The 115,343-nt window shown below is 36.4% G+C and carries 102 protein-coding genes and 1 tRNA gene (2 of these 103 running past the window's edge); 59 read left to right on the top strand and 44 right to left on the bottom strand.

The genetic code is table 11. From position 1 onward, the window contains the following. The 3 genes in view from V7S76_RS03230 to purS are tightly spaced (at most 1 nt apart) and all read left to right on the top strand, a layout consistent with a single transcriptional unit that may run on beyond the window. Nucleotides 1–564: the 3' portion of an MBL fold metallo-hydrolase gene (locus tag V7S76_RS03230; RefSeq protein ID WP_459508575.1), read on the top strand. The gene continues 78 nt to the left of window position 1, outside the view; only the last 564 of its 642 coding nucleotides appear in the window; the start codon falls outside the window, past its left edge; the stop codon is at nucleotides 562–564. Nucleotide 565: 1 nt separating this feature from the next. After that, complete coding sequence (pssA, locus tag V7S76_RS03225; RefSeq protein WP_459508574.1) at nucleotides 566–1,288, top strand: CDP-diacylglycerol--serine O-phosphatidyltransferase; 723 nt, start codon at nucleotides 566–568, stop codon at nucleotides 1,286–1,288. Beyond that, nucleotides 1,285–1,536: a phosphoribosylformylglycinamidine synthase subunit PurS gene (gene purS / locus V7S76_RS03220; RefSeq protein WP_459508573.1), complete on the top strand. Its 252-nt coding sequence runs from the start codon at nucleotides 1,285–1,287 to the stop codon at nucleotides 1,534–1,536. Before pssA ends, purS begins: the two co-directional genes overlap by 4 nt. Nucleotides 1,537–1,538: 2 nt before the next feature. Here the strand turns inward: purS and V7S76_RS03215 are convergent, their stop codons facing one another. Further along, the gene (locus V7S76_RS03215; protein ID WP_459508572.1) at nucleotides 1,539–1,895 is read right to left on the bottom strand and encodes a CoA-binding protein; all 357 of its coding nucleotides are present in this window, start codon (nucleotides 1,893–1,895) and stop codon (nucleotides 1,539–1,541) included. Between the two features lie 105 nt (nucleotides 1,896–2,000). On the opposite strand from V7S76_RS03215, the gene V7S76_RS03210 reads away from it, so the two are divergent. The 4 genes from V7S76_RS03210 to V7S76_RS03195 all read left to right on the top strand — a co-directional run bounded on the left by V7S76_RS03210 (nucleotide 2,001) and on the right by V7S76_RS03195 (nucleotide 6,570). Further along, the gene (locus V7S76_RS03210) at nucleotides 2,001–2,582 is read left to right on the top strand and encodes an NUMOD4 domain-containing protein (RefSeq protein ID WP_459508571.1); all 582 of its coding nucleotides are present in this window, start codon (nucleotides 2,001–2,003) and stop codon (nucleotides 2,580–2,582) included. 5 nt (nucleotides 2,583–2,587) lie between these two features. Beyond that, nucleotides 2,588–5,281 (top strand): AsmA family protein, encoded by a 2,694-nt coding sequence (locus V7S76_RS03205; RefSeq protein ID WP_459508570.1) that lies wholly within the window; start codon nucleotides 2,588–2,590, stop codon nucleotides 5,279–5,281. 615 nt (nucleotides 5,282–5,896) lie between these two features. Continuing rightward, nucleotides 5,897–6,160, top strand: a complete 264-nt coding sequence (locus tag V7S76_RS03200; RefSeq protein ID WP_459508569.1) for a DUF6364 family protein — start codon at nucleotides 5,897–5,899, stop codon at nucleotides 6,158–6,160. Next, a complete protein-coding gene (locus tag V7S76_RS03195; protein ID WP_459508568.1) occupies nucleotides 6,157–6,570 on the top strand; it encodes a PIN domain-containing protein in 414 nt (137 codons plus the stop codon). The genes V7S76_RS03200 and V7S76_RS03195 overlap by 4 nt, the downstream gene beginning before the upstream one ends. Here V7S76_RS03195 and metF read toward each other — a convergent pair. The 3 genes from metF to kdsB all read right to left on the bottom strand — a co-directional run bounded on the left by metF (nucleotide 6,567) and on the right by kdsB (nucleotide 12,314). Then, a complete protein-coding gene (gene metF / locus V7S76_RS03190) occupies nucleotides 6,567–7,520 on the bottom strand; it encodes a methylenetetrahydrofolate reductase [NAD(P)H] (protein WP_459508567.1) in 954 nt (317 codons plus the stop codon). The two genes, V7S76_RS03195 and metF, sit on opposite strands and share 4 nt — an antisense overlap. 4 nt (nucleotides 7,521–7,524) lie before the next feature. After that, nucleotides 7,525–11,283 carry a methionine synthase gene (metH, locus tag V7S76_RS03185; protein WP_459508566.1) on the bottom strand — a complete coding sequence of 1,253 codons (3,759 nt, stop codon included), beginning with the start codon at nucleotides 11,281–11,283 and terminating at the stop codon, nucleotides 7,525–7,527. A 278-nt stretch (nucleotides 11,284–11,561) separates the two neighbouring features. Beyond that, nucleotides 11,562–12,314 (bottom strand): 3-deoxy-manno-octulosonate cytidylyltransferase, encoded by a 753-nt coding sequence (gene kdsB, locus V7S76_RS03180; RefSeq protein ID WP_459508565.1) that lies wholly within the window; start codon nucleotides 12,312–12,314, stop codon nucleotides 11,562–11,564. Between the two features lie 74 nt (nucleotides 12,315–12,388). Between kdsB and V7S76_RS03175 the strand changes: the two genes are divergently transcribed. The 6 genes from V7S76_RS03175 to V7S76_RS03150 are packed head-to-tail and all read left to right on the top strand — an operon-like array spanning nucleotide 12,389 to nucleotide 16,868. Beyond that, nucleotides 12,389–13,141 carry a hypothetical protein gene (locus V7S76_RS03175; RefSeq protein WP_459508564.1) on the top strand — a complete coding sequence of 251 codons (753 nt, stop codon included), beginning with the start codon at nucleotides 12,389–12,391 and terminating at the stop codon, nucleotides 13,139–13,141. After that, entirely contained in the window at nucleotides 13,131–14,036 is a 906-nt protein-coding gene (locus V7S76_RS03170) for a septal ring lytic transglycosylase RlpA family protein (RefSeq protein ID WP_459508563.1), read from the top strand. Before V7S76_RS03175 ends, V7S76_RS03170 begins: the two co-directional genes overlap by 11 nt. Nucleotide 14,037: 1 nt before the next feature. Beyond that, nucleotides 14,038–14,199, top strand: a complete 162-nt coding sequence (locus V7S76_RS03165; RefSeq protein WP_459508562.1) for a hypothetical protein — start codon at nucleotides 14,038–14,040, stop codon at nucleotides 14,197–14,199. 7 nt (nucleotides 14,200–14,206) lie between these two features. Next, on the top strand, nucleotides 14,207–14,986 hold the full coding sequence (locus V7S76_RS03160; RefSeq protein WP_459508561.1) for a TIGR02757 family protein: 780 nt from the start codon (nucleotides 14,207–14,209) through the stop codon (nucleotides 14,984–14,986). Then, nucleotides 14,983–15,939, top strand: a complete 957-nt coding sequence (locus tag V7S76_RS03155) for an aldose epimerase family protein (RefSeq protein ID WP_459508560.1) — start codon at nucleotides 14,983–14,985, stop codon at nucleotides 15,937–15,939. Before V7S76_RS03160 ends, V7S76_RS03155 begins: the two co-directional genes overlap by 4 nt. 32 nt (nucleotides 15,940–15,971) lie before the next feature. After that, nucleotides 15,972–16,868: a DUF3078 domain-containing protein gene (locus V7S76_RS03150; RefSeq protein WP_459508559.1), complete on the top strand. Its 897-nt coding sequence runs from the start codon at nucleotides 15,972–15,974 to the stop codon at nucleotides 16,866–16,868. A gap of 18 nt (nucleotides 16,869–16,886) precedes the next feature. On the opposite strand, the gene V7S76_RS03145 is transcribed toward V7S76_RS03150, so the two are convergent. Then, entirely contained in the window at nucleotides 16,887–17,783 is an 897-nt protein-coding gene (locus V7S76_RS03145; protein ID WP_459508558.1) for a LysR family transcriptional regulator, read from the bottom strand. A gap of 268 nt (nucleotides 17,784–18,051) precedes the next feature. Between V7S76_RS03145 and katG the strand changes: the two genes are divergently transcribed. Further along, nucleotides 18,052–20,199: a catalase/peroxidase HPI gene (gene katG, locus V7S76_RS03140; RefSeq protein WP_459508610.1), complete on the top strand. Its 2,148-nt coding sequence runs from the start codon at nucleotides 18,052–18,054 to the stop codon at nucleotides 20,197–20,199. 61 nt (nucleotides 20,200–20,260) lie between these two features. On the opposite strand, the gene V7S76_RS03135 is transcribed toward katG, so the two are convergent. The 5 genes from V7S76_RS03135 to V7S76_RS03115 all read right to left on the bottom strand — a co-directional run bounded on the left by V7S76_RS03135 (nucleotide 20,261) and on the right by V7S76_RS03115 (nucleotide 28,343). Further along, complete coding sequence (locus tag V7S76_RS03135) at nucleotides 20,261–21,298, bottom strand: acyltransferase (RefSeq protein ID WP_459508557.1); 1,038 nt, start codon at nucleotides 21,296–21,298, stop codon at nucleotides 20,261–20,263. A 110-nt stretch (nucleotides 21,299–21,408) separates the two neighbouring features. Continuing rightward, complete coding sequence (locus V7S76_RS03130) at nucleotides 21,409–23,508, bottom strand: xanthine dehydrogenase family protein molybdopterin-binding subunit (RefSeq protein WP_459508556.1); 2,100 nt, start codon at nucleotides 23,506–23,508, stop codon at nucleotides 21,409–21,411. Between the two features lie 2 nt (nucleotides 23,509–23,510). Then, on the bottom strand, nucleotides 23,511–23,990 hold the full coding sequence (locus tag V7S76_RS03125; protein WP_459508555.1) for a (2Fe-2S)-binding protein: 480 nt from the start codon (nucleotides 23,988–23,990) through the stop codon (nucleotides 23,511–23,513). A 20-nt stretch (nucleotides 23,991–24,010) separates the two neighbouring features. Continuing rightward, a complete protein-coding gene (locus V7S76_RS03120; RefSeq protein WP_459508554.1) occupies nucleotides 24,011–27,082 on the bottom strand; it encodes a family 16 glycoside hydrolase in 3,072 nt (1,023 codons plus the stop codon). 4 nt (nucleotides 27,083–27,086) lie between these two features. Then, nucleotides 27,087–28,343 carry a Gfo/Idh/MocA family oxidoreductase gene (locus V7S76_RS03115; protein WP_459508553.1) on the bottom strand — a complete coding sequence of 419 codons (1,257 nt, stop codon included), beginning with the start codon at nucleotides 28,341–28,343 and terminating at the stop codon, nucleotides 27,087–27,089. A 101-nt stretch (nucleotides 28,344–28,444) separates the two neighbouring features. On the opposite strand from V7S76_RS03115, the gene V7S76_RS03110 reads away from it, so the two are divergent. Then, nucleotides 28,445–29,287 carry a sugar phosphate isomerase/epimerase family protein gene (locus V7S76_RS03110; RefSeq protein WP_459508552.1) on the top strand — a complete coding sequence of 281 codons (843 nt, stop codon included), beginning with the start codon at nucleotides 28,445–28,447 and terminating at the stop codon, nucleotides 29,285–29,287. On the opposite strand, the gene V7S76_RS03105 is transcribed toward V7S76_RS03110, so the two are convergent. Then, nucleotides 29,284–29,754: a hypothetical protein gene (locus V7S76_RS03105; protein ID WP_459508551.1), complete on the bottom strand. Its 471-nt coding sequence runs from the start codon at nucleotides 29,752–29,754 to the stop codon at nucleotides 29,284–29,286. The two genes, V7S76_RS03110 and V7S76_RS03105, sit on opposite strands and share 4 nt — an antisense overlap. 270 nt (nucleotides 29,755–30,024) lie before the next feature. Here V7S76_RS03105 and secA point away from each other — a divergent pair, with 270 nt between their 5' ends. Continuing rightward, nucleotides 30,025–33,387, top strand: coding sequence for a preprotein translocase subunit SecA (gene secA, locus V7S76_RS03100; protein WP_459508550.1), 3,363 nt, complete (start codon nucleotides 30,025–30,027; stop codon nucleotides 33,385–33,387). A gap of 113 nt (nucleotides 33,388–33,500) precedes the next feature. Here the strand turns inward: secA and V7S76_RS03095 are convergent, their stop codons facing one another. The 3 genes from V7S76_RS03095 to aat form a co-directional block, all read right to left on the bottom strand. Beyond that, nucleotides 33,501–33,731, bottom strand: coding sequence for a hypothetical protein (locus tag V7S76_RS03095; protein WP_459508549.1), 231 nt, complete (start codon nucleotides 33,729–33,731; stop codon nucleotides 33,501–33,503). A gap of 129 nt (nucleotides 33,732–33,860) precedes the next feature. After that, complete coding sequence (proB, locus tag V7S76_RS03090; RefSeq protein ID WP_459508548.1) at nucleotides 33,861–34,883, bottom strand: glutamate 5-kinase; 1,023 nt, start codon at nucleotides 34,881–34,883, stop codon at nucleotides 33,861–33,863. A 57-nt stretch (nucleotides 34,884–34,940) separates the two neighbouring features. Then, nucleotides 34,941–35,543, bottom strand: coding sequence for a leucyl/phenylalanyl-tRNA--protein transferase (aat, locus tag V7S76_RS03085; protein ID WP_459508547.1), 603 nt, complete (start codon nucleotides 35,541–35,543; stop codon nucleotides 34,941–34,943). 227 nt (nucleotides 35,544–35,770) lie between these two features. Between aat and V7S76_RS03080 the strand changes: the two genes are divergently transcribed. From V7S76_RS03080 to V7S76_RS03030, 11 genes are all read left to right on the top strand, one after another. Beyond that, on the top strand, nucleotides 35,771–36,439 hold the full coding sequence (locus V7S76_RS03080) for a GNAT family N-acetyltransferase (RefSeq protein ID WP_459508546.1): 669 nt from the start codon (nucleotides 35,771–35,773) through the stop codon (nucleotides 36,437–36,439). A gap of 2 nt (nucleotides 36,440–36,441) precedes the next feature. Then, nucleotides 36,442–37,632: an argininosuccinate synthase gene (gene argG / locus V7S76_RS03075; protein ID WP_459508545.1), complete on the top strand. Its 1,191-nt coding sequence runs from the start codon at nucleotides 36,442–36,444 to the stop codon at nucleotides 37,630–37,632. A 153-nt stretch (nucleotides 37,633–37,785) separates the two neighbouring features. Continuing rightward, a complete protein-coding gene (argC, locus tag V7S76_RS03070; RefSeq protein WP_459508544.1) occupies nucleotides 37,786–38,739 on the top strand; it encodes an N-acetyl-gamma-glutamyl-phosphate reductase in 954 nt (317 codons plus the stop codon). Nucleotides 38,740–38,767: 28 nt separating this feature from the next. Beyond that, entirely contained in the window at nucleotides 38,768–39,892 is a 1,125-nt protein-coding gene (locus V7S76_RS03065) for an aspartate aminotransferase family protein (RefSeq protein ID WP_459508609.1), read from the top strand. A 129-nt stretch (nucleotides 39,893–40,021) separates the two neighbouring features. Further along, a complete protein-coding gene (locus tag V7S76_RS03060) occupies nucleotides 40,022–42,139 on the top strand; it encodes a peptidylprolyl isomerase (protein ID WP_459508543.1) in 2,118 nt (705 codons plus the stop codon). Nucleotides 42,140–42,211: 72 nt separating this feature from the next. Beyond that, a complete protein-coding gene (gene gldG, locus V7S76_RS03055) occupies nucleotides 42,212–43,885 on the top strand; it encodes a gliding motility-associated ABC transporter substrate-binding protein GldG (RefSeq protein WP_459508542.1) in 1,674 nt (557 codons plus the stop codon). Between the two features lie 92 nt (nucleotides 43,886–43,977). Further along, nucleotides 43,978–45,102 (top strand): DNA polymerase III subunit beta, encoded by a 1,125-nt coding sequence (gene dnaN, locus V7S76_RS03050; protein ID WP_459508541.1) that lies wholly within the window; start codon nucleotides 43,978–43,980, stop codon nucleotides 45,100–45,102. An 8-nt stretch (nucleotides 45,103–45,110) separates the two neighbouring features. Next, nucleotides 45,111–45,533, top strand: a complete 423-nt coding sequence (locus V7S76_RS03045) for a thioredoxin family protein (protein ID WP_459508540.1) — start codon at nucleotides 45,111–45,113, stop codon at nucleotides 45,531–45,533. A 104-nt stretch (nucleotides 45,534–45,637) separates the two neighbouring features. Then, nucleotides 45,638–46,624: a sterol desaturase family protein gene (locus V7S76_RS03040; RefSeq protein WP_459508538.1), complete on the top strand. Its 987-nt coding sequence runs from the start codon at nucleotides 45,638–45,640 to the stop codon at nucleotides 46,622–46,624. A gap of 76 nt (nucleotides 46,625–46,700) precedes the next feature. Then, a complete protein-coding gene (locus V7S76_RS03035; protein WP_459508537.1) occupies nucleotides 46,701–47,276 on the top strand; it encodes a hypothetical protein in 576 nt (191 codons plus the stop codon). A gap of 4 nt (nucleotides 47,277–47,280) precedes the next feature. Next, nucleotides 47,281–47,673, top strand: coding sequence for a hypothetical protein (locus V7S76_RS03030; RefSeq protein ID WP_459508536.1), 393 nt, complete (start codon nucleotides 47,281–47,283; stop codon nucleotides 47,671–47,673). A gap of 2 nt (nucleotides 47,674–47,675) precedes the next feature. Here V7S76_RS03030 and V7S76_RS03025 read toward each other — a convergent pair whose 3' ends face one another. The 3 genes from V7S76_RS03025 to V7S76_RS03015 all read right to left on the bottom strand — a co-directional run bounded on the left by V7S76_RS03025 (nucleotide 47,676) and on the right by V7S76_RS03015 (nucleotide 51,882). Then, nucleotides 47,676–48,287 (bottom strand): LolA family protein, encoded by a 612-nt coding sequence (locus V7S76_RS03025; protein WP_459508535.1) that lies wholly within the window; start codon nucleotides 48,285–48,287, stop codon nucleotides 47,676–47,678. Between the two features lie 12 nt (nucleotides 48,288–48,299). Beyond that, the gene (locus tag V7S76_RS03020; protein WP_459508534.1) at nucleotides 48,300–50,795 is read right to left on the bottom strand and encodes an FtsK/SpoIIIE family DNA translocase; all 2,496 of its coding nucleotides are present in this window, start codon (nucleotides 50,793–50,795) and stop codon (nucleotides 48,300–48,302) included. A gap of 61 nt (nucleotides 50,796–50,856) precedes the next feature. Beyond that, the gene (locus V7S76_RS03015; RefSeq protein ID WP_459508608.1) at nucleotides 50,857–51,882 is read right to left on the bottom strand and encodes a quinone-dependent dihydroorotate dehydrogenase; all 1,026 of its coding nucleotides are present in this window, start codon (nucleotides 51,880–51,882) and stop codon (nucleotides 50,857–50,859) included. Nucleotides 51,883–52,074: 192 nt separating this feature from the next. Between V7S76_RS03015 and V7S76_RS03010 the strand changes: the two genes are divergently transcribed. The 3 genes from V7S76_RS03010 to V7S76_RS03000 are packed head-to-tail and all read left to right on the top strand — an operon-like array spanning nucleotide 52,075 to nucleotide 54,673. Beyond that, nucleotides 52,075–53,037, top strand: a complete 963-nt coding sequence (locus tag V7S76_RS03010) for an alpha-E domain-containing protein (protein WP_459508532.1) — start codon at nucleotides 52,075–52,077, stop codon at nucleotides 53,035–53,037. A 50-nt stretch (nucleotides 53,038–53,087) separates the two neighbouring features. Further along, nucleotides 53,088–53,816, top strand: a complete 729-nt coding sequence (locus V7S76_RS03005) for a peptidase (RefSeq protein WP_459508531.1) — start codon at nucleotides 53,088–53,090, stop codon at nucleotides 53,814–53,816. A 2-nt stretch (nucleotides 53,817–53,818) separates the two neighbouring features. Beyond that, a complete protein-coding gene (locus V7S76_RS03000) occupies nucleotides 53,819–54,673 on the top strand; it encodes a transglutaminase family protein (RefSeq protein WP_459508530.1) in 855 nt (284 codons plus the stop codon). 112 nt (nucleotides 54,674–54,785) lie between these two features. Here V7S76_RS03000 and V7S76_RS02995 read toward each other — a convergent pair whose 3' ends face one another. Beyond that, on the bottom strand, nucleotides 54,786–55,517 hold the full coding sequence (locus V7S76_RS02995; protein ID WP_459508529.1) for an MlaE family ABC transporter permease: 732 nt from the start codon (nucleotides 55,515–55,517) through the stop codon (nucleotides 54,786–54,788). 36 nt (nucleotides 55,518–55,553) lie between these two features. Here V7S76_RS02995 and V7S76_RS02990 point away from each other — a divergent pair, with 36 nt between their 5' ends. Together V7S76_RS02990 and V7S76_RS02985 are read left to right on the top strand one after the other, a co-directional pair. Then, nucleotides 55,554–56,249, top strand: a complete 696-nt coding sequence (locus tag V7S76_RS02990; RefSeq protein ID WP_459508528.1) for an SDR family oxidoreductase — start codon at nucleotides 55,554–55,556, stop codon at nucleotides 56,247–56,249. Nucleotides 56,250–56,258: 9 nt separating this feature from the next. Next, nucleotides 56,259–57,521, top strand: coding sequence for a replication-associated recombination protein A (locus tag V7S76_RS02985; protein WP_459508527.1), 1,263 nt, complete (start codon nucleotides 56,259–56,261; stop codon nucleotides 57,519–57,521). Here V7S76_RS02985 and V7S76_RS02980 read toward each other — a convergent pair. Both V7S76_RS02980 and moaC read right to left on the bottom strand, forming a co-directional pair. After that, a complete protein-coding gene (locus V7S76_RS02980) occupies nucleotides 57,518–58,180 on the bottom strand; it encodes a thiamine diphosphokinase (protein ID WP_459508526.1) in 663 nt (220 codons plus the stop codon). The genes V7S76_RS02985 and V7S76_RS02980 overlap by 4 nt on opposite strands. A gap of 1 nt (nucleotide 58,181) precedes the next feature. Then, nucleotides 58,182–58,655 (bottom strand): cyclic pyranopterin monophosphate synthase MoaC, encoded by a 474-nt coding sequence (moaC, locus tag V7S76_RS02975; RefSeq protein ID WP_459508525.1) that lies wholly within the window; start codon nucleotides 58,653–58,655, stop codon nucleotides 58,182–58,184. 77 nt (nucleotides 58,656–58,732) lie between these two features. Here moaC and V7S76_RS02970 point away from each other — a divergent pair, with 77 nt between their 5' ends. From V7S76_RS02970 to V7S76_RS02950, 5 genes are read left to right on the top strand one after another with little or no spacing between them, the layout of a single operon-like run. Then, on the top strand, nucleotides 58,733–59,914 hold the full coding sequence (locus V7S76_RS02970) for a molybdopterin molybdotransferase MoeA (protein WP_459508524.1): 1,182 nt from the start codon (nucleotides 58,733–58,735) through the stop codon (nucleotides 59,912–59,914). A 5-nt stretch (nucleotides 59,915–59,919) separates the two neighbouring features. Next, nucleotides 59,920–60,933, top strand: a complete 1,014-nt coding sequence (locus tag V7S76_RS02965; RefSeq protein ID WP_459508523.1) for a dipeptide epimerase — start codon at nucleotides 59,920–59,922, stop codon at nucleotides 60,931–60,933. A gap of 1 nt (nucleotide 60,934) precedes the next feature. After that, the gene (locus V7S76_RS02960) at nucleotides 60,935–61,963 is read left to right on the top strand and encodes an aminotransferase class I/II-fold pyridoxal phosphate-dependent enzyme (protein WP_459508522.1); all 1,029 of its coding nucleotides are present in this window, start codon (nucleotides 60,935–60,937) and stop codon (nucleotides 61,961–61,963) included. Between the two features lie 32 nt (nucleotides 61,964–61,995). Then, a complete protein-coding gene (locus V7S76_RS02955; RefSeq protein WP_459508521.1) occupies nucleotides 61,996–63,213 on the top strand; it encodes a serine hydrolase in 1,218 nt (405 codons plus the stop codon). Further along, nucleotides 63,203–64,153, top strand: a complete 951-nt coding sequence (locus V7S76_RS02950) for an NlpC/P60 family protein (RefSeq protein ID WP_459508520.1) — start codon at nucleotides 63,203–63,205, stop codon at nucleotides 64,151–64,153. The genes V7S76_RS02955 and V7S76_RS02950 overlap by 11 nt, the downstream gene beginning before the upstream one ends. Here V7S76_RS02950 and lgt read toward each other — a convergent pair. Next, nucleotides 64,150–64,980 (bottom strand): prolipoprotein diacylglyceryl transferase, encoded by an 831-nt coding sequence (gene lgt, locus V7S76_RS02945; RefSeq protein WP_459508519.1) that lies wholly within the window; start codon nucleotides 64,978–64,980, stop codon nucleotides 64,150–64,152. The genes V7S76_RS02950 and lgt overlap by 4 nt on opposite strands. 409 nt (nucleotides 64,981–65,389) lie before the next feature. Here lgt and V7S76_RS02940 point away from each other — a divergent pair, with 409 nt between their 5' ends. The 9 genes from V7S76_RS02940 (at nucleotide 65,390) to V7S76_RS02900 (ending at nucleotide 74,967) form a co-directional block, all read left to right on the top strand. Continuing rightward, nucleotides 65,390–66,580 (top strand): PepSY-like domain-containing protein, encoded by a 1,191-nt coding sequence (locus V7S76_RS02940; RefSeq protein WP_459508518.1) that lies wholly within the window; start codon nucleotides 65,390–65,392, stop codon nucleotides 66,578–66,580. Nucleotides 66,581–66,643: 63 nt separating this feature from the next. Continuing rightward, complete coding sequence (locus V7S76_RS02935; protein ID WP_459508517.1) at nucleotides 66,644–67,213, top strand: hypothetical protein; 570 nt, start codon at nucleotides 66,644–66,646, stop codon at nucleotides 67,211–67,213. A 62-nt stretch (nucleotides 67,214–67,275) separates the two neighbouring features. After that, nucleotides 67,276–68,022 (top strand): NIPSNAP family protein, encoded by a 747-nt coding sequence (locus tag V7S76_RS02930; RefSeq protein WP_459508516.1) that lies wholly within the window; start codon nucleotides 67,276–67,278, stop codon nucleotides 68,020–68,022. A gap of 43 nt (nucleotides 68,023–68,065) precedes the next feature. Continuing rightward, nucleotides 68,066–69,010 carry a hypothetical protein gene (locus tag V7S76_RS02925; RefSeq protein ID WP_459508515.1) on the top strand — a complete coding sequence of 315 codons (945 nt, stop codon included), beginning with the start codon at nucleotides 68,066–68,068 and terminating at the stop codon, nucleotides 69,008–69,010. Nucleotide 69,011: 1 nt separating this feature from the next. After that, nucleotides 69,012–70,046 carry a glycosyltransferase family 2 protein gene (locus V7S76_RS02920; protein WP_459508514.1) on the top strand — a complete coding sequence of 345 codons (1,035 nt, stop codon included), beginning with the start codon at nucleotides 69,012–69,014 and terminating at the stop codon, nucleotides 70,044–70,046. Between the two features lie 85 nt (nucleotides 70,047–70,131). After that, the gene (locus tag V7S76_RS02915; protein ID WP_459508513.1) at nucleotides 70,132–73,185 is read left to right on the top strand and encodes a PVC-type heme-binding CxxCH protein; all 3,054 of its coding nucleotides are present in this window, start codon (nucleotides 70,132–70,134) and stop codon (nucleotides 73,183–73,185) included. Between the two features lies 1 nt (nucleotide 73,186). After that, nucleotides 73,187–74,101: a hydroxypyruvate isomerase family protein gene (locus V7S76_RS02910; protein ID WP_459508511.1), complete on the top strand. Its 915-nt coding sequence runs from the start codon at nucleotides 73,187–73,189 to the stop codon at nucleotides 74,099–74,101. Nucleotides 74,102–74,156: 55 nt separating this feature from the next. Beyond that, nucleotides 74,157–74,444, top strand: a complete 288-nt coding sequence (locus tag V7S76_RS02905; protein ID WP_459508509.1) for an autorepressor SdpR family transcription factor — start codon at nucleotides 74,157–74,159, stop codon at nucleotides 74,442–74,444. A gap of 55 nt (nucleotides 74,445–74,499) precedes the next feature. Then, nucleotides 74,500–74,967: a hypothetical protein gene (locus tag V7S76_RS02900; protein WP_459508508.1), complete on the top strand. Its 468-nt coding sequence runs from the start codon at nucleotides 74,500–74,502 to the stop codon at nucleotides 74,965–74,967. Between the two features lie 81 nt (nucleotides 74,968–75,048). Here V7S76_RS02900 and V7S76_RS02895 read toward each other — a convergent pair whose 3' ends face one another. From V7S76_RS02895 to V7S76_RS02885, 3 genes are read right to left on the bottom strand one after another with little or no spacing between them, the layout of a single operon-like run. After that, nucleotides 75,049–76,311: an MFS transporter gene (locus tag V7S76_RS02895; RefSeq protein WP_459508507.1), complete on the bottom strand. Its 1,263-nt coding sequence runs from the start codon at nucleotides 76,309–76,311 to the stop codon at nucleotides 75,049–75,051. Beyond that, a complete protein-coding gene (locus tag V7S76_RS02890; RefSeq protein WP_459508506.1) occupies nucleotides 76,292–77,074 on the bottom strand; it encodes a hypothetical protein in 783 nt (260 codons plus the stop codon). Before V7S76_RS02890 ends, V7S76_RS02895 begins: the two co-directional genes overlap by 20 nt. Beyond that, nucleotides 77,061–77,885 (bottom strand): MOSC domain-containing protein, encoded by an 825-nt coding sequence (locus V7S76_RS02885; RefSeq protein ID WP_459508505.1) that lies wholly within the window; start codon nucleotides 77,883–77,885, stop codon nucleotides 77,061–77,063. Before V7S76_RS02885 ends, V7S76_RS02890 begins: the two co-directional genes overlap by 14 nt. A gap of 137 nt (nucleotides 77,886–78,022) precedes the next feature. Here V7S76_RS02885 and V7S76_RS02880 point away from each other — a divergent pair, with 137 nt between their 5' ends. Beyond that, nucleotides 78,023–79,345, top strand: a complete 1,323-nt coding sequence (locus V7S76_RS02880; protein WP_459508504.1) for a TolC family protein — start codon at nucleotides 78,023–78,025, stop codon at nucleotides 79,343–79,345. On the opposite strand, the gene V7S76_RS02875 is transcribed toward V7S76_RS02880, so the two are convergent. After that, a complete protein-coding gene (locus tag V7S76_RS02875) occupies nucleotides 79,316–81,106 on the bottom strand; it encodes an ABC transporter ATP-binding protein (RefSeq protein WP_459508503.1) in 1,791 nt (596 codons plus the stop codon). The two genes, V7S76_RS02880 and V7S76_RS02875, sit on opposite strands and share 30 nt — an antisense overlap. Before the next feature lie 89 nt (nucleotides 81,107–81,195). Between V7S76_RS02875 and nusB the strand changes: the two genes are divergently transcribed. From nusB to V7S76_RS02845, 6 genes are read left to right on the top strand one after another with little or no spacing between them, the layout of a single operon-like run. Then, nucleotides 81,196–82,359: a transcription antitermination factor NusB gene (gene nusB, locus V7S76_RS02870; RefSeq protein WP_459508502.1), complete on the top strand. Its 1,164-nt coding sequence runs from the start codon at nucleotides 81,196–81,198 to the stop codon at nucleotides 82,357–82,359. 2 nt (nucleotides 82,360–82,361) lie between these two features. Continuing rightward, a complete protein-coding gene (locus V7S76_RS02865; RefSeq protein ID WP_459508501.1) occupies nucleotides 82,362–82,661 on the top strand; it encodes a YtxH domain-containing protein in 300 nt (99 codons plus the stop codon). Between the two features lies 1 nt (nucleotide 82,662). Then, nucleotides 82,663–83,124, top strand: a complete 462-nt coding sequence (locus V7S76_RS02860; protein WP_459508500.1) for a DUF1573 domain-containing protein — start codon at nucleotides 82,663–82,665, stop codon at nucleotides 83,122–83,124. Between the two features lies 1 nt (nucleotide 83,125). Next, nucleotides 83,126–83,428, top strand: a complete 303-nt coding sequence (gene yajC, locus V7S76_RS02855; RefSeq protein WP_459508499.1) for a preprotein translocase subunit YajC — start codon at nucleotides 83,126–83,128, stop codon at nucleotides 83,426–83,428. Between the two features lie 11 nt (nucleotides 83,429–83,439). Beyond that, nucleotides 83,440–84,858: a dephospho-CoA kinase gene (coaE, locus tag V7S76_RS02850; RefSeq protein WP_459508498.1), complete on the top strand. Its 1,419-nt coding sequence runs from the start codon at nucleotides 83,440–83,442 to the stop codon at nucleotides 84,856–84,858. A gap of 40 nt (nucleotides 84,859–84,898) precedes the next feature. Continuing rightward, a complete protein-coding gene (locus V7S76_RS02845) occupies nucleotides 84,899–86,692 on the top strand; it encodes a DNA polymerase III subunit gamma/tau (protein ID WP_459508497.1) in 1,794 nt (597 codons plus the stop codon). 2 nt (nucleotides 86,693–86,694) lie between these two features. Here V7S76_RS02845 and V7S76_RS02840 read toward each other — a convergent pair whose 3' ends face one another. From V7S76_RS02840 to V7S76_RS02795, 10 genes are all read right to left on the bottom strand, one after another. After that, on the bottom strand, nucleotides 86,695–87,954 hold the full coding sequence (locus tag V7S76_RS02840) for a glutamate-5-semialdehyde dehydrogenase (protein ID WP_459508496.1): 1,260 nt from the start codon (nucleotides 87,952–87,954) through the stop codon (nucleotides 86,695–86,697). Nucleotides 87,955–87,958: 4 nt separating this feature from the next. After that, nucleotides 87,959–89,647: a CotH kinase family protein gene (locus tag V7S76_RS02835; protein ID WP_459508495.1), complete on the bottom strand. Its 1,689-nt coding sequence runs from the start codon at nucleotides 89,645–89,647 to the stop codon at nucleotides 87,959–87,961. After that, nucleotides 89,637–92,708 carry a hypothetical protein gene (locus V7S76_RS02830; RefSeq protein WP_459508494.1) on the bottom strand — a complete coding sequence of 1,024 codons (3,072 nt, stop codon included), beginning with the start codon at nucleotides 92,706–92,708 and terminating at the stop codon, nucleotides 89,637–89,639. Before V7S76_RS02830 ends, V7S76_RS02835 begins: the two co-directional genes overlap by 11 nt. Nucleotides 92,709–92,746: 38 nt before the next feature. Beyond that, the gene (locus V7S76_RS02825) at nucleotides 92,747–93,760 is read right to left on the bottom strand and encodes an NAD(P)/FAD-dependent oxidoreductase (RefSeq protein ID WP_459508493.1); all 1,014 of its coding nucleotides are present in this window, start codon (nucleotides 93,758–93,760) and stop codon (nucleotides 92,747–92,749) included. After that, nucleotides 93,747–94,433 (bottom strand): (d)CMP kinase, encoded by a 687-nt coding sequence (gene cmk, locus V7S76_RS02820; RefSeq protein WP_459508492.1) that lies wholly within the window; start codon nucleotides 94,431–94,433, stop codon nucleotides 93,747–93,749. The genes V7S76_RS02825 and cmk overlap by 14 nt, the downstream gene beginning before the upstream one ends. Beyond that, nucleotides 94,426–95,154 carry an alpha/beta fold hydrolase gene (locus V7S76_RS02815; protein WP_459508491.1) on the bottom strand — a complete coding sequence of 243 codons (729 nt, stop codon included), beginning with the start codon at nucleotides 95,152–95,154 and terminating at the stop codon, nucleotides 94,426–94,428. Before V7S76_RS02815 ends, cmk begins: the two co-directional genes overlap by 8 nt. Before the next feature lie 10 nt (nucleotides 95,155–95,164). Beyond that, nucleotides 95,165–96,412, bottom strand: a complete 1,248-nt coding sequence (gene clpX / locus V7S76_RS02810; protein WP_459508490.1) for an ATP-dependent Clp protease ATP-binding subunit ClpX — start codon at nucleotides 96,410–96,412, stop codon at nucleotides 95,165–95,167. 6 nt (nucleotides 96,413–96,418) lie between these two features. Continuing rightward, entirely contained in the window at nucleotides 96,419–97,126 is a 708-nt protein-coding gene (locus V7S76_RS02805; protein ID WP_459508489.1) for a ClpP family protease, read from the bottom strand. A 144-nt stretch (nucleotides 97,127–97,270) separates the two neighbouring features. Next, nucleotides 97,271–98,611 carry a trigger factor gene (locus tag V7S76_RS02800; protein ID WP_459508488.1) on the bottom strand — a complete coding sequence of 447 codons (1,341 nt, stop codon included), beginning with the start codon at nucleotides 98,609–98,611 and terminating at the stop codon, nucleotides 97,271–97,273. Nucleotides 98,612–98,684: 73 nt separating this feature from the next. Next, a tRNA-Leu gene (locus tag V7S76_RS02795) sits at nucleotides 98,685–98,766 on the bottom strand. A 249-nt stretch (nucleotides 98,767–99,015) separates the two neighbouring features. Between V7S76_RS02795 and V7S76_RS02790 the strand changes: the two genes are divergently transcribed. Genes V7S76_RS02790 through V7S76_RS02780 form a run of 3 tightly spaced genes read left to right on the top strand, consistent with a single transcriptional unit; the run spans nucleotide 99,016 to nucleotide 102,984 of the window. Further along, a complete protein-coding gene (locus tag V7S76_RS02790; RefSeq protein ID WP_459508487.1) occupies nucleotides 99,016–100,707 on the top strand; it encodes a sodium:solute symporter family protein in 1,692 nt (563 codons plus the stop codon). Between the two features lie 8 nt (nucleotides 100,708–100,715). Beyond that, nucleotides 100,716–102,173: an MBOAT family O-acyltransferase gene (locus V7S76_RS02785; protein ID WP_459508486.1), complete on the top strand. Its 1,458-nt coding sequence runs from the start codon at nucleotides 100,716–100,718 to the stop codon at nucleotides 102,171–102,173. Nucleotides 102,174–102,177: 4 nt separating this feature from the next. Beyond that, entirely contained in the window at nucleotides 102,178–102,984 is an 807-nt protein-coding gene (locus V7S76_RS02780; protein WP_459508485.1) for a hypothetical protein, read from the top strand. Here the strand turns inward: V7S76_RS02780 and V7S76_RS02775 are convergent. Beyond that, a complete protein-coding gene (locus tag V7S76_RS02775; RefSeq protein WP_459508483.1) occupies nucleotides 102,977–103,531 on the bottom strand; it encodes a peptidylprolyl isomerase in 555 nt (184 codons plus the stop codon). The two genes, V7S76_RS02780 and V7S76_RS02775, sit on opposite strands and share 8 nt — an antisense overlap. 75 nt (nucleotides 103,532–103,606) lie before the next feature. After that, nucleotides 103,607–104,809, bottom strand: a complete 1,203-nt coding sequence (locus V7S76_RS02770; RefSeq protein ID WP_459508482.1) for an MFS transporter — start codon at nucleotides 104,807–104,809, stop codon at nucleotides 103,607–103,609. Between the two features lie 272 nt (nucleotides 104,810–105,081). Here V7S76_RS02770 and V7S76_RS02765 point away from each other — a divergent pair, with 272 nt between their 5' ends. From V7S76_RS02765 to V7S76_RS02755, 3 genes are read left to right on the top strand one after another with little or no spacing between them, the layout of a single operon-like run. Continuing rightward, nucleotides 105,082–106,221: a Gfo/Idh/MocA family protein gene (locus V7S76_RS02765; RefSeq protein WP_459508607.1), complete on the top strand. Its 1,140-nt coding sequence runs from the start codon at nucleotides 105,082–105,084 to the stop codon at nucleotides 106,219–106,221. A gap of 14 nt (nucleotides 106,222–106,235) precedes the next feature. Continuing rightward, entirely contained in the window at nucleotides 106,236–107,381 is a 1,146-nt protein-coding gene (locus V7S76_RS02760; RefSeq protein WP_459508481.1) for a Gfo/Idh/MocA family protein, read from the top strand. 11 nt (nucleotides 107,382–107,392) lie between these two features. Further along, entirely contained in the window at nucleotides 107,393–108,445 is a 1,053-nt protein-coding gene (locus tag V7S76_RS02755; protein WP_459508480.1) for a sugar phosphate isomerase/epimerase family protein, read from the top strand. A 196-nt stretch (nucleotides 108,446–108,641) separates the two neighbouring features. Here the strand turns inward: V7S76_RS02755 and V7S76_RS02750 are convergent, their stop codons facing one another. From V7S76_RS02750 to V7S76_RS02720, 7 genes are all read right to left on the bottom strand, one after another. Further along, complete coding sequence (locus V7S76_RS02750; protein ID WP_459508479.1) at nucleotides 108,642–109,061, bottom strand: hypothetical protein; 420 nt, start codon at nucleotides 109,059–109,061, stop codon at nucleotides 108,642–108,644. Nucleotides 109,062–109,159: 98 nt separating this feature from the next. Then, entirely contained in the window at nucleotides 109,160–110,674 is a 1,515-nt protein-coding gene (locus V7S76_RS02745) for a vanadium-dependent haloperoxidase (protein ID WP_459508478.1), read from the bottom strand. A 4-nt stretch (nucleotides 110,675–110,678) separates the two neighbouring features. Beyond that, nucleotides 110,679–111,566: a hypothetical protein gene (locus tag V7S76_RS02740; RefSeq protein WP_459508477.1), complete on the bottom strand. Its 888-nt coding sequence runs from the start codon at nucleotides 111,564–111,566 to the stop codon at nucleotides 110,679–110,681. Between the two features lie 2 nt (nucleotides 111,567–111,568). Continuing rightward, the gene (locus tag V7S76_RS02735) at nucleotides 111,569–112,669 is read right to left on the bottom strand and encodes a hypothetical protein (protein ID WP_459508476.1); all 1,101 of its coding nucleotides are present in this window, start codon (nucleotides 112,667–112,669) and stop codon (nucleotides 111,569–111,571) included. A gap of 75 nt (nucleotides 112,670–112,744) precedes the next feature. Next, on the bottom strand, nucleotides 112,745–113,263 hold the full coding sequence (locus V7S76_RS02730) for a hypothetical protein (protein WP_459508475.1): 519 nt from the start codon (nucleotides 113,261–113,263) through the stop codon (nucleotides 112,745–112,747). A gap of 19 nt (nucleotides 113,264–113,282) precedes the next feature. Continuing rightward, nucleotides 113,283–115,256: a DNA primase gene (gene dnaG, locus V7S76_RS02725; RefSeq protein WP_459508474.1), complete on the bottom strand. Its 1,974-nt coding sequence runs from the start codon at nucleotides 115,254–115,256 to the stop codon at nucleotides 113,283–113,285. Between the two features lies 1 nt (nucleotide 115,257). Further along, nucleotides 115,258–115,343: the 3' end of a NupC/NupG family nucleoside CNT transporter gene (locus tag V7S76_RS02720; protein WP_459508473.1), read on the bottom strand. 1,153 nt of this gene lie beyond the right edge of the window; 86 of the gene's 1,239 nt are visible here — the last part of the coding sequence; its start codon lies beyond the right edge, outside the window; the stop codon is at nucleotides 115,258–115,260.

Here is a 115,343-nt window from a genome sequence, read left to right as displayed (position 1 = left end):
GTCATTGTTGATCCAGGATGTTACACCTATGAGGAACGTTTGGAGTTGAAAAATTTTATTTCAGAACAACAGATAGAATTAAAAGCAATCTTGAATACCCATGCCCATATAGATCATGTATTGGGTGTTGAGTTTATCAAGAAAGAATTCAATATTCCATTTTATTTGCATCCCAAAGAGGTTGTTATCTTGAATGATGCTGCCAACAGAGCTCAAGTGTATGGTTTTCCGCATTATCAAGCTGCAGATGTAGATGTTTGGTATACAGACAATGAAATCTTGAATTTCGGTGAAATGAATATTCAAGTCCTATTTGTACCGGGACATGCACCAGGTCATGTGGCATTGTATCTGCAAAATGAGTCTAAACTCATAGCGGGTGATGTATTATTTAGAAGAAGCGTTGGGCGAACCGATTTTCCCATGTGTAATCATAACGACTTGATGAACAGCATCAGAACTCAATTATATACCTTAGCCGATGAAACTGAAGTATTCCCAGGGCATGGCGGTAAAACAAGCATAGGTGAAGAGAAAATACACAATCCATTTATAAAAGGATAAAATGAGCTTTAAAAAAGAAATACCCAATTTATTAACCTTATGCAATCTATTATCAGGTTGTATGGGATTGTATTTTGTTATGCAAGGCAATGTATTATGGGCATCTTACACCATCTTTTTTTCCTTGATTTTTGATTTTCTAGATGGATTTTTAGCCCGTTTATTACATGCCTATTCCGATTTAGGAAAAGAATTGGATTCGTTAGCGGATGTTGTTTCCTTTGGTATTCTACCCGCTTTTATCTTATTCAATTTAGTAGAACAAAGTTGTGGTACTCAATGTACGGTGGGAGTTTTTGGCTTCTACAAACCATTCATGGTATTTTTATTGGCATTAGCCTCTGCTTATCGTTTGGCAAAATTCAATATCGATACTCGGCAAACGGATCAATTCATTGGAGTCCCAACTCCCGCTAATGGACTATTAATCGCATCTTTACCCATCATTATCCATTTTCAACCGGAATATGAATCGCTTATTTTGCAATTCAAACCCTTGTTGATTTATGCGGTCATTATGAGTTATTTATTGGTTTCGGAACTACCCTTGCTGGCTTTTAAATTTAAAACCTGGGATTGGAAAACGAATCAAATCAAATACATTTTTCTACTTTATTGTGTAGGCTTGTTGTTATTCCTTAAATTTGCAGCATTCCCCATTTTAGTAGTATCCTATATTATTTTATCCGGAATCATTTCTTTACTAAATAAAAATACAAAATGAAGTTTTTAGCTGAAATCAATGTAATGCCTCAAAAAGAAATCCTTGACCCTCAAGGTAAAGCCGTTCGAATAGGTTTACAAAATCTAGATATCCATCAAGTGGCTGATGTGAGAATTGGAAAACATATTCAATTGCAATTAGAGGCTGCGAATGAAGCAGAAGCTAATGAGATTGTAACCAATGCCTGCAAGAAATTATTGGCTAACTTGATCATGGAGGAATTTGAATTCACCTTGACTCAAATTTAATATTAAAATTGGCCTGTATGTAACAAAACCAACGTGCAGGCCACTTCTACTTGAATACCCTTAGTTCTTAAGGCGATTTCCAACTCAGGATTCTCTGTACCTGGATTAAAAATAACACGTTTGACTTGCAAGAAGGATAAATATTCCAACAAACCTTCTTGATTTCTAGGCCCTACATACAAGGTAACTGTGTCCACATCGGCCACATGAACATTCTCTGTCAAAATTTCTAAATCCTTAATTTGACCTTTTTTATGCCCTATAAGCACTACTTCGTGTCCCTTCTCCATCAATAAATGGGTGGCGATAAAGGCATAACGTTCAGGATTTGTAGAGGCACCATAAACCAAGACTTTCATAATATTCGTTTGATAACCTGAAATTAAACTAAATTTTAGTAAATTTGAACGTATTTTCTATTCAATAATTAATAATGAATGATTCTTTAGAATCATTTTACCACTATGATAAGTAACGCTCTCCCAATCAAAAACTATTGGAATGAAGTTTGGAAACGAATTGAATTCCCTGAATTTGAAAATGAAATCCACTATGAAATTTCCAATTATGGACGTATCAAAAGCTTTCAAAACTCGCCAGACGGAAAATTAATCACAGGATCCAAGATCCAAGGATATTTTTCTCTCAACATTAAATACAAACAAAAATCGGTCAATAAATATGTCCACAAATTAGTTGCCGAATATTTTGTAAAAAAGCAAAATACGGAAGACCAATTTGTTTTGCATATTGATCATGACAAATTGAACAACAATTATGAAAATTTACGTTGGGGCTCAAGAACCGAAGTAACCAATCATAATAAGCATAACCCTAGCGTTATCAATAAAATTATTCCGAAAAGGACTAAGAATTATAAACTAACCGAAAGTAAAGTTATCATGATTAAGAAATTACTCTTATCAGAGAAAAATCGATTTAAAATGATAGCTAAACAATTTGGAATTACCCACACACAATTAAACAGAATTAGGTCGGGAGAAAACTGGAAACATGTCAAACTCGAAGAAGAAAAAACCCATTAACCCAAATGTTCAAAAAAATAATCATCTACCTTTCTAGCCTATTGGCTTTTTTATTGATTTCATCTTATCTAATTGCCTATTTATACCAAGATGAAATTTCTCAAAAAATAAAAGAAAAGGTAGATGAGAATATACGTGCACAGGTTCAATGGAAAGATGCTTCTTTGCATATTTTAAGAGATTTCCCTAACCTAACCCTGAGTCTTTCTGAATTCCAAATCATCGGAAAAGAGGAATTTAAACAAGACACTTTAGCAAATATTGGTGAATTTCAAATTCAAATTCCACTATTTTCCTACCTCACCAATCATCGATTACAGATCAATGAAATCTACCTGGGTAATGCCCATTTTCATTTCAAAGTACTGAAATCAGGTAAAGCGAATTGGGATATCATGATTCAAAAAGCTTCTCAAAAAGTAGAAAATGAGAAAGATGAATCATTTGACATGAGTATCCAATCCTATCAAATCGAAGAAGGAAATATGTATTATGAAGATCAATTAAGAGGATTTTCAACAGAATTAAACCATATCCAACATCAAGGTAAAGGAGATTTTACCAAAGATATTTTCACTTTGGAAACGGATACCCAGGTAGAGCAATTAACCGTTTCTTTTCTAGGCAAAACCTACCTTTCGCAGGTAAAAACTAGTTTAATTGCTCCCATTGAAATGGATTTTCAACAAATGAAATTCCAATTTAAAAACATTGAATTATTGCTCAATGAATTACCCATCGCTGTGGATGCATCCATTGCCATGCCCGACACAAGTATTGGTCTAGATATTCGATTAAAAGTTCCTCAAAGTCCTTTCAAAAATTTCTTATCCATCGTACCCAATCTTTATTCCCAATCATTTGAAAATCTAGATGCAAGCGGCAACGGTTTATTAACTGCTTATTTGAAAGGAACAATGAATGGCCAAAGCAATCCAGGATTTGGTTTACAGTTACAAATTGCCAATGGAGCTTTTCAGTATCCATCCAAAAAAATCGGGATCAAGCAGGTTCAAGTCGATTTAAACATCCAAAATCCAGATGGGAATTTGGATCATACCAAAATTGATCTGAATAAATTCAATTTGGTGATCAATCAATCTCCCATTTATTCCAACTTAAACATCCAACATCCTATATCGGATCCTGTCATAAATACCACTTTGAAAGGACGAATTAATCTAGCTGAAATAGAACAAATTATCCCTTTGGAGAACATGACCATCAAAGGAAATTTGAATGCCAATTTTCATTTGGAAGGTGCTGTCAGTCAATTTAAAAATGGGAAAGCCAAAGCAAATGGAACATTGGATTTACATGAATTTGTCTATCAAGGAACTTCTCCAGCCTTAATGGTGAAAATCCCAGAAGCCCAAGTAAACTTCCAAGCGAAACATTTGCAATTAGATAAATTCAATTCCCAAATTGGCCAAAGTGATATTCAGGCAAAAGGTTATTTGGATAACTATATTTTGTATTTCCTAAAAAATGATGCATTGAAAGGCCAATTAGAAATACAATCAAAGTTGTTGGACATCGATGAAATGATGAGCTGGATGCCTAAACAAAAAGAGAATCCCTCTATTAAACAAAATAGTGCCATAATACTACCTAAAAACATCGATTTTACGTTACAATCCAAAGTAGACAAAATCAAAGTCAATGGTTTTGTATTGGATCAAACGAAAGGAAATCTGAACATCGCTTCGGAGAAAATCAATTTTGACGAGTTTTCTTTTCACATGTTAAATCATGCCACGTTTATAGCCAATGGATTTTACAGCAATTTTGAACAAAAGAATCCTTTAGCAAATATCAATTTTTCTATTCAGGACTTGGACATCCAAAAGGCCTATCAGAGCTTCTCTACCTTGAGACAATTGGCTCCCATCGCCTCGGCGGCTCAAGGGCAAATGAATCTACAATTTAGCCTAATATCGAATTTAAAAAATGATTTATCGCCTGAATTAAATAGCATTCAAAGTGTGGGCGATTTAGAATTATTGAATGTGAATGTGAGTGGGTCAGATGTAATCAATAAAGTTGCCGAATTAGTCAAATTTGACCAATTGAAAAAAATAGCATTACAACCTACTAAAATTCATTATAGCATAACTAACGGACGATTAAGTGTAAAACCATTTAGTTTACAAACGAATATTGCTAAGATGAACATAAGCGGCTCCAATGGTCTGGATCAAAGTTTAGACTACCAAATTGGAATAGTCTTGCCCAATAACATGATTTCTGAAGGGACAAAAGCGGGCATTAATAAAGAATTAGGCAAATTAGGTATTGGACTTAATGTAGATGCTATCTCAAAATTCATTCAACCAACCGTTCATATCAAAGGTACCTTTCAAAAACCTATCTTGAGTTTAGGAATCAATCAACAAATGAGCAGTTCCAATGCCGGCGTCAAAGATTTAGCCAAAGCTGAAATAAAATCACAAGTCGATAAGGTTAAATTAGAAGCGCAAAAACAAGCAGAAAGAATCAAAAACGATGCGAAAATTGCAGCTGAAAAATGGAAAGAACAAGCCTACCTTGCAGCCGACAAGCTAGTCGAAGAAGCCAAAAATCCACTCGCTCAATTTGCCGCCAAAAAACTTGCCGAAAAACTCAAAAAAGAGGCCGATAAAAAGGCGCAGGCTATTTTGGAGGAAGCTGATAAAAAAGCGGAAGAATTGTTGAAATAGGTAATAAGGTAAGAGGTAATAGGTAATAGGTAATAGGTAATAGGTAATAGGTAATAGGTAATAGGTAATAGGTAATAGGTAATAGGTAATACGTAATAATGCGAATTAAGGGTTAAAAACTAAAATTCAGGATCTTTTCCAATAATTGTGGCTAAATCAAATTTAATTACACATTTCCTGGTCAACAATGCAATTTTCTGTCTAATTCATTTTCTATGGCATTTCTTTTTTTGAAAAAAAAGAAACAAAAAAACTTATTAGTCGCAAGTTAATCCAAGACGAATCAGCAAGCTGACCGATTATCACTTCGCTCTCGGCTATTTTCTTTGACCCTGACGCACATACCCAATGCGCATTGTCAAAACTCCGCCTATCGCCTCTTTCAAATCTTTCGTCGGATTAACCACAAATTCATTTATAAGTCCCAAAAAAGAATAAACAGCGTTGGCTCAGCTGAGTCAAAGCCCAAAGCGGCAAAAAAGAGAAGTAAAAATTAGAAGTTGCAACTCTTAATTCGCATTAATAGGTAATAGGTAAACATCTTACACCATACATTAAATTACGTACAAATTATCAACAAACTTATACGTATATTTGTGAAAAATAGATAATTTTATGGCAGCAAAATTAACATTATACATTGATGAAGAAATTGTTGAAAAAGCAAAAATATATGCTCAAAAAGAGGGCAAAAGCATTTCTAAAATTTTCGAAAATTACATGAAACTACTAATTGATAAAAACGAAAACCAACCTGAAATAAAGATCTCTAAGCGGTTAAAATCATTACAAGGGTCCATAAAAGTTGGACAAGATTTTGATTACAAAAAAGAACTTCAGTCTATACTTTCAGAAAAATACGTAGAAAAAAACAAATGAAAGTTTTAATTGATTCTGATGTAATTGTAGACCTGCTAATTGATAGAAAACCATTTTCTGGACACTCAATAGATCTTTTATCCTTGTGCGAAAACGGAAAAATTACGGGTTATTGGACTCCTGTAATGATTAGCAACATCTATTATATTCTTAGAAAATACACATCAGAGCAAAATGCCAGAACTAAAATTTCCGAGTTGAATTCCATTTTAGAAGTTCTTATGATTGACAAATCGGTCATTCAAAATGCCCTTGAATCTACCTTCAAAGATTTCGAAGATGCCATTCAAAACTTTTCAGCGGAAATACATGAAGAAATCGAAATAATCATCACACGCAACGAAAGTGATTACAAACATAGCCGACTAAGCATATTTTCACCTATCGATTTCCTCAGAATTCATTCTTAAAACAATTGACTAGCAATCGCTCGAACGCTATCTGATTTACTCATGGTGTAGAAGTGTAAAGCTGGCACACCCGCTTGAATCAATTCCTTTCCTTGTTGCACCGCCCAATCTATACCAACTTGCTTAATATCGGCATTGGTTTGACAAGATTTCACCGCTTTTGATAAATCTTCTGGTATTTCTAAATGAAAAATGGATGGTAAAATATCCAATTGTTTGGCCGTTGCCAAAGGTTTGATACCAGGAATAATGGGCACATTAATGCCGATTGCTCGACAAGCCTTGACAAAATCAAAATATTTTCGGTTATCAAAAAACATCTGCGTTACAATATAATCGGCACCCGCATCCACTTTTTGTTTCAAATAATGTAAATCCTCGTCCATAGAAAGTGCCTCAAAATGCTTCTCTGGATAGGCCGCCACACCAATGCAAAAATTCGTTGGAAAAGATTCTGTTTCTTCATGCAACAAAATACCTTTATTCATATTGGCCACTTGTTGAACCAATTCATTTGCATACGCATGTCCTCCCGGTTTTGGAATAAATCGATCCTCCCCTTTTTCTTGATCACCTCTCAACACCAAAGCGTTTTCAATGCCTAGATAATGCAAATCGATTAAAAAATCTTCCGTTTCCTCAGTCGTGAATCCTCCACAAATAACATGGGGTACAGCCTCAACTTGAAATTTTTGCATAATTGCTGCGCAAATACCCAAAGTTCCTGGTCGTTTACGAATAGGAATGCGCTTCAAAACACCTTCTACCAACTTTTCAACATATTCCTCTCTATGGTAGGTCACCTCGATAAAAGGAGGCTTAAACTCCATCAATGGCTCAATATGCGACATCAATTCACCCAAATGTTGACCTTTCATGGGCGGAATAATCTCGATAGAGAATAATGTTTTCCCTTTGGATTCCTGTAAATATTGAGTAATTTTTGTCATACTGTTAATCGTAATTTAATACCGGACTAAGCCATTTTTCTACTTCTTTCAACTCCATTCCTTTTCTTTCTGCATAATCGACTACCTGATCTTTCGCAATTTTTCCTAATCCAAAATACGTGCTTTGAGGATGTGAAAAATAAAATCCAGATACAGAAGAGGCCGGGTGCATGGCATAACTTTCGGTTAAATACATCCCAATATTTTCTTCTGCCTGAAGTAAATCAAATAATTTTCTTTTCTCTGTGTGATCTGGACAAGCGGGATATCCAGGAGCTGGGCGAATACCGACATACTTTTCAGCAATCAAATCCTCGCATGTCAAATTCTCCTCAGATGCATATCCCCAATATTCATTACGCACTTTTTCGTGCAATAATTCTGCAAATGCTTCCGCCAAACGATCTGCTAAGGATTTAACCATGATGGAATTGTAATCATCATGCTCTTTTTCATATTTCTCCAACAATGCTTCAATACCAATTCCCGTTGTAACAGCAAACGCACCGATATAATCGGTCACACCTGTTTCTAAAGGGGCGATAAAATCGCTTAAAGCATGATTAGGCAATGAGCTGGCTTTTTGACCTTGTTGACGCAAATGATGTAACCATTCTTTGGAATCCGATGACTCATCTTTTTTCTGAATGTCATACGAAATGCTTTTGTGCGTTCCATGTTTTTCACAAGGAGTCTCTTGTACATTTTCGACAAAATCATGCAAAATAATATCATCTCCAAAGGAATTGGCTGGATAAAAACCCAAAGCCGCATTGGCAGTTAATAATTTTTGATCGATAATTTCTTTCAAAAGCGTTTGAGCATCATCAAAAAGTTTTTTAGCTTCTTGACCAATAATCGCATTATCAAAAATCTTTGGATATTTTCCTGATAATTGCCAGGTAGAGAAAAACGGAGTCCAATCAATATATTTGGCTATTTCCTCCAAAGAATATGCTTTTAAATATTTCACTCCCAAAAATTGTGGAGTTTTTGCTTCAAAACCTGTCCAATCCAAACCACAAGGTTTTTTACGAGCTTCCGCAATACTTAGGTAATTTTTATCCTTTTGACGGGCTGCATGAGAAATTCTCAAAGCCGCGTATTCTTCTTTGATTTCAGTGAATATTTCATTTTGTGTCAATTCACTTTGCAACAATCGACCTGCCACAGGGACAGAACGAGAAGCATCCAATACGTGAATCACTGGCCCTGAATAATGTGGATCAATTTTTACTGCTGTATGAATTCGGGAAGTCGTAGCACCACCAATCAACAAGGGAATGGTAAAGCCCAAACGCTCCATTTCTTTGGCCACATACACCATTTCGTCCAAAGACGGAGTTATCAATCCTGAAAGCCCAATAATATCCACTTGATGTTCCTTAGCCGCAGCCAAGATTTTATCGCAAGACACCATTACTCCCAAGTCAATTACTTCGTAATTATTACAAGCTAAAACAACTCCAACGATGTTTTTTCCAATATCATGCACATCGCCTTTCACTGTAGCTAATAAAATCTTCCCAGCGGATGAGCTCTCTCCTACTTGCTTTTCAGCTTCGATATAAGGCAACAAATAAGCCACCGCTTTTTTCATTACTCGGGCCGACTTAACGACCTGAGGAAGAAACATTTTTCCTTCACCGAATAAATCGCCCACCACATTCATACCGTCCATCAAAGGACCTTCAATCACTTGAATTGGTCGATCTACTAATTTTCTAGCTTCTTCCGTATCTTCATCAATAAACTCGGTTATACCTTTGATCAAGGCATGTTCTAAGCGTTTATTAACAGGTAATTTTCTCCAAGCATCATCGATAACCACCTCTTTACCAGCCGATTTGACGGTTTCCGCATAATTGACCAATTTCTCAGTTGCCTCTGCATTTCGATTCAACAAGACATCTTCGCATAATTCGCGAAGCGCTACTGGAATCTCATCGTACACGCCTAATTGACTCGCATTCACAATACCCATGTCCATTCCAGCTTTGATGGCATGGTATAAAAAGATGGTATGCATGGCTTCACGAACAGGTTCATTACCTCTAAAAGAGAACGAAATATTCGAAACACCCCCGGAAACTTTGGCATGAGGTAAATTTTCCTTGATCCATTTCGTGGCACGAATAAAATCAACCGCATAATTATTATGCTCTTCAATTCCTGTAGCAACCGTTAAAATATTGGGATCAAAAATGATATCTTGAGGAGGAAAACCTACTTGATCCACCAAAATATCATAAGCTCTTTGGCATATTTCAATCCGTCTTTGGTAGGAATCAGCTTGTCCGGCTTCATCAAAAGCCATAACCACCACGGATGCACCATACATTTTCACTTTATTGGCCAATTCAATAAAACGTTCTTCACCTTCTTTTAATGATATGGAATTAACCACCGACTTGCCTTGAACACATTTTAAACCTGCTTCAATCACCTCCCATTTGGAAGAATCGATCATAATCGGCAAACGTGTAATATCTGGCTCAGCCATCAAGAGATTCAAAAATTGAGGCATCATTTTGACACCATCAATCATTCCTTCATCTAAATTTACATCCAATATTTGAGCGCCACCTTCTACTTGCTCTCTAGCTACATCAAGAGCTTCTTCAAACTTTTCTTCCCGAATTAATCGAGCGAATTTTTTAGAACCCGTTACATTACAACGTTCTCCAATATTGACAAAATTGGTTAACTCGGTAATTTCCAAAGGCTCCAATCCAGATAATTTCTGATTCCTTGAAGTTTCAGGTAAATGATGTGGAGGGTATTTAGCAGCAATATCTGCAATTACCTTAATGTGCGCGGGAGTCGTTCCACAACATCCTCCAATGATATTGATAAATCCATTTTGAAGAAAATCTTCAATGATTTCACCCATTTGCTCTGGACTTTGATCATATTCTCCCATTTCATTGGGCAAACCAGCATTGGGGTGAGCGGAAACTAAAAATGGCGATTTATCGGAAAGCGTTTTAACATAAGGACGCATCAAATCGGCTCCTAATGCACAGTTCAATCCAACAGAGAGCAAAGGCATATGGGAAACAGACGTCAAAAATGCTTCTGTTGTTTGTCCAGAAAGCGTTCTTCCCGACGCATCTGTTATCGTTCCAGAAACCATTACGGGTAAGTAAGGTTTTTCTGGATGTTGTTTAAAATATTGATCAATGGCAAACAAAGCTGCCTTGGCATTCAAGGTATCAAAAATGGTTTCCACCAATAATAAATCCGCTCCTCCATCCACTAAACCACGAATTTGTTCGGTATAGGCTTCCACTAATTCATCGAACGTCACGGCACGATATCCCGGATCATTCACATCTGGAGATAATGACAAAGTCCGATTGGTAGGCCCCATAGAACCAGCCACATAACGAGGTTTATCAGGATTTTTACTGGTGAATTCATCCGCAACTTCTTTGGCAATTTTAGCTGATTCGAAGTTTAATTCATACACCAAATCCTCCATGTGGTAATCGGCCATCGCAATGGAAGTACCTGAAAAAGTATTAGTCTCCGCGATATCCGCACCTGCTTCAAAATATTTGGCATGAATTTCTTTGATAACATCCGGACGAGTTATGGATAAAAGATCATTATTTCCCTTCACTTCGTGAGGAAAATCTTTGAATCTTTCGCCTCGGTAATCGGCATCACTTAATTGATATTGTTGAATTAAAGAACCCATAGCACCATCTAAAACTAAAATTCGGTGTTTCAAAAGTTCTGTAATTGGTGTCTTCTGCATAAAATGTTTTAATAAATCTTTGAAATATTCAAAGAAAGCGAATGTACTAATTTGATAATCTTGTAAAGATACGCATTCATAATTACGAATTATGAATTTGAAGAGAGAAAACTGGAAGAGAGAAGAGAGAAAATGGGAAGAGAGAAAATTCTAATTCTTGTTATTCTTTTTGGGAAAATTCTAATTCAGTTGAGTGAACACTCCCGAACACACCCATTTTCTCTCTTCTCTCTTCTCTCTTCTCTCTTTTCTTATCATTCATAATAAATAAATAATACCTAACCCCTCACCAAGTAAAATCCAATTTTCAGCAAATCCTCTGGATGATCGATTCCGATAGTTTCGTATTGGGTTTCAATGGTTTTAATTTGATATCCATTTTGAATCCAACGAAGCTGTTCCAGCGATTCAGCTAATTCCAATGAAGATGGTTTCAATTCACTTAATTCCAATAAAACATCTGCCCGATAGGCATAAAGACCGATGTGCTTAAAATAGCGATGCTTTTTTAACCAATCTTCTTGAGGAATTCCACGCAAATAAGGAATTGTTTGTCTAGAGAAGTACATAGCAAAACCATGTTCATCAATCACTACCTTAGGTGTATTAATGTTAAATAAGGTAGCGTCATCTTTGATTTCCTTGATGAGCGTTAAAATAGGTGCATTACTTCCAAATTCCGATGTAATTTCTTGCAATTGATTAGGATCTATAAAGGGTTCATCCCCTTGAATATTTACTACATAGTCAATTTCTTCATGTAAATTTCTTAAAACCTCTGCACAACGATCCGTTCCAGAAACATGTTTTTCATCCGTCATCATGACCTCAGCTCCTAAACTTTTGGCAAAATCGTAAATGCGTTGATCATCGGTAGCAATGATGATTTTATGCCAACCGGGCAATTGAGAAACACGTTCAAAAGTTCGTTGAATCATTGGTTTCCCTCCTATTTCAACCAAAGGTTTTCCCGGAAAACGAGTAGAAGCAAATCTGGCAGGTATAACCGCCACAACTTTTTTACCCTGCATAGGACTATTTTAATTATGTTTGAAAGAAATTCACCAAATTTGCGAATAATTTACGGGTAAACCTTTCAAATTCCTTGGAAAAAATTTTCAGGCATACATTTCAGCAAAAAGTTTGGAGCATAGGTTATTTTACCTATCACTCAAGCAATTATTTGTGGATAGAAACCCAAAACGAAAATTCATCTGAATGGCACCTACTGTCTTTGTCGGACCAAAAAATCAGCCAAATCCCAACACCTCAAAAATCGTTAACTTGGATTACTAGCCTTGAACAGATAGGTGTTTTCTGCCAAATTAAATCAGGAAAAAACCCTGGCATCCAAGGAATCGAAGCATATGATTTACTAACAGGCGATCTAAGGTATCGAATCGATTGCCAACATTGGTTGGAAATCAAGGGTTTTAACATATTGATAAGTCACGATCAAAAAAGCTTTTGGATCGATTTGCGAAATGGTAAAATGGTGAAAGAAGAAAGTGTCGACTTCGATTCCATTTCCCATGTACCGAAAGCAACAAACCCCCAACATTACGAAGAGAATCAAGAATATTTCAAAGATTTTCAACTTTTTTTCCAGCAAAAATTTCAAGAAAATATTTCCAAAGGAATTGATTATTGGGAAGGTAAAGAGAAGCTGATTTTTTCTTATTATATTTACCATCAAGGTTGGAAAAATTACCTAAAAATCTGCGACTTAGACTTTCATGTAACCCATGTCGAGTTGATCTCAGAAGGTGATTTAATCGGATACAACACGTTCCAAATCATTGAAAACCAAATCGTTTACGTAACTAACAAGCAGCAAATCGTTGTATATGAATACTAAAAAAACTTCCATTATCTTCCTATTCTGCCTTTTATCTACATTTCTTTCTTTGGGAACAACTTTAGATTCTTTGGGTTTAAAAAAAGAAAATAATAAAACCTACATTCTTTACAAATTGGGACCGAAGCAAAGTTTGTTTTCTATTTTAAAGAAATACAACTTATCATTAACTGAATTTAAACAAGTAAATCCTGAAACGGATATCCCAGTTAAAACAGGTGAAATCGTTTATATTCCACTTCATTATTTAGAAGAAAGTCCGAGCATCTTAAAAAACATTGACAAAACGGTCGCTGCTGATAACAACCCCGCTCCTAACACTCCAGAGAAAACAGCAGTATTAAACGATAAAAAAGTCGAGCAATACCATATTGTAAAATCCAAACAAGGATTATTAACCATCGCGAATTTATACAAGGTAAGCATGGCTGATTTGCGCAAATGGAATAACCTAAGCTCCGATAAATTACAAGAAGGACAACGTCTATTGATCCAAGAACCCAATTTAGATAAGACCAATTTATTGCCCAATAAAGCCGAAAAAACGGTTACAGAAGCTAAAATTGATATGACCATTCCGGCCGCGACAGATACAAAAACCGCTGAGTCCAGCAGTTCTGAAGGATTAAAAAAGACCATTGAAAATGGAATTGCTGAATTAATCGATGTACCCGACAATTCAGGTAAATATTTAGCCCTACACAAAACTGCCCCTATCGGGACCTTGGTATTGGTTAAAAACTTGGCAAACAACCAAAGTATTTGGGTGAAAGTAATCGGTCGACTACCTAATTCAGATTCCAAATTGATTATCAAATTATCTCCAAAAGCTTTTGAAAAATTAAATGCCGTTGATAAACGCATTAGGGCTGAAATCAGTTATTTAGTACAATAAAATGGCAAAGAAGAAAAGAGAAATCACAGCTGGTCATATCATATTTGAGATATTTTTCATTTTATCTTATCCATTTATCGCAGTTTTTTCAGCGCTTGTGACCGTCTTGGTTTGGGTATTTTCCTTACCTTCCAAACTGATATCATTGTTTGGAAGAAAATAATATTGGTATGACAAAGGATTTAGCGGAAATTCTAGAAAAGAAATACGCATTCTTTAATCATCAAAGATTTATCGAACACGATCCCATCCAAATTCCCCATCGATTCTCGCTTTTGCAAGACAAAGAAATCATGGGATTTTGGGTTGCCATTTTATCTTGGGGACAAAGAAAAACCATCCTTAACAATGCGCATTTGCTGATTGACTTAATGGATGGTCGCCCATTTGAATTTATCATGCAACACCAAGAAGCGGATTTAAAACGATTTGAGCATTTCAAACATCGAACTTTTCAATACACAGACACCTTATACTTCATTGATTTTTTCAAAAGGCATTATAGCCAACATGAAAGTCTGGAAAGCGCCTTTTTATTGAACCATGATGTTCAGCACGAAAACATCAAAGAATCATTAATCGCATTTCACAACTATTTTTTTGAACCCCATTACGCACCCTCCCGAACCCGAAAACACATTTCAACACCTGCTAGAAACTCAGCCTGTAAACGAATTTGCATGTTTTTAAGATGGTTTGTGAGAAATGATCAGCAAGGAGTTGATTTTGGTTTATGGAAAAAAATCCTTCCAAGCCAATTAATTTGTCCTTTGGATATACATTCACAAACAAGTGCTGAAAAATTAGGACTGATAGAACCAGGACCTGCTAATTGGAAAAAAGCAGTTGAATTAACCAATAAACTAAAAGAATTTGATGAAAAAGATCCAGTTAAATACGACTTTTCATTATACGGTATGGGAATAGAAGCAAAAACCATTTGGGCATGATTATTACAAAAAAAAGCACACCTCAAGGAGAAATTATTTCACTAGAAAATCCTGTAAGTCAAGAAAAGGCCGTTATTAATGCCACGGTAGGCGCGACATTAATTCAATTAGATTTGGCCATAGATGAGCAAATTGAGTCGATAATAGCCTTACCAGGCTCCGAAAAATATGCCTTGGAGGAAAATCCTTATCACCCAAGTGCCTTATTGGCTCCGTGGGTTAATCGGGTTAGAAATGGGAATTATTCATTTTTAGGACGAAACTATCAATTACCCATCAACGAACCATCGTTCGGTAATGCTATTCATGGATTTTTGGCTAGAAAACCCTTTGTACTTAGCCATGAAGAAAGTCATTCAGATTATTGCAAAGCCACATTTTCGTATAAATATGATGGTCAAAGTTTCGAAGGATTCCCATTTGCCTTTACGTTTGATTTAACTTATAACTTATCCGTCAAAGGGAAATTAGAAATACATTTTCATATCCAAAATCAAGGAAAGGAAAAAATGCCCTTTGCTTGTGGCTGGCATCCCTATTTTGGATTTCAAAATACGGATATCCAAGCATGCGAAGTTAAGTTTTCCGCCATTTCAAAATTCATTTCAGATTCACAAATGATACCATTTAAGTCTGAAACAGTTGACTATCAAAAAGGTGCAAAATTGTCGGATGTGCAACTAGATAATGTATTTTTATTAGAAAAAAGCACCTATCACACAAGCGAATTATCCGATTTAATCCATAACAAATCCATATATATTGGCCATTCGAGTGAAATATTTCCCTACTTTGTAGCGTTTGTACCAGAAGGGTATTCCTGCATTGCTTTGGAACCCATGACTGCCAATACAGATGCATTCAATACCTTGGAAGGCTTAATAAGTTTAGAAGCGAAAGAAGAATTCAATGGAAAAGTAGATGTTTGGGTAGGAAAATCAAGCGCAAGTTAGTTTTCAAATAAAGGATTTTTTAAATTTGTCACATGAAAATAAAAGTCTTCATCCTTTTTTTATGTTCAGTCCAATCACTAAGCGCATACTCATACGATTTCAACAAAGTAGATAGCTTAAAATCAAAGTGGAAACAAGATTTTGCGACAGGGATTAATTTAAATCAATCGAGTTTTTCAGACAACTGGAAATCTGGGGGTAGTAATACCTTTGCGACGGGTTGGTATTTAAATCATACGTCTGTCATTACCAACAGTTCGTGGCGATTGAATAGCGACTTGCAAATGCAAATCGGTTTTTTGCAAAACAAAACACAAAGTTTCCGAAAAAATTTAGATCGAATATATTACGAATTTAAAGCAGGTTATCGTTTAGGGCCTAAATGGGATTTTTTTGGTTCTACCAACTTTCAAACACAGTTTTTACAAGGTTTTGAATATGGTAAGAAAAATGCCTTGGGAGTGCCGGTTGATTCATTGGTGTCGAGTTTGTTTGCTCCAGCCTATTTAACGACTTCCTTGGGTTTTGAGGTACATCCTAGTAAATCCTTTTATTCTCGATTTGGTATTGGTTCATTGCGTCAAACGTTTGTTTTTGATGAAAGAATTTCCAGAGCTGGTCTTTTTGGTTTGGAGAAAAAAGGAGATAATATTAGAAATCAGTTTGTATTATCTATTCTGTTTAATATAGAACGTGACATTTTTGAGAATGTGAATTTAAAAGCGAGGTATTCCACCTTGATTGATTATTTCCACGTCAGTCAACCCAACGGTTTTGTACATCGATTTGATGCCAACATTACCATGAAAGTCAACAAATACATCAATGCAAATCTGCAAGCGATATTATTAAAAGATTATGACCAAGATCCCAATTGGCAATTTTCTCAACAAATTTCCATGGGGGTTCAGTATCGATTAACGAGATAGGTGGTCACAATTATCACATCAGCTTCCCTTCAAAGCAACTAATTCAGCAATGTCTTTACTGAGTTGTCGCACTATATTCCATTTGGCATAAGGACGATAAAAAGCCAGACTTACCTCTCGTTCTAGTTTTCCATCACTTAATTCAATCACACGTTCTATTCTTGAAGGATTCAATTGTCCAATATAAAAACCTGGCAAAACGGTTAAACCTTTGAATTCATCCACCAAATTAATCAAGGCATCAAAAGTATTTGCTTCAAATAATAAATTTTGTGGCAATGATTTACTTTTCTTTAAGCCACACAATTGAATGACTTGATCGCGAAGGCAATGACCTTCCTGTAATAAGAAAATTTTCTGATTTGCTAAGTCCGACTTGGAAATCTTGGTTTGCGATTTGGGTAAATGTCCATACAAATGCAATTCCTCTACATACAACAAATTGGTTTCAATTTCATTGGAAGCAATGGGTGTACTTAAAATACCAATGTCTAATTTACCCTCTTTTAAATTTTTCGTCAGTTCCTGAGTTGTTACTTCATATATTTCAAAAACCAATCGCGGATAATTCTCCACCAATGATTTTAACAGCATAGAAATAAAAGAACTAGCTATGGTAGGAATCACTCCTACCTTGATTCGGCCTTCCATCTTTTGATTAATAGTTTTGGAGGAAGCCATTAAGGCATTTGCTTGTGCTACCACTTGCTGGGCATGAAACAATATTTCTCTCCCACTATCGGTGGCTGTAATCGGATTTGCTTTCCGATCAAAAATGACAATGTCCAATTGCTCCTCCAATTTTTTTACCATGGCACTGAGTGTAGCCTGAGTCACATGACAATAATCAGCTGCTTTACTAAAACTTTTAAATTGTTCAACTGCTAGTATGTACTCTAATTGTTGTATATTCATGGATATAGATAATTTCTATAGCAAATATAGAAAAAATCAGTTTTTTCTATAACACTTGATGGTCTAAATTTACCCGTTCAAAAAATCACAAAACTGTATTATTATGAAAAAACTAATCCTATTGTGTGGATTAATCGCATTTAGTGAATTAAACGCACAAGATTACTCATCGGCACACGGAAGTGGTGCAAATCCACATGCTGCAGGAACAAACCCTCACGCAGCCGCAGGTGTAAATCCACATGCAGGCATCAATCCACATACGGGAATGAAAGCCTCCGCTACTACCAATAAAGATTGGTGGCCTAGTCAATTGAACGTAGGTATGCTTCGTCAAAATTCAGAGAAATCAAACCCAATGGGCCCCGATTTCAATTACATCAAAGCTTTCAAAAGCTTAGACTATTTTGCTTTGAAAAAAGATATTGCAGCAGTATTAACTAAATCGCAAGATTGGTGGCCAGCCGACTTTGGAAATTATGGTCCTTTGTTTATTCGTATGGCATGGCATAGTGCAGGAACGTATCGTTCAGGTGATGGACGTGGGGGTGCTAGAGCGGGTCAACAACGTTTTTCTCCGTTAAATAGCTGGCCAGACAATACCAACTTAGACAAAGCACGTCGTTTGCTATGGCCAATCAAACAAAAATATGGCGATAAGATTTCTTGGGCCGACTTAATGGTGTTAACAGGAAATGTATCATTGGAACAAATGGGTTTTAAAACCTTTGGTTTTGCGGGTGGTCGTACAGACGTTTGGGAGCCAGAAGAAAATGTTTATTGGGGTTCAGAGAAAAAATGGTTAGATGATAAAAATCGTTATTCGGGGGATCGTAAATTAGAGAATCCATTGGCAGCGGTTCAAATGGGCTTAATTTATGTAAATCCAGAAGGCCCTAATGGCGTTCCAGACCCAATCGCTTCGGCAAAAGATATCCGTGAGACATTTGGTCGCATGGGAATGAATGATGAAGAAACAGTTGCCTTAATCGCGGGTGGACACACTTTTGGTAAAACGCACGGTGCTGGACCAGCTTCAAATGTTGGTGCAGATCCTGAGGCAGCGGGCATAGAACAACAAGGATTAGGTTGGAAAAGCACCTTTAAATCAGGAAAAGGAAAAGATGCCATTACATCAGGTCTAGAAGTTACTTGGACTTCAACGCCTACGCAATGGGGTATTGGTTATTTACATTTATTATTCAACAACGAATGGTCTCTTGAGAAGAGTCCAGCAGGTGCCAACCAGTGGATTGCAAAAAATAGCGCTAATATCATCCCGGATGCATTTGATAAAAACACTTTCCATAAGCCAACAATGTTAACAACGGATATCGCCTTGCGTGCTGATCCAGCTTATGAGAAGATTTCACGTAATTTCTTAGATAATCCGGAAGTATATGCGAAGGCTTTCGCAAAGGCCTGGTTCAAGTTAACGCACCGTGATATGGGTCCTAGTTCTACATATTTAGGACCAGAAATTCCGAAAGAAGCTTTGATTTGGCAAGATCCAATACCTGCCTTGAATCATGAAGTTATCAATGCACAGGACATTGCAGGTTTAAAAGTGAAATTATTGAATTCTGGTTTATCCATCAGTGAGTTAGTTTCTACGGCGTGGGCTTCAGCGTCGACGTATCGTCACTCAGACCGCCGTGGAGGTGCCAATGGAGCGCGTATTCGTTTATTACCACAACGTAATTGGGAAGTAAACAATCCTAAGCAATTAGAAAAAGTGTTGGCAGTTTTAGATAAAATCCAACAAGATTTCAATGCTAAATCTGGAAAGAAAAAAGTATCCATTGCTGATTTAATCGTATTAGGTGGTTCTGCAGCGGTTGAAAAAGCGGCTGCCAATGCCGGTGTTAAAGTTGCTGTTCCATTTGCACCAGGACGTATGGATGCTACACAAGCTCAAACAGATATTGCTTCGACTAATTTGTTAGAGCCCATGGGTGATGGTTTCCGTAATTATATGAAAACACGTTATACCCTTTCAACAGAAGAAATTTTTGTAGACAAAGCTCAATTATTAACCTTGACTGCACCAGAAATGACTGTATTAACGGGTGGCATGCGTGCATTGCGTACCAATTACAATGGATCTAATCATGGAATTTTCACCAACAAGAAAGATGCTTTAACGAACGATTTCTTTGTTAATTTATTGGAAATGGGTACTACTTGGAAACCAACTGATGAGTCAAAAGAAGAATACGTTGGTAAAAATGAAAAAACAGGTGCGACGGTTGCAACGGCTACTCGTGCTGATTTAATTTTCGGATCTAATTCAGAACTTCGTGCTCTGGCTGAAGTCTATGCTACCAAAGATTCACAAACTAAATTTGTGAAGGATTTTGTAGCAGCTTGGACTAAAGTAATGAATTTAGATCGATTTGATTTGACCTTTAAGTAACAGTTTAGATAGTTTTGATTTTAGGTTTGAAAGGTCGGATTAATTTAGTCCGACCTTTTTTTTATCCTGCTATATATTTCCCTATCCATGGAATTTTCCGAAGCACTAAAACGATTATCCCAGATGTGAATACACAAATAAATGCAGTTAGTGGAATTCCCACGATCGGATGAAGCATGCTGTGGTAAACGCCCAATTTGGCCAAATAATACAAGACCATAATATGTGCCATGTAAATTCCGTAACTGTATTGACTGATGAAAGTTGAAATAGGTTTCAATAACTTAATTTCCAAGGTTTGATATTTGAAAAACAAGAATATACCGATGGTTGAAAGCAAAACTCCCGGAGCAAAATACAAATAGAAGGAACCTTGTAATTGATTGGCTTTGACGGTTTCGATATAGGCTCCCCATAAGGTGATGGCGGAACCCACAAGAATAGCGATAAGCGAAAATTTCAATGCCTTCTTTGGAGCAAATTCTTTCATTCGTAAATAATACCCTAAAATCAAATACCCTAAATAACCTGAAAAATAAGGTAATTTAACCGTCCAACTAAATCCCCAAAATTCCGCATTATTAATCAGCAAACTGATTAACCATATCAATAAGAAATACTCCAATTCTCTTTCGCTAGCTTTTCTTACCCATTTTCCAATAATTGGGATGAAAAGATACAAACCAATCAACATATAGATGTACCAAAAATGATACGAACTATATCCCTGAAATTGTTTGATTACCCATGCGAGTCCATGACTGAAATCAAAATGTTTTCCCCGATATCGAACTTGCCAATTAAAGAACATATAAACGCAATGCCAAAAGAAAAAAGGCACTAAAATGCGTTGAAAACTTTTCTTTAAAAAAACAGGAATTTCTTCTTCTTTCGGCAAAATCAATGCACCTGAAAGCATCACAAAAATAGGCACACAAAACCGAAAAAAGCCATCATAGAAATTAGCTACCCACCAATGTTCCAATGATACCTTCTCAAATTTGAATAAAATATTCACAGAGGAATGAATAATCACCACTGCCAAAGTAGACAGCACCCGTAAATTATCTAGCCAGAGGATGTTTTTGTTGGGAAGCATATTTTTACTGAAGGGAGAGAAGAGAAAGGAGAAAAGAAAATGTTTGATTTGGTTCCTTCCTATTTCTCTCTTCTCCTTTTCTCTTTTCTCATTTTCTCTTTACTCTCTTCTTATACAAACGGTTGCTTATACCACCTTTTACCGGTCGCAGCAAACATAGCATTGGCTACAGCACCGCCTGTTGGAGGTAAAGCTGGTTCACCTAGGCCGGTTGGTGCAATTCCATTATCTACAAAATGCGCTTCAATATTGGGAACTTCATTGCCTCGAATTAATCGATAATCATTGAAATTCTTTTGAACGGGAACACCTTCCACAAATTCCAAATTACCGAACATCGCATGACCGTATCCATCCACAATGGCACCAAAAATTTGATTGGTCGCTCCACTTTTATTAATCACCTCACCGCAATCTGTCACTGCCGTAATATGTGTAATTTGTGGATTTCCATCTTTTACCTTTGCCTCCGCAATTTGAGCTACATAGGACAAATGGGAGAAGTATACACTAAAACCTTGCTTCACTCCCGCTTTCTTTTTCCATTGCGCCTTCTCCGCAACCTCTTGGATCACTTTGATAAATCGATCTGGCTCGTAAGTAATCTTGCCCACCGGATTCGTTTTGGCACGCTCCAACCAATCCAATCGCATTTGAATCGGATCTTTACCCGATTTCTCCGCTACTTCATCCAAAAATGCCTGTTCCGCATAGGCTAAGAAATTGGTAATCGGTGCTCTCCAAGGACCCGTAGTGATGGCTGAATTTTGATTCACCGATTCAATTAATACATTTTCGATAGCCCCTACAGGGAAATTATCCTGACGAACATTGTTTCCTGCATTTAAGCCCACTCCTCTAAGATAATAAGCACTTACATTTCCTTTTTCATCTATCCCCGCTTTGAAGTGATAACGAACCGCCGGACGATAGGTTCCACCGGTCAAATCATCTTCTCGCGTCCAAATCACTTTAACCGCTTTCTTAATCATCTTGGAAAGTTCAGCCGCTTCCAACGCATAATCATTGCTCAAACGACGACCAAAGCCTCCACCCATTTTTGTCAATTCAACTTGAACCGCACTTTCTGGGACACCGACCAAAGCGGCAACTGCCTTTTGTGCCGATTGTGGAACCTGTGTGGGTCCAGCTAAAAAGACTTCTTTTTCTCTGACATCCGCAAAAAAGTTCATGGGTTCCATTGGGCTATGCGGGATGAATGGACATTCATACGTCGCCTCCACTATTTTAATGGCTTTAGCAAAAGCTGCATTGAAATCTCCATCTTTGCGTTGAACCGTCGCTTTATCGCTTTTCATTCCAGCATCAAACCATTGTTGATGCGTCGAATTACTTTCTTTGGTCACTGGAAAATCATATTCACAAATTAACCTCTTACGGGCTTGCATGATTTCCCATGTACTTTTACCTACAATAGCTACTTTATTTTTGAAGCTTACTACTTCAATGATTCCTGGCATGGATAACACACTTTCGGCTTTGAAGCTTTTCAATGTACTACCAAAAGACGGCGGACGCACAATTTGAGCATAAACCATTCCTTCTTTTTTGTAATCAATCCCAAATAAGGGTTTCCCGCTTAGCAAATTCTTGTTATCAACTCCCTTGACAAAACTGCCAATCAATTGATAATCTTTTCTGTTTTTATAATCAATTTCCGTCGGAATTGGCAACTTTTTAGCTGTTTCAACCAATTGACCATACGCTATTTTTTGTCCCTTGTTAGGTCCAATGACAAACCCTTTGGCTGTTTTACAAAGCTTAGCATCTACATTCCATTCCTGCGCTGCTGCATTCACAAACAACTGTCGAGCCGTGGCACCCGCTTTTCGCAATCGATCCCAAGAATGTTTCAAGGCGCCACTTCCACCCGTTAATTGTCTTTCAAAATTAACCGTATCCAAATTGGCCTGAACCACTTCCACATTTTTCCAATCTACATCCAACTCTTCTGCCACAACAATCGGAAATGCAGTTTTGATCCCTTGTCCAATCTCCGGATTGGGAGAATATAAAATTATTTTTCCCATCTGATCAATGGACAAAAATGCATTAAATCGGCCAGCATCAGCTGCTGCACTTGCCATGCTTACCGGACTAGCCTTTGCTCCAAACCAATCAAAACCCAGTGACAAAGCGGAAGTCAATAGGGCCGTATGTTGTATAAACGATCTTCTCGAAGTTTTCATCCTTATTTCTTTTTAGAGGTGTTTTGTGCAATTTCAGAAGCTCTTTTCACAGCTTTGTGGATGCGGTGATAAGTACCACATCGACAAATATTCCCAGACATTCCATCCGAAATTTGTTGATCAGATGGCTTAGGATTATTCTTTAACAAAGCCGCAGCGGTCATCATTTGTCCAGCTTGGCAATATCCACATTGGGGGACATCCAATTCATCCCAGGCGACTTGAACCGGATGTTTGGCTTGTGCATCCAATCCTTCAATGGTGGTGATTTTACCCCCTTTGACAGAAGATATTGGCATCACGCATGAGCGAATTGCCTCACCATTTAACCAAACTGTACATGCACCGCATTGAGCAATCCCACAACCATATTTGGTACCTGCCAAATCTAAATGCTCGCGTAAAACCCATAATAAAGGAGTATTTGGATCTATCTCCAAACTCACTTTTTTCTGATTAACTGTTAATTCAATCTTTTCCATTCCTAAGGCTATTTGATGAACTATTTTTTACGTTTTTTCTTTGTCTCTTGTATAATTTCTTTGATGCGCAAATTTCTAAAGCGCAACTCAGATCCATGTCCTAAAAACCCAATATGTCCCGTTTTGTTTAATAATCCAGGATGTTCTTTGTGATCGGGTGTTCCATTTTTGGTCGCCTCTGCAATATCTCCATCAACAATGACTTCGCCATTCAAAATGACTTTGATGTGATTTCCTTCTGCAATAACTTCCTCTGAATTCCATTCGCCTACGGGTTTTAAAAAACCTAATTTAGCAGGAATAATTCCATACACAGAACCATGGTATTGATAAGCTTGTAGATTGGCATAAACAGGTGCTGTATTATCCAAAATTTGCAATTCCATACCTTTATAAGCTGCATCGCCGTCCAATGGAGCACGAATACCTAATCCATTGTTCGCACCAGGTGTCAATTGAAAGTCGAATTTCATATGGAAATCACCATATTCTTTTTTGGTGTACAAATTTCCTTTACCTCCTCTGCTTGGATATATGGCCAATTCGCCATTTTCAGGTACATAATCTGTTGTATTTCCTGTCCAATTAAACAGACTACTTCCGTCAAACATGGGCTCAAATCCGGCTTGTTTTTCTTCATCAGAAAGGATATAAGATTTTTGAGGAGCTAATTCTTTCACATAAATATTGCGGTAGGTGATGTGATTCCCATGTGCTTGTAATTCAATGGCATCTGCTGGGAAAATTGGATTCTTGCGGTCCCAATAATTTTCCAAAATGGTATTATCCACTACTTTTTCACCATTTAAATACACCGTTACACGTTCCCCTTGCATGATAATGTGAAATGTATTCCATTCATCAATGGCATTATCCGCCACCTTCAATGGCTTAGATGGATTAATTTGGTTATTGTACAAACCACCTGAACCTACTTGAGCACCGACATTGACACGGGCCAAATCCCACACTTGAACTTGGGGTGAACCTCTTAAATAAATACCTGCGTCTCCATCTTTTTCAATTTTCCAATCTACATACATTTCAAAATCTTGGTAATCTTTGGTTGAGCAAAGATTATCTCCATGTCCCGTAAAATGTAATTCGTCATTTTTTACATACCAACCTTTGTACATGATTTCATCCGCTTTCTTTTGTAATAAAGCCAAGGTATCCGCCTTCATCAATCGGCGCTTTACGGGATTAGCTACTAAACCTTTCCAACCCGATAAATCCACTCCATTAAACATGGAATAAAAACCACGATCCGAAGCTGTTCCGGCAATTGCTTTTTGAGCGGCAGCGCGTCTTTCTGGGTTCGAAAGCGCTGGCAATGCTTCTTGAAGCCACTCTTTGGTCATTTGACTTTGCAAGTCTTTATTCGCTGAATATACCGCCAACAAACCTTCCGCTGCGGTTTCTTTCATGCCAGGTTCTTTTAAACCTTTGTACAAAACACGCAAAGAACTTAGGGTATTGTTTTTAGCCAAATACTCGTACACATTTTCCCTTGTTTCAAAGTTTTTACTCAAATCCAATGCATTTCTAAAACGTAGAACTTGCTGAGTGGGATTTTGAAACGATTTGGAAGTTACATTCACAAAAGCTGCAATGGCATCTTCGTTCAAGGTTTTCTTGGAAACTGTGTATAACCAATCCAATGCTTCTACCTCTTTTACGTAAGGTACCCAATTCAAAGCTTGTTTCGATTTAAGCGCATAGGAAGTAATTTTACCTGAATTACCTGGCGTTTTCAATATTTGAACCATACAAGCCTGTAAACTTTTTAATTCATCTGCTTGGGTACAAATCGACAATTTATCTGCAATGATATCAAAATCACGGCCATCTACCCATTTGGAAAGAACAGAATAAGCTGCCGCTCTGGTTTTGTCGTTGGATTGCACCGCTTTCCAAATTTCTGTTTTTACAGCAGGCCATTGGCGAGAAGAACCGTAGATCAACAACATTGATTTTTGACTAGCACTTAACGACGAGTATTTTTTAAATTGAGCACTTAAAAAATCATTGGCACTCACTGTCGTTAAAGCCCCACCCACCAACATCGGATCTAAATCTTCTCGAGCCGCCATGTTCCATACTTTAGCTAAAGCTGCTTCCTTTTGAAGAATCAATAAACTTTTTGCTACTTGACTATTCAATGCCAAACTCCCTGTCACATTGTTTAGGTAATCCAAGGTCCAAGTAGCTTTTTGTAAAGCAGCAAATTCCACAAACTTGCTTTTCTTTTCTTCATTCCACGTTTTGAATGTTTGTGCCAAACCTAAAACATCTTTTTTACTTCCTAACTTGAAATATTTCTTCAAAGCAGAAATTCCAATTTCTAAATTGGATTGACTGTAAATCTTCAATAATTCCGCTGTTGGATTGGTCGATAATTGAGCAATACTTGTCAAGATTTTACTTGTCAATGCCTCATCCAATTTGGCATCTTTATTGGCTAATATTGCTTTTAAAGCCTTGGCGTCTTTGGTTAATGTTAAGAATTGTATATAGGCATCCGTTGCATGGATAGGATCAAACGAGAAATTCACTTTCTTGGCCTCTTGAGCAAGTAGTTGAGCCGAAGCACTTTGGCCCAACTTCGACAAAGCCTTTAAAATTACTTGATTAACTCTAGAATCCGATTGAGGATACAAAGCCTGAATTTTACTTGCCGCTGCTGTTAATTGAATATCCGTTAAAGCTTGAATCGCATGAATTTGGGTACTGGCATCTTTCGACTCCAAGGCTCCTAAAAGGGCAATTGCCACTTTATCTTTGGAATAAGGATATAATTTAGAAAGTGTTCTTGCGGCAGGTCCTGCCAAATAGGTGTTTTTCAAATAAGGAACAATCATCTCCACCGATTCGGCTTGCCCGATGGATTGTAAAGCCTGCATGGCACGTTGTTGTTGCGCCACATCGTTCGACTCTTGAATGATTTTCAAATTGGCTTGAACACGTGAATTGCGTTCTGCATCATTCACATAGACAGGTGCATTCGATTTTTGAGCTTGCGCAACTAAACTTGATGAATTAGCAAAAAGTAAGCCAGCGCCTAAAAGCAATGTTATTTTTATCGTTTTCATTTCATTACATAGTATAAGGTGCACGCATCGGTTGATCGATTAATCGGTTGGCTTCTTCATCACCAACAAATTGCTGCGTTTGTGGATCAAATTTCAAGTTACGGCCTAATCGCATGGCGATTAATCCTAAATTTACCACAGTGCAAGATTTATGTCCATTTTGATCATTCAAAGCAAAGGTTTTTCTATTTTTAACAGAGTCTACAAAATCCGTTTGTTGATCCACTGGTTCTGGAAATTCGGCTAATTTTCTTTCAAAATCAGGAATATCACATTTGAAATTGCGGAACAATTTCCCTTTTGGACCTTCTATATAGGCCACTTTTTCATCTTTGGCTTCTCCATCTAACACGATTTGGCAACCATCTGCATACGTGTAAGTAATTCTTCGAAAGGTTCCCACCGCATCTGCATCTTGCACGGGTGCATCTACTTCAATGTACACAGGACTTGTATCATCTTTTCCTAAGAAATATTGAATCGGATCGATGTAATGTTGACCCATATCTCCCAAAGCTCCTCCATCATAATCCCAATATCCTCGGAAAGTTTGATGAGTACGATGTAAACTATATGGTTTATATGGAGCTGGTCCCAACCAACGATCATAATCCAATTCAGGAGGAACGGGTTGAGCCTGTAAATCCGTTTTACCTACCCAATAAAACTTCCAATCGAAACCTGTATGCTTACTGATGGTCACTTTCAAAGGCCAACCCAACATACCAGAATCAACTAATTTTTTGATAGGTTTCACGGTTGTATTCATTCCGTAAAAATTACTTTCAAATCGAAACCATGTATTTAAACGAAAAATTCGGCCATGTTGTTGAACCGCTTCTGTCACTCTTTTTCCTTCTCCGATGGTCCGAGTCATCGGTTTTTCACACCAAATATCTTTCCCTGCTTTGGCTGCATCGGCTGCCATGATTCCGTGCCAATGAGGTGGAGTGGCAATGTGAACAATGTCCACTTCTGGCAATTGAATCAATTCACGGTAATCAGAAAAAGACTTCACTCCTTTTTCTACCCGATCCAATCCTAATTGCAAATTTTTGGTATCCACATCACACATGGCGACTACCCGTGTTCCTGCATAAGGAATATGCCCTCTTCCCATTCCCCCTGTTCCAATAATTCCTTTGGTTAATTGATCACTAGGAGCTAAATAGCCTTTCCCTAAGACATGACGTGGCACAATACTAAAAGCTGCCAATCCAAGAGCTGAGCTCCCTAAAAACTTTCTACGTGAAATTTCCATAATTAATTAAGCTTAAGCTTACAAGTTAGAATTTTTTTTATAAAAATTTAGACTTCTCTATGGGCTAATTACTTACATTTGAAAATTCAAAACAATCAAACATGAAAAAAATACTTTTTAGCCTATTATTAGCATTCCCTTTTGCCCTTTTTTCTCAATCAAACTGCCCCGAACAAGTGGGGGTTCAATTGTACAGTTTTCGAAATGAAATCCCCAAAGATGTTCCTGGAACCATTGCCAAAATAGCCGCCATGGGCTTCAAAAAAGTGGAATTCTCAGGCACATATGGATTGAGCCTTCCAGAATACAAAAAATTAATGGATCAAAATGGTTTGAAAGTCATTGCGGTCGGTGCCGATTTTGGTGAATTACAAGATCCCATCAAACGCAAAGAAATCATGGACCGCGCCAAATTTTTGGGTTCAAGTTATATTATCACCTATTGGATTGGTCACAATGGAAATGAATTTGGTATTTCAGATGTCAACAAAACCGTTCAGGTATTCAACGAGGCTGGAAAAGAATTTGCCAAAAATGGTTACCAATTCTTGTACCATGTGCATGGCTATGAATTCAGACCTTACAAATTGGGCTATTTGATGGATGAATTGATTCAAAAGACTGATCCCAAATATGTGAACTATGAAATGGACATTTATTGGGTATTCCATCCGGGACATAACCCTGCCCTTTGGTTACAAAAATACCCAACTCGTTGGAAGGCTTTGCACGTCAAAGACCGTAGAATTGGCACTCCAGGAAATCAATTTGGATCAAGTGATGTAGAAAATGATGTAACAGTGGGAACAGGAGAATTGAACATGAAAGACATTATGGAAATTGCCAAAAAGAATGGAATTAAACATTACATGATCGAAGACGAATCTTCTAGATCCATGCAGCAAGTTCCTGAAACAGTGAAGTTTTTAAGCTCGTTTTTCTAAAAACGAATGTTGATTAGGGTATCCGGTTTGCTATACCGTGTAACCTGAACGGCTAATTCACCAGATTTTTTCTTCAATCGTTGGGGAACTGCGACTTGATCGAAAAAATCTGGTTTGGCTAAATACAAATCCATTTTTTTACGACCTGTTTTTTCTTTGACCACTAAAATATAATGAATTTCACTTCTATTGGAAGGATCGGCAAATTTCTTGCGAATCACGCCATCCAGTTCCATTTCACGAATTTCACTTTCCGTATCATACATTTTTTCTGCCCAAAGTTTCGGTAAATACATCTGCAACAATAAACCCACTGCTCCCACCAAAAACAACGTAGAGGTAAAGTTTTTCATTCCAAAAACAGATGTCGAATTACCTGAACTTGACCCACCACCCATGTTACCAAACAAGGGCATTTTGAGTTTTTTTCGGGGCGCTCTTCGCGGCGGTATTGGATTTTCAGACATGTCTTTCAAATTGGGAACACAAATGAAAGGAATTTTGGGGCAACATCAAAAAATAGGGAAGAGGTAAGAGTAGAGTCGACCCTTGCGGTCGACTTAGGTAAGAGGTAAGAGGTAAGAGTAGAGTCGACCCTTGCGGTCGACTTAGGTAAGAGGTAAGAGAGAAAAGTTTTTTTTCGATTAATTACCAGAAAATAGCATAGATAAAATTTCAAAGTGGTAAATTGCGTTTTATATTTAAACACCGCCGAGTAGAGGCACATAATTGAACCAATGATTTCATTAATCAGTAAAACAGTAACCAAGATATTTGGAACAAAATCGGAAAGAGACATAAAGGCTATTTTACCGATTGTAGAGAATATTAAAGCTGAATATGCCCTTTTATCTTCCATTTCGGATGATCAATTGAGATATAAAACAACTGAATTCAAAAGTAGAATCAACGATTTTTTAGCTGATATCGATTCGCAAATACATCAATTGCATGAGCAAGGTCAAGCGACCGATGATGTAGATGAGAAAGATCAATTTTTTCAACAAATTGATAAATTACAGGAAGATCGTAATAAACAATTGGAAGTTGTGTTGATGGAAATCCTTCCACAAGCCTTCGCCGTAGTCAAAGAAACCGCCAGAAGATTTACCGAAAATAAAAAATTAGTCGTTCAAGCGACCACACAAGATAAATTCATCGCCTCCAAAAAATCCAATGTAGTCATTGAAGGCGAACAAGCCATTTGGCACAATCAATGGAATGCGGCTGGGAATACCATCACTTGGGACATGGTGCATTATGATGTGCAGTTGATTGGTGGTATTGTCTTACACCAAGGCAAAATTTCCGAAATGGGTACGGGGGAAGGTAAAACCTTGGTTTCTACGCTTCCATCCTATTTAAATGCCTTGGCAGGAAGAGGTGTTCACTTGGTAACGGTGAATGATTACTTAGCCAAACGTGACTCAGAATGGAACGCTCCTTTGTTTGAATTCCATGGTCTAACGGTCGATTGCATCGACAAACATGATCCCAATACTGAAGCAAGAAGAAATGCGTACATGGCCGATATCACATATGGAACCAATAATGAATTTGGTTTTGATTATTTGCGTGATAATATGGCGAGAAACATCGAAGATCAAGTACAAAGACCCCATCATTTTGCTATGGTGGATGAGGTGGATTCCGTGTTGATTGATGATGCAAGAACACCTTTGATCATTTCTGGACCCGTTCCTAGAGGTGATGAACAAGAATTTGAGTCCTTCAATCCGAGAGTTCAAAAATTAGTTGATGCGCAAAAGCAAATCGTACAAAACTTTTTAGTGGAGGCCAAAAAGCAAATTACCTCCGGCGATAAAAAAGAAGGTGGTTTAGCTTTGTTTAGAGCCTATAGAGGTTTGCCGAAATCCAAACCTTTGATCAAATTCTTATCGGAAAGTGGCAATAAACAATTGTTGAACGAAACAGAATCCATCTATTTAGCAGAAAACCAAAAATTGATGCCGCAAGCAGATGCTCCTTTGTTGTTCACCATTGAAGAAAAAAACAATCAAGTTGAATTGACAGAAAAAGGTTTGGAATTCATGAGTGGCAACACCGAAAATCCAGACTTCTTCGTTTTACCCGATTTGTCCATTGATTTGAATAAAATTGAGAAAAACACTTCTTTAAATGATGCCGAAAGATTAACGCAAAAAGAGCAATTGATTCGTGAATACAATGAAAAAGCGAGTCGTATTCATACCGTCAATCAATTATTAAAAGCTTATACCCTATTTGAAAAAGATACCGAATACATCACGGTAGAGGGCAAAGTAAAAATTGTAGATGAGCAAACGGGTCGTGTGATGGAAGGCCGCCGCTATTCAGATGGTTTGCACCAAGCGATTGAAGCTAAAGAAGGCGTGAATGTGGAAGATGCGAGTCAGACCTATGCGACCATCACCTTGCAAAACTATTTCCGTATGTACCACAAATTAGGTGGTATGACCGGTACAGCCGAAACTGAAGCGGGCGAATTTTGGACCATATACAAATTGGATGTGGTGTCTATTCCAACCAACAGATCCATTCAACGTAAAGATCACGAAGATAAAGTGTACCGAACGGTACGTGAAAAATACAATGCCGTAGCTGAAGAAATTCAAGCTTTGGTACAAGAAGGAAGACCTGTTTTGGTGGGTACAACCTCTGTGGAAAACTCTGAATTATTGAGTCGATTATTAACTATCCGCAAAATTCCACACAATGTATTGAATGCCAAACAACATGCCAGAGAAGCGGAAATTGTAGCTGAAGCTGGACAATCGGGTAAAGTAACCATTGCTACCAACATGGCTGGCCGTGGAACGGATATTAAATTGAGTCCGGAATCCAAAGCTGCAGGTGGTTTGGCCATCATCGGTACAGAAAGACATGAGTCTCGCCGTGTCGACAGACAATTAAGAGGTCGTGCGGGACGTCAAGGAGACGTGGGATCTTCTCAATTCTTTGTGTCATTGGAAGATAATTTGATGCGTTTATTTGGTTCTGACCGAATAGCAAAAGTGATGGACCGTTTGGGCATGGAAGAAGGCGAAGTGATTCAACATTCCATGATTACCTCATCCATTGAACGAGCGCAAAAGAAAGTAGAAGAAAATAACTTTGGTATTCGTAAAAGATTGTTGGAATATGACGATGTTATGAACTACCAACGTAATGCCATTTACAAGCGTCGTCAAAATGCTTTATTTGGTGAAAGATTATCGTTGGACATCATCAACACCTTGTTCGATGTGTGTCAGGATTTATCAACCAACTTCACGAGTTACGAAGAATTGGAATTGAAAGTCATTGATTTATTGGGCATGGAGCCACCATTTGGTGCGGATGAATTCAATAAATTATCGACGGATAGCAAAACAGAAAAGTTATTTACGGCAGCGGAGGCACATTATAAAGCTAAAAATGAAATGATTGCCAATCAGGTCATTCGCGTAGCACAAGAAGCTATTCGTCAAGGATTTTCAGGGATTCAAGTTCCGATTAGCAATGGCAATTGGATGACTGGCATAGTGGTAGATGCGCAAAAGACCTTGGATTCCAAAGGAAAAGAAGTGGTGACAGAAATGGAGAAATTCATTACCTTGACTTTGATTGACCAAGAGTGGAAAGAGCATTTACGTGAGATGGACGATTTAAAACAATCGGTTCAAAATGCGGTATTTGAACAAAAAGATCCACTATTGATTTACAAATTTGAGGCGGTTAACTTATTCCAACGCTTTGTGGCGAGGGTGAATAGTGACACCATTAGTTTTGTGTTGAAAGCGGAAATACCGGAGGTTCATGAAACCAACCAAGCAGCCAAAGCACCGAAAGAAAAGGCTCCGAAATTAAAAACCAGCAAAGACGAGGCATTGTCTTCTTTATTGGGCGGATTAGCTAGTCAAGGCGGAGGAGAAGAACCCGAATATTACGAAACACAGGAAAGAAGCGCAGAGAGAGTTGCACCTCGTCAGGCCATCAAAATTGCAGACAGAAATCAGCGCGTCACCGTTCAATACAAAGACGGATCAATCAAAGAAAACGTGAAGTACAAGGTAGTTGAACAAGACGTAGAAAGCGGCAATGCGGTGGTGATCGCGTAGAAGAGTAACGAAAAGAGAAGAGAGAAGAGAGAAGAGAGAAAAAGTGTTGGCTGTGGCTATCGAAGCCCCACCAAAACCTAATACCTTTTACCTTTTACCTAATACCTTTTCTCTCAATCACACGGTTTATAAATCGCGCCGGTAGCGAAATCAACTACCGCAAATGGCCAAAAAATGATGATATCTGCCACCAATGCCACTGGCCTAATTGCCCGAGAAGGCTTACCAGGTCTTGGTTTAGTGCGCTGGCAGGAACTAATCGGCCCTCCCAACACTGTCGCACATGAAGACAATGACCCGGCTAGCAAAAGCACCGCCAAAAATGTTAAAAGGTATCTTTTCATGGTGATTTAATTTTGTACTTGATGTAATTGTTTTCTTATTTCTATCTCCGCTTTTGGCTTCGAGAGCCTCAGCCAAAACTCTTTTCTCTTTTCCCGTTTTCTCTTTTCTCTTTTCCCGTTTTCTCTTTTCTAAATCACCACAATATCATCCGCATGGGCAACTTCCCCTTGGGACAACATAATTTCTTCTTTGGAATGGCGAACACGGGCAATGGCAATCGGGTTTTTATCCATATCCAACAATTCAATCACCTCCCCTTTTTCAAAATCGCCAATGAATTCCATTACACCCACCGCTAACAAACTTTTTCGAGAACGAATGGCTTTTTCAGCTCCTTTGTCCAAAACTACTTTGCCACTAATTGAACTTCCTGCAGCCAACCATTTTTGGCGGGCCGACAAACTAGCGTCTTGGGCATCAAAAACCGTTCCTATTTCCTCTCGTAAGGCAGAAACAATCCCCTCCTCTTGATCCAAACCAAAAATAACTACCTTAATTCCTAAACGAGTAGCCAAGCGAGTGAATGTCAATTTGGAAATCATTCCTCCTAAACCAGAGCTAGATTTCTCTGAACTGACTACCGATAAAACCGATGAATCTATGGTGGATACATGGCGGATTATCTGACCTTGTTCATCCAATAAACCACCCACTGAGGTACTGATCAATAATTTCTCTGCACCAAATCCCGTGGCAATCAATGTGGCCAATTCATCATTGTCTGAAAATTTCAACTCTATATTACTCACCACATCATTTTCATTGGCAATCGGAATGACTCCGCTTTTCCAAAGTTCCTGATACGTTTCTTTCAATTGCAAAAACTGTTCCCTTTGTGAAAAATGATGTCTTTCACATAAACTTTGCGCTATGGAAATACCATATTTTTGAAAATAATGATTGTATTTAGCTATCAAAATAGGATTCCCTATGGCTGCGGCAGCCTTTCGCTCCGACAAACTTCCTTTGTATTGTTGCAAAAATGATTTTCCAGCTGCTACTGCCCCACTCGACACCAATACAATGTGGTAATCTGTATGCAATTGAGCCACTTGAGAAGCAATTTTCTCCAAGGTTTGCTCATTCACCTCCCCATTGGAATGGGTGATGGAAGAAGAACCGAATTTTATAACTAGGATGGGCTTTGCCATAGTAAATGAATCTCACTCTTTTAAAAAACAACCCTAAGATAGCCTAATTCAAGCAATTTAAGGCAATTGGAACGCGCAATTTTTAGGTAAAGCTTCATGCAATCGTGCCAAATATTCCGTCCGAGTAATTTCAATAGCCCCGTATCGTTTCACATTGTCATTCATAAACTGGGAATCCAATAAGCTAAATCCATTGGATTTTAGCAATTGTATCAAATAATGAAAAGCCACTTTGGAAGAATTGGATTCCAAGGAAAACATGGATTCTCCAAAAAAAGCACCTCCCAAGCAAACTCCATACAAACCACCTACCAAACGCCCTTCTCTATAGGCTTCCACCGAATGCGCTAAACCCATTCGATGTAGCTCCACGTACAATTGTATGATTTCTTCATTGATCCAAGTTTGATCTTCCTCCTTCCTGGGTGCTGCACAATAACGCATCACCTGCTCAAAATTCCCATTAATTTGTATGTCAAATTGCTTTTTGTTCAAAATAGGTTTCAAAGATTTGGAGACACGGTAATTCTCAAAAGGGATAATGGCTCTAGGATCCGGATTATACCACAACACCTCTCCCATTTCATCTGCCATCGGAAAAAAACCCGAACAATAGGCATCTATCAGCATTTCAATTGTGATAATATTTTCCTCCTTCATAAAATTAATTAAACATAAATTGGCATTTTAACAATGAATTAGTGAAATTGCACGCTAATTCCGACAAACTTATGGTGAAAAGCCATTGTTTACAAAAAGAATGTTGATAAAATTAACTCACATACGATTAATTTCTCCGATTCGACGAAGGCGACGATTCATATTTAGAGTATGATATACTCCATATATGTCTCATCTATTTTATCATTTTTATTTGTCGTCATTGAATGAATTCATATACTGTTCAAGTTGCTAGTCAAGAACATTTTGATCTAGCAGAGTCAATTTGCCACGAAATGGCAGAATCTGCCAAAGCCCGAGGCACTGGTATTGCAAAGCGTACACCCGAATATTTAAAAGAAAAAATGTCGGAAGGTAAAGCGATCATCGCTACCGACGATGTAACAGGTGAATTTGTAGGCTTTTGTTATGTAGAAACCTGGCAACACGGAAAATTTGTGGCCAACTCGGGACTAATTGTCAAACCGGATTACCGGAAATTTGGTGTAGCCAAAGCGGTTAAAGAAAAGGCTTTCGAACTTTCTAGAACTCGGTATCCAGAGGCTAAAATCATTGGTATAACGACTTCCCTAGCCGTTATGAAGATCAATTCCGATTTAGGATATGAACCCACGACTTTTTCTGAATTACCCGTAGATGATAATTTTTGGAAAGGCTGTGAATCCTGTGTCAATTATGATATTCTAACCAGGACAGAAAGAAAAATATGTCTTTGCACGGGCATGATTTATGATCCGAATCAAGCAGAGAAAAAAACAGAAGAGGAAAAAGACGAGAAATGGTTATTCTTAAAAAACATTTCCGTGTTCAATACCTTAAAAAAATTCAAAGAAAAATTGTTAATGCCTTTTCACAAAAAAGGAAAATCAAAATAATTATGAGCAAGCCTAAAGTAATATTAGCATTTAGTGGTGGTTTAGATACTTCGTTTTGTGTCAAATATTTGACAGAAGAAAGAGGAATGGAAGTTCATTCAGCACTAGTAGATACAGGAGGTTTTTCTCCAGCCGAGTTAAAAACCATTGAAGAAAAAGCCTATTCGTTGGGAGTAACTTCTCACGTAACCTTGGATGTGGTACAAGAATATTACCAAGATTGTTTGCGCTATTTGGTATATGGCAATGTGTTAAAAAACAATACATATCCGCTTTCTGTTTCTGCTGAAAGAGTATTTCAAGCGACTGCCGTGGCCAAATATGCCGAAAAATTAGGTGCAAAAGCCATCGCTCATGGTAGTACTGGCGCTGGAAACGACCAAGTTCGCTTTGATGTGGTTTTTCGAATTTTGGTTCCTGATTGTGAGGTAATTACACCAATTCGCGATTTACAATTATCTAGAGAAGCGGAAATCGAGTTTTTAAAATCCAAAGGAGTTGTTCAAGAATGGCACAAAGCCGCTTATTCCATCAATAAGGGATTATGGGGAACATCTGTCGGAGGAAAAGAAACCTTAACCTCCAATGGTTATTTACCGGAAGAAGCCTGGCCGACACAATTGACCAATCACCAAGCCCAAAAAATCACCTTAGAATTTGAAAAAGGGGAATTGGTTGGATTGAATGGTAAAAAATCGGAATCAACAGTAGCTGCGATCCGAGAATTGACAGAAATAGCAGGTGCCTATGCCATAGGTAGAGATATTCACGTAGGAGATACCATCATTGGTATCAAAGGCCGTGTAGGATTTGAGGCTCCTGCACCTTTGATCATCATCAAAGCACATCACTCTTTGGAAAAACATGTATTGACCAAACATCAATTGTATTGGAAACAAAACTTGGGAGATATGTATGGAACCTTGTTGCACGAAGGACAATTTTTAGAGCCTGTCATGCGCAACTTTGAAACCTTCTTGGAAGATACACAAACGAATGTCACAGGTACCGTACATGTTCAATTATCGCCGTATCAATTCCATATCTTAGGAATCGAATCGAAATACGATTTAATGTCATCGGTTTTTGGTGCATATGGAGAAATGAACAAAGCTTGGTCGGGTGATGATGTAAGAGGATTTTCAAAAATCGTTTCTAACCAAACGATGATACATAGGAAAGTGAATGAGTAGAATAGGTAATAGGTAATAGGTAATAGGTAATAGGTAAAAGGTAATAGGTAATAGGTATATTTCTCTTTTCTCTTTTCTCTTTTCTCTTTTCTCTTTTCTCTTTTCTCTTTTCTCTTTTCTCTTTTCTCTTTTCCCTTTTCATAATTATAAAAGATGAACGCAAGAATAGGAATTATTGGTGGTGCGGGGTACACTGGGGGTGAATTATTGCGAATTTTAATCAATCATCCTTTGATTGATGTCGCATTTGTGCATTCCAATTCACAAGCGGGTAAACCCGTTTATCATACCCATACTGATTTATTAGGCTCCTGTCATTTACATTTCACGAAAGATATTTTCCCAGTTGATGTCTTGTTTTTATGCTCAGGACATGGCGAGTCGAAAAAATTCTTGGCAGCTAATGAAATAGCTTGGCATACCAAAATTGTGGATTTAAGCACTGATTACCGAGATGAATCCGAAGGATTTGTGTACGGTCTAGCGGAATATCAAAAAGAAAAAATCCAATCGGCGACAAAAATTGCTAATCCAGGTTGCTTTGCTACTTCCATTGAATTAGCGATGTTACCTTTGGCCAAAAATGGATTGATACATTCAGCCATTCATGTTTCAGCAGTTACAGGTTCTACCGGTGCGGGACAAGCCTTGTCGAGTTCTACCCATTTTTCTTGGAGAAACAACAATGCAAGTATCTACAAAGCCTTTAATCACCAACATTTGACAGAAATTGGTGCAACGCTAAAGTTCAATGAGGTAACTCCCAAAGTCAACTTCATTCCTTACCGAGGTAATTTTTCAAGGGGAATCATGGCAAATGTATACACCGATTACGCAGGAACATTAGAAGAAGCAAAGGATTTATATGAGTCGTTTTACCAAGATTCACCCTTTGTTTTCATCAGCGAACAAGCCGTGGATGTTAAGCAAGTGGTGAATACAAACAAATGCTTTTTGCATTTAGAATTACATGAAGGCCAATTATTGGTTACCTCCGTGATAGATAATTTATTAAAAGGCGCATCTGGACAAGCTATTCAAAACATGAATTTAATGATGGGATGGCCAGAAGACAGTGGACTAAAATTAAAGTCTATTGGATTTTAAAAAACTCGAATGAGTCGAAAAAAGAAGAATTATGAAATTATTTGACGTTTATCCACTTTATCCCATAGAACTTGTCAAAGCACAAGGCTCAAAGGTTTGGGACAAAAATGGAAAAGAATATTTAGACCTTTACGGAGGTCACGCGGTTATTTCCATCGGGCATTCGCATCCCTATTACGTGGAAAAAATGACCCAACAATTAAAAAACATCGGCTTTTATTCCAATTCCATCATTATTTCAGGACAAGAAGAATTAGCTGAAAAATTGGGACGTATTTCTGGTTATACAGACTACAACTTATTTTTAACCAATTCAGGTGCAGAATCAAATGAAAATGCCTTGAAATTGGCATCCTTTCATACAGGAAGAAAAAAGGTCGTAGCCTTCAGTCATGCCTTTCATGGCAGAACAGCCGGAGCAGTAGCAGTAACAGACAACCCGAGCATAGTGGCTCCTCTCAACGATACATCTCATGTCAGTTTTTTACCATTTAACCAGTTAGAAGGCTTAGAAAATGGAATAACGGAAGAAACATGCGCGGTCATTGTGGAAGGAATTCAAGGAGTTGGTGGTATTCAAGTAGCTAGTGATGACTTTTTGAAAGCCCTAAGAAAACGTTGCACTGAAACAGGCGCTATGCTTATTTTAGATTCTGTACAATGTGGTTATGGAAGATCAGGCAAATTTTTCTCCCATCAATTTGCAGGCATTCATCCCGATATGATGACCACTGCCAAGGGAATGGGAAATGGATTCCCAATCGGTGGTGTGTTAATTTCCCCTGAAATCAAAGCCAGTTACGGACTTTTAGGGACCACATTTGGTGGAAATCATTTGGCTTGTACAGCAGCCAATGCCGTATTAGATGTCATGGAAAACGAGAAATTAATGGCTAATGCGGAAAAAATAGGCGACTATTTACTCCAAGAGTTGAAAGGAATTCCAGGAATCAAAGAATTAAGAGGAAAGGGATTGATGATTGGAATTGAATTGGAACAATCGGTTGGACCTGTGAGAGATACGCTTTTAAACAAAGAAAATATCTTTTGTGGTTATGCAGGAAAGCATACCTTAAGACTACTTCCAAGTTTAGGAATCGACCAAAAGATAGCAGATCAATTCTTAACAAGTTTAAAAACGGTATTAAATTAATTGATAATTTAAGTCCCGAATAAAATAAAGGCTTGCTTTTTCAGCAGAAATGTAATTATTTTGCGTTTCTTTTGACTAAGATATAGTCGAGAAAATAGAGAAACCAAAAAAGTAAATAATAAATTTTCAATGGCATTAATTACAAAAATTAGAGAGAAATCGGGTGTTGCAGCAGCAGCAATTGCGATCAGTTTAGTGTTGTTTCTTGTAGGAAGTGATATTTTTCAAGGTAAATCATCCTTATTTGGTGGTAATTCTCAAGAGATCGGTCAGATTGCTGGAGAAAGTATCATGATTGCTGATTTCCAAAAGAAAGTGGAAGAAGCTACAGCCAATTATACTGCGCAAACAGGAAAAGGACCAGGAGAACAAGAGCAATCCATGATTCGTGATCAAGTTTGGAACCAATACATTTTAGAAATTGCATACAAAAAAGAATTTGATGCTTTAGGAATTAAGGTTTCGGATGAAGAATTAATTGACATGGTTCAAGGAAATAACATTCACCCTTCTGTTCGTCAACAATTCACGAATCCACAAACTGGTCAATTTGACAAAACTTTTGTGATTCAGTTTTTGAAAAACTTAAAAACCATGCCTGTTCAACAACAACAAGCTTGGGCTAATTTTGAAAAATCTATTTCTCAAGATCGTATTCGTTCTAAATATGAGAATTTGATTCGTCAATCTACCTATGTAACACAAGCAGAAGCTCAAAAAGAATATCAAACACAAACAGCAAAATACAATGCTCGTTTATTATATGTTCCTTTCTTCTCCATTCCTGATACAACCATTAAAGTAACAGATACACAATTAGAGGAATACTTAGCGAAACACAAGGATCAATACAAAGGAGCTAACACACGCTCTATTCAATATGTAACATTCCCTGTTATCCCAACTCAACAAGATACCGTAGAGTTTTACAATTCAATCAAGAAATTAGCGAAAGATTTAGCGGTTGCTCCTAATGATTCAGCATTTGCGATGTTAAATTCAGATGTTCGTACACCTTATTTGGTTTCTTATTCAGAAATTCCTGAGCAAGTGAGAGGTCAATTAGCTACATTCCAAGTGGGTGGAATTTATGGTCCATTCAAAAATGGTTTAACATATTCGATCTACAAATACGGAGGTGTTAAAAAAGACACTTTGTTCACCGTTCGCGCAAGTCATATCTTAATTGCACCAGCCAACAAATCTGATTCAGCCAAAGCACAAGCGAAACAAAGAGCAGAAGCTATTTTGACACAAATCAAAGGCGGAGCGAATTTCGAAACATTGGCTCAAATGAATGGAATGGATGGAACTGCTCAAAATGGTGGTGACTTAGGTTATTTTAAGAACAATGGTTCGATGATAAAACCATTTGAAAATGCAATTTTCGGATTCAACGGAACAGGATTATTGCCAGGTGTTGTAGAAACTGACTTTGGATTCCACATTGTGAAAGTAACGGATGCAAAATCCAACACTAGCTACAAATTGGCAGCTATTAACAAAACCATTGCACCATCTCAATCTACTTTAGACCGAGTTTACACGCAAGCAGATTCTTTTGCTAATTCCAATGGTACTTTAGCTGCGTTTGAAGTTGCTTTGAAAAAAGACAAGAATTTAATCATGATGCGTGCGAACCGTTTGGCTGAAAATGCAACGAGCATTAACAACCTAGCAAATGCACGTGAAATTGTACGTTGGGCATTTGATGATAAAACAAACGTAGGTGATGGTTCTCAAAAAGTATTTGAACAAGATAACCAATACATCATTGCTTACTTAAGTGGCAAAACAGAGAAAGACAATGTTAAAGTGGAAGATTTCAAAGAGGAATTAACGGCTGAAGTAAGAAACGACTTAAAAGGCGAAAAAATCTCGGCTAAATTAGAAGGCATCAAAGGTTCTTTGGAACAAATTGCTCAAACATACGGTGCAGGAGCTTTGGTTGAAACAGTAACAGATATCAGTTTAGCATCAGGTTTATTGAATACGGCTGGTCCGGATCCAATTGCCTTAGGTCGTATTGCTGGTTTGAAAAATGGAAAACGTAGCAAAGTGTTTACAGGAGAAAATGGTGTTTTCATCGTTGAGAAAACCGGTGGTGCTCCAGCTCCAGCTTTAGCTGACTACTCTAATTTCAAAAATCAAATTCAATCGATGGGTGTTCAAAGAGCATCATTCTTCATTAACGAGGCGATTAAAGAGAACGCAAACATTGTTGATAAACGTTCGAAGTTTTATTAATAGGTAAGCTATTTATCGAAGAAAAGCATTCTGAAAGGAATGCTTTTCTTGTTTATACCGTACATTTGCAACATGAATTTTGATCTAAAAAAATATTCTTGGCTGGTCATTCTCTTGGTGGGCTTTTTGTTTATTTTCATTAGTCCTTATTGGAATCAACGATTTGATTTAAGTGAAGAAAAAAAATTCACTTTAAGCGAATCAAGCATTCGGGTATTAACACAATTAGACGGCCCAATCAAAATCACTGTTTATTTAGGTGGAGATAATTTACCGGGCGGATTTAAAAGATTGCATCGTTCCTTGATTGATATGTTGGAGGATTTGAAACAACATGCTAGCCAAGATATCATCATTGAGCAAGTCGATTTATACAAGGATTACCCGAATGAAAAAAATAGGCAATCCTTAATTTTTGAACTCGATTCGCTTGGGATCCCTCCTACCAATATTGTCAATAAAGAAGAAGGCAAACAAGTTCAATTATTGGTTGTACCCGGTATTACCATTGAAAAATCAGATCGATTGGTGGGTGCATTATTACTCAAGGGAAACCAGCTAGCTTCTTCACAAGAAGTATTGAATCAAAGCATTGAAAATCTGGAATATGAAATAATTCAGGCTGTCAAATCTGTTCAAACTATTGAACGGAAAAAAATTGGTTTCTTTCTTGATTATAGCAAAGTACCTGCGGTCAAGCAATTGGACCTCATCGCCAGTTTGAAAAAACAATATGATTTATATCCGGTGGATCTTCATCAATCGCCAACATTAGCTGGACTAGATGCGTTTTGTGTAATTCAACCTTCCAAAAAATTTAGTAAATCAGATTTATTTAAAATTGATCAATTCTTGGTTAAAGGAGGAAAAGGCATCATGTTCATAGAAGGAACCCGTGTGGATACCGTACAAAATCAAGGACTGGTCTTTACTCGAGTAGAAAATGGATTGGAAGAATTATTGTTTCATTACGGTTTGAGGTTAAACTCCAATTTGGTCAAAGATGCTCAATTGTGTGGCGCGATTCCTTTGGAAGTTGGAAACTTTGGCAATAATCCTTCGCTGGAATTAATGCCTTGGCCAGCATTTCCACTTCTTATGGCGAATCCCAATTCTGTTATTACCAAAAATTTGGATGCCGTTTATGCCAAATTTCCATCGAGCATCGATACCGTTCAAGGTAGCCCATTGAAGAAAACAATTTTATTAAAAACGAGTCCATATACCCAAGTACAAAATGCACCGGCTACACTCCCCTTTTCTGCTTCAGGAAATGAATTTGATCCAGCAAAATACAAAAGTGGTTCACAGGCTATTTCCTATCTATTGGAAGGAAACTTCATTTCCCTTTTCAAAAATCGTTTAGCACCGACGGACACCTTATTGAAAGGCTTTGTACAAGAAAGTAAGAACAGCGGAGGATTAATTGTCGTAGGCGATGGAGATGTTCCTCAAAATGGAATTGACCCTAACACAAAAGGTCCAATGCCATTGGGATTTGACCCTTTTTCTAAACATACCTTTGCCAACAAAGATTTAATTTTAAATGCCTTTAATTACTTATTGGATGAAAACAAAAGTTTGTTGGCCAGAAACAAATCGATTCGTTTAAGACCGTTAGATAAAGAAAAAGTACAAAGCGAAAAACGCTTTTGGCAAGGACTCAATATCATCGTTCCTATCCTTTTTGCAGGAATTATCAGTTTATTGGTAATCCTTTACAGAAAGTATCAATTCAATAAATAAAACCTTTGGTATAATACCTAAAATATTTTAACTTCAAGGTTTAATTGCAAAACTAGTCAATCTAAAGAATCAACATTAATTCTTCAATCATAATGAAATTTAAAGTAGCCTCAAACGTCTTACTCAAACAAATCTCCGCTATCGGAGGTGTTGTGGCAAGTAATCCCATATTACCCATTCTAGAAAACATCTTAGTTGAATTAGAAGGTAATCAACTAATTCTGACGGCTTCTGATTTACAGACAGTTATGACCACTCGTGTGGATGTGGATGGTTCTGAAAATGGTTCTATTGCCTTGCCTGCCAAACTATTATTGGAAACATTAAGAAGTTTACCAGAGCAACCGGTTACCATTTCTGCCGATCAAGGTACTTTTGGCGCTGAAATTGCAACAGCCAATGGACGTTTTAAATTAAGTGGAGAAAATCCCATTGATTTCCCTAGAATTCCAGAAGTTAGCAAAAATCAAACCATTGTGCTTTCTGCCATGACTTTGGGAGAAGCGATTGCCAATACCTTATTGGCGGTTTCCAATGACGATATGCGCCCTGCAATGACAGGCGTTTTGGTTCAAATGACAGGAGATCACACCAATTTTGTTGCTACAGACGGTCACCGTTTAGTTAGATACAGAAGAAATGATATCAAAACAGATTCACAAAGCAGCTTAATTTTACCTAAAAAAGCTTTGGCATTATTAAAATCAACTTTGCCATCCGATGATACGGAAGTAAAAGTAGAATTTAGTCAATCCAATGCATTTTTTAGCTTCCAAAGCTTTCAATTAATCTGCAGAATCATTGACGAACGTTTCCCTGAATACGAAAATGCTATTCCAAAGCAAAACAATAATATTGTAACCATCAATCGTTTGGAATTCCTTAGCTCTGTGAAGCGTATTTCGATTTATTCCAACAAGACCACACATCAAATTAGATTGAAGCTTACAGCGAACAAATTAACGCTTTCTGCAGAAGATTTAGACTTTTCGAACGAAGCAAATGAGGTTTTGGCTTGCGAATTTTCAGGAACAGACATGGAAATTGGATTCAATGCCAAACTTGTATCGGAATTATTAGGTAACCTAAGTGCTAAATTCGTGGATATCAAATTGAGCGAACCGAATAAGGCGGGATTAATCATACCATCTGATCAAGATGAAAGTGAAGATATTTTATTATTGGTTATGCCCGTTATGTTAAATTCTTACAACTAAAATCAACCATGAAAGCTACCCTATTAAGCATTGTATTCTCATTAACATTTGTGTTGGCTAGTCTGGCGCAAGATGCACCTCAAGGTGTAGAATTTTTCAACGGTAGTTTTCGTCAGGCTTTAGCGAAAGCTAAAAAAGAAAATAAATTAATCATGTTTGACGCCTACACAACTTGGTGTGGTCCATGCAAGATATTAAAATCTAAGGTTTTCCCTGACAAAGAATTAGGTGCTTATATCAATAGTAAATTCATTTCAATTGGTGTAGACATGGAGGCTGGAGAAGGTCCTGCATTAGCTAATATGTATCCATTGGAAGGATACCCAACCGTTTTCTTTTTGGATGCCAATGGGAAAGTCAAAAAGAAAGTGTTAGGCTTACCTCAAGGAGGTGCAAAAGAATTGTTGGCCATTGCCAAATCAATCAAATAAATCAACTAATTCGTTGATGATCAATATCCTTTGGGTGCCCACTCAAAGGATATTTTTTTGTCAAATAATTCCTATATTGAAGCAATAAACTTATTTACATGGATATGCTTTCGATATTTTCTACACTTTGGAATGAAGTCATACAATTCTTAGGAATTCACGCTATTTTAGAAATCATTCAAACCCATGACTACGAAGCTTTACGTACATGGCATGGTATTAAGGCAATGATATCGCCCATTTTGCCGCTAATCCTTCTAATCGAAATCATCCGAGCCATTGTTTACAAAAAGTTTAAAATTGATAATTACAGAACTCCTTTTTTTATTTTTTTAGGAAATCGGGTGATTTCTCGATTTATTTCCATTGCGGCGGTGTCTTATTGCATGGCAACATTAGAACCATTTGCACTCTTCCAAAATGAAATGACATGGTATTGGTTCATCTATTCTTATATCGTTTGGGAGTTCGCTCATTTTATATATCATTACTTGGCTCATAAGGTACGCTTATTTTGGTGTTTACACTCAACCCATCATGCTCCAGTTGATATGAACCTGTTTGTTTCCAATGCCCACTTTTTTTTAGAAGCTCCGTATGCGGATGTGATACGTACCAGTATTTGCATTTTAGCGGGCGTCAATCCAGCCATGCTCTTTGTCGTTATGTTCATTGATGGTACATGGGGGACATTTATTCATGTTGGCGAAAATATCATGAAAGATGGAAGAATGGGATTTCTTAATAAAATACTATTAACGCCATCCCACCATCGAGTACATCATGCCAAAAATACTTTATACATGGATACGAATTTTTGTAATTTGTTACCGATTTGGGATAAATTTTTTGGGACTTTTCAACATGAACAAAACGAAATAAAGATCGAATATGGCATTACCAGAGCATATAATCCACAAAGCTATTGGGATGTATATTTTGGTGAAATAGTCCTTTTAGGCAAAGATGTGTACCATGCACCAGGTTTAATGAATAAGTTAAAATATATATTTTGGGCACCGGGATGGAGTCACGAAGGTGAATTAAAAACAGTAAAATTCATGAAAAGTCAGGAGCAAAAAAATAAGTAGAAAATTACGGAAACCTTGTAAAATCACAATTTTTTAAAGTGTTGAATGGTGTAAATTTGAAAAAAAACAATTACACGTGCTTATTAATCCACTAGAAACTCAAATTATTCATGAACTGATTTCAGACCTCAGTTCCAACTTGGTTGATAATAATCATCAAGAACAATTGGCCGCCGAAGGAATACTTGCTTATAAAGATCCATTTGAGTACATCCAAAACAATGAAGAAAATCTGGGATGGATCACCATATCATTGGAAACTGCTAGTCAGTTTATCAGTTCCTCCATTCCAGCTCTCGCACTTTCGCACAGCCTAGTTAATAATTTAAGTGATTATTTTGTCAATGGTTATGAACTAGATAATATTCATTTAAAAATTAAACAGAAAATTCAAAACAAGAGATTCCCTGAAATCGATCGTTATTATAAAACATTCAGATCAACCAATTCCAATAAAATTGCCATTCATTCGTTTGATCGATACAAAAGTTGGCTCAAAAAACAAATCGACAAAGTAAATCCAGAATTAACCATTGTTTATTTTGACGATTTATTCAATGATAATTTCTATTTATGTTTGATAAAAAAAGAAAAAGCTGAAAGAATTTTAGCAAATTGCCGTTTATTAGGCATTCATATCAAACAATTGTAACACTTTGAAACCACAACAATTACTGCTTTGCTTATCCTTAGGGATTTCTTCATTCATAACCACCGCGCAAAAGTCTACTACAGTAGGGAAAAATAAAGATAATCATGGCTGCATTGGCTCCGCAGGTTACCAATGGAGCATTCTTCGAAATGAATGCGTGAGGTCTTTTGAACAAAAAATTCAGTTAAAAAACCGAGACAAATCCTACACTTGTGGAATTATCCTTTCGGCAAACCAACAAAAAGCGGAATTATTTTGCAAAGAAGGTCATTTTATATTGACCTATTCTTCAAAAGCAAAAGCTTATCTCCATCAAAAAATTAATTGGCAATTAGCTAATCAAAACGGAAAATGGATGATAAAAGATGCTCAGGGAAAAATGATTTACCAAGATTAAAATTAGCGTAAATCATTGATTTCGACACCAGGATAAGCCTTCTTATCAAAACTAAAAAACTTATCATCTGCACCTGCATTAGGTGTTAATTTAGTCACTTTAAAGTTTTGTTTTTTTCCCGACTTATTCACGATAGTCCACTCTTTGACATTCGAATCAAATTTATTGATTTTAATGCTAATTTTTTGCACCTGTGCCGACTTCGCATTGGGAGCTAGTTCGATGGTTGCTACCGAACCCGCATCGCTTATAAGACTCATCTTATAAGCCTTTTTATCGAAGGTGTAGATTTTAGCAGGACTCAAATCGCCTTCGCTAGGATCAAAATTTGAAATATTAACTTCGTTGATTTCCTTGATGTATGTTGAAACCTCTTTACCATTATTGAAAATTTCTTGTCCCGAAGTTTTCAAACGAAATTTATTTCCTTTCACGGTAATAGTCCCGGTCATTGGTCCTCCACCCTCTGTTTGGTAGCTAAAGTTAGCAGCAAAAGAAGACATCGATTTGTATTTTTTCTGCATGCCATCTATGTAAGAAATGGCTTTGTTTGCTTGTGAAAAAGCAAAACTAGAAATGGTTAATAGGCTAAAAATGATTACGTACTTTTTCATATCAGGGATAAACTATAAATTTCTTAACAATTCTTCTAAACTAGCATCATCCTTCACTAACACTTCTCTGGCTTTGGAACCTCCAAAAGGTCCAACAATTCCAGCTGCTTCCAATTGATCAATTAAACGGCCTGCTCGGTTGTAACCCAACTTAAGCTTACGTTGAATCAAAGATGTTGAACCTTGTTGATGCATCACAATTAAACGAGCCGCCTCATCAAAATATTGATCTCTATTACTTGGATCAAAATCGCTACGCTCTTGTCCTCCCACCTCATCGGAGTCGGCCTCTGGTAATAAATAGGCAGATTGGTAACCTTGCTGATTACCAATAAAATCACAAATATCTTCCACTTCAGGCGTATCTACAAATGCACATTGCAAACGAATAACCTCAGAACCCATCGACAATAGCATATCCCCCATACCCACCAGTTGATCAGCACCTCCAGCATCCAAAATAGTACGAGAATCAATTTTAGACATTACTTTAAACGATAAACGTGCTGGGAAGTTTGCTTTGATGGTACCCGTAATAACGTTTACACTAGGGCGTTGGGTTGCAACCACCAGGTGAATTCCAATCGCTCGGGCTAATTGTGCCAAACGTGCAATGGGATGTTCAACTTCTTTACCCGCTGTTAACATTAAATCAGCTAACTCATCAATCACCAAGACGATATAAGGCATAAAATCATGCTTGTTCGGATCCAATCTTCGATTAACAAATTTTTGATTGTATTCTTTCAAATTCCGACAACCTGCGTCTTTTAATTTATCATAACGCAAATCCATTTCTTTACACAAGGAATTCAAGGTTGCAACCACCTTTTTCGTATCGGTAATAATCGCCTCCTCTGAATCTGGCAAGCAAGCTAAAAAGTGTCTTTCTAATTTATTAAACAACGAAAGTTCCACCTTTTTGGGATCAACCAAAACAAATTTTAAGGTAGATGGGTGCTTTTTGTAAATCAAAGATGTTAAGAGCATGTTTAAGCCAACAGACTTACCTTGCCCAGTCGCCCCGGCCATCAATAAGTGAGGCATTTTAGCCAAATCAGCCACAAAAATTTCGTTGGAAATATTTTTTCCTAAGGTAATAGGTAAATCAAAATTACATTTTTGGAATTTTTCAGATCCAATCACCGCACGAACAGGAACCATTTCTCGGTTCTTATTGGCCACTTCAATACCAATAGTACCCTTTCCTGGCATTTGTCCAATGATACGAACACCCATGGCTGCCAATGAAAGAGATAAATCATCCTCTAGGGAAGTAATTTTACTTACACGCACACCTGCTTTGGGAACAATTTCATAAAGCGTTACCGTTGGCCCGATGGTCGCTTCAATTTTTTGAATGCCAATACCATAGTTTAAAAGAGTTTCAACAATTTTCTCCTTGTTTTCCTTTAATTCATCCATTGTCACCTGAGTCGTCTGATTTTTTTGATCATACTCCTTTAACAAATCGATGGTAGGGAATTTATATTTAGGCAAATCAGCTGTCGGATCATACAATCCCAACTTAGCCACTAAATCATTTGCGGTAATTTCACCACTTGGCGTAGGTAATTCATCGGCATCTTCAACGGTATCGGATTCGGTGGCAACTTTATAGGTAAAGGTCAAATCCTCTTCTGGAATCTCCTTTTCAGTGAACGAAGAATCAACTTCTTGGGCTACTATTTCTGGAATATCTGCCACTTCTATTAATTCTGGAACCTCCTCCACTTTCTTTTCTGGAGGTAAATGTGGTCTGAAAATAGATTCATCGTCATTGTCTTCACGATGTGAAATATCTTCATCATCCAAAAATTCATCCTCATCCAAATCTACCCCTATTGGAGCATTTAGATCATCTTCCACAACAGCAGCTCCTCGGACTTTTTTACTTCGTGATTTAGGTCTTGGATTCAATTGGTAAAAAATGATAATAAAGACAGCCCCTAAAAAAGCAATGACAAAGGGAGATAAATAGCCAATTAATTGCTGAAGTTTTTCATTCACAAAATAGCCGTAGCCACCTCCCAAAGAATGTGGTAAATCAAATTGATACACAAAAAAACCAATCATCACACTTCCCCAAACGATATAAAACAATATTTGCCATGTTAGAGAACTGATTGGGACAATTTCTTTTTTGTAAGCCAAACGAAGAGCTGCTAAATAAAATAGAGGAATTAAAAGAAAGGAAGATATCCCAAAAGTCTTGAATAAAAAGAAATGAGCCACTTTGGCACCAAATAATCCTGCAATATTTTTAACAGGAATATCACTGCCCGCGATCAAATCCATTGGACCTAATTCCACCTCGCTTTGATCAGAAATACCATAGAAAATGCTAGAGCCAAAAGAGAAAAGCAACAAGGTTCCTATCACAAAAAGAAAGGAGGCAAATAAGAATTTACCCTGATTAGAATGTAATTGTTGCTTATGTAAAATTTCTTGCTCTTCGTCAAAATTCAATTGAAGCGCTTTGGGTTTACCTGTAATCTGTTTTGCCATCTAGCGAACACTGGTTTAAAAGGTTTAAATTACAACTATTTAGTCCGATTTACAAAAGAAATTACAGACCTGCCTCCAAAATTCCTTGATTAATTTCTTTGATCAATCCAGGACCTTCGTAAATAAATCCGGTGTAAATTTGAACTAAACTTGCACCTGCTTTCAATTTATCAATGGCATCTTGGGCGGAATGAATTCCACCAACTCCAATGATGGGAATTTGACCATTGGATTTTTTAAACAAATACGCAATCACCTCGGTGGACCTTTTGGTTAAAGGGCGGCCACTCAATCCACCCATTTCACATTTTAAATCGGATGTCAATCCCTCTCTAGATAAGGTGGTATTGGTGGCGATGATACCTGCCAAAGCAGTTTCGGTGACAATTTCAATAACATCATCCAATTGCTCATCACTTAAATCAGGTGCAATTTTCAATAATATAGGTTTTGATTTGGCTTTAGCATTATTCAAATCTTGTAAACTACTCAATAATTTTTTCAAAGGTTCTTTCTCTTGCAAGGCTCTCAAATTAGGGGTATTCGGAGAACTAACATTCACCACAAAATAATCGACCCAATCGAATAAACTCTCAAAACCTTGTATATAATCATCATCCGCCAATTCATTGGGTGTAATTTTATTTTTTCCCAAATTCCCTCCGACGATCACTTTGGATTTACGGGCCTTCAATCGACTTTTCATGGCCTCTAAACCTTGATTATTGAAACCCATTCGGTTGATGATTGCCTCGTCTTGTTGTAGACGAAACAAACGAGGTTGAGGATTTCCATCTTGTGCTTTTGGTGTAACAGTACCAACTTCAATAAATCCAAAACCTAATTCAGCAAATTCATCAATCATTAATGCATTTTTATCAAAACCAGCTGCTAAACCGACAGGGTTTGGAAATTTAATTCCAAACAACTCTCTTTCAAGCTTGACATTCTCCATGGAATAGATCGAGCGAAAGACGGATTTAACAAAAGGCACTTTCATCATCATCCGAATGGAAGTGGCCACAATTTCGTGCGCTTTTTCAGGAGAAAAGAGAAAAAGTAAAGGTTTGACAATTTTTTGATAAATCATTGAAAAATAAAATTCTTTATAAAATCAAAATTACAAAAATCAAACATAGATAATGGAATATGCCAAGGAATTAATGCAAATAAATAAGGTGAAATAAAAATAATCCAAATTTGAGATGGTCAATTCAAAAATAATTCTAATTTTAAACATCCTTCAAGGAAATCAAGCATTTAATAAACTATCAAGCCTATGTTAAGCCGTGTTGCCAATTCCATCTATTGGATGAATCGCTACATCGAGAGAGCCGACAATTATGCCCGCTTTATCTCGGTTAATTTTAATCTAGCACTGGATTTACCTCCCAATGTTCCTGAGCAATGGGAACCATTGATTGTGGCAACCGCTGATCATTACAATTTCTTTGAGCATTATCCGACAGCCAATCGAGAAAATGTATTGCATTACATGACCTTTGATATCAAAAATCCCAATTCCATTTTGTCTTGTTTATACAGTGCGAGGGAAAATGCCAGAACGATTCGAGAAAGTATTTCCAAAGAAATGTGGGAATACGTCAATCAAATTTATTGGAAAGTCAAAGACCGGGTAGAGGGAAGCAAGAACTGGGAGATATCTCGCTATCAAGGTTTTTTGGAAGAAATCAAATCAGGAAGTCAATTGTTTTATGGCATTGTAGACTCAACCATCACCCGTGGAGAAGGTTGGCATTTTGGACAATTGGGTAAGTTATTGGAAAGGGCCGACAAAACGACTCGTTTTTTGGACGTGAAATATTTCACACTTTTACCGGATATAGATGCCAATGGATCGCCATTGGATTTATTGCTTTGGTCTGCTGTGTTAAAATCCGTATCTGCTTACAATATGTTCCGTCAACAATACAAAGGAATTAACCCAAGCTATATTGTCGAATTCTTAATATTAGACAAGAATTTCCCGCGCTCTGTTGTCCATTGTCTCAAAGATGCAGAATCATCCTTGTATGCTATTTCTGGAACATCTTTTGAAAATGGTTTTTCCAATTTGGCTGAAAAGAAATTATCCAAACTTTTGTCAGAAGTTGAATTCACAGAAATCGATGATATTTTAACAACTGGTTTGCATCAATTTTTGGATAATTTTCAGAGCAAAAACAATGAAATCGGACAAACGATTTTTAGTACCTATTTTGATTTAAAGCCGGTAAATTGAATCCCGCTTTAAAATTAATGTTGTAATTTCGACCAAATTTATAATTGCCAATGACTTTTTGCCTAGGTATTACCGTTAAAGAAGGATTAATTGCGATTGCTGATACGAGAATAACAGCAGGCAGCGAGATGTATTCCAATAAGAAAATCTCGATCCATGAAATCAATCAACATAGTTTGTTTATCATGACAGCGGGCCTCCGCTCAGTGAGGGACAAAGCGGTGACTTATTTCAATCACACCATTGAAAAAGAAGAACATACGTATGAATACATGTTTGAGGCGGTAACCACATTTGGAACCATGCTTAAAAAAGTTGCTTTCGAAGACAAAGAGACCTTAGAAAAAGAAGGATACAACTTTAATTTACATGCGATTATTGGTGGTCAAATGCCAAAAGACCAAGAACATAAATTGTTTTTAATATTTCCTGAAGGCAATTGGATTGAAATAAACGATGGATTGAAATATCAAATCATTGGAAATTCGAATTATGGTAAACCTTTGTTGAATCGGAATTTAACGCATGATACACCCTTGAAAGATGCATTAAAAATGGGGTTTCTTTCCTTTGATGCAACACAAGTAAGTACCAATGATGTTGATTTCCCCATTGACGTGGTTGTGTATGAAAAAGATAGCTTTAAGGCCAAGGAAATCAGATTGTACAAAGAAGATATGCAGGAAATTTCAGACGAATGGAATTTAGCTTTGAGGAAATCCTTAGAAAGTATTGATGAAGGTTGGATGAAAAACCTCATTTCTTTGTCTGAAAAATAACCATGATCGCTCAAATAAAACATCAATTACGCTATAAATATTCGGAGCCAGTGGTATTAGATCCTCATACGATTTACCTACAGCCAAGAAAAAGTGCATTACTAACCATTCTTGATTATTCCTTAGCCATCCATCCCCGCCCTGTACAAGTTTCTAAAAACCTAGATCCAGAAGGGAATACCCAAAACATTTTATTCTTCAAAGATCCAACAGAGGAATTAAGCATTACCATGACGGCCAAAGTGGAAACGACCGAATTCAATCCTTTTGATTTTGTTTATTTCCCGTTTGATAGCAAATCGCTACCGTTAACATATAGTAAATCCTATCAAAAAACGCTTTCGCCCTATTTAGGATTGGAAGGAGTAAGTACCATTGTGGAACAGGTGGCTCGCCAAATTGCATCCGATGTTCAATGGAAAACCTCTGAGTTTTTGATGTCATTAAATGAATTTATTTATTCCAATTTCGCTTACGAAATTCGTGAAGAAGGACCACCCAATACACCTGAATATACTTTAGTAAATCGAAAAGGGACTTGCAGAGATTATGCCGTACTTTTCTCCGCATTTTGTAGAGCTTTGGGTTTAGCTACACGATTTGTCAGTGGATATTATACGGGCATCGCACCTGTGGATGTCCCTAATCAAAGTCATTATTTACATGCTTGGGTGGAAGTATATCTTCCGGGAGGAGGTTGGAGAGGTTATGATCCTACTCAACACGAAGTTGTATCTGGAAATCATATCCCATTAGCCGCTTCTTGTTTAGCCGAAGAAATCACACCTGTTTTTGGATCCTATCGCGGTTCGGCTACCTCCCAATTAGAAACGCAAGTACACATTCAAAGGATTTGATTGGTTTTAGAAATCACCTTCTTTTAGAACACAGCTTTTACCCAATACCTTTTACCTATTACCTATTACCTTTTACCTATTACCTTTTACCTATTACCTATTACCTCCTACCTTAACCGACCAACAATTGGGCCAATAGATAATCAGCAATAAGAATGGCTATACAAGAATTGGTTACAGCAGCGGTGCTCGACTTACCTACCTCGTAAGCACCACCATTGGTATAGAAACCTTGAAAGGAAGAAATTGTGGCAACAATAAAGGCAAAAACAAGCGACTTCACTAAGGCGAAAAACATATAATCACCTTTGAAATTAAATTGTAAACCATGAATATAAGCTTGAGGAGTGATAGCGCCTGTCAACCAACCTGCCACATATCCACCCATAATTGCTAAGAAACAAGCCAATGTAACCAACATAGGAAACATTAACATAGAAGCAATGATTTTGGGTAAAACCAAATACGAACTTGAATTGATACCCATCACTTCCAAGGCATCAATCTGCTCGGTGATTCGCATGGTACCTAATTGACTCGCGATATTAGAACCCACTTTACCACTTAACACAACACAGGTAATCGTAGGCCCCATTTCCAAAATGGTTGAATCTCGGACAATTAAACTAATAATATATTGCGGAACAAAGGGATTATCCATATTTGCAGCGGTTTGCACGCAAGTCACTGCTCCTAAAAAGGTAGATACAATGGCTACAATAAGCACGGAACTAATACCAATGTCAATACACTCTTGCATCACCAAAGAAAAATAAACCCGAAATTTTTCAGGATTTGTAAATAGCTTACTCAGGAAGATTAAATATTTACCTAATTTTGACATGCGTAAATAAAGATATCGCTTTAAGTCTCAAAGATAATGAACAAATCCGTAGTAATCAGTGGAGGAAGCCAAGGAATTGGCAAAGCACTTGTAAAAAAATTTATTGCCGAAGGTTTTAAGGTATTTACTTGTGCCCGAAAAAAGCAAGGTTTAGACGATTTACAAGCCGAATGCCAAAGTGATTTATTGAAAACTTTTGTGGCCGATTTAAGCAAAAAATTCGAAGTATTGGCCTTTGCAGATTGGGTACTAAGTCAAGAAAATAGCATTCATGTATTGATCAATAACACAGGTGTTTTTCTTCCGGGACAAATACAAAATGAAGAAGATGGTATCATTGAAAAACAAATTGAGACCAATTTGTACAGTGCCTATCATTTAACAAGAAAACTACTACCACAGTTTATTTCGAATCAATCTGGCTATATTTTCACCATTTGTTCCACTGCTTCCATCACTGCATACACACATGGTGGATCCTATTGCATTAGTAAATTTGCCTTATTGGGTTTCACCAAAGTACTGAGAGAAGAATTGAAAAATACGGGTGTACGGGTAAGTGCTGTACTTCCTGGAGCTACATTAACCCAATCTTGGGATGGCGTAGATTTACCCAAAGAAAGATTTATACCGGCTGAAGATATTGCAAGTACGATTTTTAGTGCTTATCAAATGTCTCCATCCACTGTCATTGAAGAAATATTAATTCGTCCCCAACTGGGCGATATTTAATTCCGTCCTATGCAACCATTAGCTGAACGAATGCGACCTTCCAATTTGGAGGATTATATTGGACAAGATCATTTAGTGGGTCTAAATAGTCCATTGCGTAAAGCCTTGGAGGCAGGACACTTACCTTCTTGTATTTTATGGGGGCCTCCCGGAGTGGGTAAAACCACCTTAGCATCATTGATTGCCAATTCACTTAAAAGACCTTTTTACACACTTTCTGCTATACAATCTGGTGTTAAAGAAGTAAGAGAAATACTGGAATTAGCCAAAAGAAACAAGATCTTTGACAGCCCTTCACCTATATTGTTCATTGATGAGATTCATCGATTTTCCAAATCACAGCAAGATTCTTTGTTGGGTGCGGTAGAAAAAGGAATTGTTACTTTAATCGGTGCTACTACCGAAAATCCCTCTTTTGAAGTTATTTCAGCCTTGCTTTCGCGTTGTCAAGTCTATGTTTTGGAATCGTTGAAAGAGGAGGATTTAGCAAAAATGTTGACCAAAGCGATTGCAACAGATTCACTTTTTCTAGGCAAAAAAATCGACTTAAAAGAAACCGATGCACTTTTCCATTTTTCAGGTGGCGATGGTCGTAAATTGTACAACTTATTTGAATTAATTGTTTCTACAGAGAATAGCCCCAATATCAGTATCACCAATCAATTAGTCACCGAACGATTACAAAATAATTTGGCCTTATATGATAAAGACGGGGAACAACATTACGATATCATTTCTGCCTTTATCAAGTCAATACGAGGTTCTGATCCTGATGCCGCCATTTACTGGTTGGCAAGAATGCTTTCGGGAGGTGAATCCTTGGAATTTATTGGTCGTAGATTATTAATTTTAGCATCTGAAGATATTGGTTTAGCTAATCCAAACGCCTTATTACTAGCACAATCATGCTTTGAATCTATCCGAGTGATTGGAAATCCTGAATCTCGAATAATTTTAGCTCAAACTGTTATTTATTTAGCCACTTCCGCGAAGAGCAACACCGCTTACCAAGCCATCAATGAGGCCATGCAGTTTGTCCAACAAACCGGTAATTTACCAGTACCCTTGCACTTAAGAAACGCACCTACCAAATTGATGAAAGAATTAAATTATGGGGCAGCCTACAAATACCCTCATAATTATCCGGGTAATTACATTGATCAAGCATATTTCCCTAAATTGGATCAAATTCCACAATTTTATCGCCCAGGACAAAACCCTGCGGAAGAAAAAATAGAGGAAGGACAAAAAAGGAGAAAAAAAGAAAATTAATCGTGGCACTCCATCATTAATAAAGCCCCAGATTCATAGGTTATTTTGACAATCCCATCCTTTGCTGATTCATTACTGGAACTAGTTTGAAGTCCTAAAGCCAATTTATCATGATTCAATTCGTACAACAAACCTGTGCTTTTTACACCAAAAGCTTCTCCCAAGGGCATAATAGACAAAGGTGTGTGGGCTGGGTACCACTTTTCAAAAATGTTGGGCAAAGGATAAATAACCGAATAATCATCAATCATGACAATTTTCAAAAGGGAGGAATATCGGACCATGGAATGGAAATTATTGAGTGTGTGATCCATTCGTTTTCCTGTAGCCCAAACTACATTCACTGCCGAATGCCCTTCTTCCAATAAATAATCAAACGCCTTTTCTAAATCGGTTTTATCTTGATGGGGAGTAAATACTTTTTTAAATGGATAATGATCAACATCAAATCCATCGATTGATATTTCACGATCAAAATCACCTAACCAAACATCTACTTTAATTCCCAATTCCAACACCCTCTCTAAAGCACCGTCCAATACAACTACAGTGGGTGTCCACTCAAGCAATTGCCCTATCAATTCCATGGAACACATTTCCCCATTGGCAATGATGAGTGCTGGTTCTTGCTTTTCACGAATGATATGATGGGATGACATACTAGGCTTTGAAATCGGATTTTCCACCCGTTTTGTACAATAATTTTGTTTCTTGAATAACGATACCCTTTGAAACTGATTTACACATGTCGTAGATGGTTAAAGCAGCAACACTCGCTCCCACCATCGCTTCCATTTCAACTCCGGTTTTTGCTGCCAAACGACATACACAATGAATGACCAAAGAATCTTCTTGCACTTGAATATCAAACTGACAAGCATCTAAGCCCAAAGGATGACAAAGTGGAATTAAATCAGCCGTTTTTTTGGCTGCCATGGTTCCAGCTAAGATAGCAATTTGCAAAATACTCCCCTTTTTATTCTCCCAACCTTGTTTTTCAAAATGTGCAATAATTTCATTCCCAAGAAAAACAACAGATTGCGCTTTTGCTTCACGAACTGTTTCAGATTTTAAACTCACATCCACCATACCTGGCTGGCCGGTAGGGTCTAAATGGGAAAATGGATTATTCATGCCTATTTATTTAGAAATCGAAAACAAAAATACATTAGAATGTTTCATTTTACCGATTTTTTCACAAATTTATATGTGTGAATAAATCCAACATGATCAGTCCAGAAAAAGCAATAGACATTTTAAAATCGATATCCGTTCCCGGAATAAAAAAAATCCTTCCTTTAGAAAAATGCCTTGGACATCTATTGGCTGAAAGTTTAGTGGCCGATAGAGACTTCCCGCCTTTTAATCGTGTGATGATGGATGGGATTTGTGTACATAATTTGAATCAAAACGAATGGTTGGTGGAAGGCATAGTGTACGCCGGTGACGCCAAGAGCTCTTTGAAAAATCCCGAGGCAGCCATTGAAATAATGACAGGTGCGGCTTTGCCCGAAAACTGTCAAGCGGTCATCCAAGTAGAACAAGTAGAATTCTTTCTTAAAAATGAGCAAAAATGGGTACGACTCAAGGAAAATACAACGATTAAATCTGGCCAATTCATCCATTTTCAAGGAATGGATGCCAAAAAAGGAGAAGAAATCATTGCTAACAACACTTTATTGGGAGGCATTGAAATCGCTTTAGCTGCCTCTATAGGTAAATCGACCTTAAGTATTTTTGGAAAACCTCGTATAGGTATATTTTCAACCGGTGATGAAATCGTTGGAATTGATGCTATACCCAAAGAGCATCAAATCAGAGCGTCCAACTCGTACATGATGAAAGCTAAATTGGAAGCGATGTCCTTTGAAACAGAAATGGACCATTTACCCGATCATAAAGAATCCATTTATGAAACATTGAAAAAGTCTTTGGAAAATAATCAAGTATTGCTTCTTTCCGGTGGCGTTTCAGCAGGGAAAAAAGATTTTATTCCGGAGGTTTTGAGTGATTTGGGCTTTGAAACCTTGTTTCATAAAATTGCACAAAAACCAGGAAAGCCACTATGGGTAGGAAAAAATAAAATTGGACAAGTCATATTTGCCTTTCCGGGAAATCCTATTTCCACAATGGTATGCTTTTTTTCCTACTTTTTACCTTGGATTCAGCATAAAAATACCTTTATGGGCAATCTTCAATTAACGAAAGCGCCCAAAGCATTGGAGAATTTATCGCATTGGATACCTGTCAAAGAAAATAGATTAACTGGTGAATTTGAACATTTAAAACACAATGGATCAGGCGATTTAATTCATTGGCAATTAGCCGATGCCTTGGTTTACCAAAAACCAAAATCAAGTGACGCACATTTACCTTTCATCCCACTAAAATAATCCACATGGAATTAATTCTTCATTCCTTCAATCTTCCATTGAAACACACCTTCACCATAACGCATGAGTCGAGAGATGTTCAACCAACATTGATTGTTGAATTAAAATGGCATGGAAAAAGTGGATTTGGAGAAGCGACCGAAACGCCCTATTATGGAATCACAATGGAAAAGATGGTTAAGCAACTCCATGGAATCAAAGACAAATTACCCCACGATTATCTACCACATCCCAACGATTTTTGGCAATTAATGTCAAAAGATTTATTAGACGATCATCCATTTGCCTTGTGTGCTTTAGATGTTGCTTATTGGGATTTATGGGGTAAAACGCACAATCAGAAATTATATGAGATTTGGGGACTATCAATTGACCATATTCCCATCACCGATTATACGATTGGCATTGATACCATTGAAAAAATGGTAGCCAAAATGAAAGAAATGCCTTTCCCTTTGTATAAAATTAAATTAGGCACATCAGAGGACATTGAAATTATCCGAGCGCTAAGAAAGGAAACAGATGCCATTTTTCGAGTAGATGCCAACACGGCTTGGACACCCGAACAAACCATTGAATTTGCACCTGAACTAAAAAAATTAGGGGTGGAATTTATTGAACAACCACTTAAAGACCAAAATTGGGAAGGAATGATAAAAGTGAAATCCCAATCTGTACTACCCATCATTGCAGATGAAAGTTGTATTTTGGAAGAAGATGTAGAAAAATGTGCAGAATATTTTGATGGCATCAATATCAAATTGATGAAATGTGGTGGTATAACACCTGCCTTGAGAATGATCAAAAAAGCTAGAACTTTAGGTCTTAAGGTAATGGTAGGTTGCATGACCGAATCAACCATCGGTTGCTCCGCAATTGCCCAATTATTACCATTACTTGACTATGTGGACATGGACGGTTGTCTATTAGTAGATGATCAAATATCAACAGGAATTAGCATCGATTTTGGTAAAGTCATTTATTCGTCATTGCCAGGGACTGGCGCAAATTTGAAATAAGATGAATTATTTCTCCATATCCAGCGAAACATTTCCCGAGAAATACATCTCCTACCAAGGCGAAAATAAAATATGGTTAGGTGGCACCAATTATTTAAGTATCGGATCTCATCCTTTATTTCAAGAAAAATTAAGAGATGGATTCAAAAAATTCCCTCAAAATTGGGGAAGTTCAAGAAAAAACAACGTTCAGTTGGATGTCTTTGAAAAATTAGAAAATCTATTTGCCAATCAATTTCCCAATAGAAGTATCGCGCTTTGTTCGTCAGGAATGGCAGCGGCACAAACAGCCCTTTATTTTATTCAAAAAAATCATCCACAGATTCCAATGAATATCGCACCATTTGCGCATCCTGCATTATGGACAGCAAATGCTGAAAGGAATGTTGGAAATTATTTGGATTGGGCAAGAGAATTGGATGATACAAAAATACAATGCATTTGTTCGGATGGCATTGGAGCCCCACTTGTCCAGTATTTTGATTTATCCTGGATAAGTAAAACCCATGAGGAATCATATATTGTGATAGACGAGTCTCATCGAATAGGCTTAATTGACATCAACTTAGAATCAACATCAAGCATCATTCAAACTGCTTCCTTATCCAAGGCATATGGAATTCCAGCCGGAATAATCATTGGACCGAAAAGTTGGATACATGAATTGAAAAATGACCCCTTTTGGGTAGGCTCTTCTCCTCCAAATCCAGCTTTTATTGATGCCTGTTTGAATGCACAAGATGCTTATATAGAAAGGCAGGAACAATTGAAAGAACGACTTCATTGGATGGACAAATTAATTTTTGAGGAAGAAAATCAGAACATTCAACGAGTAAAAAACTACCCTGGCTTTAGTTCTAGGGCTATGAACTTCTTTGAACGATTGAATGAAAAGGGTTTTTTAGTGAATCAATTTTCCTATCCGAACTTAAAAGATCCTGCCATTTGCAAAGGCATTGTTCACCCAATGCTTCATAAGGAAGAGGTAGAAAAATTAGCCCATATCTTTTACCAAATAAATCTATCATAATGCCGAAACTGTTCAGTCTCATTTTCATTTTTATGCAGTTAACCACTCGAGTAATGGCTCAAAACAACCCATTGAAGGAAATATTACATAATAAATTATCAAACTTCAACTACCTTTTTGAAAAACCTGAGAAATACCGATTACAAATCATTTACACACAAATCGACCGGGATAAACACAACAAGGCCAAATTTAAAACCTATGAATACCGAGTTAATGAGCAAGAATATTTTTATCCGGCAAGTACTGTCAAACTAGCCGCCGGTGTCCTCGCGCTAGAAAAAATCAACGATTTAAACATCGAAGGTTTGCATGCCAATTCAACCATGCAGACTTTAAAAGCAAGAGATTCACAAAGCGAAATACTGAGAGATGAAACAGCTCAAAATGGCCAACCCAGCATTGAACATTATATCAAAAAAATCCTCTTGGTTTCAGACAATGAAGCTTACAATCGACTGTTTGAGTTTTTAGGCCAAAAACAAATTAACCAACGGATGCATGAATTAGGCTTTCAACACGTAAGACTCAATCATAGATTGCAAGTATCCATTCCAGCCATTGAAAATAAATATTCCAATCCCATTCAATTCGTAAATTCGGAAGGTAAAATCATTTATCAGGAAACTGAAAAAATAAGCGATCTTGAATTAGTGGCTCCAAAACCTATTTTAATCGGGAAGGGAGTCATGAATGATGATGGAAAAATAATTGAAACACCATTGGATTTCACCCAAAAAAATGCTTTTCCGTTGAAAGCACAACATGATTTTTTAAAAAGATTATTATTTCCAGAATCTTTTCAAAAAAAGGACCGTTTCCGATTAAGCGACACCGATTACCGCTTTTTGTACCAATATATGTCAAAAACGCCCAATGAATCGAAATTCCCAGATTACTCAACAGATAGTACTTATTATCCCAATTATTGCAAATTTCTGTATTATGGAGCGGATAAGTCTGAAAAGGTTAATTCGGGTATACGAATCTTTAACAAAGTAGGTGACGCTTATGGATTTTTGTTAGACAATGCCTATGTTGTTGATTTTAAAAATAAGGTGGAATTTATGGTTTCCGCAGTTGTTTTATGCAATGAAGATGAGATTTTCAATGATGACATATATGATTATGACAAGATTGGATTTCCATTTTTCAAACAGTTGGGACGTGCCATCTATGATTATGAATTAAGCCGAAAAAAGAAATACACACCCGATTTTAGCCCATTTGTTTTTAATTATGAAGACTAACTTATTATTATTTCTACTTATTTACCAAATAGGTTTCGGACAAAATAAAGTAGCAAAAACCATTGGTGTAATAAACGTATCCGTAGGAAATGTCCGGTCAGAACCAGCACAATCGGCCGAATTGGTTACTCAAACCTTGTTGGGAACGAAGGTTAGTATTTTAGAAAAATCGACAACCAATAATTGGTTTTTAATCGAATTACCAGATAAATACAAGGGTTGGATCGAAGGTGGTGCAATAAGTAGATTCGATCTCATTGAATATCAAAAATACAAGGCCTTGGGTAAGGACTTCATCGTTAACAAATCTCAAAGTAGAATATATCAAAAACCTGATATCCATTCAGAAATTGTATCCGAACTTATTTGGCACAATCGACTAAAATCCATTGGAAAACAAGGAAAGTTTTGGAAGGTCCAATTAGCAGATGGAACAAAAGGATATGTTCAACAAAGTGACCTACAATTGTATCATCAATGGCTCAAGCATCACTCAAAATGGGAGTCGAAAAATCTGCTTAAAACAGCTTATCAGCTTATTGGAATTCCATATTTATGGGGAGGAACATCCATTAAAGGATTAGATTGCAGTGGCTTCACCAAAACAATATTCCAAGAAAATGGACTAGTAATACCAAGAGACGCGTCTCAACAAGCTAGAGAAGGCATATTAATTGATTCAACAAAAAATTGGGAGAATCTTACAAAAGGTGATTTGGTTTTTTTTGGAGAAAAACGATCCAACGGCACCTATAAGGTCGTACACGTGGGAATTTGGGAAGGTCAGCAAAACTATTTACATGCATCAGAACGTACCAAAAGAGCGAGTATGAACCCGAAATCCAAGGATTTTGATGAATACAATTTAAAAAGATATTTATTTGCCAGAAGAATTCAATCGGCAACTCAAAATGTTCAAAAGTTATCCGATTTACCCTAGGCTTTTGCTTTTTTATTTGAATACCAAAGAACAATTAAACCGAACAAAACTGCCGGAATAGATAATTGCTGCCCCATATTAAAGGTTAATGTGTTTTCAAATTCACTTTGATTCTCTTTTAAAAACTCATAGAAAAATCGAAGGGTAAATAAAATAACCATGAAATAGCCTGTCATTAGACCTTCTTGCGTTTTCTCTTTTTTTCTATTCCAAAACCACATTAAAAATGCAAAAATCACTAAACAAGAAAGCGCTTCATAAAACTGACTAGGATGTCTAGGAACTACTTGACCATAATTACTTGAAGCAAACTCCAAATCCCGGTAAAATCGAAATCCCCAAGGCATATCAGTAGGTTTACCCACAATCTCGGAATTCATTAAATTCCCCATACGTATAAAAAAACCTCCCAATGCCACTGTAGGCACCACTCGATCTGTTACATATAAATACGATTGGCCTGGATTTTTACGAACGTATAAATAAAATGCCGTAAATAATCCCACGGCAGCGCCATGTGAAGCTAAACCTGAGAAAGGTGGCGTAATCATTTGAAGAAAAAATCGACTCGGATTTTCTAATAAGAGAGGATATTCATAGAAGAAATAGTGTCCAGCTCTAGCTCCGATTATGGTTGCAAGCATCGCGTAAATCAGTAATTGATCGGCTTGCTCGACAGGTCTACCCTCTTTTTTGAAGATATAACTTATGACTTGAAAACCTGCTAAAAATGCCGTGGCAAAACATAAACCATACCAACGTATGGAAAAACCGAATAAATTGACAATTTCAGGATCTGGATTCCAATCGACAAATGCAACAATCATAGACAAGATTTAATATTGAATTGCCAAAATTAAAACAAATTTCAGATAATACCCTCCTAAAATTATTTATGCAACTTTTTAAATAATTGCACACTTACTTTCTTGATCACTTTAGAAGGAAATAATTTGGTTGGGAATCCCAAAGCCCATGATTGTTGAGAGAGTAAAACAAGACACAAAAAGAAAACGACACATTTTTTCATAAACCTACTAGATTGAAACACAAAGTAAAACAAATTTATAGTACTTTGCAATACAAGGTACTATATTTTTAATATTTCATTTAAATTATGTATTCGAGATGCGCCATTTCGTCGACAAGTTGCATGAACTAATGATTATTTACTGAAATTCGAACACTAAATCACACAAGTGACGTTTTATAGCCGCAAATTAAATTTTTAAAAACATGAAAAAGACACTTTTAAAATCTCTATTCTTACTAACATTAGGACTAGCATCTTGTAGCAAAGAAGATTCATTAAATCCCAACTCACAAATCCAAGATGTTCCCAACCAAGTAGTTCAGGCTGTTACAGCTGCCTACCCGACTGCACAACAAGTAAATTTTACGGTCATTAAAGCGAATAGCCTTTATGGTGCAGACGTACAAACTACTAATTCCGATAAGCAATTAATTTTGGATCATACCGGAAAAATCAAAGAATCAGCTATGCAAATTAATCAAGCAGATCTTCCGAAAACAATCGCCGATTACTTAGAGGCAAAATACAAAGGTTTCACATTTGAAAGAGCCTTCAAAAAGACAAGTGGAACATTGGGATACCGTGTAGACATTCTATTCAATGCTGAACATTATGCCTTATTTTTTGATGAAGCAGGTGCGCTAACATCTGAAATAAAAGGAATGGTAGGTAAAAAAGGTGAAAGACCTGGTGGTCCTGGTGGAAAAGGTGGTCCAGGAAATCGTCCTGCACCCGCTGCTACACAAGTAGCATTTACTGATCTACCAGCAGCGGTTCAATCTGCCATTAGTGCTTATACCTTTAAAAACGCAGTTATCATGGTGGATCAAAATAATGTGACTCGCTACCACATTCACGCTGAAAAAGATGGAACTGTTTATGATTTAGATTTTGATGCGTCGGGTAAAATGTTAGATTCACATCAAGAAAATGGAAAAGGGGCTAATATAACCAAGACAGAGATTACTGTTTTACCTGATGCGATTAAAAATTACTTAAATACAAATGCAAGCGGATGGGTTTTGAAAAATGCTGTGGAAGTGAAAAAAGATAATATCGCCATTCATTATCATATCGTAGTATCGATTGGTACTTCCACATCCACCTATATGTTTGATAGTAATTTCAATTTGGTTCAACATCCAGGAAAAGGGCCAAAAGACAATCCCAATTTACCCAATTTTGTTGTCACTGTATTAACAAAAGCACAAATTCCGTCGGCCATCATAACCTATTTAGATAGTAATTATGCGGGATGGTCATTGGATAAAGCAGTAAGTATTTCAAAAGATGCTACGGTGTTAGAAATTGAAACCTTCGTTACATTGAACGGAAAGAAATACAAAATCGAATTTGATGGAGCGAATAAATTCTTAAGTGCTCGCTTATTATAATAAATTTGTTTGTTTAGGTAAAAAAGGCTTGCACCTGCAAGCCTTTTTTTTGTTAATTCGTATATGCAAAACATCGAACCCTCCTATCAATGGGAATCCATTTATACCGCAGCAAATGATTCTAAATCTCCATTTTATGGCAAAAAATATTCTCAAACGATGTATGAAAATGACATTTATGGGTATTACATTCATCCGCTTTGGGATGAGATAGATTCGGAAACGTTGTATTGTAAACTATTATATACCGATTACCAATACCAATTTACCATCATTGAATTGTTTGGAGAATGGAATGATACCTTGCACAATGACATCATGCTGTTGAAAAGAAATGTCATTGATCATCTAATTTCAAACGGTATTAAATACTTTATATTGATCGGTGAAAATGTATTCAATTTTCACGGAATGATTGAAGATGATTATTATTCTGAATGGTTTGAAGAAGTAGAAGATGGTTGGATTGCTGCCATTAATTTTGGAGATTTTATTTATAAAGAGTGGAATAAATACCATCTCGATTATTATATCAATTTTGGAGGAAATTTAAATTTTGAAAATTGGAGGACCGCTAAACCAGAAATGTTATTCGCCGCGATTCATAAAATCCTCTCTAATCGTTTGAATTAAATTGAAATCAGGATAATAGTTTCAATCAAACCGATAACTTTACACATCTAAATAAAAATACTATGAAAAAAATCATCACCCTATTACTACTTATGGTTAGCTTATTCTCATTCGCAAAAAAACCAGATACCAAATATTATGAATTACGTATTTATTATTGCCACCCAGGTAGATTAGATGCATTAATTTCCCGTTTCACCAATCATACAACCAAGATATTTGAAAGACATGGAATGACCAATGTGGGTTATTGGATACCAAATAACAATGAAAAAAACGCATTGTATTATGTTTTATCCTATCCTAGTCAAGCAGAAAGAGATTCCTCTTGGAAAAAATTTGGTAGAGATCCAGAATGGAAAGAAGTTTCTAAAAAATCTGAAGAAACAGGTAAAATCGTAGCTAAAGTAGAAAGTATTTTCATGAAAGCAACTGATTTTAGCCCTAAAATCAAGCCTTCATCCGAGAAAGAAGACAGAGCATTTGAAATGCGGACCTATACGGCGACGCCCAATAATTTAGAAAATGTATTAACCCGATTCAGAGATCATACCACCAAACTTTTCAAAAAACATGGAATGCAAAATATTGCTTATTTCACAACCATTGAAAAAGATCCCGCTGTACAAAGCAAGCTATTGTATTTCTTAGCCCACAAAAGCGAAGAAGCAGGAAAAGCATCTTTTGATAGTTTCAGAAAAGATCCTAATTGGATAAAAGTACGTGATGAATCAGAAAAAAACGGGAAAATCGTAGAAAAAACAGAATCAATCTACATGCATCCTACAACTTTTTCAACTATCCGATAAAAGGTTTATATCTTTGTGGGCTAAACACCCACAAAGATTATTTATGCAGTGGATTAAACAAGGTCTGATATTTTGTCCAGATGGCCAATCCAGTTGGAATGGCAAAATGTATGCTCATGTAGTTTGTGCGGATACAAGCTATGCGGATAAAATCAGACTCTACTATTCAGCCAGAGACGAAAAAGGGAGATGTCAAGCATCTTTCATTGATCTCAATCGAAATAATCTTTCCGAAATTCTTTACGTTCATCCTGAACCTATTTTACCAATAGGCGAACCCGGCACCTTTGATGATTGCGGTATTATGCCTACTTGGTTTCTTCAAAATGGCAACGAAAAATGGCTCTATTACATCGGTTGGACCGTGCGTAATACCATTCCTTATCACAATTCTTTGGGTTTGGCCTATTCTTTGGATGGAGAACATTTTCAGAAAAAATTTGAGGGTCCGATCATTAATTCCATCGCAACCGAACCTCATTTCAATGGATCGGCTTGTTTTTTAATGGATGAGGGAATATTTAAAGTTTGGTACTTAAATTGTACACATTGGATAAATGATTTCGGCAAAATGGAACCCTGCTATCATATTAAATATGCAGAATCCACCGATGGTATTCATTGGCAACGTGATGGCCAAATTGCTATAGATTACAGAGATGAAATCGAAGGAGGCATTTCAAGACCAAGTGTCATCATAGAAAATGGTCTGTATAAAATGTGGTTTTCAGCACGTGCAAAAACCGATTACCGAGACAATAGAGACCGATCCTATCGAATCTATTATGCAGAATCAAACGATGGAAAAAATTGGATCCGAAAAGACCAAGAAGTGGGAATAGATGTAGGTACGGAACCCACAGATTGGGATTATCAAATGATTGAGTATCCTTTGGTCATCCGACTTGACAATGAATTAATAATGTTTTATAATGGAAATCACTTCGGACAAACAGGAGTAGGTTATGCCATCTTAAAAAATGAGTAATATGGATTTCAATTATTTAAATAATCAAATTCATGGGAATCCATCTACATCCACTCAGCCCAAATTAAGTATTTGTGTGATTACCTATAATCACGAAGCGTACATCGAAAAATGCCTTGAAAATATACTCCATCAAGAAGTTAATTTCGAATATGAAATCATCATAGGAGAAGATCATTCCACTGATCAAACTGCTCAAATTGTCAAAAAATATGCCGATATGTATCCTAAGCTAATCAAGGCATACATTCGTCCCAAAAATGTTGGTGCAAAAATTAATTTTTTGCATTGTTTTTTTGATTGTCAAGGAGAATACATTGTTCACATAGAGGCCGATGATTATTTTACCGATCCACATAAATTGCAATGCCAAGTTGATTTTTTAGAGAATCATCCAGAAGCATCTGCTTGTTTTCATAATGCCGAAATTATCTATGAAGATGAAACTGCACGAAAACCAGAATTAATTAATCGCAAGGATCAAAAAAAATGGATTGAAACGCAGGATTTTTTTGTCGAAAAGGAAACATGGTTTATGGCAACTGCGAGTGTCATGATGCGGAAAAAATTTGTTAAAAGCCTACCTGAATGGTTTTTCAATTGCAAAAGTGGTGATATTCCATTGTATTCCATTTTAGCAGAACAAGGCCCGATTGGATACATTGATAAAATCATGTCAGTCTATCGAAAAAATTCAAATGGCATGAGTTATACCGACCACACTCATTCGATTGAATTCATTAAGAATCGAATATTTATGTATGCTCATATAAATGAATATACAAAAGGCAAATACCAATATTTGATAAAAGCCATTTTATTTGATTATTACATCTTGGGCATCCATTGTAGTAAAATCAAAAAATCGGTATTTTTAAAACTTTACTACCTATGGTTAGCCTATCGCCAAATCCCACCAAAGAATAAAAAGCAAGTATTCTCAGATATCAAATTACATGTGATGGAAAGTGAGACTCGTTTAAGCTATTTAAATTTCAGAAGTAAATTGAATTCAATTTTAGGTAGATCAAATTAGACAAAATAATCATTCCCACAATCTTGGAAATTCAATGATTAAATAGGATATTTAAAAGATTAATTTATCTAAACCTATTAAATCAATGAAATCGAATGTACCATTACGCTATTTTAGTGTAATTCTTCTATTATTCATACTTAGCCTCTTTACCTTTTCATTTAATTACAATCGAGAAAATTCTTGGGCCAATCATCTTTTGGATTCGCTCAATGAGAACACCCAACGATTACCCGAAAATGGTCTAAAAGGATTACAAATATATCCTGAGTTAGAAATCAGAACCTTTGCCACTGAACCTATGTTACAAAATCCAACCAACATGGATATTGATGCTCAGGGAAGAATTTGGGTCGTAGAAGCGTATAATTATCGACCGAATATCAATGGAAATCCTACCAAACCAGAAGGAGATCGCATCGTCATATTATCGGATACCAATGGTGACGGCAAAGCAGATTCCCAACAAATATTTTATCAATCCAAAGAACTCAATGCTCCTTTAGGCATTGCCGTGCTAGATTCCATGGTTATCGTTTCCCAAAGTCCTTACATCTGGAAAATGTTTGATGATAATCACGACGGCAAAGCTGACAGAAAAGAAGTCATGTTTCAAGGAATCGGCGGAGAACAGCACGATCATGGGGCACATGCTTTCACCTTTGGACCAGATGGAAAACTGTATTTCAACTTTGGAAATGAAGGAAAACAGTTATTGGATGCACATGGGAAACCTGTTTTAGATCAAGATGGTGATGTCATTGGACCTAAAAAATACAAACAAGGAATGGTTTTCCGATGTAATTTAGATGGTAGTCAAGTAGAATGCCTAGGACACAATTTCCGAAATAATTACGAAGTAGCGGTAGATTCCTATGGCGCCTTATGGCAATCAGACAATGACGATGATGGTAATCGAGGAGTAAGAATCAATGCCGTATTCGAACATGGAAATTATGGTTATACGGATGAAATGACGGGAGAAGGTTGGTCGGTGAATCGCACCAATGTAGAAAAAGAAATCCCTCTCAAACATTGGCATTTAAATGATCCAGGAGTTATTCCCAATTTACTCCAAACAGGTTCAGGTTCTCCAACAGGCATGATTGTATATGAAGGTGATTTACTTCCCAAGGTTTTCCAAAACCAAATGATTCATTGTGATGCCGGACCGAATGTGGTAAGAAGTTATGGTACAAGTAACAATGGAGCTGGATATTTAGCAAAAATCACCAACTTGGTCGAAGGTACAAAAGACCAATGGTTTAGACCGGCAGACGTGTCTGTGGCCCCTGATGGTTCTGTTTTCATAGCAGATTGGTATGACCCGGGTGTTGGAGGACATCAAGCTGGCGACCAAGTGAAAGGAAGAATTTACCGTATAGCTCCCAAAGGGCATTCCTATAAAACACCCCAATTAAATCTTTCTACACTTGAATCTTCTGCATTGGAGCTAGAAAGTCCCAATCTTTCCCGTAGGTATTTAGCCTATCAAAAATTATTGAAATTTGGAACGGCAGGAAAAGTTAAATTAAACGACATTTTTCATCAACATAAGAATCCAAGGATTAGAGCTAGAGCGTTTTGGTTATTAAATCAAATCTCTAATAACAACACTCCTATTCTAGAAGCAAGTAAAGATAGTCTACCTGAAATCCGAATGATGGCCATTCGTGCAGCTAAAAGAAGCACCTTTGGAAAATGGAAGTCTATTGCAAAAGAATTATCCAAAGATGCTAATCCGCAAGTAAGAAGAGAATTAGCTATTGCATTAAGACACATTTCTGATCCTGATGCAAATAAAATTTGGGCCGATTTAGCATTGCAACATGATGGAGCTGACCGATGGTATTTAGAAGCCCTAGGAATCGGAGCAGATGAAGTATGGGATGGTAGAATCAAAGAATATGTAAGTCGAGAAAATGTACGATCTAACAATGGTTTTAAACAAATTATCTGGCGCTCTCGCTCAGAAATTAGTTTACCCATTCTCATTTCATTCATTGAAGAAAATGGCCCATTAAATGAAAAATTGGTATATTTTAGAGCATTGGATTTCATTAAAAGTGAATCGAAAAACACTTATTTAATGGATTTAATGTCCAAACGATTTAAGAATGATTTAGAGAGTCAATTGGTTAGCCTTCATCATTTAAGCTCAAAATTCATTCAAACGAACCCAGAAGCGAAGAAACTAGTGATTGGGTTATTACCCAAAACAGCTGAAAGCGATTATTTTGATTTAATTGGCAAATATGAATTGAGCGAAACCAAAGGAGATTTATTGAAATATATCTACAATCGTAAGCAAGGCAGAAAGGCTGGACAATTAATTTATAAATTATCGGGCGGTGCTGAATTGATAGAAAAGGAATTCAATAAAGGGATGGACAAAGAAAAAAGTGCTATTATTGAATCCATCCGATGGACAGGTACTATGGCATCTATTGAGATGCTCTATTCAATCATGATGAATCCTAAAAACTCCTTCTCAATACAACGTGAGGCGGCCTCTGGAATTGGAAATTCTGGAAATGGTGAAGATTTTGTATTGAAAATATTAAAAGAAAAGAAAGTACCTCAAAATTTGATTCCTTCGGTGGTGGAAAGCGTTAGTAAAACTTGGCGGAAAGCAATTCGCATGGAAGCAAATTCCTATTTGGGCGCTGTAAGTGTGAATAAAGCGACTAAACATCCAAGCATTAATGAGTTAATAACGATTAAAGGAGATGCAAAAGCAGGAATTAAAGTCTTTATCAATCAATGCTCAATGTGTCACCAAATTTACAATGAGGGTATCGATTTTGGTCCAAAATTAAGTGAAATTGGATCAAAATTATCCAAAGAAGGATTATACATCTCTTTATTTTATCCGAATTCAGGCATTGGTTTTGGCTATGAAACCTTTGAATTGAAAACAAAAACAGGAGAAAGCTACCAAGGTATTATTGTATCCAAAAATGAAACAGATATCGCTTTAAAATTACCCGGTGGAGTCATTCAAAATTTTAAAACATCCCAACTTAAATCGGTGAATCAATTGGCTAATTCCTTAATGCCAGAAGATTTAGCGAATCAAATGAGTACACAAGAATTAACTAATCTAATCGAATATTTAGCAACTTTAAAGAAAAAATAATATGGATCGTAGAGCATTTAGTCAACTCCTAGGAGGAGGTTTAATCACCTCGGGTTTAAGCGTTAATGAAGCAAAAGCGGAAAAACAAATTGAAAATCAACCTACTTTTAGTCTAAAGTATGCCCCGCATTTTGGAATGTTCAAGAATCATGCTGGTCCGGATTTGATGGACCAATTGAAATTCATGCACGAAATGGGATTTAGAGCATTGGAAGACAATGAAATGGGTGAAAGAAGCATTGAAACTCAAACCAAAGCAGGAGAAATGCTAGCCAAATTAGGCATGGAAATGGGTGTATTTGTGGTGAAATTTGATGGTTTTTTCGATAAGCAACATATGACAACAGGCAAAAAAGAATGGACAGATACTTTCTTGGCTGCTTGTAGGAAATCGGTTGAAACTGCAAAAAGAGTCAATGCCAAATGGATGACGGTCGTACCTGGTGTTTTTACTCGCGATTTACCTTTAGGAATTCAAACGGGGCATGTAATCGATAATTTAAAGAGGGCGGCTGAGATATTTGAACCACACAATTTAACGATGGTTTTAGAACCTTTGAGCGATAATCCCGATTTATTTTTACGGTATTCCGATCAAACATATATGATTTGCAGAGCGGTAGGTAGCAAATCTTGTAAAATCCTTTTTGATATGTACCACATGCAAAGAAATGAGGGTAATATGATCAAAAATATGAATTTGTGCTGGGATGAAATAGCGTATTTACAAATAGGCGACAATCCGGGCAGAAAGGAGCCTGGAACGGGTGAAGTAAATTATGCCAATATTTTCAAATTGCTGCGTGAAAAAAATTACACAGGTGTTTTGGGAATGGAACATGGAAATTTCCACGCTGGCAAAGAAGGAGAAGTGAAATTAATTGAAGCCTATCGCAAAGCAGACAAAGGTTATTGATTTGGAATTACCAAAATATAATTAGACATTTGCTTAATTAAATGTTTAAACAAATATGAAATTAATATTTAAAGCCTTAAACGACGAAACAAGAAGAGCGATTTTGAACTTTTTGATTGAAGGACCTCAGAATGCTGGAAACATAGCAAAGCAGTTTAATATGACCAAACCGAGCATTTCTCATCATTTGGACTTATTAAAACAGTCGAACTTAATCCAAGCGAATAAACAGGGGCAATTTATTTATTATTCACTTTCTAAATCAAGTTTTGAATCGTTAAACTCCTGGTTCCAGGAATTCACTAAACATTTTGAATTCCCTAAACCCAAAATTAGACTTTAAGAAACTTGAGTAAACTGCGTATTTGTACTAATTTCACAAAAAAAATACCGAAATAATGAGTTTTACATTACCGAATTCACTTGATTTTTTAAAAAACCACACCTCTCCTACCACCATTGGCGTGGGTATTACTGAGTTGCCGAAAAGGAATATATTTCAATCGATAGGCGATTATTTTGCCTCCAAATCAGGAAATAAGCGTATTTCATTTGTAGTGATCAATCAAAATGAAATCACATTTATACATTTTAGAGGCGAGGAGGTTTTGAATACTCAAACTATTCCAAATGAAAAAATCGAGCAAATGTCCTTTGCCAAAGGGAAAACGGAAGATGGAATTATTGCATTAGTGAATGTATCTTTTGAAAAAATAATATCCATTGATAAAAAAGGTAATAAAAAGACTGAAATGCAGTATTTCAAGGTTTTACCTTGTTATTTCGGCTTAAATTTAAAGCAGTTAAGTTCCCCATCTGATATTCAATGGGCAATAGAGAATTTGAAAAATATGGAGAAAAGGTAATAGGTAATAGGTAATAGGTAAGTTAGAATAATTTCTCTTTTACCTTTTACCTATTACCTTTTACCTATTACCTTTTACCTATTACTTCTCCTGCACTTTAGATTGAACATTTATCGTAAATAAATCTTTCGATTTCAAGGCCACAATACTTACCAATATTATCGTTGTACCAGCTCCCAATAAAACCGAAGGGACAGAGCCGAAAAGCTTAGCTGCCAATCCAGATTCGAAAGCACCTAATTCATTAGAGGAACTGACAAAAATTCCGTTCACAGAAGATACTCTACCCCGCATTTCATCTGGAGTATAAAACCGTAAAATGGTTTGACGAATAACTACACTCACGGAATCAAATGCGCCAGTGAAAAACAATGCTACCACTGAAAGCATAAAATGGGTCGATAATCCAAAAACGAGTGTTGCTATACCAAATCCCAAAATGGCTAAAATTAAATTGCGCCATGCATTTTCTAAAGGCGGAAAATAAATCATAAAACCCATGGTTAATACTGCCCCAATGGAAGGAGCTGCTCTTAATATCCCCAAACCCTCCGCTCCTACTTTTAAGATATCTTCGGCAAAAACAGGTAAAATCGCAATAACACCTCCAAACAACACTGAAAACAAATCGAGTGATATGGCATAAAGAATAATTTTAGTCTTAAAAACAAATTGAATACCTTCCTTCAAACTTTGCCAAATCGATTCATGGACAACAGCTTTGACAGGAACTGGATGATTTTTGATAAAAAACAAACAACTCATAACACCGAAAAGTAGGACAATAATCGCTAATAAAGAATTGCTTAAACCCAAATAGGCATATAAAAATCCAGCCACCCCTGGACCAAGAATGGCGCCTAATTGCCAAAAAGAACTATTCCATGTTGCTGCATTGGCGAAAACCTCTTTGGGAACTAAAAATGGATTTAAAGAAGATGCAGCTGGTGAAAAGAAACCTTTGGATAAACCAATTAAAAATATGACAAAATAGATAATGTAAATATGGGTTTGAGCATCCGCTTGATTCAATTGTAAACTAGCATATAAGAGCAAAAACGATCCTAATATGATGATGGATAAACTTACCTGCATAATCTTCTTTTTGTCCCGATTATCTGCATAATGACCTCCAAATAAGGCTAATGCAATATATGGCAAAGCTTCTGCTAAGCCAATTAATCCAAGGGCTAAGGGATTGTGCGTAATTTTATAAATTTCATAAGATACGATAACTTCCTGCATGAGCAATGCCATGGTAAACAAGGTATTACCACAAACAAAAGCCCTAAATTCAGGGTAATTCAATGCCTTATAAGCATCTTTATTTTGAAAAAAACTCATAAGCAAAATAAATTAAAGGACTAAAATAGGTAAGTTCTCCCAATAATCTGCTTTTCAGAGAAAATCCAAAATAATGTATCCATATTTGAATACAAAACGTAAGGATCAGTGGGCTTAATTTAATCAAGGATGTATCATTCCAATTATCGAAAATAATTTTTAATAAAAAGAATATAAAAACACCTTCCGTTACTCGAATAAATGGAGTCCAAAAAACCAACAAAGGTTTTTCCAATGCGTTAAAAAGCAATAAATTATGAAAAGCTAATAGGAAAAAGAGGAAAAAATATTGAACAATCAATAAGGTTATCGACTCTTGAAACAAAATAACGGCCCCTGTTCCAAAGGTGTAAATCATGGCGGTAAAGATTTCTTTCAGTCCCGGCACAAAAGCAAACCAACCCAAAATCCATATTCCCCAATAAATACCAATCCCCGAAACAAGAATAAAACCGAATTTGATTAAATCCATGGGTAAGAAAAACACCAAAGAAATTGCAAAAGAAAATAAAGCAACGATTAACAAGTTTAACTGCTTTCGATGATTGTATTGAAAGATATGTCGATGATCCGAAGGAAGTTGAATTTGAAAATCAATTCTCCTGTCCAATAAATAAATCAGCCAAATACTCACAAAAAAGATGACTATCTGTGGCCAATGAGGAAAATCACCGAGAAATAGTCGGCAAAAATACAATTGAAAAAGTAATGCACCTAGCGCAACATCAAGACTTAAAAAATGGATTATTTTAATAAACCGCATCTTTTGTCTCACTTATCTGAATAGAATCCCCGACCTGAATTTTCCCTAACGTAATAGGAACAAACTGCTGACCAAAATACACCTTATGATTAAACATCCGATAGGTACTTAAACCCTTCAGGATTTCCGTCGAAACGGTGCCATTTTTAGGATTGACGTTAATTAAATTACATCTAGCACAGGGTTTAGCGCCAAATAATCGAACTTCTCCGATTTGAATTTCTTTCCATGTATCTTCTTCAAACGGAATTGGATTGGAAACCACAATATTTGGGCGGAAACGCATTAAATTAAAGGCTCCAACTTTTTGACTTAAATCATTTGCGCTTGCTTCTGAACATAATAAAATAGGCAATGAATCGGCAAATGAACTTTGATTTGAAATTTCGGTTTGGTATTTTTCTTTGACTAACCTTGGAAAGGAAGGGTCAATCTGAACAAGACGAACAGGCATTTCCAATAAATCAGAAAAAAAATCAGTAAAATCTTCTAAAACAAGCTTAGCTGTAACAATGTCTTCCCAAATTTGAACTTGGATACTTTCTCCCAAATTCGGATGAAAACTTAAATTTCTTCTTAAATGAGAAACCTTATCCAATATCTCAATACCACCTTTCAAATTAAGACTCAAATGAAATCGAACTAAACCGGGCAAAGATCTTTGTGAAATAAACTTCCCGTCTGCATCGACTAGCATAAATCGTCGATCGTTTTCCAATCCCATCACCTCCACCTCAGCTGAAGTAAGTGAAATCGGTCCAAAGGATTTAATGGGATAAATATAGATAGCAGAAATTTGAGCTTGATTCATTCTGTAAAAATAGATATTAGAATTTAGATTAACACATAGCATTTAAATTATTGACTAACCTTACTTATCGGCTAAACAAGCGAATATTTCATTCATTTTAAGTATGTTTGTGATTAGAATCTATTTTACAATTACCTATGAAACATTCAGGCAAAAAAATTAGCCTTCTATTAAGTCTTACCATACTTGCCTTTGGCGAAATTTCTGCACAAAGCAATTTAACATTAGAGTCAGCCATTGAACTTGGTTTGAAGAATCATTATTCCATCCAAATTTCAAAGAAAAAGGAAATTCAAGCTCAAAATGACAATACCTTAGGCAATGCTGGATTTCTACCTACAATCACAGGAACAGCCAATAAAAATTATACAGTTTCAGGAATTGATCAAGAATTTTTTGGTGGCCTAAGGGCTCCATTGGTTCAATCTGGAGTTAATTCAAATTCAGGTAATGCGGGAGTTACCATGGCTTGGACGCTATATGATGGAAAAGGCATGTTCATTTTACGTGACCGATTTGCAGAATTACAAAAACTAGGAACCAAACAAACTGAAAGTACCATCGAAAACCTAATCGCACTGATCAGTACTTCATATTATGAAATTATTCGCCAGAATTTACGAGTAAATAATTTCAGAAAAGGCTTAGAAATATCGAATGACCGTTTAAAATTAGCAAAAGATCGTTATGAGGTAGGTCAAGGATCAAAAGTCGATTACTATTCAGCTCAAGTCGATTTCAATGAAGACAAAGCGGCTTTATTGGCACAGGAACAATCATTGATGAATACCAAAATTGGCTTCAATGCTTTATTAGTCAGAAATCATGATACCGATGTATCCGTTAATACTAGCATTGAGCTCTTTCCTAAAATCAAACTTGAAGATTTAAAGGCGCAAGCTTTGCAACAAAATCCCGTATTGATGTCCGCTATCTTAGCTAAAAAAGTAGCAGAATACGATATTCAAAATCTAAAGAGCCAACAAATGCCACAAATTGATTTATTGGCAGGATATAATATGTCCTCTGTTAAAAATGGAGCTGGTTTTGGGGTAGAAAAAGGAAGCTCTGATGTCTTAAATTATGGAATAAGGGCAACCATCAATATTTTTGACGGAAGCAATCAGAAAAGAAGAATTCAAAATGCAAAGATCAATTCAGAAATCGCTGATTTACAAATTGAAGACCTAAAAAATAATTTACTTTCTTCCATCGAAAAAGCCTTTGTTTCGTATGAAAATGCCTTAAATCTAATCAATTTAGAAACAGAGAATTACACCATTGCCAAGCAAAATATTGAGATCGCTTTTGATCGCTTTAAAGTAGGAATCGCCACCTCTTATGAACTTCGGGAAGTTCAGAGAAATGCAGTGGCTGCGGAAACACGTTTGATTGAAGCAAAATTTTCTGCCAAAGCTGCTGAGATCGAATTAATTCGTTTGAGTGGTAAGATTATCTAATTGTTGCTGGTAAAGATCATAGTATAGGCCTTCTTTTTTCATCAAAGAAATATGTGTGCCATTTTCAACAATATGACCGTCCTGAAGTAAAAAAATGCGTTTAGCTAATTTCGCAGAAGAAACTCGGTGCGAGATAATTAAACTAGTCTTGTTCTTCATCAATGATTTAAGATTTTCCAATATGGTATGCTCTGTATGCGTATCTAAAGCAGATAAACAATCATCGAATAATAACATTTTCGGATTTTTAGCCAAGGCTCGAGCAATGGAAACACGCTGTTTTTGTCCTCCGGATAATGTCACCCCCCTTTCACCCAAAATAGTTTCAAACTTTTCTGGAAATTCCATGATATTATCATAAACATCCGCATTTTTAGCAGCCGTTTCAACTTCTTCTTGGCTTAAATTTTCATGGCCAAAACGTATGTTTTCAGAAATAGTCGTAGAAAACAAAAATACATCTTGAGGTACAAATCCCAGGTTTTTTCGTACTAACTGTATATCCCAATCTTTCAAATCGATTCCATCCAAAAGAATTCGACCTTGAGTTGGATCATAAAAACGTGCCATAAGTTGCGCCACCGTACTTTTCCCTGAACCAGTGGTACCTAACATGGCCACAGATTCACCCGGTTTAATCTCAAAATCCAATTTATTCAAAACTAAATTTTCGGTCCCAGGGTAAGCAAAACTCATTTGTTGAAATTCCCAATGACCTTTAATTTCTTGTCTAACCTGTAAACCAGTTGACATCTCAGATCGAGCGTCCAAAAACTCATTGATACGTTTTTGAGAAGCAGCAGCACGTTGAATTTGGGAACTGGTCCAGCCCAAAGCAGTAACTGGCCAAGTCAACATAAAGACATACATGATAAACTCCGCAATATTCCCAATACTAATTCGACCAGCCATCACCTCTTGCGATCCAATAAAAACGACCAATAAAGTACTTAAACCAACCAATAATGCAATTAATGGAGTAAAAAGAGAATCAATTTTTACCAAGTCTAGCGACTTTTTACGATACAAAGATGAGGCTTCACCAAATGAGGAAACTGATTCTTTTTCTCGAACAAATGATTTCAATACTCGAATTCCCGAAAAGGCTTCTTGAGCAAAGGTAGAAATAGCAGATAAACCTGCTTGTATTTCCTCTGATTTTTTCATGATCAAAGAATTCACGTAATAAATGCTCAAAGAAAGAATGGGCAGGGGAAGTAAGACAAACCACATCAGTTTGACATTTACTTGGTACATATAATAAATCACCAGAATGAAAACACTAATTAAATTTAGCCCATACATGATACTAGGACCCACATACATCCTCACCTTACTAACATCTTCTGAGATACGAGCCATCAAATCGCCCGTATTTTGCTTGCGGTAGAACGACAAAGGTAAAGTCTGATAATGCTCATAAATTTCGTTTTTCAGCTCATATTCAATGTGCCTCGACATTACAATTAAAGTTTGACGCACCAGAAATAAAAATACGCCTTTGATCAAGGCCATAACAACGATTAATCCACCATAGAAAAACAAGGTGGTAGCAAAAACTTCATAAAAAGCCGATTGCATCTCAAAGCCTTTGAATAGAAAATAAACGTTGATGGTATCGGTTACCAAATCCAAGGCAAAGCGAATGAGTTGTGCAGGAACGACACCAAAAAAATTGGAACAAAAGGTAAATAGAATACCTAAAAAAAGTAACCATTTATATTTCCAAAAAAATTTATTTAAGTGCGCTAGTGCCTTCATAGTAAATTAACTTCCTGCAAAGATAGAATGTTTATCAATTAAAATTCTTAATTTTGTGATTCTAAAAACACAACGGTCTTTAATTTCGGATGGTAAACAGAAGATTACTTCGAGTGAAAGCTTTTCAGCAGTTATACGCATATAACACGCAAGAGCGCGCACAATTTCAATTGGCATATGATGAATTGGGAAATATTTTCCAGCCTGATTTATCCTTAATGATTGCTAAGGAAGATCAAGCACCTAAATTAGAGGGCTTGAAAAAATTAGCAGAAATTCAATTAACGGAACTCTTTAAATCAATCCCTACCGAAGAAACGATTCCCAAGGAAGCCAACGATGCGGCTCATTCAGCATTCAGGGTTTATCATCAAGAACATCGAAAAATTGCCAGTCGTTTAAAAAAAGAAATGGTTCACGAAGTAGAAAATATCTACGTTCAATATATTAAAATCCTTTTTTACCTTCAATCCCTAACTGAAATAGCCTTTTGGGATGAAAACCGTAGATTGCTGGAAAATCCAATCAAAACCTCCTTATTAGGTAAAAATAAAATATTAGCCATTTTGCCAAAGTGGATCGATTTGCAAAATGAAATCAAAAAAAATCACATCGGTTGGTCAGAGGATGAAGAAAACCGTTTGAAGAAGGTTTTCATTGAAGGCATTTTACCCGATGAACAATTTGTTGAATACTTACCCAATGCTGGAAAAAGTTTTTCAGACGACTTGGAGATGATCAAATATATTTTAAAAACTTTTATTTTAAAACACCCGATTATGACGGAGTATTTTGAAGAAAAAGATTTAAATTGGCATTTGAATAAAGATGTGGTGAAAAGTTTATCAACAAAGACCTTCAAAATTGAAGCCCTAGAAGTTTTACAATTACAAAACATCGCTCTTCAATGGGAAGACGATAAATTATTTTTCGAACAATTGTTTGAATTTACCGTTCAAGAAGATAAAAATTTAGAAACTTGGATTGGAGATCAAACTCAAAATTGGGAAAATGATCGTTTAGCGATGACAGATTTAATTTTACTGAAAATGGCCATTGCGGAAATGATTAACTTTTCCAGCATTCCAGTTAAAGTCAGTATTAATGAGTACATTGAATTAGCCAAAGATTATTCAACACCCAAGTCTGGACAATTCATCAATGGTGTTCTTGATGTAGTTTCAGCCAGATTAATAAAAGAAAATATAATTAAAAAATCAGGTCGAGGATTAATCGACATAGCTAACAAATAAATATGAGTAGATCATCCAAAACCTTCTGGGCATTTTTAGTCGGTGCTGCTACAGGAGCTGCATTAGGTATCTTATACGCACCAGACAAAGGTGAAAATACCCGTAGTAAATTATACTTTCAACTGAATAAATACCGTGATCAGTTGAAACAGTTGATCAATGACATAGTAGAAGGAAAAGAAATTCCAGAGACCATGGCAAAATCAGAAGGTAAAAAAGTAGTAAACGACACCAAAGTAAAAGCGGAAAAATTGCTTGAGGATGTTGAAAAAATGATGAGCCAAATCAAAGCAAAACCTTAATATGCGGTTTATCTATTCCCTTTGTTTTTTGGTATATATAAGTTCAATATCTTGCACCAATAAGCAAAAGGAAGAAGCCAGCGCAACAGAAAATGCAATTCCTGCTGAATTAAGACCGACTGCCGATAAAAAACCGATCATGAAATTTGATCGAGCATTGGTTTACTTAGGTAAAATCAAACAGGGCGATAAAGCTTCCTTCACCTACCATTTCAAAAACAAGGGAAACCTTCCATTGAAGATTGTCAGCGTGAATGCCTCTTGTGGATGTACTACTCCGAAATGGAGCCAAAATATCATTCAGCCTGGAGAAAAAGGATTTATTAAAGTAACTTTTGATTCACAAGGAAAAGAAGGTAAGATATTAAAAACGGTAACAGCTTATTGCAATACCATCCCCATGGATAATTCGGTGGGTTTCAAACTTGAAGTAATTATTCCAAAAAATACAAACAATAAATAATATGATCTATTTACAAGCAGCCAATCCTCAAATCACTCAAATCATCCTTTTTGGTGGAATATTTGTGGTATTTTACTTTTTTATGATTCGTCCACAACAAAAGAAGGCGAAGGAAGCAAAAAAATTCATTGAAGAACTTAAAGCTGGTGACAAAATTGTAACCATCGGTGGAGCTCATGGAACCATTATTACCCTTCGTGAAAAAACGGTTTTGGTAGAAGTAGATTCAAGCAAAGGCGTTCGAATTGTCTTTGAAAAGTCAGCCATTTCCAAAGATGCTTCTTCTCGTTTAACTGAAGAATAATCGAAACAAAAATGTCAAATAGCCTGATTCCTATCATCGGTATCACGGGCGGAATTGGATCCGGCAAATCAACCATTTGCCGGATTTTTTCATGCTTGAACATTCCGGTCATAGAGGCGGACAAAATTGCTATTTTATTGATAGAAAGTAAACTAAAGGAACCCATCGCTACATTATTGGGAAAGGAAGCTTTTTCAAAAGCAGGAACATACCAACGTGATTGGGTTAGAAAACGAGTAACTGAGCAACCTGAATTATTAACTCAATTAAATACAATCGTTCATCCAGCAGTTCGTTCCTATGTAAGGGAATGGCAAAAGGAAAAGACCCATGCGCCATTCAAGATTTACGAATCGGCTTTGTTAACAGACAAAAACAAACCCGAATTTGTAGACAAAATCATTGCAATGGATTGCCCAATGGAAGAGCGAATTACCAACCTTCAAAAAAGTAGACAACTAAACCTAGATGAAATAATGAAAATAATGGATATTCAACCTAGCCAGGATGATTTTCAAAAAGGTGCTGATTTTATCATTCAAAATAACAAAAAGACGAAAATTTGGCCACAAATCAACGCCATCTTTCAACAATTAAGTATGCTATTGATGGTATTGGGGACATTGACATCCTTTCAAAGTTATGGTCAAATAAAGGCGATGACTTTCAATATCCGCATGGATACGGAATCGGACGGAATCAATCAATGGAAAAACCGAATCGGATATTGTGGAGATTTAATCAAATATCAACAAGCCGATATTATTGGAATGCAAGAAGCATTTGTTCATCAAATAAAAGATCTTCAAAAAGAACTTCCACAGCATATTTGGTTTGGTAAAGGTCGTGATGATGGAAAAGAAGCCGGTGAATTTTCTCCTATTTTCTACCATAAGAAGAAATTCAAACTCATTCAACAACGAACATTTTGGTTATCCGACTCCTGTGAAAAAGTGGGATTTGGTTGGGACGCAGCTTGCCGCCGAGTGGTGACTTGGGGACATTTTCAAGAATTATCCACCGGAAAAAAATTCTATGTTTTCAATACCCATTTTGATCATTTAGGCAAAATAGCCCGAAGAGAGAGTGCTAAATTAGTACTTTCCAAAATCAAGGAAATTGCCAAAAATGAACCCGTCATTCTTTTAGGTGATTTCAATGCAACACCGGATGATGAGCCTATTCAACTTTTGGTTGACTCCAAAAATCCTGATCGATTAATCAACAGTGAGCTAATTAGCCAAAATGGCCACTACGGACCAATAGGATCATTTAATGGCTTTAAATCGGAGAAAGAAAACTCGCATATCGACTACATTTTCATTAAAAATGGAGTAAAATGTTTGCAACATGCGACTCATTCTGAGACATGGAATAATCGTTATCCATCTGACCATTTTCCGGTGAGTGCCAGCTTAATATTACCCTAATTTGATTTTGGATTTCAGGCCTTAAAAGCTAACTTGCAGTATGGAAAATTTTATTGTTTCTGCTAGAAAATATCGTCCTACCCTATTCGATTCAGTGGTTGGTCAAAGTCATATCACAACGACACTTAAAAATGCCATTAAATCCAATCATTTAGCTCAAGCATTTTTATTTTGTGGGCCAAGAGGAGTTGGAAAAACAACCTGTGCCAGAATTTTAGCAAAAACCATCAATTGCGAAAATTTACAAGAAGACGGAGAAGCCTGTGGACAATGCGAATCTTGTAAATCATTTCAAGAAAATACATCTTTAGCTATTCATGAGCTAGATGCAGCTTCCAATAACTCGGTAGAGGATATTCGTAATTTAATTGACCAAGTTCGATATCCACCTCAAGGTGGTAAATATAAAATTTACATCATTGATGAGGTTCATATGCTTTCAACAGCCGCATTTAATGCGTTTTTGAAAACATTGGAAGAACCTCCTAGTTATGCTATATTTATTTTAGCCACGACTGAAAAACACAAAATCTTACCAACCATTCTTTCTCGTTGCCAAATATTTGATTTTAATCGAATTCAATGGAAAGATATGGCTTCGCATTTAAAACAAATTGCGGAAAAAGAAGGGATTCAAGCAGAGCCTTTGGCTTTGGAATTAATTAGTATCAAAGCGGATGGAGGATTAAGAGATGCGCTCTCCATGTTTGATTTAAATGTTACTTTTTCGACCGATAATATCCTTAGGCATAAAGATGTTTTAGAAAATTTACACATTTTAGATAGCGATTATTACTTCACCTTAACCCAATTTTTAATTGATCAAAATCACAGTGAATCCTTGTTATTGATCGATGAAATTATGCGAAAAGGTTTTGATGGACATCAATTCATCAGTGGTTTTATGGAGCATTTAAGAAATTTGTTATTTGCAAAAGACCCTAGAACCTTGGCCTTAATGGATATTGGAGAAGAAATAAAAACCAAATTTTTGGAACAATCTTCTCAAACAAGTGCTTCATTTTTACTTTCTGCAATGAACATTTGTTCCCAATGTGAAATACATTACAAAAGTGCAAAAAACCCAAGATTACATTTAGAGTTAAGTATCCTAAAAATTAATTATCTACCTTCTGTTTACCAGCCAAATAACCAACCTGTGGTGGAGGGCGGCGCCGGAAAAAAGTCTGATACACCTACCCAAAAGGTAGTTGAATCATCCCAACCCATCCAAGCCAAAGCGGTAGTTGAACCTGCTGTGCAAGTAAATTCTTCGAATGTAGAAGTTGAAAATACACCTACAGTTGCCAATGTAATAGCACCAGCCATACACCCCCCCTTTAATGAACCAAAAACAATGGTGGCGGGTAAGGGCTTACGAAGTGCTAAAAAAATCATCGATCATAATAGTCAGAAAGAAAGTGATTTAGGTCAATTAGATGGTCAATCTAATCAAATAAACCATCCCTTTACCTTTGAAGATGTTCAAAGGGAATGGAACATTATTGCGCAAGAATTCAAGAAGCAAAACTTCATTAATAAATTTGTGATGATGGATCGTCCGATTGAATTAATCGATACAATTCTACACATCAAAGTTGAAAATGAAGTACAAGTACAACAATTCAATGAAACTATCCGTTTAGAATTACTTTCTACCCTAAGGGAAAAAGTGAAAAATTCCTTGATTGACATCGAGTTGGATATCATTGAATATGCCAAAAACGAAAAAAGATCTTTGTATACTCAATCAGATAAATATGAATATTTGGCTAACAAATACCCTATTTTGATTGAAATGAAACAGAAATTTGGCTTAGACCACGAATATTAGTCTTAACGTATTTGTCCGTTCCCTCGAATAATCCATTTCTCAGTCACCAATTTTTCCAAAGCAAAAGGGCCACGAGCATGAAGTTTCTGCGTAGAAATACCAATTTCAGCTCCTAATTCAAATACTCCTCCATCGGTAAAACGAGTAGAAGCATTCCAATATACGGCAGCGGCATCCACTACTTTAAGGAAATAATTGGCTTCCGATTCATCCTCAGTAATGATGGCTTCTGAATGCCGAGATGAGAAAGTAGAAATATGTTTAATGGCTTCTTTCAAAGAAGATACAATCTTAATGGAACAAGCAAAATCCAAAAATTCTCTACCAAAATCAGATTCTTCCGCTATTTGAACAAGAGGATAATTCAATTTGCTCAAAATCTCGTATGAATGATTATCCGCATAAATGCTTACCTGAAATTTTGCCAATTCAGGGCTAATCAATTTAAGAAATTCTTCTGCTTGATTTTGGTGTAACACAATGGTATCTAAAGAATTACAAACCGACGGCCGAGAAACCTTTGCATTTACTACAACAGGCACTGCCTTATTCAAATCAGCAAATTCACTCACATAGGTATGACAAACTCCAGCGCCGGTTTCGATGGTTGGGACCAAGGATTCTTTTCTTACTCGCTGAATGAGAGACTCTGAACCACGGGGAATAATAACATCAATATATTTGACTGCGGTAAGCAATGTGCTAACATGTTCTCTGTCAGTCGGCAACAAACGAACTAAATCCGTAGATAAGCCGCATTTACTTAAGGCCAAATGAATAATTTTCACTAAAACAGCATTGGAGTGCCAAGCATCTGACCCCCCTCTTAAAACGACTGCATTTCCAGATCGAATACATAATGCTGCTACATCTATGGTGACATTGGGTCTGGATTCATAAATTATTCCAACCACTCCTAAAGGCACCGCTACTTTTTCCAATAACAAACCATTTTTCAAGGTTTTTGAAAGTAAATTAGCTCCAGAAGGATCAGGTAAAAGGGTTATATCACGAACACTACTAGCCAAAGCTTTTATCCGATCTTCGTTCAATAACAAACGATCTCTCATCGGATCAGTAGCGGCCATTTTCATTAAATCTTTGGCATTTTCTTGAATAATCTCCGTACTATTTTCTTCTAAATTCAGGGCAATTTCAAAGAGAATTTGGTTTTTCAACTCGGAATCTGCCATAGCAATGGATGAGGCCGCTTCTCGGGTAGTAGCCAATAATGATAAGATGTCTTCTGAATTCAAATTCATACAATTAATTTTTAATAAATTTAATCTGCTTACTAGTCAAATGATCCTTTTGAAGGGAAAGAACATATATTCCCGATGGTAATCTTGAAATATCAATCCACGTAGAATGGCTACCCATCAATTGTTTACCCAAATTTTGAGCAAGAACATATTGAGCTGATAAATCATAAATGGATAAGTCTATTTCGGCGTCAGCATTTATTTGATAGCTCACTTGCAATTTATCTTGAACTGGATTGGGGAATACTTGAACATCAAAAACGAAAGGTTCCTCCTCTTTTGATAAAATCAGAGGAGATAAAAGTTGAATTTTTGATTCAATCCAACTAATTCGTTTAGGAAACCAATCTTTCAAATAAGCAATTTCTTGATTCATATTCGCGCCAACAAATCCATTCGGCCAAATATACTTTCCAAACAATGGATATCGCTGGAAATTACGGGTCAAAGGTTCTTGTAAAACATTTTGTACAGAATCTATTTGCTGATTGATGTAATTGGTATTGAAGATGGTTTTTCTCAATTGAAACCATCTACTTTTTAATTTATTGACATAGACTGTATCTCCCATCAATTTACCCCACCAAAAGGGTGCTTGAGTACCATCTTTCGTTATTTCTGGTATTTCGTTGACGATATTAAAAATCCAACCATTGGCATTATTTCCATTGTAATAATCAGCATTACCAAATGATAAATTATAATCCCAAACTGGCCCCATTTTAATCTTCCCTCCTTTACTGTCCCTTTCTTTGTAAAAATAGGTACTCAAACGATATGCATCGACGTTTTTCGACAATTCATTCACCAAAAAATAATCTACAAAGGAAGGAATATCCATCATTCTACGGTATTGGGCTGAAGGATCTGTTGGATTTTCTTCCGATAAATTCTTTTCAAAAGTACCGAAAATGCCTTTGATATAATTGAATTGTTGACTCACCAAAGAATCCTTTTTAGGGTAATCAATCAGAAATTGGGGCTTAGAATTACCCAATGGTGTCACATAGTTACTCGAAAAACTCATATTTTGAGATGAACCCGTATTCTTATCAAATTTCAAAATATAGCCTCCCGTTAGATTATCACCAGATGTATCTGTCAAATGAAGCTTATCAATAGGCACGCGGTTTTTCCCTTGTTTAATTTTCTCCATAAACAAATACACCCCTTGGTATTGTTCGTTGATAATCAATTCAATATACTTGACATCACTTGACAAAAGGCCCATTTTTTTAGCCAAATGTTGAGCCAAATAATCCCTCAAAAAAGTACGATCATTATAGGATGCATTGAGAACCCAATCGGATTCCGAGGCCATATTCAACAAAGGTAATTCCACCGTTTTTTTACCACTTGTATCTGTCCAGATCTCAAAACCATACGGCATTTTAACAGGAATATTCGGTAAAAAATAAAAGCCAGGTGCACCTTGGGAAGTCGAACCCCGAAATTCAATTCCAGCAATAAATTTATGTTTGGGTACATCGGTCAATTTATTCCATTTCCCTGGACCATTGTCAAATAGTTCCATGCTTGCCGGAACTTTGGGCTCATCTTTGATATCCTTACCAATATAAGTAGTAATCCGCAAGATAGGTAAATTGGATTCTCTTAAGACCTGTGCTTGAATTTCGAAGATGGAAACACAAAAAAGAATGATATAAGAAACTAAATAACCTCTAAAAATCATGCCCTAATGTTAAGTAGCTAATTGGAGCTTTAATTTCACCACTTTCAAAACCAAAAGCATAATCTAACTTGATAAAATAACCAAAAAATTCTGCCCTTGCTCCTACTCCATAACCCAATAAAAATGGATTTCTAAAATCAGTAACGGTTGCTTGGAATGGATTGGGTTTACCTCCATATACATTGGTATTGAATCCATTTGATTTAGAAAAAGGACTAGAGCCTGTCCAAGCTGAACCAATGTCCGTAAATCCAGTCAATTGTAAAGTATTCAAGAAAGTCGAATGCACATATTCCGTACCAATAAGATTTTTCACAGGCACTCTCAATTCCAAATTCAATAATAAATGATTCGTTCCAGAAAATCGATTAACATTAAAACCACGTAAAGGACTAGCAAAATCACTCATAAAAACATCTCTTTGAGCTATTCCATTTTTACCCAAAGGATTTTCCTTATTCCGAGATTCACGTTGAATAAACAACCAATTATCCATTCCTCCCAACATCGTTTGAGGGCCATTATCACCAAAAATATGGGATGCTGAAAAACGAGTAGCTAAGTAAAGACTTGGTGATATTTTGACATATTTTCGAAAATCAAACTTGATCCGAGAAAAACCATTGGAATTTTTATCCAAACCCATTTGATTTTCAAAGGAAGTGACCAAACGGTAACCTGTCTTCAAATTAACACCAACCACTTCTGTTTTATCAAATGAGTATTCAACTTTTGAACCTGCAAACGTTCCTACATCTTCAGGGGTGTTTAAATAAAACTGATCAAATGCTCGATTCAAGGTAAATATGCCCGAAAATGACAATTTACTTCGCACGTTAAATGGGTAAATCCCTTTCAATTCAAATCGATTATGTCGAATTTTTTGGGCGAATAATTCATTTTCTTGATCCAAAACCTTCCGATCAAAACGAACAGTCCAATCAATTTTCTTAGCTAAATACGAATACTCACCCCATAAATCCACATTTTTCAAATTCGCCCCCACATAAACACCCGTTTTAATTAAATGATTTTCCATCAAATCATTCATTTTCACTTCAAAGGAATATCCCAATCCACGAACAGGATCAGATAAAAATTGCCCTTCTGAATTATTGACCACAAAAGAATTTTCGTAATTAAACGGGCCTGTTATTTTCGAGTTTAAGGCTTTATTTCTGATCAACTGCTGACGCTCCAAACGAGATTTACGCTGCTCAAAACGTCTGTTAGTACTACTTGTCGAATCTTCGGAAGAATCCACTGAGTTACTTTCTTGAACCACATCATAGGTAAAAGGAAGCCAATCAATGGTAGAATAATTATTTAATGATTCTTTGGGAAGCAATTGTAAACTTTGGCTTAAAATTTCATTGGATTTAACCACTAATAGTTCCTCAGATTGATCATAGGAAAGCCAAGCGCCGCTTCGTACCGACTTCTCTTTAAAAGTAGAATCCTTCATTGAATAAACCACCCATGAGTTCCCTGTTGGAAACTTACTTAAAAAAGTCCATGTAGAATCAGCATTCAATCGTAAATCCTTGATTTCTCCTTGATGATAAAAAAGCGAAATGGGCTTTGACGGCTCTTCTGTGTTCCATTGATAAACGGCAGTGAGTTGACCCTTTGTATTAGCTACATTTTTCAAAGAATCCATGATCCCTTTAGAAACATAATAAACTCCATCTGAATTCGGAATCCAATGAGCTTCTGTTTCATCATGCGAATCCTGGGTAATGGAGGAATAACGACTTCTTCTCAAATCAAATATCCCCACATCTACTTGACCATTTCGTAAATTACGTAAGAGAATTCGCTGATTATTGGATGACATCTCAAAATCCAACACATTTAGATCACCTAATTTTTTCCGACTTTCAAGTCGAATATTGGATTTGGTAGTTGTCAAAGCAGAATAACTTTGCAACCAGGAAGAACCTTCTTGCGTAAATAAAATCGAAAGCGAATTGGATTTCCCCCAACTAACCAAAGGACCTCTTGAATCGTAATTTTGCAAGGGATCTTTGACATTCGTTTGATAAATCAAGCTTTTCTTCTTCGTGGTAAGATTCATCAGAAAAACATTGTACTTCAACGATTCCTCTGTTACATAGGCTAGCCATTTGCCATCTTTACTTAGCTTAAATTCTTTGATTAATTCATTTTTGTTTAAATCAACCTCCGTCAGAACAGATAAATTGGCAGGAATGGTGGAATTTGATTCAATTACTTTGAATTGATTGACATTGAATTTCGCCCAATCTTGAAGCACTTTCACGAATGGTTTTTTCAAGGTACTAGAAATACTGGACTGCTCATTTCGGATTATTCGTGTCAAATTCAGAATATTACTAATGGGACTGATTCCATACATTTTAACAATATATGACCAAATAGATTGTCCCAGCCATTCTGCTTCTTGTCCACTAGCAACACTTAATTTTCGGATTTTATTTTGATTAATTACCTGATAAGCAAATTGATTCATTTCAGGTGTATCGCCTTCAGCTATATAGGCTGCAATTCCAAAAATGTACCAATCAGAAACGCTCAGTAATAATGAATTTTGAAGAGCGTCTTTGATGCTTCCTCCAAACAACATATCATGTACATAAATCTTAACTACTTCTTTAACGAGTTTCTTTTTGAATTGAGCCAAATTCTCATTAAAAGCTATTTCAAGCTTAAATTTCGAATAGTTTTCTTCCTTGATTTCGGCCAACGATGAAAGACTAACTCCACTATTGCTTTGAAACAATTCTTCATCGGATGGATACAAAAACACTTTCACCTTATCGAATGGCGAGTAACCTAAAACAGTTGAAATTCGGTTGAAATCTCCATCCAAGAACTTAAGTGTCGTTCTAGCTAAAGCTTCATTTTTTCCATAGAAATAAACTTCAAAATTTTGGCTAGATACATATTTCCAATCGAATGAATGATATTGAATTCTTGTCTTCTCAATTTTTCGTTGGGTAGGATAAAAGTCTTGAGCTTGCGTGGTTAAAGTCAAGCACAACAACATAAACATAAAAAAGGATCGTAAAGAATTCCTCATGGGTATAATTTTAAAAGCAATAACTCAAATTTAATGATTTAAATGGAAAATAAATGGTTAAATCGACGAATTGATGCTTCCGAATTAACTAAACTTTTTCCTAATAATTCATCCACGAATTCCTTAGCAAAAAATGGTGACAATGAAACGCCTTTAGAACCAAATCCATTAAAAATGGCATAAGGCAATGTCGGATGAAAACCTACAAAAGGACGGCGATCCTGTGTAGCTGGTCGAACCCCACAAATTACTTCCAATGGTTCATAATCATCTACCCCAAAAGAACGTAATTTCTTTTCTAAATCAATCAATGCATCTTCATGAGGAGTGGAAGATAAATTATCCCAGCGATAGGTGGCTCCTACCTTAAATTCATTTTGTTCCAAAGGGAGAATAAATCCATTTTTATTCAAGATGACGTCGGTTTTTAAATCATTATTTATAAACCGTAATAATTCACCTTTGGCGGGTAAAAAGTTCAGATGACCGAAAATGGGATTCTTATGTTGGGCATGAAAACCTTCACAAAATACGATACTAGAAAATTGATCTAATGGCGAGGAAGTTGAAAAATCATATTCGCGTTCTTCATAATGGCCATTTTTTTTAAAATATTCCCTTGAACATCTAAGAAATTTAGCCACATCCAACCAACCCGTTTTTTTTATCCAAACACCATCTGCAGACCAATCCAAATAAGGATTATCAATTTCCAACTTCCGATCCAAAAGCCAATTTTTCATTTCATCATTGGCAAAAGGACGAAAAAGTGGCATGGGGTAAAAAAAGGAATCTTCCAATATCCGTTCTAAATATTCATAGAATGGAAATAAATAATCGAACAAGTCATTGGCTAACCAAGTTTGCTCCAATTTGCGACCTGTAATAGGATTAAATATACCTCCAGCTGCAAAAGATGAGGTAAAATGACTTTGAGGTGAATTCCAGATGTGATACGGAATTTTATTTTGTTCCAATTGATGTGCCAATATAGAGCCTGCGAGGCCTTGGCCAACAATTAAAACAGGAAAAGTAGAGTTAGCTGATTTCACTTTGCACCCTTCGAACTTCGGTTAACACAAATTCAACTTGATCTTCTAAACTACGAAACGAAGTATCTAAATCAACTGCATCTATCGCACGACGTAAAGGACCTTCACTGCGATTGGAATCAATTTCGTCTCTGATTTTTAAATTTTCAATTATTTGCTCCAGAGGCAAATCCTCCCCTTTTTGCATCAACTCTAATTTTCTCCTTTGTGCCCGAATTTCTGGTTCTGCCGTCATGAATATTTTCAATTCAGCATTCGGAAAAACAACAGTACCTATATCTCTTCCATCCATCACGATGCCCTTTAATTCTCCCATTTTTTGCTGTAATGCAACCATCGCATGTCTAACAATGGGTATAGCAGAAATCTGACTTACCATATCCGAAATATACATTTTTCTGATTTCAGCTTCGATATTTTCACCATTCAATAAGGTATCTGATGCTTGTTTTTCAGGATTAAATTGAAATGTAATATGAATATGCTTTAATGCCTCTTTAACTTGGCCCAAATCTGTAATGTCAATGTGTTGTCGATGAAAATACAAAGCAACCGCTCGATACATGGCCCCTGAATCGACAAAAATGTAAGATAAAGCCGCCGCCACTTTTTTAGCAGTTGTACTTTTTCCACAGGAAGAAAAGCCATCTAAGGCAATGACTATTTTAGACATTATTCAAATTTAAAAAGTGGGCAATGGTTTCGAAGCATTTTTGAGATTCCTCATAGGCAGCTTGATGGCCAGAATGTTCAAAAAGCACCATTTTATGTAATCTAGGATTCAAAGCTACACATTCTTCTATATCTGCCATGGAAATTAATGAATCATTTTTACCATGTATAAACAAAAAAGGAATAGTAGTTGACTCAAGCAATGCCCGACCATCCATTCGATTTTTCATGGCCAAAGTGGCCGAAATTAGTCCCTTAGAAGAAAGACTTTGATACCTTTTGATTAAATTTTCCAACAAATTTGGATGTAAATTCGAAAATTCAGTCGAAAATAAATTAGGCACAAAAAGAGGAATAAATTTCTCTACTCCCATATTTTTTAAAAATTCAGCAGTTTTATCTCTATTATGTTTCTTTTCCTCTGAATCTGGAAAAGCTGTTGAATTTAACATAACAATCTGTTTGATTTGCTGTGGAAATAATTTGGCTAGCTCTAAAGCGATATATCCACCCATGGAATGTCCAACAATATAATAATCCACATCCAAGGAAAAGTCAGAAGCAATTTTTAATGCATACTCCTCTAGAGTATGACAATCAGACCAAGAAGAATAATTGGGATAATTTGTAGTTATATTCCATTCAAATTTGGGAAGAAAATCTTCCCAAACCTGATGATTTTCTCCAAAACCATGTAAAAATAGCACCTGTGGAGTATTCATTCAAATAGTCTTAAGCCACCTTTAATTGATGAAATACTGTTTTTTCAAATTTATCTTTGGCATAACTTAAATCGACTTCAAATGACCTTAAGGTATCTTGAGAAGGAATTTCGAACATCGCATCTGTCATGATCGCCTCCATAATAGAACGCAATCCACGAGCTCCCAATTTGTACTCCATCGCTTTTTCAACGATATAAGCTAAAGCTTCTTCTGTGAAAGTTAATTTAACATTTTCCATATCAAAAAGCTTTTCATATTGCTTCACGAGCGCATTTTTAGGCTTTGTCAAGATGGACAAAAGTGCTGAACTATCCAAAGGATTCAAATACGTAATGACAGGTAAACGACCTAATAATTCAGGAATTAATCCGAATGATTTCAGGTCTTGAGCCGTCACATATTTCATGATTTGATCTTGTTCAAAGGAATCATGGAACATATCATCTCCGGAAAAACCGATTGGCCTTGAGTTCAAACGTTTTGCAATATGACGTCCAATTCCATCAAACGCACCACCACAAATGAATAAAATATTTTCAGTATTGACCGCAATCATTTTTTGGTCAGGATGCTTTCTTCCTCCTTGCGGGGGAACATTCACAATCGATCCTTCCAACAACTTCAATAAAGCTTGTTGAACACCTTCCCCTGATACATCTCTAGTAATGGATGGATTATCCGATTTACGGGCAATTTTATCAATTTCATCGATGAAAACAATTCCATTTTCGGCCTTCTCAACGTCATAATCAGCGGCTTGCAAAAGTCGGGTTAAAATCGTTTCTACATCTTCCCCTACATACCCCGCTTCTGTAATGACAGTTGCATCAGCGATACAAAAAGGCACTTGAAGGCGTTGAGCTAAAGTTCTAGCTAGATAGGTTTTACCAGTTCCTGTTTCACCCACCATCAAAATGTTGGATTTTTCAATCTTAACATCATCCGCAGAGGGCGTTTGCATCAAGCGCTTGTAATGATTATAAACAGCTACGGAAAGATGTTTTTTAGCTTCATCTTGGCCTATCACATATTCATCTAAATGATTTTTCAAATCAATTGGTTTGACTAAATCGAATTTCTTTCTCGAATTTTTCGTCTTAGCCGATTTAAAACCTAATTCTTCTTGAACTACATTATAGCCTTGTTCTAAACATGAATCGCAAATTTGACCATCGATACCAGATAATAGAATACCAACTTCATTTTTTGAACGACCACAAAAAGAGCAATTATTATTTTTCTTTGGACTTGCCATGATTAATTATACTGTACGTGTCAAAATTTCATCAATTAAGCCATATTCTTTGGCTTCTGCTGCTTTCATCCAATAATCACGGTCACTATCTCTTTCGATTTCCTCAAAAGATTTACCGGAATGTTTGGCTAAAATTTCATACAATTCTTGACGAATTTTAACGATTTCTCTTGCTGTAATCTCAATGTCGCGACTTTGTCCTTGAGCACCACCAGAAGGTTGGTGAATCATCACACGAGCATGTTCCAAAGCAGAACGCTTGCCTGCTGCTCCACCTGCCAATAAAACGGCACCCATAGATGCTGCCAAAGAGGTACAAACTGTCGCTACATCTGGACGGATATAATTCATCGTATCATAAATCCCTAAACCAGCATATACTGATCCACCTGGACTATTGATATACATGACAATGTCTTTTTTAGCATCCGTTGACTCCATGAATAACAATTGGGCTACAATAATATTGGCCATATAATCATCTACAGGGACGCCCATAAAAATAATACGATCCATAATTAATCGAGAGAACACATCAATTTGTGCAAAACGCATTGGTCTTTCCTCAATAATATATTGGGTCATATCTTCAATTTGATGAATAGGACGATCACCGATGTGATTCATATATTGATCAACGGCTAAACCATTTAAGCCTCTGTGATGGACCGCATATTTACGAAATTCTTCTCCTGATAATTCCTTTGGATACATAGTATGTAAAATTTAAGATTCAAATTTAAAATAAGTTTCGGATAATTACATCCTGAACTTCGTTCTAACACAATTTTCAAAAGCTTAGTTCACAGAAAACCCCGCAATAAACGGGGTATGACTGAAATTATATGTGACAAAAATTTACAGCGCAGCTGCTATCTCCTTGAATTTATCTACATCAATTTTACTTGCTTTATGTGGTATGTTGGCCACTAAAACTTCAGAAATCTTATCAGCAAAAGCTTGGTTGTACAGATTCATGAAATTATCTGATTTTGATTTGTCCGTTAGGTAACCCATCGCAATTTTTTCAATCATCTCATCGATACCCGGTTGATCAGCCGATAAATATCCACCAAATTGTTGACGAACCATATCTTTTGCTTTTTCTACAACCTCAGCATATTCAACTTTTACTTCAAATGTGCTAGCAATTTCATTTTTGATTAAATTCCAACGAATGTCTTTTTTAACATTCTCAAAATCTTGATCTATTTGTTCTGGCGTAAATTTACCTTCATTGATGCGAATCAACCAATTTCTCAAAAATGCTTCGGGAAGGTCAATCTTAATTTGCTCTAATAAAGCTTTTTCAGCATCAATTTTCAACAAATATTCCGCTTCTCTTTTGTAATTCGATTGAATAATTTCAGTAACCTGCTCTTTGAAAGAAGCTTCATCTGTTGCTTTTTCAGGTCCTAAAACTTTATCAAAAAATGCGACATTCAATTCAGATGGTACAGAACGAGTGATATCTTCCACAACGTAAGAAACATCTCCTACTAAATCCCCCACTTCATCTTCTTTTTTACCGGTAGCTAAAGCCAATGATTTTGCATCGACAAATACCTTGTCAATAGCGAATATCAAGGTATCACCTACTTTCGCACCTAAGAATATCTTTTTTGATTTATCTTCGATAGCATGCATCGGAATAGCTGATTTCTCTACCCAATCTCCTTGAGTAAATGTTCCAAACACTAAATCACGATCTTCTACTGTTTCAGGATGGGTTTGCTCACCAAATTGCTTTTTAAGATTTTCGATGGTTTCATCTATCTCTTTCTTATCAGCTTTGATTTCGTAGGAAGTAATGGTTTTGATTTTTGACAAATCAACTGCAAACTCTCCGTGAAAACCTAAATCATAATGAAAAGTAAATTCGGTATCTTTTTCCCAATCGATGGAATCGGCTTCATCCACAGCTGGCAAAGGCTCACCTACTAAATTTAAATTATTTGCCTTGATATAATCACTTACTTCGTGACCTAGCAAATGATTAATTTCATCTACTAATGTAGATTGACCATACAATTTTTTCACTAGAGGCATTGGAACCATACCTGGTCTAAATCCTTTAATACTAGCTTTTTTACGGTAATCTTTTAATTTTTTGTCAACTTTTTCTTGGTAATCAGGACCAGAAACTACAACCGTCAAACGACCTTCTAAATCATTTGTTTTGTTGAGTGAAATATTCATAAGGAAATGTTTAAAAATTTCTATTAAAAAAAGCCCCCAAAACCTTTCGGTGTTGAGGGCTTGCCGATGGGTGTACGGGCGGAGGGACTCGAACCCCCATGCCTCGCGGCGCCAGATCCTAAGTCTGGTATGTCTACCAATTCCACCACGCCCGCTTACAATTGGACTGCAAAGGTAATTAGCAATTTTTATTAATCCAAAGATGCTAGAAAATTAAATAATCAATATCGAAAATTTTATACTTATTGATAGTTAAATTATGCCTAAACCTCTATTTTTGTACACTAATATCAAACCTATGGCTGAAAATAGATCCAATTTTAAAAATTGGTACATCTACTTGCTAACATTTCTTTTTACGGCTATTATCATTTTTGTCTTTTTAAGTAATTATTACCATTAATATGCAAGAAATCGACTGGTTAGTTTTGTTACTTACAATTGGTGGAATAGTTGCCTATGGCAGCTGGAAAGGCAATCAAAGCAAACAATCCCTTCAAGGATTTTTATTAGCAGACCGCGCTTTACCTTGGTACCATATTTTATTATCGGTGATGGCCACTCAGGCTTCTGCAATCACGTTTTTATCGGCACCCGGTCAAGCCTATACAGATGGCATGCGATTTGTTCAATTTTACTTGGGTTTACCCATTGCTATGATTGTCCTTTCCATCACCTTCATCCCTCAATATTATCAACTTAAAGTTTATACAGCTTATCAATTTTTGGAAGAACGATTTGATGCCAAAACGAGAATTTTAACGAGCTTTTTATTTTTGATACCTAGGGCCCTTTCTACGGGAGTAACAATTGCAGCTCCATCCATTATTTTATCTACGCTTTTAGGTTGGGATTTAACTTGGACCAACACCATAACCGCCATCATCGTAACGACTTATTGCATGTTGGGTGGTTCAAAAGCGATTTCCTACACACAGATGCTTCAAATGTCGGTTGTATTGGTTGGAATGGTGATAGCAGGCGTTTATATCATTTTACAATTACCCGAAGAAATAGGACTAAATGAATCGTTGCACATCGCAGGAAAATTAAATAAAGTCAATTTAATCAATTGGAAATTTGACCTCAATGACCGTTACAATATTTGGTCAGGTATTATTGGTGGATTTTTTCTGCAATTATCGTATTTCGGTACAGACCAAAGTCAAGTAGGAAGATACCTCACTGGCCAATCGGCCACAGAAAGCAAAAAAGGATTATTGTTAAATGGATTTCTGAAAATCCCCATGCAATTTTTTATCCTGTTGGTCGGAATATTGGTTTTTGTATTTTATCAATTTGAAGAACCTCCCATGTTTTTCAACAAGAATACCGAAAAAGTTTGGAAAAAAAATCCTGCTTATCAACCATTGGAAGTTGAAAAAAACAACGTTTTTCTGGAGAAAAAATCAGAAGAATTAATCTTAATTCGGGCAATTAAGCAAAATAATGAGAAACAAATAGACCTTTCTAGAAATAGACTGATTCGATTAAATGAAAATCAAACACAAATCGTTACCAAAGCAAAAGAAATACTAGTCAAACAAAATGCCAAAGTTGAAACGCAAGACACAAATTACATTTTCTTGCGATTTATTACGGATTATTTGCCTGTTGGATTAGTGGGTTTTTTAATTGCCATGATATTATTATCCTCCATGGGTTCGATGGCTTCTGCATTTGGCTCCTTAACTTCTACCACCATGGTAGACATTTACCAAAGGTTTATTCGACCCGAAAAAAGTAATCAGCATTATTGGTGGACATCCAAATTTGTCACTTTAGGTTGGGGTATTTTATGCTTGTTCGTTGCACAATTTGCTGTCAATATGGGTAGCCTTATAGAAGTTGTGAATATTTTGGGATCATGGTTTTACGGAACTATTCTAGGCGTGTTTTTATGTGCATTTTATTTGCCCAAAACAAAAGGCACAGAAGTTTTTTGGGCAGCCATCATGGCTGAAATCATTGTCATCTATGCTTGGAAAATCGATTTGATGGCTTTTCTGTGGCTAAATGTGCTTGGCTGCTTGTTAGTGATATTGTTTGCCTTAACTTTGAATCAAATTTCGAGTAAAATCAATTCCAAAAATTAGAGCTGATAATGTTATTCAATTCCATCCATTATTTGATTTTTCTTCCCATTGTTTACACCATTTTTTGGCTAATTCCATATTCTAAGAATTTCAAAAACATTATTCAAAAACAAAATTTCCTACTACTTATTTCATCCTATATCTTCTATGCATTTTGGGATATTCGTTTTTTATTATTGCTTATTTTTTCCACATTTTTAGATTACTTTTCGGGCCTAAAAATTTACCATTCTGAAAATCCAAGGAATAAAAAAATATGGTTTTGGATAAGTATCATCAGTAATTTATCCGTTTTACTTGTTTTCAAATACTTCAATTTCTTTGTCGCGAATATCTCCAACTCTTTTGAATCAATCGGGATTCATGTGAATATCATTACCTTACAAATCGCATTACCAGTTGGGATTTCTTTTTACACTTTTCATGGAATATCCTATGTGATTGATATTTTCCAAAATAAAACGGAACCAGAAAAAAACCTGCTAAACTATTCGCTTTTTGTATGTTTTTTTCCATTGCTAGTCGCTGGACCCATTGAACGTGCGCAACATTTAATACCCCAACTTAAAACCCTAAAAAAATTCAACCGTCAACAATCGGTAATGGGTTTACAACAAATTCTTTGGGGCTTTTTTAAAAAAATAGTGATAGCTGATAATTGTGCCATTTATGTGAATCAAATTTTCAATAACTACAACGAACACAATAGTCTCACCTTACTTTTGGGAGCCGTCCTTTTTTCATTTCAAATCTATGGTGATTTTTCTGGCTATTCGGATATTGCTTTGGGATCAGCTAGATTATTTGGCATCGAATTACTCAATAATTTCAATTATCCCTATTTTTCTAAAAATATCGCTGATTTTTGGAAAAGATGGCATATTTCCTTAACCTCCTGGTTCAGAGATTACCTCTACATACCCATGGGTGGAAATAGAGTTTCGAAACTCAAACAAATCTACAACACCATTGTTGTTTTTACCGTTAGTGGATTTTGGCATGGAGCCAATTGGACATATATTTTTTGGGGATTCCTAAATTCCATTTTTATTCTTCCCAATAATTTAGCTCTAAAATTACCTGCCTTCCATAATCAACAATCCTCATTCACTCATAAGATGGTTTCAAGCTTTCAAATAGCGTTCAACTTTCTGTTAATCTCTTTGATTTGGGTATTTTTTAGGAGCCCTGATATCGGCAGTGCATTTGATTTTATTTTTCAAATTTTCACCAAAGATTTCTCCATAATGATAAGTTTAATGGGGAAACGACACCTATCGCAAGTCTTGATTTTGATATTTAGTTTCTATGCATTCGAATTCATAGGAAGAAAACATTTGTGCCCACTTTATCAAGCCAATCTTTGGAAATCCAAGACCTTAAAGTGGATATTTTATTACATGATTATTTTCCTGATTTTGTATTATTACAGAGGTAATAGTGAATTTATCTATTTCCAATTCTAAAGCAATGAAAAAATTCCTTCGCGACATTGCCACGTTCGTCAGCCTATTTTTAGTATTGTTTCATATATATCCCGAAATAAGCTTTTACACGGAATATTATAAAAAAAACGTAGCAGGTACAGAAATTTATGAGGCCATCACGCAAAGTTTGTCCAAGCATAAACAAAAAAAATTAGTGATTGGTGATAGTGTTGGTAAGCAGATATTGGATGAAGAAATTGACTCAAGTAAATATATTTCATTGTGTACCAATCAAGCCATTTCCATGGCTGGACAATTTATTTTATTAAATAATTACATATCAAACGGAAATAACATTGACGAAGTTATCTTGATCATGCATCCTTTGAGTTTTAGAAATAATTTAAATCAAAACTTTACTTATAATTACTTTATAAAACCATTTTACACCGAGGAAAACAAAAAATACTTGGATTCTTACACTGTAAATCAAATTAAACAGATCCCCTTTTTTTACTTAGCCAACTACCATCCCATAAAGGTAAGCTTATGGTCGCCCGACTATCCAACAGAAAAAACAACCATTGGTATTTCAACTATATCAAAAATATATTTATCAAAAATCATTCAACTTTGTGAATCCAAAGGAATAAAATTATCCATTCTTTCTCCACCCATAAATGAGGATTTAAGAAAAGAAATAGGTCAAATTCAACAAGAAATTCTCCTCGCAAACCCGACCTATTTAAAACCCTATATCGCAGGCATACACTATTATTCAAAAAAATATTATTTGCCTGATAATATCCATTTGCAAAAGTTTGATTTTTATAAAAAGTTGATCAATTAATTCGAATACTGAATTTTACAGGAACAACAGGTTTTTCGTCAAAAGAACGTTCTTTTTTTATGGCATCAACGACTTCCATCCCTTTGCTTACTCTGCCAAAAACAACATAATTTTTATCATACGGTTTTGCCTCTTCGGTATTTGAAACAATAAAAAATTCGCTAGGAGAAGATGATTTTTCAGGGTTTCCTTCATCATACCTCGCCATGGCTATTGTCCCACGAATAGGCTTCAGGTCATCAATATACTCGGCAGGGACCAAATAATCCAAACGATCAAAATACTCTCCACCACCTTGGATACCCGAATCGTAAATATTGCGATAGAAATACCTATCATTAAAATACCCCATTTTCACTAGTCGGATAAAATTAATTCGATGCAAAGGTGTGCGAGAGTCTAATTCAATTTCAATATTTCCCAAACGAGTTTCAATGACCACTTTATTTTCTGGAAATTGATCTTTGAGCTGATTCAATTGTTGAGCAACTTGTTGAGGAGCTAATTTCCAATCCGGTTGACAAGCAACCATTGATACAAATAACAAAAGAAGAATAAATTTGGGCATAAAAAAGGGGGCTTAATTGCCCCCTAATTTAATTCAATTTATGGAAATTGTAAATTAAGCTACTTTTTTTCTAGTGAAATAAAGTACAGCAAAAACAACAATTAAGATAGCTGGGAAAATCATCATGTTACTTAAAGTAGCCTGACCAGCAGCTAAATCCGCAGCATCACCTACTAAACCTTCAGCCACTTTTACCGCTTTATTTTCATCAATCCATCCACCAATGATTGGTTGGAACATAGAAGAAGAGAACATTCCAACTCCACCCATGATTGACAAACCTAATGCACCTGTTTCAGGCATAGATTCTGCTACAAAACCTAACATATTTGGCCAGAAATAACAAATACCTAATGCATAAATAAAGGCTGCAAAATACAAGGTAGAGCCTGACATAGTACTCATTAAATATAAACCAGTTAAAGCGAAAATAGCAGATCCTAAAAGAACACCCACTGTATTGATTTTAGCGATAAGCGGTCCAGCAAAATAACGACCAACAGCCATTAAACCTGTTACCAATGCTAAAATTAACATCGGGCTAGCACCTGCTTTCGACAAAATTGGAGCTACCCATTGTTGAGGACCAAATTCTGAAATTGCTGTTAAAGCCATACAAGCTAACATAAACAAGTATAAAGGATTCAACATTGCTTTGAAATTTCCAAGCGTAGAATTTTCCGAAGATTTCGGTTTAGGGAAAGTTTGACCGAAGAATAAGTACGCATAAATAGCAGTAGGAATAAGAATCACCCAAATTTGAGCTTGCCATGACATTGCTGCATCAGTCATGAATTTAGAAATCAAAGATCCAACAACGATACCACCCGGGAACCACATGTGAAAACGATTTAACTTGCTGTTCATTTCGTTACCCGTGTAAGCATCTGCAATCATTGGATTACATGCTGCTTCAGTACAACCATTACCTAAACCGATCAACAAAGTTGAAATCAATAAGGTGTTGTAATCCACTGCATAAATAGTTAACAAAATACCTAAAGCATGTGCAACTAAAGCAATTTGCATGATCAATTTTGGACCTACTGAAGTGTAGAATACTCCACCCAAAATCATTGAGATTGGAAAACCTAAAAACCACATTTGGTTAATGTGACCTAATTGGACGTTGTCCAAACTTAATTCACTTCCTAATTGTGGCAAAATACCTGCTCGTATACTAAAAGAAAAAGCAGTCGTGATGAGCGCAAAACAACTCGCTAAAAAAAGACGGTTGGCATTAACTGTTTGGTTCATAAGAATTTAATTTAATATAAAGGTTTAGAAAAATACTCAATCTTGAAAAATTTAAATATTTTATAAAAAAAATCAAGTCAAAAAAACGAAAAGATTTTTAATAATTCACAAAAAAATCAAAATATTTTTAAAAAATTTAAAAAATCCACGCGAAACATTGCCCATTTTAATCAAATTATGCCCTATTTTTGTGTAAATACTAAATCTTAAAAATTATGATTCAAGGTGGTACCTCTACCCTTTCCAAAAGTCGCCAAAGTCGCAAATTAAAAATGGGAATGATTGGCGGAAGTTTAGAAGCATTTATCGGAGCTGTTCATCGTAGGGGAGCTCAATTAGACGGGGAAATCGAATTAGTTTGTGGGGCATTTAGTTCTAGCCCAGAAAAATCCAAAGCAACAGGTGAAGCTCTTTATTTGGACGCTAACCGAGTTTATGCTACTTATGAAGAGATGATTCTGAAGGAAAAAGAATTGCCAGATGGTGAACGAATGGATTTTGTTTCCATCGTTACTCCGAACCATATTCACTTCCCGGCAGCAAAATTCGCATTGGAAAATGGTTTTCATGTCGTATGTGATAAACCTGCTACGTTAAATTTAGCGGAAGCCAAAGAATTAAAAAAAATCATCGAGAAATCTGGATTAATTTTTGCCTTAACACACAATTACACGGCTTATCCATTAATCAAGGAAGCTAAACATTTGGTTGATACAGGTGAATTAGGGGAAATTCGCAAAATTATTGTAGAATATCCACAAGGTTGGTTAATTGATTTAGTAGAAGCAACAGGTCAGAAACAAGCAGCTTGGAGAACAGATCCAGAAAGATGTGGAGCCGCTGGAGCCATTGGCGACATTGGTACTCATGCTGAAAACATCATTGAATACATTACAGGATTGCATATTGATGAATTATGTGCCGACTTAACGATTTTCGTGGAAGGCCGACAATTGGACGATGATGGCAATATATTAATCCATTACAACAATGGTGCGCGAGGTGTCTTGCATTGCAGTCAAATTTGCAATGGCGAAGAAAACGATTTTAATTTCCGCATTTATGGTTCAAAGGCTGGATTAGTTTGGCATCAAATGGATCCAAATACCATGGTCATTAAATCTAGAGATGGCGGAAGTAGAAATATACGAACAGGTGTAGGCAACTTATCTCCTCAAACTAACGCACATACTCGCCAACCCGCAGGACATCCAGAAGGATATGTGGAAACTTTTGCGAATATTTACCGAAATTTCGCATTAGCCGTTAGAGCAAGATGGGAAGGTAAACCTCAAAACCCTATGTATGATTTTCCAGGTATTGAGGAGGGAATCAATGGAATGGCATTTATTGAGAATGTCGTTCGTTCGTCGAGAGACAATCAAAATAAATGGACAAAATTTGAAATTTAATATTAATTATAATCATGACGAAAATTAAAGTTGGAATTGTAGGTACAGGTTTCATAGGACCTGCACACATTGAGGCCTTAAGAAGACTACCCAATGTGGAAGTTGCTGCACTTTGTGAAGTAACCATCGAATTAGCGGAAGCAAAAGCGAAGCAATTGGGCATAGGTCGTTGGTACACTTTTGAGGATTTATTGAAACAAGATGATATTCAAAGTGTGCATATTTGTACTCCCAATTTCTTGCACTTTTCGCAATCAAAAGCTGCCTTATTAGCCGGCAAACATGTTGTATGTGAAAAGCCTTTGGCGAAGGATTTACATGAAGCAGAAGAGTTAGTTGAACTAGCTGCTAAATCCGGATTAGTTAATGCCGTTCACTTCAATTTACGTTACTATCCATTGGTTCGCCAGATGAAAACAATGCGTGAAAAAGGTGACTTAGGTCAAATTTTCTCTGTCATTGGTAGTTATTTGCAGGATTGGTTATTTTACAACACGGATTACAACTGGCGTTTAGAGCCAGACAAATCAGGTGACTCAAGAGCGATCGCTGATATTGGTTCTCACCTTTTGGATATCATTGAATACATAACAGGTTTAAAAACAGTTGAGGTAATGGCTGATTTTAACACGGTACACCCTATACGTAAAAAACCATTAAAGCCGGTAGAAACCTATTCTGGTAAAATGTTACAACCCGAAGATTATGCGGATGTACCTATCAATACCGAAGATCATGCCAATGTATTATTGCGTTTTGACAATGGTAACAGAGGTTCTGTGACGGTTTCACAAGTATCGGCTGGTCGTAAAAACCAATTGAAATTAGAAATTTCGGGATCTAACCAAACATTTGCCTTCAATTCAGAGGCGCCAAATGAACTTTGGATAGGAAATAGAGATAAAGCTAATCAAGTTTTAATGAGAGATCCATCCTTAGCATATCCTGAGGCAAGAGATTTAATGACTTTCCCTGGTGGACACAATGAAGGATTCTCCGATACATCGAAGCAATTGTTCAAAGAAGTTTATGCAGCTATTGAACAAGGCAAGCAACCTGAAACACCTAGTTTTCCAACGTTTGCAGATGGATATAGAGAATTATTAATTTGTGAAAAAATATTAGAAAGTACTCGTAAACAAGCTTGGGTTAAAATTTAATCGATTCAACTATGCAAACAATTAAAGGACCTGCTATCTTTTTAGCGCAGTTCATGGGCGATGAAGCTCCATTTAATAATTTAGAAAACATTTCCACTTGGGTAGCCTCTCTAGGTTACAAAGGGGTACAAATTCCTTCATGGGATGCTCGTTGCATTGATTTGCAAAAAGCAGCAGAATCAAAGACCTATTGCGATGAAATCAAAGGTATGTTAGCTTCAAAAGGCTTGCAAATAACCGAACTTTCTACGCACTTGCAAGGTCAATTGGTGGCTGTAAATCCAGCCTATGACTTAGGATTTGATGCATTTGCACCTGATGCAGTGAAAGGAAATCCAAAAGCAAGAACCGAATGGGCAGTTCAGCAATTAAAATATGCCGCTAAAGCTTCACAAAATTTAGGTTTAAATGCACATGCTACCTTTTCAGGATCGTTGATGTGGCACACCGTTTACCCTTGGCCACAAAGACCTGCTGGATTAGTGGAGCAAGGTTTTGCAGAATTAGGAAGACGTTGGATGCCTATTTTAAATACGTTTGATGAATGCGGAGTTGACCTTTGTTATGAAATTCACCCAGGTGAAGATTTGCACGATGGAATTACTTTTGAAATGTTTTTGGATGAGGTAAAGGGTCATAAACGTGCCAATTTACTGTATGATCCATCGCATTTTGTTTTACAAGCCTTAGACTACAAACAATACATCGACTTTTATCACGAACGCATCAAAATGTTCCATGTGAAGGATGCAGAATTCAATCCAACTGGTAAACAAGGTGTTTATGGTGGCTTTCAATCTTGGATAAATCGCGCAGGACGTTTCCGTTCCTTGGGTGACGGACAAGTTGATTTCAAGAGCATTTTCTCTAAATTAACTCAATACGGTTATGAAGGATGGGCTGTTTTAGAATGGGAGTGTTGTATCAAAGATCCTGTTCAAGGAGCGACAGAAGGCGCACCATTTATTGCTTCCCATATCATCAAGGCAACTGAAAAAGTATTCGATGATTTCGCGGGTACAGGAGCAGATGAGGAGTTCAATAAAAAGATTTTAGGACTATAATTAAGGTAAAAGGTAATAGGTAATAGGTAATAGGTAATAGATTAAATTCCAACTTTGGTATTTTTTGACAAGGTAGGCATGTTGAATAATCTTTGTGTCTTTTGTGTTAAAAACAAATCCCGTATTTAACTCAAAGATGCCATTCTCCTTATACCTATTACCTTATACCTATTACCTTTTACCTTTTACCTATTACCTACCTAAATACATACACAAACCAAGCCGCTGATAACAAAACTACATTTTTAACAATGTATTGTCCCGTAAGGGTTAAAGTCATAAACGACTGCCAAGTTTCATTTGGCAGAAAAAATATAGGAAGAAAGGTTGTAACCATGTGTCCGAGCATGATCCAAAAAACAAATTTGGTCAAACGTGGAAACAACCACAGAATTCCAATCATGCATTCTCCAAAACCCAATAGGAGTAAAAATGTCTGAATAGACATAAATGGTTGAAGTGTGAGATTAAATAATTTAGTCACCAACTCTTCCGCTGGAGAAACGCTATAAACCTTCAACAAACCAAACCAAATATACACCAAGGCAATCAATACTCGATTCATCCAAGATGCAATCGTCAACTTGCCAAGAAATTGTTTGCTAACTAATTCCATGAGGATATGATTTTAAACACCGCCCATTTTAAAATTAAAATGGACAGTGTAAAATTGATAATTAAAAAAATATTAAGGAATGACTTTAATCAGATAATTTAATTAGCTCCATCAGATTTTGCCCTTTTAACAGCAAAATCACCAATGGTTTTTCCATGTTTAGAACCCATTGAACAGTCTATTCGAAAATGAATCATCCCGTACACTCTGGATTCAGATGCCTCTTGTGCATAGGCATTAAAAGCACTTGTTTTATCAGGAAAAAAAGCACTTAAAACAGTCGAGGCAGCAAAAGAAAAAGTAGAATGGCCTGAAGTATAACTCGGAAAATTCGGTAAACCAACAGAAGTTTTCAGTCCAAATTGTTGAGGCCGTGGACTGTAATAAAAATACTTTGTATCCCAACAAGCAATTCCTGCATCCATTAAGGCGGTTCCTACATATGCCAACATTCGAGCCATACGAATTTCTGAATATTTAGAATCAAAACCTGCTTGACAAGCATACCTATGCCAATGCCCTGGAGGGGTATACGAACCAGGTCCATCCGCCCAATAATTAGCAATGGAAGCTTGTGTACGCGTTTGATTAGATAGGATATTTTGTAATTCTTCCAAATCCTTTTTAAATTCAGTAGAACCTTCTAAATAAGGTTTTTCAGGACGAATGGATTCCAGAATCGGTCGATCAAAGTTCCATGTTTTAACTGCTCCATAGTTAGGTAACATAGGAGGTCTTGCAGGTATTTCTTGACTCATCCAAGGATTAACAAAGCCAATGGATTTAGCATGACTAATTAAATCCGGAACAATGGTTTGATTATTGGCAGCACTCATTCCATCCGTTTTTGCTCTAGCCATTACCTTGGCGGCAACAGAGGTGCCAAGTGATAAACCTGCAATTACATCAGAACCGACATTTATTTTTGCCCAAATGGGCACATTTTTCGCTTCCTCCAATTTTTGTTTCAGAAATGGCCCTTCTCCAGGGAACATCGCCAATAAAACAGTATAACTTGCTTGAGAAACTACTGCATATTCAGAAGGATAACTTGGTAATGTAGAGGTTGGTAATAATGGTTTTATGGATGCATCTGATACATAAGGCGCTGACCTTTTGTATTGAAATTTATATTTCCATGCGGCAACCAATGCATCATATTGTACCACACTTAGATACGCTAAAGCTCTAGCAGTATAGGGAGGATTCGCAAAGGGGAATTTGGGATCCGCCAAAGGATCGGCAGCATTTGGAACAGGATAAACTCCTGATGAATTAGCTGCTGGAGGAATATTGTATTTCGCAGCCAATTCCCTTCCAATTTCATTCCAACGTAATACAACTCCTGCTCCCCAATATTGAACAGCTTCCTTCTGAGCATCTGTAACAACAATGGTTTTAAGTGAATCGATTTCTTTTTTGTATAATGGATCCGAAATTAATACGGGAACACTAATACTAATTTCAGAAGGATCATTCAACACAAAGGTTTTCCACCCCCCCGCTGTTTCATCAATGCTAGTAGGATTATAAGGAACAAAACCTACTTCATTGACACTTTTGTCGCACGATATAAACAATATTGCGACCCATATGGATATTATATATTTCATTTGATTACAATTTAAATTGGTATAAAATACCTAAAGAATAAGTGGCACTTTGACCGATATTCTGACCATCAATAACGTATGCGATACGTGCATTAACTCCCAAAGCTTTTGGCTGGTATTTACCATATATACCCACCGATGTCATTGTCATGTCATTTGTCAAAAAAGGCATGTCATTACGGCGAATATCATCTCCTTTGGTGCAAGAAAAATGTTCGGCAAATAATTCCAATTGGTTATCCTTTTTGAGATAACCAATTCTTAAAGCCGCATCAAACGCATCTGGTACAGGCACTTGATTAGTATTATACAACTTTCCGCCAGCTAAATAAGCATCACGATCCGCCTTAACCATTGACCTAGCTTGATACGTAATTAAACTATTTACATAAACATTCTTCGATAGATTGTAAGAAATAATACCTCTAGCAATTAATGTTTTAGCACCTAAACCAATGGACATTGGCATAAAATCAGGGACATAATTTGACACCGGAATACTGAAACCTAAAACTCCATGTGCAACAAGGCCATGATAGGCCTTTGTTTTAGCTTTAACAAACACAGAGGCATCTTGAAAGCCTTGTTGGCCTAACAAATTACCCTGGCTGGCATCCGTCTTCAAATAAGGAATCATCGCAATTACATTCAAATCACGCTTAATTCCTACAGCAAACATGGCGGTCATCGACTGAGTTGTCAAACGTCCAATATTAGGATTATCACGCTTTAAGCCATTTTCCCAATAATTCGTCCAAGAATTATTACCATAAATCAGTGCACCGCAAACTAATTTTTTATTCATATAAATAGCATCATGAGGCATTTGTGCCATCAATTTGCCCACCATTATGAAATAAAAAAACAAAAGATGAATACCTTGTTTTTTCATAGTTAGAAACGTTGAGAAATCGTTGCAGATAATAAATAATCAGCAAAAGCAGCATCTCCGTGCTTATTATTGGCCCAATCACTTGCACTTTTGATTCGGTTTCTTTGTGTGGCCAAAGGCAATGAAACAAAGAGCATGGTATTATGACGTGTATAACTAACTCCTGGCTCAATTGAGAAAATATAACCTGGGCGACGGAATCCATCGCTTTCTCCGATTAAATCATAAGCTGGAATACCTTCAATTCTAGCTCCCAAAGTTGCTCCAATTCCTGCTTTTGCAGAAACAACATAATTTAATCCAACCCTACCTGCATATTGATCAGCAACCGAATGATATTTAACCATTAAATCAGTTACGGGTTTGTCTGGAGCATTTTGAAGTGTTGTATTGGTGTTACGAGGATTAGACAAATAAAATGCGTTGTAATACACGGAAGTACGAGTAAACAATTGTTGGTATCCTTGGATTTCAAGATTAATCCCTACACCCCCATCACCTAATTGAATGGATTGATCTACCGCTTTTTCAACCGTGTAATCTGTTCCGTCTGATTTTCTTCTGTGTACAACATCCATCACATTACTATTACCAGTCGGCAATTTAACGCCAAAACCTAGGCTAAAATTTCCTTTAGCATGCTTTAACGGATCTAATATCCAATAAGAAGCCGTCAAACGTAAATCGCCAATACCATTCGCCATCGTGGAGAATCTTTTTTGATCCGGGTTTCCTGATGCAGCATTTCCATAATGCTCATACATAGAAGATCTTAAATTGAAGTTGATCGGCAAATTGGCCGCCAATGAAAAACGATCAGTAAAAGAATAGGTAATTCCTAAATCCAAAGACTGCGTATCATTGATGACATTATTATTAGCCGCTTCCCTTTGGGGTTGATAATCAGCACCTACAAAATGTTTATAAGAATGTAAACTACGAAAACCCAATGCCACCTGCCAAGCACCCGGATGCATCATAGCATTTGTATTGGTACCTGTACCAACTGAGCAACTCATATGACGAACTGCTACACAACCTTGACCGAAAGAAATGGAAGTAAACACTCCTACACAAAGGAGTGATAATAAAATATTTTTCATTTTGCTTAATTTTTAAAATAATACACGATTTCCTGAGACGTATTTGTCCTAGGCTTTAAAGAGAATCAATAAAAATTAAGCTTGCCGCGGTGGCGAGAAAAAATCAGACGTAATGTCTTGAGTAGATAAAATGGGATGAATGGGTGAAGAAAATTGAGCTGGCCATTCCAATATATAAAATACCCAGCCAGATGTCTGAGCACAATATTCTTTTACTAGGGTATTGATTAATTTCGTTTTGGTTGGACTTTTTTCCGGCTGATCAGACAAATGTTCATTTACTTGGTTAGCTAAATCAAAAAAGTTTTCACGAGCACTTCTATCAGCTACCAAAGTGGTATATAATGTATCATTTTCCATGATTTGCTCCTTCATTTGATAGAAGTCGTCACCATCACGTAATTCACCTTTTACATCTTTTGGAGCCTCCCAGTTAGTTTGATATGGCAACGAAATAGGAATTTTAACCACAAGCGTTTCTGTATTTTCGCTTTCAGAAACGATTAAATCATTATCAAAAATATATTTCAAAGCAAAGCCACCTGCTTGATAAAGCAGTACACACATCAATAAAAGAGATAGGGCTTTTTTCATAAAATCTCCCAAAATTAGGCTATTTTTCAATAACTGTACCTAATTCTTGTGAAATATTTTTTTGTATTTCTTTTAAACGAATAAAATCAGCTAGTAATTCATTGATATGATCAGAAGATGTATCGGCAACTTCGAGAGCATTTAGTACCTCTTGCAATTTTTGATCATTATAAACTTTCCGCAAGCGCAAGACATTTTTATAGGCTAAATCCTCTAACATATCCTCCTCTCTACTTACTCGAATATCGTGCTTATCTTTCCATTCGTCAGATAAATTATGTTTTTCAGAAGAAAAATCAATGGCAATCTTTTGAATATCTTCTTCCGGATGGTGCAAAAAGAAATCGGGACTAACTTGATTTCTTTGTTGTAATTCGATTTTACATATATCCAAAATTTGCTTATAAATGGGGATTTGGAATTCAGTCGACTCCAATTCATCAATCATATAATGCGTCAGGGTTAGTCCTGGTGCTGCCTCGGCATTGATTTCCAAATGCCCAAAATTCATGATTAATCGAATGCATTCTGATTCTTGATAGAAAGCTAAATTTTGTACTTGAGCTGGACTCTCGTGATCAGTCGGTTCAAAGAGACCTTGTAATTCTTGGTATTCTTGTGCACTTAATTGTTTATTCCCCTCCGTATTTTGACCATTAGGACGTTGTTTAATTCCCTTTAGATGAATTTTATTTAATTCGGAAATCAACACATCTTCCTCCAATCGCATCAAAGAGGCCGTTTTTTGAATAAACAGACTTCGTTGTATGGCATCCGGTATCTTAGAAATACTTTGAACCATTTCTTTGATTAACTCCGATTTTTTGAATGGATCATCCCCCGCCTCTTTCATAAATAAATTGGCTTGGAAAGAAATCACATCTTTTGCTTCTTTTTTGATGTATTCCAAAAAGGCTTCACTACCAATTTTACGAACAAAACTGTCGGGATCATTTCCTTCCGGAAAGACAACTAAATTAACTTGCAGACCTTCTTCTAATATCAAATCCATCCCTCGAAGAGCCGCTTTAATTCCAGCTGCATCTCCATCATAAAGAACTGTCACATGTTTCGTGAAACGAGCAATCAATTTTATTTGATCTGGCGTCAGGGAAGTACCAGAGGACGCTACCACATTTTTTATACCAGCTTGGTGCAGTGAAATTACATCCGTATATCCTTCCACCAAATAGCATACATCTAAATTTCGGATTTCGTTTTTGGCTTGAGCGATTCCATAAAGAATGGAAGATTTATGGTAAACCTCGGTTTCAGGCGAGTTCAGGTATTTAGCTTGCGATGATTTACTCGCATCACTTTTCAAAATGCGAGCTCCAAAGGCAATCACTTTACCCGAAACATTGTGAATAGGAAAAATTACTCGATTTCGAAAACGGTCATAAACCTTACCTTCCTCGTTTTTTTGGGTAACTAATCCCGCTTTTTCAATAATTTCTTGACTATAGCCCTGCTTCAAAGCAGTTTTAACAAATAAATCCCAAGATTCAGGACTATAGCCTAAATCAAAGGTTTGTATCGTTGCATCTGAAAAACCACGCTCTTTGAAATAAGGCAAAGCAATGGATTTACCTTCATCAGAGTTGAGTAATTGATTTTTAAAAAATTCTTTGGCATATTCTAAGATGATGAATAAACTTTCACGTTCATTTTGACGAATCATCTGATCGTCTGTCATCTCCTCTTCTTGAATTTCTATGCCGTATTTTTTGGCTAAATGTCTTAAGGCTTCTCCATATCCCAATCCTTCCATGTCCATAATAAAACGAACAGAATCACCGGCCTTACCACATCCAAAACATTTATAAATTCCTTTACTCGGTGAAATAGAAAAAGAGGGTGTTTTTTCTCCATGAAAAGGACAACACGCCCAATAATTAGCTCCTTTTTTCTTTACAGTAACATAATCCCCAATGACATCCGCCACGGCAGCCGTTTGCTTAATTCGATCAACGGTTTCGGGATTAATTCTCATATTACAATAATAAACCTGCTAAGGTTGCTGATAAATAACTGGCCAAAGTTCCTGCAATCAATGCTTTAAAACCCAATTTCGCCAAGT

This window comes from Aquirufa sp. ROCK2-A2 (assembly GCF_054558485.1).
The sequence above is the reverse complement of the archived record's forward strand: the minus strand, read 5'-3'. Positions and strand labels throughout refer to the sequence as shown.

Coding starts and splice junctions, on each gene's coding strand:
- cmk (WP_459508492.1), bottom strand. CDS start 94,433: ATGTCTAAAATAGTCATTGCCTTAGATGGCTTTTCTTCCTGTGGAAAA.
- V7S76_RS02805 (WP_459508489.1), bottom strand. CDS start 97,126: ATGTATCCAAAGGAATTATCAGGAGAAGAATTTCGTAAATATGCGGTC.
- V7S76_RS02865 (WP_459508501.1), top strand. CDS start 82,362: ATGAGTAGATCATCCAAAACCTTCTGGGCATTTTTAGTCGGTGCTGCT.
- yajC (WP_459508499.1), top strand. CDS start 83,126: ATGATCTATTTACAAGCAGCCAATCCTCAAATCACTCAAATCATCCTT.
- aat (WP_459508547.1), bottom strand. CDS start 35,543: ATGAAGGAGGAAAATATTATCACAATTGAAATGCTGATAGATGCCTAT.
- V7S76_RS03145 (WP_459508558.1), bottom strand. CDS start 17,783: ATGAATATACAACAATTAGAGTACATACTAGCAGTTGAACAATTTAAA.
- argC (WP_459508544.1), top strand. CDS start 37,786: ATGAACGCAAGAATAGGAATTATTGGTGGTGCGGGGTACACTGGGGGT.
- V7S76_RS02925 (WP_459508515.1), top strand. CDS start 68,066: ATGCAGTGGATTAAACAAGGTCTGATATTTTGTCCAGATGGCCAATCC.
- metF (WP_459508567.1), bottom strand. CDS start 7,520: ATGACAAAAATTACTCAATATTTACAGGAATCCAAAGGGAAAACATTA.
- V7S76_RS02985 (WP_459508527.1), top strand. CDS start 56,259: ATGCAACCATTAGCTGAACGAATGCGACCTTCCAATTTGGAGGATTAT.
- V7S76_RS03020 (WP_459508534.1), bottom strand. CDS start 50,795: ATGGCAAAACAGATTACAGGTAAACCCAAAGCGCTTCAATTGAATTTT.
- V7S76_RS03130 (WP_459508556.1), bottom strand. CDS start 23,508: ATGAAAACTTCGAGAAGATCGTTTATACAACATACGGCCCTATTGACT.
- V7S76_RS02740 (WP_459508477.1), bottom strand. CDS start 111,566: ATGAAAAAACAAGGTATTCATCTTTTGTTTTTTTATTTCATAATGGTG.
- V7S76_RS03200 (WP_459508569.1), top strand. CDS start 5,897: ATGGCAGCAAAATTAACATTATACATTGATGAAGAAATTGTTGAAAAA.
- V7S76_RS03105 (WP_459508551.1), bottom strand. CDS start 29,754: ATGTCTGAAAATCCAATACCGCCGCGAAGAGCGCCCCGAAAAAAACTC.
- V7S76_RS02965 (WP_459508523.1), top strand. CDS start 59,920: ATGGAATTAATTCTTCATTCCTTCAATCTTCCATTGAAACACACCTTC.
- nusB (WP_459508502.1), top strand. CDS start 81,196: ATGGTAAACAGAAGATTACTTCGAGTGAAAGCTTTTCAGCAGTTATAC.
- V7S76_RS03040 (WP_459508538.1), top strand. CDS start 45,638: ATGCTTTCGATATTTTCTACACTTTGGAATGAAGTCATACAATTCTTA.
- clpX (WP_459508490.1), bottom strand. CDS start 96,412: ATGGCAAGTCCAAAGAAAAATAATAATTGCTCTTTTTGTGGTCGTTCA.
- V7S76_RS02905 (WP_459508509.1), top strand. CDS start 74,157: ATGAAATTAATATTTAAAGCCTTAAACGACGAAACAAGAAGAGCGATT.
- V7S76_RS03125 (WP_459508555.1), bottom strand. CDS start 23,990: ATGGAAAAGATTGAATTAACAGTTAATCAGAAAAAAGTGAGTTTGGAG.
- lgt (WP_459508519.1), bottom strand. CDS start 64,980: ATGATTGTTGCATTTGTCGATTGGAATCCAGATCCTGAAATTGTCAAT.
- V7S76_RS03025 (WP_459508535.1), bottom strand. CDS start 48,287: ATGAAAAAGTACGTAATCATTTTTAGCCTATTAACCATTTCTAGTTTT.
- V7S76_RS03170 (WP_459508563.1), top strand. CDS start 13,131: ATGAATACTAAAAAAACTTCCATTATCTTCCTATTCTGCCTTTTATCT.
- V7S76_RS03095 (WP_459508549.1), bottom strand. CDS start 33,731: ATGAAAAGATACCTTTTAACATTTTTGGCGGTGCTTTTGCTAGCCGGG.
- V7S76_RS02880 (WP_459508504.1), top strand. CDS start 78,023: ATGAAACATTCAGGCAAAAAAATTAGCCTTCTATTAAGTCTTACCATA.
- V7S76_RS02785 (WP_459508486.1), top strand. CDS start 100,716: ATGTTATTCAATTCCATCCATTATTTGATTTTTCTTCCCATTGTTTAC.
- V7S76_RS02860 (WP_459508500.1), top strand. CDS start 82,663: ATGCGGTTTATCTATTCCCTTTGTTTTTTGGTATATATAAGTTCAATA.
- V7S76_RS02895 (WP_459508507.1), bottom strand. CDS start 76,311: ATGAGTTTTTTTCAAAATAAAGATGCTTATAAGGCATTGAATTACCCT.
- V7S76_RS03215 (WP_459508572.1), bottom strand. CDS start 1,895: ATGAAAGTCTTGGTTTATGGTGCCTCTACAAATCCTGAACGTTATGCC.
- V7S76_RS03115 (WP_459508553.1), bottom strand. CDS start 28,343: ATGGAAATTTCACGTAGAAAGTTTTTAGGGAGCTCAGCTCTTGGATTG.
- proB (WP_459508548.1), bottom strand. CDS start 34,883: ATGGCAAAGCCCATCCTAGTTATAAAATTCGGTTCTTCTTCCATCACC.
- V7S76_RS02735 (WP_459508476.1), bottom strand. CDS start 112,669: ATGAAAAATATTTTATTATCACTCCTTTGTGTAGGAGTGTTTACTTCC.
- V7S76_RS03160 (WP_459508561.1), top strand. CDS start 14,207: ATGACAAAGGATTTAGCGGAAATTCTAGAAAAGAAATACGCATTCTTT.
- V7S76_RS02840 (WP_459508496.1), bottom strand. CDS start 87,954: ATGAATTTGAATTCAGAAGACATCTTATCATTATTGGCTACTACCCGA.
- V7S76_RS03120 (WP_459508554.1), bottom strand. CDS start 27,082: ATGAAAACGATAAAAATAACATTGCTTTTAGGCGCTGGCTTACTTTTT.
- V7S76_RS02960 (WP_459508522.1), top strand. CDS start 60,935: ATGAATTATTTCTCCATATCCAGCGAAACATTTCCCGAGAAATACATC.
- argG (WP_459508545.1), top strand. CDS start 36,442: ATGAGCAAGCCTAAAGTAATATTAGCATTTAGTGGTGGTTTAGATACT.
- kdsB (WP_459508565.1), bottom strand. CDS start 12,314: ATGCAGGGTAAAAAAGTTGTGGCGGTTATACCTGCCAGATTTGCTTCT.
- V7S76_RS03110 (WP_459508552.1), top strand. CDS start 28,445: ATGAAAAAAATACTTTTTAGCCTATTATTAGCATTCCCTTTTGCCCTT.
- V7S76_RS02875 (WP_459508503.1), bottom strand. CDS start 81,106: ATGAAGGCACTAGCGCACTTAAATAAATTTTTTTGGAAATATAAATGG.
- V7S76_RS03010 (WP_459508532.1), top strand. CDS start 52,075: ATGTTAAGCCGTGTTGCCAATTCCATCTATTGGATGAATCGCTACATC.
- V7S76_RS02995 (WP_459508529.1), bottom strand. CDS start 55,517: ATGTCAAAATTAGGTAAATATTTAATCTTCCTGAGTAAGCTATTTACA.
- V7S76_RS03045 (WP_459508540.1), top strand. CDS start 45,111: ATGAAAGCTACCCTATTAAGCATTGTATTCTCATTAACATTTGTGTTG.
- V7S76_RS02770 (WP_459508482.1), bottom strand. CDS start 104,809: ATGAACCAAACAGTTAATGCCAACCGTCTTTTTTTAGCGAGTTGTTTT.
- V7S76_RS02845 (WP_459508497.1), top strand. CDS start 84,899: ATGGAAAATTTTATTGTTTCTGCTAGAAAATATCGTCCTACCCTATTC.
- V7S76_RS02815 (WP_459508491.1), bottom strand. CDS start 95,154: ATGAATACTCCACAGGTGCTATTTTTACATGGTTTTGGAGAAAATCAT.
- V7S76_RS02730 (WP_459508475.1), bottom strand. CDS start 113,263: ATGAAAAAAGCCCTATCTCTTTTATTGATGTGTGTACTGCTTTATCAA.
- V7S76_RS02930 (WP_459508516.1), top strand. CDS start 67,276: ATGAAAAAAATCATCACCCTATTACTACTTATGGTTAGCTTATTCTCA.
- V7S76_RS03210 (WP_459508571.1), top strand. CDS start 2,001: ATGATAAGTAACGCTCTCCCAATCAAAAACTATTGGAATGAAGTTTGG.
- V7S76_RS02940 (WP_459508518.1), top strand. CDS start 65,390: ATGAAAAAGACACTTTTAAAATCTCTATTCTTACTAACATTAGGACTA.
- V7S76_RS03000 (WP_459508530.1), top strand. CDS start 53,819: ATGATCGCTCAAATAAAACATCAATTACGCTATAAATATTCGGAGCCA.
- V7S76_RS03165 (WP_459508562.1), top strand. CDS start 14,038: ATGGCAAAGAAGAAAAGAGAAATCACAGCTGGTCATATCATATTTGAG.
- V7S76_RS03080 (WP_459508546.1), top strand. CDS start 35,771: ATGAATTCATATACTGTTCAAGTTGCTAGTCAAGAACATTTTGATCTA.
- metH (WP_459508566.1), bottom strand. CDS start 11,283: ATGCAGAAGACACCAATTACAGAACTTTTGAAACACCGAATTTTAGTT.
- V7S76_RS02915 (WP_459508513.1), top strand. CDS start 70,132: ATGAAATCGAATGTACCATTACGCTATTTTAGTGTAATTCTTCTATTA.
- V7S76_RS02835 (WP_459508495.1), bottom strand. CDS start 89,647: ATGATTTTTAGAGGTTATTTAGTTTCTTATATCATTCTTTTTTGTGTT.
- V7S76_RS02760 (WP_459508481.1), top strand. CDS start 106,236: ATGACGAAAATTAAAGTTGGAATTGTAGGTACAGGTTTCATAGGACCT.
- V7S76_RS02980 (WP_459508526.1), bottom strand. CDS start 58,180: ATGTCATCCCATCATATCATTCGTGAAAAGCAAGAACCAGCACTCATC.
- V7S76_RS02790 (WP_459508487.1), top strand. CDS start 99,016: ATGCAAGAAATCGACTGGTTAGTTTTGTTACTTACAATTGGTGGAATA.
- V7S76_RS03135 (WP_459508557.1), bottom strand. CDS start 21,298: ATGCTTCCCAACAAAAACATCCTCTGGCTAGATAATTTACGGGTGCTG.
- V7S76_RS02910 (WP_459508511.1), top strand. CDS start 73,187: ATGGATCGTAGAGCATTTAGTCAACTCCTAGGAGGAGGTTTAATCACC.
- V7S76_RS02830 (WP_459508494.1), bottom strand. CDS start 92,708: ATGAGGAATTCTTTACGATCCTTTTTTATGTTTATGTTGTTGTGCTTG.
- V7S76_RS02900 (WP_459508508.1), top strand. CDS start 74,500: ATGAGTTTTACATTACCGAATTCACTTGATTTTTTAAAAAACCACACC.
- V7S76_RS02765 (WP_459508607.1), top strand. CDS start 105,082: ATGGGAATGATTGGCGGAAGTTTAGAAGCATTTATCGGAGCTGTTCAT.
- V7S76_RS02990 (WP_459508528.1), top strand. CDS start 55,554: ATGAACAAATCCGTAGTAATCAGTGGAGGAAGCCAAGGAATTGGCAAA.
- V7S76_RS03150 (WP_459508559.1), top strand. CDS start 15,972: ATGAAAATAAAAGTCTTCATCCTTTTTTTATGTTCAGTCCAATCACTA.
- secA (WP_459508550.1), top strand. CDS start 30,025: ATGATTTCATTAATCAGTAAAACAGTAACCAAGATATTTGGAACAAAA.
- V7S76_RS02800 (WP_459508488.1), bottom strand. CDS start 98,611: ATGAATATTTCACTCAACAAAACAAATGATTTAGAAGGTCGTTTGACG.
- dnaG (WP_459508474.1), bottom strand. CDS start 115,256: ATGAGAATTAATCCCGAAACCGTTGATCGAATTAAGCAAACGGCTGCC.
- purS (WP_459508573.1), top strand. CDS start 1,285: ATGAAGTTTTTAGCTGAAATCAATGTAATGCCTCAAAAAGAAATCCTT.
- pssA (WP_459508574.1), top strand. CDS start 566: ATGAGCTTTAAAAAAGAAATACCCAATTTATTAACCTTATGCAATCTA.
- V7S76_RS03195 (WP_459508568.1), top strand. CDS start 6,157: ATGAAAGTTTTAATTGATTCTGATGTAATTGTAGACCTGCTAATTGAT.
- V7S76_RS02755 (WP_459508480.1), top strand. CDS start 107,393: ATGCAAACAATTAAAGGACCTGCTATCTTTTTAGCGCAGTTCATGGGC.
- V7S76_RS02750 (WP_459508479.1), bottom strand. CDS start 109,061: ATGGAATTAGTTAGCAAACAATTTCTTGGCAAGTTGACGATTGCATCT.
- gldG (WP_459508542.1), top strand. CDS start 42,212: ATGAATTTTGATCTAAAAAAATATTCTTGGCTGGTCATTCTCTTGGTG.
- V7S76_RS03005 (WP_459508531.1), top strand. CDS start 53,088: ATGACTTTTTGCCTAGGTATTACCGTTAAAGAAGGATTAATTGCGATT.
- coaE (WP_459508498.1), top strand. CDS start 83,440: ATGTCAAATAGCCTGATTCCTATCATCGGTATCACGGGCGGAATTGGA.
- V7S76_RS02955 (WP_459508521.1), top strand. CDS start 61,996: ATGCAGTTAACCACTCGAGTAATGGCTCAAAACAACCCATTGAAGGAA.
- V7S76_RS02780 (WP_459508485.1), top strand. CDS start 102,178: ATGAAAAAATTCCTTCGCGACATTGCCACGTTCGTCAGCCTATTTTTA.
- V7S76_RS02920 (WP_459508514.1), top strand. CDS start 69,012: ATGGATTTCAATTATTTAAATAATCAAATTCATGGGAATCCATCTACA.
- V7S76_RS02950 (WP_459508520.1), top strand. CDS start 63,203: ATGAAGACTAACTTATTATTATTTCTACTTATTTACCAAATAGGTTTC.
- V7S76_RS02935 (WP_459508517.1), top strand. CDS start 66,644: ATGCAAAACATCGAACCCTCCTATCAATGGGAATCCATTTATACCGCA.
- moaC (WP_459508525.1), bottom strand. CDS start 58,655: ATGAATAATCCATTTTCCCATTTAGACCCTACCGGCCAGCCAGGTATG.
- V7S76_RS02885 (WP_459508505.1), bottom strand. CDS start 77,885: ATGAATCAAGCTCAAATTTCTGCTATCTATATTTATCCCATTAAATCC.
- V7S76_RS02745 (WP_459508478.1), bottom strand. CDS start 110,674: ATGAAATATATAATATCCATATGGGTCGCAATATTGTTTATATCGTGC.
- V7S76_RS03060 (WP_459508543.1), top strand. CDS start 40,022: ATGGCATTAATTACAAAAATTAGAGAGAAATCGGGTGTTGCAGCAGCA.
- V7S76_RS03205 (WP_459508570.1), top strand. CDS start 2,588: ATGTTCAAAAAAATAATCATCTACCTTTCTAGCCTATTGGCTTTTTTA.
- katG (WP_459508610.1), top strand. CDS start 18,052: ATGAAAGCCTCCGCTACTACCAATAAAGATTGGTGGCCTAGTCAATTG.
- V7S76_RS02890 (WP_459508506.1), bottom strand. CDS start 77,074: ATGCGGTTTATTAAAATAATCCATTTTTTAAGTCTTGATGTTGCGCTA.
- dnaN (WP_459508541.1), top strand. CDS start 43,978: ATGAAATTTAAAGTAGCCTCAAACGTCTTACTCAAACAAATCTCCGCT.
- V7S76_RS03155 (WP_459508560.1), top strand. CDS start 14,983: ATGATTATTACAAAAAAAAGCACACCTCAAGGAGAAATTATTTCACTA.